This is a genomic window from Paraburkholderia antibiotica, assembly GCF_012927125.1.
Classification (GTDB): Bacteria; Pseudomonadota; Gammaproteobacteria; order Burkholderiales; family Burkholderiaceae; genus Paraburkholderia; species Paraburkholderia antibiotica.
Map to the genome: position 1 here is coordinate 1 of NZ_JABBFZ010000026.1, position 85,310 is coordinate 85,310.

64 protein-coding genes and 1 tRNA gene are annotated in these 85,310 nt (G+C 64.3%); 21 read left to right on the plus strand and 44 right to left on the minus strand.

Going from position 1 to position 85,310, the window contains the following annotated elements:
* Nucleotides 1-135 precede the first annotated feature (135 nt).
* From HHL14_RS33385 to HHL14_RS28795, 4 genes are all read left to right on the plus strand, one after another.
* Complete coding sequence (locus tag HHL14_RS33385; RefSeq protein WP_230413252.1) at nt 136-645, plus strand: hypothetical protein; 510 nt, start codon at nt 136-138, stop codon at nt 643-645.
* A gap of 7 nt (nt 646-652) precedes the next feature.
* Nucleotides 653-1,072: a DUF4279 domain-containing protein gene (locus HHL14_RS28785; protein WP_169500998.1), complete on the plus strand. Its 420-nt coding sequence runs from the start codon at nt 653-655 to the stop codon at nt 1,070-1,072.
* 188 nt (nt 1,073-1,260) lie between these two features.
* A complete protein-coding gene (locus HHL14_RS28790) occupies nt 1,261-1,515 on the plus strand; it encodes a hypothetical protein (protein ID WP_169500999.1) in 255 nt (84 codons plus the stop codon).
* A 488-nt stretch (nt 1,516-2,003) separates the two neighbouring features.
* A complete protein-coding gene (locus tag HHL14_RS28795; RefSeq protein ID WP_169501000.1) occupies nt 2,004-3,155 on the plus strand; it encodes a branched-chain amino acid ABC transporter substrate-binding protein in 1,152 nt (383 codons plus the stop codon).
* Nucleotides 3,156-3,188: 33 nt separating this feature from the next.
* Here the strand turns inward: HHL14_RS28795 and HHL14_RS28800 are convergent, their stop codons facing one another.
* The gene (locus HHL14_RS28800; RefSeq protein ID WP_169501001.1) at nt 3,189-5,144 is read right to left on the minus strand and encodes a DUF3857 domain-containing protein; all 1,956 of its coding nucleotides are present in this window, start codon (nt 5,142-5,144) and stop codon (nt 3,189-3,191) included.
* Nucleotides 5,145-5,248: 104 nt separating this feature from the next.
* The gene (locus HHL14_RS28805) at nt 5,249-6,211 is read right to left on the minus strand and encodes a helix-turn-helix transcriptional regulator (RefSeq protein WP_169501002.1); all 963 of its coding nucleotides are present in this window, start codon (nt 6,209-6,211) and stop codon (nt 5,249-5,251) included.
* A 117-nt stretch (nt 6,212-6,328) separates the two neighbouring features.
* Between HHL14_RS28805 and HHL14_RS28810 the strand changes: the two genes are divergently transcribed.
* Nucleotides 6,329-6,916 (plus strand): hypothetical protein, encoded by a 588-nt coding sequence (locus HHL14_RS28810; protein WP_169501003.1) that lies wholly within the window; start codon nt 6,329-6,331, stop codon nt 6,914-6,916.
* Nucleotides 6,917-6,958: 42 nt separating this feature from the next.
* Here the strand turns inward: HHL14_RS28810 and HHL14_RS28815 are convergent, their stop codons facing one another.
* The gene (locus HHL14_RS28815) at nt 6,959-7,624 is read right to left on the minus strand and encodes a hypothetical protein (protein WP_169501004.1); all 666 of its coding nucleotides are present in this window, start codon (nt 7,622-7,624) and stop codon (nt 6,959-6,961) included.
* Between the two features lie 345 nt (nt 7,625-7,969).
* Between HHL14_RS28815 and HHL14_RS33645 the strand changes: the two genes are divergently transcribed.
* Nucleotides 7,970-8,104, plus strand: a complete 135-nt coding sequence (locus tag HHL14_RS33645; RefSeq protein WP_268966657.1) for a hypothetical protein — start codon at nt 7,970-7,972, stop codon at nt 8,102-8,104.
* A 359-nt stretch (nt 8,105-8,463) separates the two neighbouring features.
* Here the strand turns inward: HHL14_RS33645 and hutG are convergent, their stop codons facing one another.
* The 8 genes from hutG to HHL14_RS28855 form a co-directional block, all read right to left on the minus strand.
* The gene (hutG, locus tag HHL14_RS28820) at nt 8,464-9,276 is read right to left on the minus strand and encodes an N-formylglutamate deformylase (protein ID WP_169501005.1); all 813 of its coding nucleotides are present in this window, start codon (nt 9,274-9,276) and stop codon (nt 8,464-8,466) included.
* Nucleotides 9,277-9,337: 61 nt separating this feature from the next.
* Nucleotides 9,338-10,735, minus strand: coding sequence for a formimidoylglutamate deiminase (locus HHL14_RS28825; RefSeq protein WP_169501006.1), 1,398 nt, complete (start codon nt 10,733-10,735; stop codon nt 9,338-9,340).
* A 15-nt stretch (nt 10,736-10,750) separates the two neighbouring features.
* Nucleotides 10,751-11,974 (minus strand): imidazolonepropionase, encoded by a 1,224-nt coding sequence (gene hutI, locus HHL14_RS28830; RefSeq protein WP_169501007.1) that lies wholly within the window; start codon nt 11,972-11,974, stop codon nt 10,751-10,753.
* Nucleotides 11,975-12,078: 104 nt separating this feature from the next.
* Entirely contained in the window at nt 12,079-12,711 is a 633-nt protein-coding gene (locus HHL14_RS28835; protein WP_169501057.1) for a HutD/Ves family protein, read from the minus strand.
* Between the two features lie 26 nt (nt 12,712-12,737).
* Nucleotides 12,738-14,426, minus strand: coding sequence for a urocanate hydratase (gene hutU, locus HHL14_RS28840; protein ID WP_169501008.1), 1,689 nt, complete (start codon nt 14,424-14,426; stop codon nt 12,738-12,740).
* 63 nt (nt 14,427-14,489) lie between these two features.
* Entirely contained in the window at nt 14,490-15,185 is a 696-nt protein-coding gene (hutC, locus tag HHL14_RS28845) for a histidine utilization repressor (RefSeq protein ID WP_169501009.1), read from the minus strand.
* A 38-nt stretch (nt 15,186-15,223) separates the two neighbouring features.
* Entirely contained in the window at nt 15,224-16,744 is a 1,521-nt protein-coding gene (gene hutH / locus HHL14_RS28850) for a histidine ammonia-lyase (protein ID WP_169501010.1), read from the minus strand.
* Between the two features lie 442 nt (nt 16,745-17,186).
* Nucleotides 17,187-18,113 (minus strand): LysR family transcriptional regulator, encoded by a 927-nt coding sequence (locus tag HHL14_RS28855; RefSeq protein WP_169501011.1) that lies wholly within the window; start codon nt 18,111-18,113, stop codon nt 17,187-17,189.
* Between the two features lie 160 nt (nt 18,114-18,273).
* On the opposite strand from HHL14_RS28855, the gene HHL14_RS28860 reads away from it, so the two are divergent.
* Complete coding sequence (locus HHL14_RS28860; protein WP_169501012.1) at nt 18,274-19,188, plus strand: NAD-dependent epimerase/dehydratase family protein; 915 nt, start codon at nt 18,274-18,276, stop codon at nt 19,186-19,188.
* A 337-nt stretch (nt 19,189-19,525) separates the two neighbouring features.
* On the plus strand, nt 19,526-19,708 hold the full coding sequence (locus HHL14_RS28865) for a hypothetical protein (RefSeq protein WP_169501013.1): 183 nt from the start codon (nt 19,526-19,528) through the stop codon (nt 19,706-19,708).
* Between the two features lie 15 nt (nt 19,709-19,723).
* On the opposite strand, the gene HHL14_RS28870 is transcribed toward HHL14_RS28865, so the two are convergent.
* Nucleotides 19,724-20,479 (minus strand): DUF899 domain-containing protein, encoded by a 756-nt coding sequence (locus tag HHL14_RS28870; protein ID WP_169501014.1) that lies wholly within the window; start codon nt 20,477-20,479, stop codon nt 19,724-19,726.
* A gap of 204 nt (nt 20,480-20,683) precedes the next feature.
* On the minus strand, nt 20,684-22,081 hold the full coding sequence (locus tag HHL14_RS28875; protein WP_169501015.1) for an NCS2 family permease: 1,398 nt from the start codon (nt 22,079-22,081) through the stop codon (nt 20,684-20,686).
* Between the two features lie 434 nt (nt 22,082-22,515).
* On the opposite strand from HHL14_RS28875, the gene HHL14_RS28880 reads away from it, so the two are divergent.
* From HHL14_RS28880 to HHL14_RS28890, 3 genes are all read left to right on the plus strand, one after another.
* Nucleotides 22,516-23,613 (plus strand): PRC-barrel domain-containing protein, encoded by a 1,098-nt coding sequence (locus tag HHL14_RS28880; RefSeq protein ID WP_169501016.1) that lies wholly within the window; start codon nt 22,516-22,518, stop codon nt 23,611-23,613.
* A complete protein-coding gene (locus HHL14_RS28885) occupies nt 23,610-24,875 on the plus strand; it encodes an MFS transporter (protein WP_169501017.1) in 1,266 nt (421 codons plus the stop codon). The genes HHL14_RS28880 and HHL14_RS28885 overlap by 4 nt, the downstream gene beginning before the upstream one ends.
* Nucleotides 24,876-25,155: 280 nt before the next feature.
* Complete coding sequence (locus tag HHL14_RS28890) at nt 25,156-26,382, plus strand: NHL repeat-containing protein (protein ID WP_169501018.1); 1,227 nt, start codon at nt 25,156-25,158, stop codon at nt 26,380-26,382.
* A gap of 109 nt (nt 26,383-26,491) precedes the next feature.
* Here the strand turns inward: HHL14_RS28890 and HHL14_RS28895 are convergent, their stop codons facing one another.
* Nucleotides 26,492-27,886 carry an MFS transporter gene (locus HHL14_RS28895; protein WP_169501019.1) on the minus strand — a complete coding sequence of 465 codons (1,395 nt, stop codon included), beginning with the start codon at nt 27,884-27,886 and terminating at the stop codon, nt 26,492-26,494.
* 114 nt (nt 27,887-28,000) lie between these two features.
* Entirely contained in the window at nt 28,001-29,173 is a 1,173-nt protein-coding gene (locus tag HHL14_RS28900) for a M20 aminoacylase family protein (RefSeq protein WP_169501020.1), read from the minus strand.
* Nucleotides 29,174-29,425: 252 nt separating this feature from the next.
* On the opposite strand from HHL14_RS28900, the gene HHL14_RS28905 reads away from it, so the two are divergent.
* The gene (locus HHL14_RS28905; protein WP_169501021.1) at nt 29,426-30,376 is read left to right on the plus strand and encodes a LysR substrate-binding domain-containing protein; all 951 of its coding nucleotides are present in this window, start codon (nt 29,426-29,428) and stop codon (nt 30,374-30,376) included.
* 107 nt (nt 30,377-30,483) lie between these two features.
* Here the strand turns inward: HHL14_RS28905 and HHL14_RS28910 are convergent, their stop codons facing one another.
* Nucleotides 30,484-31,377, minus strand: a complete 894-nt coding sequence (locus HHL14_RS28910) for a LysR family transcriptional regulator ArgP (RefSeq protein WP_169501022.1) — start codon at nt 31,375-31,377, stop codon at nt 30,484-30,486.
* A gap of 112 nt (nt 31,378-31,489) precedes the next feature.
* Between HHL14_RS28910 and HHL14_RS28915 the strand changes: the two genes are divergently transcribed.
* Nucleotides 31,490-32,131 carry a LysE/ArgO family amino acid transporter gene (locus HHL14_RS28915; RefSeq protein WP_169501023.1) on the plus strand — a complete coding sequence of 214 codons (642 nt, stop codon included), beginning with the start codon at nt 31,490-31,492 and terminating at the stop codon, nt 32,129-32,131.
* A 114-nt stretch (nt 32,132-32,245) separates the two neighbouring features.
* Here HHL14_RS28915 and HHL14_RS28920 read toward each other — a convergent pair whose 3' ends face one another.
* Nucleotides 32,246-32,755 (minus strand): DUF523 domain-containing protein, encoded by a 510-nt coding sequence (locus tag HHL14_RS28920; protein ID WP_169501024.1) that lies wholly within the window; start codon nt 32,753-32,755, stop codon nt 32,246-32,248.
* Between the two features lie 265 nt (nt 32,756-33,020).
* Between HHL14_RS28920 and HHL14_RS28925 the strand changes: the two genes are divergently transcribed.
* Nucleotides 33,021-33,182, plus strand: a complete 162-nt coding sequence (locus HHL14_RS28925) for a DUF1328 domain-containing protein (protein WP_075643641.1) — start codon at nt 33,021-33,023, stop codon at nt 33,180-33,182.
* A 423-nt stretch (nt 33,183-33,605) separates the two neighbouring features.
* Here HHL14_RS28925 and rfbC read toward each other — a convergent pair whose 3' ends face one another.
* The 3 genes from rfbC to uvrA all read right to left on the minus strand — a co-directional run bounded on the left by rfbC (nt 33,606) and on the right by uvrA (nt 42,001).
* A complete protein-coding gene (rfbC, locus tag HHL14_RS28930; protein ID WP_169501025.1) occupies nt 33,606-34,157 on the minus strand; it encodes a dTDP-4-dehydrorhamnose 3,5-epimerase in 552 nt (183 codons plus the stop codon).
* Between the two features lie 117 nt (nt 34,158-34,274).
* Nucleotides 34,275-35,267 (minus strand): GlxA family transcriptional regulator, encoded by a 993-nt coding sequence (locus HHL14_RS28935; RefSeq protein WP_169501026.1) that lies wholly within the window; start codon nt 35,265-35,267, stop codon nt 34,275-34,277.
* Between the two features lie 818 nt (nt 35,268-36,085).
* Entirely contained in the window at nt 36,086-42,001 is a 5,916-nt protein-coding gene (gene uvrA, locus HHL14_RS28940) for an excinuclease ABC subunit UvrA (RefSeq protein WP_329601750.1), read from the minus strand.
* A 174-nt stretch (nt 42,002-42,175) separates the two neighbouring features.
* Here uvrA and HHL14_RS28945 point away from each other — a divergent pair, with 174 nt between their 5' ends.
* Nucleotides 42,176-42,991, plus strand: a complete 816-nt coding sequence (locus tag HHL14_RS28945; RefSeq protein WP_169501028.1) for a hypothetical protein — start codon at nt 42,176-42,178, stop codon at nt 42,989-42,991.
* Here the strand turns inward: HHL14_RS28945 and HHL14_RS28950 are convergent.
* From HHL14_RS28950 to HHL14_RS28990, 9 genes are all read right to left on the minus strand, one after another.
* Nucleotides 42,984-43,904, minus strand: coding sequence for a hypothetical protein (locus HHL14_RS28950; RefSeq protein ID WP_169501029.1), 921 nt, complete (start codon nt 43,902-43,904; stop codon nt 42,984-42,986). The genes HHL14_RS28945 and HHL14_RS28950 overlap by 8 nt on opposite strands.
* A 3-nt stretch (nt 43,905-43,907) precedes the next feature.
* Entirely contained in the window at nt 43,908-45,659 is a 1,752-nt protein-coding gene (locus HHL14_RS28955; RefSeq protein ID WP_169501030.1) for a ShlB/FhaC/HecB family hemolysin secretion/activation protein, read from the minus strand.
* Between the two features lie 273 nt (nt 45,660-45,932).
* Nucleotides 45,933-46,379 (minus strand): hypothetical protein, encoded by a 447-nt coding sequence (locus HHL14_RS28960; protein WP_169501031.1) that lies wholly within the window; start codon nt 46,377-46,379, stop codon nt 45,933-45,935.
* Between the two features lie 268 nt (nt 46,380-46,647).
* On the minus strand, nt 46,648-47,079 hold the full coding sequence (locus HHL14_RS28965) for a hypothetical protein (RefSeq protein WP_169501032.1): 432 nt from the start codon (nt 47,077-47,079) through the stop codon (nt 46,648-46,650).
* Nucleotides 47,080-47,087: 8 nt separating this feature from the next.
* Nucleotides 47,088-55,589, minus strand: a complete 8,502-nt coding sequence (locus HHL14_RS28970; RefSeq protein ID WP_169501033.1) for a hemagglutinin repeat-containing protein — start codon at nt 55,587-55,589, stop codon at nt 47,088-47,090.
* 619 nt (nt 55,590-56,208) lie between these two features.
* On the minus strand, nt 56,209-57,735 hold the full coding sequence (gene cuyB / locus HHL14_RS28975; RefSeq protein WP_169501034.1) for a cysteate racemase: 1,527 nt from the start codon (nt 57,733-57,735) through the stop codon (nt 56,209-56,211).
* Nucleotides 57,736-58,203: 468 nt separating this feature from the next.
* Complete coding sequence (locus HHL14_RS28980) at nt 58,204-59,517, minus strand: MFS transporter (RefSeq protein WP_169501035.1); 1,314 nt, start codon at nt 59,515-59,517, stop codon at nt 58,204-58,206.
* A 100-nt stretch (nt 59,518-59,617) separates the two neighbouring features.
* Entirely contained in the window at nt 59,618-60,922 is a 1,305-nt protein-coding gene (locus HHL14_RS28985; protein ID WP_169501036.1) for a CaiB/BaiF CoA transferase family protein, read from the minus strand.
* The gene (locus HHL14_RS28990) at nt 60,919-62,685 is read right to left on the minus strand and encodes an acyl-CoA dehydrogenase family protein (RefSeq protein WP_169501037.1); all 1,767 of its coding nucleotides are present in this window, start codon (nt 62,683-62,685) and stop codon (nt 60,919-60,921) included. The genes HHL14_RS28985 and HHL14_RS28990 overlap by 4 nt, the downstream gene beginning before the upstream one ends.
* A 129-nt stretch (nt 62,686-62,814) precedes the next feature.
* On the opposite strand from HHL14_RS28990, the gene HHL14_RS28995 reads away from it, so the two are divergent.
* Nucleotides 62,815-63,759, plus strand: coding sequence for a LysR family transcriptional regulator (locus HHL14_RS28995; protein ID WP_230413253.1), 945 nt, complete (start codon nt 62,815-62,817; stop codon nt 63,757-63,759).
* A gap of 9 nt (nt 63,760-63,768) precedes the next feature.
* On the opposite strand, the gene HHL14_RS29000 is transcribed toward HHL14_RS28995, so the two are convergent.
* Complete coding sequence (locus HHL14_RS29000; protein ID WP_169501038.1) at nt 63,769-64,668, minus strand: LysR family transcriptional regulator; 900 nt, start codon at nt 64,666-64,668, stop codon at nt 63,769-63,771.
* 119 nt (nt 64,669-64,787) lie between these two features.
* Between HHL14_RS29000 and HHL14_RS29005 the strand changes: the two genes are divergently transcribed.
* Nucleotides 64,788-65,531: an SDR family oxidoreductase gene (locus HHL14_RS29005; RefSeq protein WP_169501039.1), complete on the plus strand. Its 744-nt coding sequence runs from the start codon at nt 64,788-64,790 to the stop codon at nt 65,529-65,531.
* A 171-nt stretch (nt 65,532-65,702) separates the two neighbouring features.
* On the opposite strand, the gene ypfJ is transcribed toward HHL14_RS29005, so the two are convergent.
* The 7 genes from ypfJ to HHL14_RS29040 all read right to left on the minus strand — a co-directional run bounded on the left by ypfJ (nt 65,703) and on the right by HHL14_RS29040 (nt 72,681).
* Nucleotides 65,703-66,587: a KPN_02809 family neutral zinc metallopeptidase gene (gene ypfJ / locus HHL14_RS29010; protein ID WP_169501040.1), complete on the minus strand. Its 885-nt coding sequence runs from the start codon at nt 66,585-66,587 to the stop codon at nt 65,703-65,705.
* A gap of 625 nt (nt 66,588-67,212) precedes the next feature.
* Nucleotides 67,213-68,238 carry an aldo/keto reductase gene (locus tag HHL14_RS29015; RefSeq protein ID WP_169501041.1) on the minus strand — a complete coding sequence of 342 codons (1,026 nt, stop codon included), beginning with the start codon at nt 68,236-68,238 and terminating at the stop codon, nt 67,213-67,215.
* Between the two features lie 187 nt (nt 68,239-68,425).
* Nucleotides 68,426-68,674 (minus strand): hypothetical protein, encoded by a 249-nt coding sequence (locus tag HHL14_RS33395; protein ID WP_407945318.1) that lies wholly within the window; start codon nt 68,672-68,674, stop codon nt 68,426-68,428.
* A 236-nt stretch (nt 68,675-68,910) separates the two neighbouring features.
* Entirely contained in the window at nt 68,911-69,207 is a 297-nt protein-coding gene (locus tag HHL14_RS29025; protein ID WP_169501042.1) for a hypothetical protein, read from the minus strand.
* 260 nt (nt 69,208-69,467) lie between these two features.
* Nucleotides 69,468-69,686: a hypothetical protein gene (locus HHL14_RS29030; protein ID WP_169501043.1), complete on the minus strand. Its 219-nt coding sequence runs from the start codon at nt 69,684-69,686 to the stop codon at nt 69,468-69,470.
* A 377-nt stretch (nt 69,687-70,063) separates the two neighbouring features.
* Entirely contained in the window at nt 70,064-71,851 is a 1,788-nt protein-coding gene (locus HHL14_RS29035) for a tetratricopeptide repeat protein (RefSeq protein WP_169501044.1), read from the minus strand.
* A gap of 254 nt (nt 71,852-72,105) precedes the next feature.
* Entirely contained in the window at nt 72,106-72,681 is a 576-nt protein-coding gene (locus HHL14_RS29040; RefSeq protein ID WP_169501045.1) for a DUF4142 domain-containing protein, read from the minus strand.
* Nucleotides 72,682-73,095: 414 nt separating this feature from the next.
* Here HHL14_RS29040 and HHL14_RS29045 point away from each other — a divergent pair, with 414 nt between their 5' ends.
* Nucleotides 73,096-74,064 (plus strand): chemotaxis protein CheV, encoded by a 969-nt coding sequence (locus HHL14_RS29045; protein WP_169501046.1) that lies wholly within the window; start codon nt 73,096-73,098, stop codon nt 74,062-74,064.
* Between the two features lie 58 nt (nt 74,065-74,122).
* Here HHL14_RS29045 and HHL14_RS29050 read toward each other — a convergent pair whose 3' ends face one another.
* Together HHL14_RS29050 and HHL14_RS29055 are read right to left on the minus strand one after the other, a co-directional pair.
* On the minus strand, nt 74,123-75,229 hold the full coding sequence (locus HHL14_RS29050) for an asparaginase (RefSeq protein WP_169501047.1): 1,107 nt from the start codon (nt 75,227-75,229) through the stop codon (nt 74,123-74,125).
* Nucleotides 75,230-75,392: 163 nt separating this feature from the next.
* Nucleotides 75,393-76,322, minus strand: a complete 930-nt coding sequence (locus tag HHL14_RS29055; protein WP_169501048.1) for a LysR family transcriptional regulator — start codon at nt 76,320-76,322, stop codon at nt 75,393-75,395.
* A 192-nt stretch (nt 76,323-76,514) separates the two neighbouring features.
* Between HHL14_RS29055 and HHL14_RS29060 the strand changes: the two genes are divergently transcribed.
* Nucleotides 76,515-77,432 (plus strand): DMT family transporter, encoded by a 918-nt coding sequence (locus HHL14_RS29060; RefSeq protein ID WP_169501049.1) that lies wholly within the window; start codon nt 76,515-76,517, stop codon nt 77,430-77,432.
* A gap of 100 nt (nt 77,433-77,532) precedes the next feature.
* Here HHL14_RS29060 and HHL14_RS29065 read toward each other — a convergent pair whose 3' ends face one another.
* The 3 genes from HHL14_RS29065 to HHL14_RS29075 form a co-directional block, all read right to left on the minus strand.
* Complete coding sequence (locus HHL14_RS29065) at nt 77,533-78,789, minus strand: MFS transporter (protein WP_169501050.1); 1,257 nt, start codon at nt 78,787-78,789, stop codon at nt 77,533-77,535.
* A 277-nt stretch (nt 78,790-79,066) separates the two neighbouring features.
* Nucleotides 79,067-80,623, minus strand: a complete 1,557-nt coding sequence (locus HHL14_RS29070; protein WP_169501051.1) for a methyl-accepting chemotaxis protein — start codon at nt 80,621-80,623, stop codon at nt 79,067-79,069.
* Between the two features lie 147 nt (nt 80,624-80,770).
* Nucleotides 80,771-82,345: a hypothetical protein gene (locus tag HHL14_RS29075; protein ID WP_169501052.1), complete on the minus strand. Its 1,575-nt coding sequence runs from the start codon at nt 82,343-82,345 to the stop codon at nt 80,771-80,773.
* 569 nt (nt 82,346-82,914) lie between these two features.
* Between HHL14_RS29075 and HHL14_RS29080 the strand changes: the two genes are divergently transcribed.
* A complete protein-coding gene (locus HHL14_RS29080) occupies nt 82,915-83,127 on the plus strand; it encodes a hypothetical protein (protein ID WP_169501053.1) in 213 nt (70 codons plus the stop codon).
* 22 nt (nt 83,128-83,149) lie between these two features.
* Here the strand turns inward: HHL14_RS29080 and HHL14_RS29085 are convergent, their stop codons facing one another.
* On the minus strand, nt 83,150-84,025 hold the full coding sequence (locus HHL14_RS29085) for a VOC family protein (RefSeq protein ID WP_169501054.1): 876 nt from the start codon (nt 84,023-84,025) through the stop codon (nt 83,150-83,152).
* A gap of 312 nt (nt 84,026-84,337) precedes the next feature.
* On the opposite strand from HHL14_RS29085, the gene HHL14_RS29090 reads away from it, so the two are divergent.
* Nucleotides 84,338-84,428: transfer RNA gene (locus HHL14_RS29090), tRNA-Ser, on the plus strand.
* A 709-nt stretch (nt 84,429-85,137) separates the two neighbouring features.
* Here the strand turns inward: HHL14_RS29090 and HHL14_RS29095 are convergent.
* The coding region (locus HHL14_RS29095) for an integrase core domain-containing protein (protein ID WP_169501055.1) at nt 85,138-85,310 on the minus strand (173 nt) is incomplete at its 5' end.

The following is an 85,310-nucleotide window of genomic DNA, read 5'->3' on the forward strand; positions in this document are numbered from 1 at the left end:
GCGCGTGCGTTTCGTTGACAGATCCAGACCAAGGCCAAGTTGTGCCATCACCCACCCCTTAAATTCTCCTGCTCCCAGGATAGTCCACCCTCACATCAATGCCAGGAATTTTGCAGACTTTCCTTAAGGCATCCGATGGAGAAACTGAAGCGGGAAAGTAATTGGACGAACTGGTCTGTTCAGGAGGAGTGCCTGCTTTGTCGCATTACCTATTCAATCTACTCCAACTTCCCGCCGATGCCATCGGCGCGGGCCCCGAACGTCGAAACCGACGAGTTCTATCGGGTTGAACGGCTGCGCTCGCTGCCAACCGGCTACGCGATGGCCGAAGCCTTGGGTTACGCATGGGCGTGCAAGTGTCGCAGACGCTCACGAACCCCGCCGCAGAACCTCGGCCGTGCGCAGTCGTTCGAATACGCGCCAGACGCGATGAGCGACGATACCGAAGAATTTGCCGCGAGCACGAACAAACCGGACTACGCAGCGAAGATGCTTGGGTATGACCGCAAGACGTTTGGCGATATGGTCCACGTCATGAAGGACGATCTCGATTTACGGGGCGATGACAATGTTATCTGGCACGACACAGGAGACATTGAATTCAGGAAAAACATCATCGGCAACATGCACGACTATGCCTTCTGAGCGCGAAATGACCTCCATACATCAACTGGCACATGCATCGTTTACGATCTATCAGGACGTTGAGCCGCCTGAATTCTGGACAAACTACTTTGGAGTGTTGCCCGATACGCAGCGCATAAAAGACCAGTTCTGGCTTACATCATCGGGCCAGAAGAGTAAATTCCCGGCGCGAACCGGTCTATGGGGTGTGCGTAGCAAAGAGCACGTCCAGAGCAATCTTCTCGCCCCTCACCTTCGCTATCTTGTCGAGCGCCTGGCCCTACCGCGATCAGATTTGCCAGAGTTGCTTAAGCGCACTGGCGCGCATATGCGCTTCTTCTGCTATTGGTACAACGAAAGCGGCGACCGCGTACCCGACGTGCCTGACGATATCCGCGTCATGATGGAAGCAATGGGCGGAACGGTCGAGATTGACGAATACCGATAACGCCTGGACTGCAAGCACTCGGGCTGACAGTGCAACGCGATGCACCTCCGTTGCCTTCATCCGTTCGCCCGGAATGGTCCATACGCCTGCTTCGAGGTTGAACTCCTCCCACACCGCGCCGCGCACTTCGCCGCTACGGGCCGGAGTGAGTGGCAAGGCGAGACATCACTATTCACTTCGGATAATCGATGACTGAATATTTTGTGTCTTATTACGATCCAGAAACCAGAGCCATCAAGACAGGATTTGTTGACTCACGCATTTTCAACAACACGCGAATCAATCTGGCTCTATCGCATGAGGTTGGTGAAGACCATCCTATTGACGATGAATTTGCTCGTCGCTTCGGCGGCGCGGCGCTTCTCTGGTTTGCTACGCAATTCCCTGAGCTTCGTGAGTTTCTGGAAGTCACCGATGGAAAGGGTAACAAGATATCGGTCTGACCTGTACTAACGGAGGCGCTTCGGCGGACCTTTTCGCGCACTGCGATGGACTAGCACCGAATCAAATCTGGCAACCGCCACCTCCCCCGCCCGGCGCATTCGCGCCCGCCTCTTAAGCATGTGCCGCAATCGGCAACCCGCGCGCAGTCTCGCACGGCACGCCAATCTATCGCGCTGCTCACGCGCCAGCTTGCGCCTCATGCGCCCGCTCGCCGGGCCAGCGATGCCGCTCGCACGGCCTGTGCCGAAATGCTCATCCAAAACGCCACGAACTGCCAAGACGGCGGCAAATTGGCTTTCTATATTCGCGCCAGATTGATCGCGCGAACCCGCAACGCCGCCCCACGCCAATGCGCGTATTCGAGCATTGTGAGCCGCGACCGATCCTTCGTAGTCTGACGATGCGCGAGGCCTTGCCTCAGCCTCTCGTGCCGTACCGATCCGCAAGCTTGCCGCTTTCATAACAACTGTCGATGCAAGGAGAGATCATGAGTCTTCGCAACCCGCTGAAACCCCTCGCCATGCTCGTTGGCGCCGTGTTCGCCGCCGCGCCGCTCGCCACGTTCGCCGACGACCTGCCGGTCAAGATCGGTTTCGCCGCGCCGCTGACGGGCGCCAACGCCGGCTACGGCAAGGATCTGGAAAACGGCGTGCGGCTCGCGATCGACGAAGCCAACGCGCAGAAGATCAAAATCGGCGACAAGGTCGCGCACTTCGAGATCGTCTCGCAGGACGACCAGGCCGACCCGCGCGTCGGCGTGCAGGCCGCGCAGAAGCTGGTCGATTCGGGCGTCTCGGTGGTGGTCGGCCACTTCAACTCGGGCACCACGATTCCCGCCTCGCAGGTCTACGAGCAAGCCGGCATTCCGGTGCTCGACCCGGCCGCGACGAATCCGATCATCACCGGCCGCGGCTTCGCGAACACCTTCATGGTGATCTCGACCGACGCGCAGAACGCCGGCAACGCCGGCGTGTATGCGGTCGACGTGACGAAAGCGAAGCGCATCGCGATCATCGACGACCGTACCGCGTTCGGTCAGGGCGAGGCCGACGAGTTCGAGAAAGCGGTGAAGGCACACGGCGGCACGATCGTCGCGCGCGACTACACCGACAACCACGCGGTCGACTTCAGCACGCAGATCACCAAGTTCAAGGGCGCCAACGCGGACCTCGTGTTCTTCGCCGGCCTCGACAACCAGGCGGCCGGCTTCGCGCGGCGCATGAAGCAGCTCGGCCTGAACGCGCAACTGGTCGGCGGCGGCGGCGTGATGGACGAAGACTTCATCAAGCTCGCCGGCGACGCGTCCGATGGCGCGATGGCCTGGGAATACGGCCGCCCGCTCGCGCAACTGCCGGGCGGCAAGGACTTCAACGCGAAGTTCAAGAAGCGCTTCGGCGTGGACGTGCTGTCGTACGCGCCGTTCGGCTACGACGGCGCGTGGGTCGCGATCAAGGCGATGCAGCAGGCGAAGTCCGACGCGCCGAACACGTATCGTCCGGTGCTGAAGGCGATCGACTACGACGGCGTGACCGGCAAGATCTCGTTCGACAACACCGGTGCGTTGAAGAGCGGCGCGTCGACGCTGTATCAGGTGAAGAACGGCAAGTGGGTGCCGATCGTCACGAAGAGCGGCGTGTAGTTGAGTAGACGGTGAGTAGCGCTCGGTGCGCGGCTACTGCGCGCGCACCGCCTTCACCACCACCTGCGCATCGAGATCGCGTTCGATCCGCACGAGGTCGTCGCGAATCGCGGCGAAGTCCTCCGCACTGCAGCGCTGATGCCCGAACGCGGCGCGCAGGTGCCGCGTGACCTGCAAGCTGCGCGTCGCCGGATCGAACACGTAGCGCGACGTGAATGCGAGCGTCGGGTCCTCGACCGTGCTGTCGGCCGGCAAATCCGTTACTCGCACGAAACGCGGCAGGCTCAGTTCCAGCGTTTCGTCGAACTCGCCGCCGATGCACGCCCACGGCTGCGTCCTGACCGGCTCCGCGAGCCACGCCTCGATCTGCGAGCCCATGCCGCCGGCGAAACTCGTCAGCGCCGGCACCGCGCTCGTGCCGTCCTGCCACAGCAGATGCGGCACGCTACCCTGCATCGACGTCGCGAACGGGCCGCCGGTCACGGCAACATCATCCGTCTGCCATTGCGCGCTACCGTGCAGGCCCGTTTGCAGCAGACGGCTCGCCGCGATCTGCTGCGCGCGCTGCCGCGTCGCACGCCGGAACGTGTTGCGTTCGAGCTCGGCGGTGAAGCCTGCATCCTCGACGCGATACGCGTAATGCGCGGTGCCGCTTTCGTCGATATCGACCTGCAGGCGCGCGCTGCGTTTGCGCTGCTGCGTGGCCGGCGTACGCGCAAGCACGCCGGCGTCGACCAGCAATACCGGACGATCCATCACGCCGGTCGGCAGATAGCCGAATTCGGTGCCACCCGCCGTCGTATCCGCGAATTGCGAAAGCTCAGGAATCCAGATGATTGCGTGATTGATCGCGCTGGTGCCATAGCCAGGCACCTCGGGCAGCGTGTAATACGGACCGAGATTGAGCAGCACCGGCTCGCTGCGGATACCGACGGCCACGAGCAGCGCGCCATACAGCGCGACGTGGTCCTTGCAATCGCCGTAGCGGTTGCGCAGGATGTCGGCGGCCTTGTGTGGAATCGCCGCCGTCTCGCCGAGAAAGAGCGCGACGTAGCGGATGTTCAGGCGCATCCAGTCGTAGAGCGCGCGAGCCTTGTCGCGTGGCTCGGTGAGACCGGCCGTGAGCTGCTGCGCGAGACGCGCGATCGCGGGATCGGCGCGCGTCGTGTCCTGATTGGCGGGACCGCGATAGCGCGCGGCGAAGCTCGCGAAATCCGGCACCGTCGAGACCATCAGCCGGTCGCCCCAGTCCGCGTAGCCGACCGCGCCCGCTTCGAGCCGCGCATACGGGCCGTGACGGTAGTCGAATTCGTAACGGGTGCGGCCGTTCGCGGTGACGGGCGGCAACGCGGCATAGCCGCGCGCGTCGGCATAGAGCGGCACGTCGGCGGGCAGATCGAAGATCAGCCGCTGCAACTCGACCGGGTCGCGCGTCGGCTCGACCAGATACGCGAAAGTGCCCGCCTGCAACGGCATCGCGCGAGTCTTGCGAAACGCCAGATGCACGCGCGAGCCGCTCTGCACACCCGGAAAAATCACCGTGCGCAACACGCCGTCCTCGAAACTCGGCGCGCCCGCCGAGCGCGGCTCCTGCACGTCGCGAATCGCCTCGGGGCCGACTGGATGCGCGCTGCCGTCCGGGTCGAGCGTTTCCGCGGCCAGCAACTGCACCTGCTCGATATCCTTGTTGAACCACACGTAGCGTTGCGCGATGTCGTCGACGCCGCTCGCGGTATCGGCACGCAGCACGGTGTCGTCGTGTTCTTCGACCGAGCCGTCTTTCTGGATCACGAACAGGTGCACGTCGCGTTCGATCGTCGATGGCGCGCGCTCGTCGCTGGCGGTGCTGATTTCGTCGGCGATGGCGGGGTTGGGAAACCCGGTTGCACAGGCAGCAAGGAGCGCGCTCGATAACGCGGCTAGCGTTGCGAGACGGGTCGCGCCGGATCGTGGGCGCTGCCGGGAATCACGCCGCCGGGCACGCGGCATGGCACCGCATAGACGTTGCGTCCGCCCGCCTACACACGCGACGTACGCGACAAATGTGACGAACGCAACAAGCGCGACGAGCTCCCCGAACACCCCAACACGCGTCATGAGCGCAGCACCCCGCCCCGCGCGCGCCACACGCGCGGACTCGCGGCAAATTCCGCGCGGAACGCGTGATTGAAGTTCGACAGATCGTTGAAGCCGCAATCGAGCGCGATATCGACGATCTTCTCGTCCCCATTACGCAAACGCAGCGCCGCGGCGCGCAGACGCGCCCGCAACAGGTATTGATGCGGCGTCACCCCACTCACCTGCTGGAACGTGCGCAGAAAGTAGAACTCGCTGACCCCGGCGGCCGCAGCAAGGCTCGTCAGCGTATGCGGCACGCCGGGTGCGTCGTCGATCAGACGCACGATCTGCGCGACCCGCGAACGGGCCGTTGCGCTCGCGTTCGACGTGGTGCGCACGCGCTTGCCGTCGTGCGCGCCGAGCGTGTCCAGCGTGGTGGCGGCAAGCTCGACCGCGAGTTCGTCCCACGCGGTTCGATCCGCCGCACCGAGAACGCGTGTGCTGCCGGCATCGTTCGTGCCCGCGCCGGCCCGTGCGATCAAGGGCGCGAGCGAGCGCAGCGCCGGCACGCTCGCGCGCCGGAATCCGACCGAACCGCGCAGCAGATCGCTCGCGAACCCGGCATCGGCCGCGAGCCGCTCGAAATAGCCGGGTGCATAACGAAACGCGATGCAGCGATCGCCCGGCCCATGCCGATGACCGCATTCGAAACACTCGCCGGGATTGCCGAGCAGCAGCGCGCCCGGTGTCAGCAGTTCGCGGCCCGGCGCCGCCCGATATTCGAACGAACCGGCGACGACCATCGCGATGCAGATGCCCGCGTGCCGCTCTTCGAACGACGGATCGCGCGGGCCGAACGTGCACAGCAGATCCGCGACGTTCCAGTCGGCGCCCTCGGCCAGCACGCGCGACGCGACGCCGCCGCGCGCGCCCGCCTGCTCGCGCCGGGTCAACGCCTGCTGCAACGTACTGTGCAACGTGACGGCAATTTTCCCCAAGATGCACCTCGGCCAGATCCGTATCGTGGTTGTAGCACATCGGCGGCCCGTGCGTTTTGCGGCGCTTGCGGCGATGCGGCATCGATCCCGATCGACATTGGCACTCCGGAGCCCACCATGAATCTACTCGCGAACGTACCCGTTAATGCCCCCGAAAACGGCTTTGCAAGCCATGTAGAAAACGCCCCCGCAACCGGCTTCCTCGCCGCGCTACACGCGCCCGCACGCGCCGCCGACATCGCCACCGACGACGATCTCTACGGCTGGCTGATCGGCAGCTGGGACATGGACGTCGTGCACTACCGCACCGACCTGCGCGCGTGCCCACGGCGCGGCGAGATTCATTTCGGCTGGGTGCTGGAAGGCCGCGCGGTGCAGGACGTGTGGATCATGCCGCCGCAAGCCGGCAGCAGTGACGCGATGTACGGCACGACGCTGCGCGTATGGGACGCGACGGCGGCCCTGTGGCGCGTGACCTATCTGAATCCGCGCACCGGCCAGCGCGACGAACTGACCGGCCGGTGGATCGGCGCGCAACTCGTGCAGATCGGCCGACATGCGGACGGCACGCCAATCCGCTGGAATTTCACCGACATCACGTCCGACTCGTTTTGCTGGAGCGGCGTCGCGCTCGAAGCGGACGGGCTCACGTGGCGGCTCGAAGCCGAGTTTCACGCGCGCCGCCGCGCCGCCCGTGCCCGTTAATCCGCAACGGGTGGCACCGCGGCATTCGCAACATTCGCGCGATCACTCGCCTTCGTCGAGCTGGCTCAACAAGGCCTGCAGCTTTTCCACGTGCCTGAGCAGCAGGTCGCGATGCTTGTCGATCTGTTCGAGCCGGCCCGCGAGATCGGCCTGAATGCGCTCGTCGAGTTCGGCCGCGGCGATCACGTCCTCGACCTTTGCGCGCATCGACGCCAGTTCGACCGGCGCATGCACGAGGTGCCGCTCGAAGCGCCGCACCTCCAGGGTCGCGAGATCGCGCACCTTGCGAAAATGCGCGTGACGCCGATGCGCTTCGACGTCGAGCGTTTCTTCCTCGATGCGCCGCGCCGGCCCCGGCTGCCCGAAGATCGGCTCGGGCGGCCGCAGCACCGTTTTCTTGCGCACCGGATGCGCGGTGCCGCGAAAACGCGCGAGCGGGTGCTCGTTGTCGATCGCGTCGCGGGCATTCGGCGGAATGTCGTCTGCGCTATGCGGCGCGTTCATCCAGCCCACCGGCAGGCCGGTGACCGCCTCGACGCCGCGCACGAATTCCTCGCTGAATTCGCGCTGGCCCGACAGCATCAGCTTCAGATAGCTCGCGGAGAACGTCATCATCCGCGCGAGCCGGGTCGCGGCGCCGACCTCGCTGGTCAACAGCACCAGGTTCGCGCGCCAGACCGGCAGCAGCAATTCGTCGGAATCATCCATCGCTCGATCGTCCATCTGATTGCCCGATGAAGTCTCGATGACCGCGTCGCGCGTGTCATCGTTTTGAAAGGGTAGCCGCATCGCAGCGCAACGTGCAACGTCGGCGCGCGGCTTCATGGTCAGGTGTGGCTTTCATGCCAAAGCGATACGCAACGGCAAGAACGCCGGCCGATTTCACGCAAATACCCCTGCAAATAGGGCTCACCGCACATTGTGTGTTGGATTGACACACGTATTCACCCGTCGTTCCGACGTTTAAGCGCGCACTGTGGCATGCTTACACGCCGATGCGGCACGCGCCGTGCTGTGTCGCCTGCTCCACAACATTGACTTAAGGGTTTTGTAATGAAGAAAATCGTTCTCGCCATTGCTGCAGCCGTCGTTACGCTGAGCGCGATCGCTCCCGCTCAAGCTAATCCGTATCACAAGGAATGCCACAAGGTGCGCGTCCATCATCATTGGGAAAAGCGCTGCCACTAATGGCGGTAGGCCGCGTTCCACGACGCGGCACACATCGAAAAGCCCCGCTTTTGCGGGGCTTTTTTTATCGTGGATCGCACCGGTAAAGATTGACGTACGATACGCCGCGCTCGCGCGACGCTCAAACCATTCCATAGGAACGCGCCCGCACGCAATCACGGACACATGCTGTTACACGTTCGCGCTTCGCTAAGCTGGTGTGTCGACCGCGCAGGCAGCAGTGCCACGGCAATAAGGAAATGAAAAGAAAAAGGCAGCGCGGTTTATCGCGCTGCCTCGATCGATTTTTTCGGCGAGACGCTTTACGTCTGCCAGGTTGTTCGCCAGCTCGTCTGCCGGCTTATCTGCCAGCTCGTCTGTCAGCTCGCCTGCACGCGCGCAAGCGCGGTAGTCACCAGCGCTTCGAGCAGCGGTGCAACCTTCGCGGCGAGGATTTCGTCATACGCGTAGGGCATGTGCTCTTCCATGTACGTGATCTGCGACAGTTCGAGTTGCACCGCATGCACGCCCTGCTCCGGCTGCCCGTATTGCCGCGTGATGTAGCCGCCCTTGAAGCGGCCGTTGGCGACCGCCGTATAGCCGCCATGCTGCCCGACCAGCGCGGCCAGTTCTTCGCCCACGCCCGGCGCCGCGCTCGCGCCGTTCGAGGTGCCGAAGTTGAAATCCGGCAGACGTCCTTCGAAAAAGCGCGGCACGTGCGAGCGGATCGAATGCGCTTCCCACAGCAGCACCTTGCCGTGCTTCGCTTTGAGCTCGGCGAGCTCACCAGTAAGCGCGTCGTGATACGGCTTCCAGTAAGCGTCGCGACGGCGCGCGACTTCGGCGTCGTCGGGCAAGTGGCCGTCGAGATAGAGCGGCTCCTTGTCGAACGTATCGACCGGCAGCAGACCGGTGGTGTCCTGGCCCGGGTACAGGTTCGCGCCGTCGGGCGGACGGTTCAGATCGACCACGTAGCGCGCGTAGGTCGGCGTCAGGATCGACGCGCCGAGGCGCTTCGCAAACGCATACAGCCGGTCGAGATGCCAATCGCAATCGTCGGTGCGTTGCGCGACCGGGGTCATCGTCGCGGCGATGTCGGCGGGGATCTGCGTGCCCAGATGCGGGATCGAGATCAGTAGCGGCAGGCTGCCCTGATGCAGCGAGAAAACCGTCGAGGGATTCGAAGCAGTCATGTCGGTCCGGAGTCGGTGGGGATCGGAGAACGGAGAGCGGGCCGCGCGGGCCCCCTCACGCTTATTTCAGCAGTTCGGCGAGCGCCGCGCGATAGCGCGCGTACGCGCCTTCTTCATCGCGATGCCGGCGATTGTCGACGACCTTCACGCCGCCCGTATAGACGTCGCGGATCGGCGTCTCGCCATGCTCGCAGAATACGACGCCCGACAGCCACGCGTGCGGCGCATGTTCGGCGATGCTCGAATGATCGGCGTCGAGCACCAGCCAGTCCGCGCGACAGCCGGCCCGCAACGCGCCGACCGCTCGGCCGGTCGCGCGCGCGCCGCCGTCGAGCGCGGCGTCGAACAGACGGTCCGCGACGTGCGTCGCGTCGGCCGATGCCAGCACGTTGCGCTGCCGACGCGTCAAACGCTGGCCGTATTCGAGCAGGCGCAATTCCGCGCGCCAGTCGACACCGATATGGCTATCGGAACCGACACCGATGCGGCCGTGCGCATCGAGGTAAGCCTGCGCGGGGAAAATGCCGTCGCCGAGATTCGCCTCGGTGGTCAAACACAAACCGGCAACCGCACCGCTCTTCGCGAGCGCGAGCGTTTCGTTCGCATCGACGTGCGTCGCGTGCACCAGACACCAGCGGCCGTCCACCTCGAAGCGATCGAGCAGCCACTGCACCGGTCGTGCGCCTTCGGTTTCGATGCACGCATCGACCTCGGCGGTCTGTTCGGCGATGTGGATATGCACCGGCGCGTGCGCATCGATACCGCCGAGCAGCGCGCGCAGCGACGCCTCCGACACCGCCCGTAGCGAATGCGGCGCCACGCCATAACGCAGCGCCGCGTTTTCGGGGCGCGCCGCGCGCAGCGCGCCGAGCAGTTCGAGCAGACTCTCCGGCGTGTTGATGAAGCGGCGCTGATCGTCGCGCGGCGCACGCGCGCCGAAGCCGCTGTACTGATACAGCACCGGCAGCATCGTGATACCGATGCCGCTCGCCGACGCCGCATCCACCACGCGTTGTGCGAGTTCAGCCTCGTTCGCGTAACGCTGGCCGTCCTGCGCGTGATGCACGTAGTGGAACTCGCACACCGACGTATAGCCCGCCTTCAGCATTTCGATGTAGAGCCATTGCGCGACGCTCGCGAGCCCTTCCGGCGTGATGCGCGCGGCGAAGCGGTACATCAGATCGCGCCACGACCAGAAGTTATCGGTAGCGCCGGTGCCTGACGCGGCGCGATACTCGGTCAGCCCCGCCATCGCGCGCTGGAACGCGTGCGAATGAAGGTTAGGCATCCCTGGCATGAGCGGACCCGCGGCCCTCGCGACACCGGCCGGTGCCTCGGGACGATCCGGCGTGACCGCGCTCAGCGTGCCGTGGGCGTTCCATTCGAGCAGCACGTTGCGGCGCCAGCCATCGGGCAGATACGCGTGGTCGGCGAACAGCGATTGATTGGATTGCGTCATCTCTCAGGTTCTGGTTTAGTTCTGTTCACGCCGCGTATATACGGTTTCGCCCGCGCGCACGACTCGCGCGCACAGCGGACGGCCAATCCAGTAAACAAGCTCGGCGAGCGAATCGACCGACCACATCGCGAAGTCGGCCGCACGTCCGACCCGCAACGCGCCGTGTTCGTCCGCCTTGCCGAGCGCGCGCGCCGCATGCGCGGTCACGCCTTGCAGCACCTCGGGCACGGTCATGCGGAACAGCGTGCAGGCCATGTTCATCATCAGCAGCAACGAAGTCGCCGGCGACGTGCCCGGGTTGCTGTCGGTCGAAATCGCGATCGGCACTTCGTAGCGCCGCAGCAGTTCGAGCGGCGGCAACTGCGTCTCGCGGATGAAGTAATACGCGCCGGGCAGCAGCACGGCGACGGTGCCCGCCTCTTTCATCGCGGCGACGCCGGCTTCGTCGAGAAATTCAAGGTGATCCGCCGACAGCGCGCGATGCCGCGCCGCCAACGCGGTGCCGCCGCCGTTCGACAACTGTTCGGCGTGCATCTTCACCGGCAGCTTGTAACGCGCGGCAGCTTCAAACACACGCTCGCTTTGCTGCAGCGAAAAACCAATGCGCTCGCAGAACACATCGACCGCATCGACGAGGCCTTCGTCCGCCAGCGCGGGCAGCATCGTGTTGCAGACCTCGTCGATATACGCATCGGCGCGGCCCGCGAATTCGGGCGGTAGCGCGTGCGCGCCGAGAAACGTCGTATAGACGGTGACCGGATAGCGCTCGCCGAGTTGCCGCGCGACGCGCAGCATCTTGCGCTCGCTCGCGAGGTCCAGGCCGTAGCCGGATTTGATTTCGAGCGTCGTCACGCCTTCGGCGAGCAGCGCTTCGAGCCGCGCGGCCGCTTGCCGGAACAGCGTGGCTTCGTCGGCGGCACGCGTGGCGCGCACCGTCGACACGATGCCGCCACCCTGCCGCGCGATCTCTTCGTAACTGACACCGGCGAGCCGCTGCGCAAATTCGTCCGCGCGCTGGCCGCCGTACACAAGATGCGTATGACAGTCGACGAGCCCCGGCGTCACCCACGCGCCGTGCAGATCTTCGCGCGGCCACGCGGCATATTGCGCGGGCAAGTCGGCGGCCACGCCGAGCCACGCGATGCGGCCGTCTTCGACCGCGATCGCCGCATCGTCGAACGTGTGGTGAGGGTCGCCCTGCGGGCACAGTTTCAGGTGATGCCAGACGGTTTGCTTCATCGCGTGCTCTTTGCAGCTCGTTGCGTGTCTGTGGAGGGATGGCTCGATGCGGAGCGCCTGCGCGTTAGTAAGGATGCCTCATGAGGACGCTTTATGAGGACACTTCAGCGCTGATAGCGGATCGCGATCGCCAGCACCGCGCCGTCGCCGGTCAGCGTGCACGGCAACGCATCCGGCGCGTCGACGCGCAGCGTGTCGCCGGCGCCGAGTCGTAGCGCTTGCGATTCGCCCGCCGCCAGCGTGAGCGTCACTTCGCCGCTCGCGCAAAACAGCAGCGCGACATCGCCATCCAGCGTGCGCGTCGGCACATCGGCACGCCACACGTCCAGCTCGCCCTGCGCCACGTCGCGCCGCACCATCAGATTGAAATCGCGCGTCGCGCCGTCGACCAGACGTGCATCGATACGCGTCTCGCCGGCGAAGCGTGCGACGTCGAGCGGCTGCCGCAACGCATGCGTGCCGACGACGCTCGCGCCGTCCAGTTCGTCGAGCAGCATGCCCCCGCCCGACAACAGCACGAGCGTACGATCGACGCCATCGAAGCGCGAGAACGGCCCCGCCTGCGCGACGTCGGCGACGCTCACGCGCCACACGAAGTCGCCCGGCGCGGCGCCCTTCCCGCCGTCGTTCGATGAAAACGTGGACGGAAGCGCCGTCACCTCGCGCGTGACGCCGCCGCCGTTTTTCCACGGCGCCGCCACGAGGTCGGCGCCGCGAATCAGCGTGACGGCAGCCATGCTCGCGCCGTTGGCAAGCGTCACGATCAGCGGCCCAGCATCGGCAGCTTCAGGCCGGCATCGCGCGCGGTTTGCTGCGCGAGCTCATAGCCCGCATCCGCGTGACGCATCACACCGGTCGCCGGGTCGTTCAGCAGCACGCGGCCAAGGCGTTCGTGCGCGGCCTGCGTGCCGTCGGCGACGATCACGACGCCCGAGTGTTGCGAGAAGCCCATGCCGACGCCGCCGCCATGATGCAGCGAGACCCACGATGCGCCGCCCGCGGTGTTCAGCAGCGCGTTGAGCAGCGGCCAGTCGCTGACCGCATCCGAGCCGTCCTTCATCGATTCGGTTTCACGGTTCGGGCTTGCCACCGAACCCGTGTCGAGGTGATCGCGGCCGATCACGATCGGCGCCTTCAGCTCGCCGTTCTTGACCATTTCGTTGAACGCCTGGCCGAGACGATAACGATCCTTCACGCCGACCCAGCAGATCCGCGCCGGCAGACCCTGGAACGCGATGCGTTCGCGTGCCATGTCGAGCCAGTTGTGCAGATGCGGATCGTCCGGGATCAGTTCCTTGACCTTCGCATCGGTCTTGTAGATGTCCTCAGGATCGCCCGACAGCGCGACCCAGCGGAACGGCCCCTTGCCTTCGCAGAAGAGCGGCCGGATATACGCGGGCACGAAGCCGGGGAAATCGAACGCGTTCTCGACGCCCATTTCCAGCGCCATCTGACGAATGTTGTTGCCGTAGTCGAGCGTCGCCGCGCCGCGTTCCTGCAGCGTCAGCATGGCCTGCACCTGCGTGGCCATCGACTGTTTGGCCGGCGTGACGATGCTTTCCGGCGCGGTCTTCATGCGCTCGCGCCAGTCTTCGACCGTCCAGCCTTGCGGCAGGTAGCCGTGAATCGGGTCGTGCGCGCTCGTCTGGTCGGTCACGCAGTCCGGCGTGATGCCACGCGCGACGCACTCGGCGAACACGTCGGCGGCATTGCCGAGCAGACCGACCGACACCGGCTTGCCCGCTTTTTTCGCTTCGTCGATCATCGCGAGCGCTTCGTCGAGCGTCTTCGCTTTCTTGTCGACGTAGCGCGTCTTCAGACGGAAGTCGATGCGCGTCTCGTCGCATTCGACCGCGATCATCGAGAAGCCCGCCATCGTCGCCGCGAGCGGCTGCGCGCCGCCCATGCCGCCGAGGCCGCCCGTCAGGATCCAGCGGCCGCTCGGGTCGCCGTTGAAGTGCTGGTTCGCGACCGAGAAGAAGGTTTCGTAGGTGCCCTGCACGATGCCCTGGCTGCCGATGTAGATCCAGCTGCCCGCGGTCATCTGGCCGTACATCATCAGGCCCTTGCGGTCGAGTTCGTGGAAGTGTTCCCACGTCGCCCAGTGCGGCACGAGGTTCGAGTTCGCGAGCAGCACGCGCGGCGCGTCCGCATGCGTGCGAAACACGCCGACCGGCTTGCCCGATTGAATCAGCAGCGTTTCGTCTTCGTTCAGGTCCTTCAGCGACGCGAGAATCTGATCGAAGCAATCCCAGTTGCGCGCGGCGCGGCCGATGCCGCCGTACACGACGAGCGCGTGCGGGTGCTCGGCGACTTCGGGGTCCAGATTATTCTGGATCATCCGGTACGCGGCTTCCGCGATCCAGGTCTTGCAGGTCTTGTCCGCGCCGCGCGGTGCGCGGATCGTGCGGGTCGGGTCAAGACGCGGATCGATATGTTTAGGATTGTTCATGGTGTCCCTCGGGATGCTCGAAGATGTTCGATAAAGATTCAGCGACGATGAGAAAAAACGAAATCAGAAATGCCCTGTGAAGCGGTAGCGGGTGCCCGGATGCCACAGATTCGCGATCGACGCGACCTGGCCTTGCGACCACGTGCGCCGATGCAACACCAGACACGGCTCGCGTTCTTCCATGTCCAGCAGCTCGCGCGTGCCGGCATCGGCCGCTAGCGCCTCGATGCGGTACTCGACGCGCTGCAATGGCGCGACGCGTACGAGGTACTGGTTCGGCGTGGTGTTCGTGAAATCCTGCAACGCGTATTCGGGCGCGACCGCCGGATTGACCCAGCGTTCTTCCAGCTGCACCGGCTCGTCGTTTTCGAAATGCAGCAGACGCGAATGAAACACGGGACTGCCCGGATTCAGCTGCATTTCCTCGGCGAGCGCCTCGTCGGCGACGCTCGCGCCGACGTTGAGCACCTGCGCCTGATAGCGATGGCCGCGCGCGACGATTTCATCCGAGATGCTGCGGATCGCCACCAGCGTCGACTCGTACTTGGGCCTTGCCACGAAGGTGCCCGAGCCTTGCACGCGCGTGAGCACCTGCTCCGAGGTCAACTCGCGCAGCGCGCGGTTGACCGTCATGCGCGCGACGTTGAACTCGCGCGCAAGCTCGTTTTCGGAGGGCACCTGGTCGCCTTCGGCCCACTCGCCCGCATGAATGCGCGAGAGGATGAAGTCCTTGATGCCCTGGTAAGCGGGTGCATTCATTGGCGTAATTCGTTGGCGTGATCCGCGCACTCGGCAACTTACTGTTCCGACACGAACGAGAACGGGCTCAGCTTAGCGATCGAGCCGTCCTGCACGCGCTTCGTGATCGCCGCGATGTCCGGCGCGAAGTAGTGATCGAGCTCGTAATGCGCGACGTCCTTGCGCACCAGGTCCATCACCTTCTGCAGGCTCGGGCTGGTCTTGTGCGGCGCGCGCAGGTCGACGCCCTGAGCAGCGGCGAGCAGTTCGATCGACAGGATGTTGGCGGTGTTCTCGGCGATGTCGCCGAGCTTGCGCGCCGCGAACGTCGCCATCGACACGTGGTCTTCCTGGTTCGCCGACGTCGGCAGCGAATCGACCGAGGCCGGATGCGCGAGCGTCTTGTTTTCGGAGGCGAGCGCGGCGGCCGTCACGTGCGCGATCATGAAGCCGGAGTTCACACCGCCATCCTTGACGAGGAACGGCGGCAGACCCGACAGCGTCGCGTCGATCAGCAGCGCGATGCGGCGTTCGGCGAGTGCGCCGATTTCCGCAACGGCGAGCGCGAGGTTGTCGGCCGCGAACGCGACCGGCTCGGCGTGGAAGTTACCACCCGACAGCACTTCGCCGGTGTCCGGGAAAATCAGCGGGTTGTCCGACACGGCGTTCGCTTCGGTGAGCAGCGTCTCGGCGGCCTGACGCATCTGGTCGAGACACGCGCCCATCACCTGCGGCTGGCAGCGCAGGCTGTACGGGTCCTGCACCTTGTCGCAATCGACGTGCGACACGTTGATCGCCGAGCCTTGCAGCAGCGAACGATATGCCGCCGCCGCGTCGATCTGGCCTTGATGGCCGCGCAGTTCGTGGATGCGCGCATCGAACGGCTTGACCGAACCGGCCGCCGCGTCGACCGACAGCGCGCCGGCGACGAGCGCCGTGCGGTACAGGTCTTCGATCGCGAACATGTTGTAGAGCGCGAGCGCGGTCGAAGCTTGCGTGCCGTTCAGCAGCGCGAGACCTTCCTTAGCCTGCAGCGTCATCGGCTTCAGGCCGACCAGCGCGAGACCTTCGGTGGCCGCCATGCGCTCGCCCTTCGCGAACACTTCGCCGACGCCGAGCAGAATCGCCGACATATGCGCGAGCGGCGCGAGGTCGCCCGAGGCGCCGACCGAACCCTTGACCGGGATCACCGGCAGCACGTCGGCGTTGAACAGCGTAATCATCGCTTCCATCACTTCGCGGCGGATGCCCGAGTGACCGCGGCCGAGGCTCGACAGCTTCAGCGCCATCAGGAGACGCACGACAGGACGCGACATCGGCTCACCGACGCCGACCGCGTGCGACAGCACTAGATTGCGCTGCAGCAGTTCGAGCTGGTCGCGCGGAATGTGCGTGCTGGCGAGGCGGCCGAAGCCGGTGTTGATACCGTAAGCCGGCTCGCCCTTGGCGGTGATGTCGGCGACGGCCTGCGCGCACGCGTCGATGGCGGCGTGGCTCGCGGGATCGAGTTGCAGCGTGACCTGTTCACGCGCGATCTGGCGCAGTTGCGGGAGGGTCAGGTAGCCGGGCTTCAGAATCATGGTTGTCATCCTGTCTATACAAGTTCAAATAAGTCTAACGGGCAGGTCTTGTATATACAACTTATTTTTAACGATTTCGTGCCTGGGGATTTCCATGAGCCGGGATATTCGTCATGGCACGGATGTCGGAAGCTTGCTGTCGGGTCGTGCGCGGGCGCCTCGGCGCCCTGCGCGGCGAGCGGCGGAAATCGCTCGATGAGCAAACTTGTATATACACGTTAGCGGCAGCGAAGGCGGTATGGTCCACTGCGGGCCGGCCCTCGCAACCGCTCGCCGCTGGGCCAATAACTGAGTTATAGGAGAGTGCACGCGCTGGGCAAACAGCGCGGCGATTCGTGCGGGAGGAAGGAGTGAAGCGAAGTGGCTAAGATGGGGGCTGGCGGAAAAATTATCGAAGCGCGAGCTGCCGGGCAGCACGCTGCGAACCGGTCAGACGCTTACGCTACAGGCTCACCCGCGCCGCGATGAAATCCAGAAAGCACTGCACGCGCCCTGCCAGCGACGCGCTCTGGTAATACACCGCGTTCACCGGCTGCCGTTCGTCGACGAGCAGCTTGCCGAGGATCGGCACGAGGCGGTTTTCGCGCACGTCGGCGGCGGTCATGAAATCGGCGAGACAGGCGATGCCCCAGCCGGACAGCGCCAGTTGCCGCAACGTCTCGCCGCTCGACGCGGTGATCGACGGCTCGATCTTCAGCCGCGCGGCCGGCTCCTGCGACGCGCCGCCGCCGCGCTTGCTGCGCCCGCCCGCTGCGCGCAAAGGCCAGCGATTCAGATGCTCCGGCGCGGTAAAACCGATCAGCCGATGCTCGCGCAACGCATCGAGCGTGGCCGGCTCGCCGTGCTCGGCCAGATACGCGGGACTCGCGAGCACGCGCAGTTTGCTGCTGCCGAGCGAGCGCGCATGCAGCGTCGAATCCTGCAACGCGCCGATGCGGATCGCGATGTCGACCTTCTGTTCGAGCAGATCGACGATCCGCTCGTTGCTGGTCAATTCGAGCCGGATCTCCGGATACAGCGCCGAAAACGCCGTCATATGCGGCGCCACGCAATGCAGCATGAACGGCGACGCCGCGTCGACGCGCAGACGCCCCGACGGTCGCTCGCGGCCACGCGCGACCGATTCCTCCGCCTCCTCCATCGCCGCGAGGATCGCGCGGGCGCGCCGCAGGAACGCGTCGCCCTCCTCGGTCAGATGCAGACGGCGCGTCGTGCGCCGCACCAGCGCGGTGTCGAGTTTCTGTTCGAGACGCGTGAGCGCGCGGCTCACGCCGGACACGGTCTGGCCGAGTTTTTCGGCGGCCGCGGTGATCGAGCCGCTGTCGATCACCGTGACGAACACCAGCAATTCGTCGGTGGAAGTTTTCATTGTTGATTTCAAATCAAGATTGATTTGAGACTAACACGCTTTTTGCGAGAATCCAGCCGCGCGATACTGCATGCCAGTCGATCAGCGCAGGCGCTCACAGCCGCCGCCGATCTCACCCAACAGGGTTGCGGTCCCTCGTTTCCGCATCAAGGAGAACGTCTTGAAGATTTTCGTGACTGGCGCAAGCGGTTTTATCGGCGGCTCGATCGCGGCGCATCTTGCGCGCGCCGGCCATCAGGTCCGCGGTCTGATCCGCAAGCCCGAGCACAGCGCCGAGCTGCAGCGCCTCGGCATCGAACCGGTGATCGGCACGCTCGACGACCGCGCGTTGCTAAGCGCCGAAGCGCAAGCCGCCGACGCCGTCGTCAACGCGGCGAGCAGCGACCATGAGGGCGCGGTCAACGCGCTGATCGACGGACTCGCCGGCTCCGGCAAGGTGTTTCTGCACACCAGCGGTTCGAGCATCGTCGGCGATGCGTCGGGCGGCGAAGCGGGCGACGCGCGCATCTATCACGAAGACGCGCTGCCCGAGCCGACCGCCGACAAGGCCGCGCGCGTCGCGATCGATCAACTCGTGCTCGACGCGGCGCAGCGCGACATCCGCTCGGCAGTGCTGTGCAACACGCTGATCTACGGCCACGGCGCGGTGGCGGGCAGCGCGAGCGTGCAATTGCCGCGACTCGTGCGCCAGGCGCAGAAGAGCGGCGTGGTGCGCCATGTCGGCAGCGGCGGCAACATCTGGTCGAACGTGCATATCGACGACGTCGCCGAGCTGTATCGCCTCGCACTCGAGAAAACGCCGGCCGGCACGTTCTATTTCGTCGAAAGCGGCGAAGCGTCGTTCCGCGACATGAGCGCTGCAATCGCGCGCGCGATGCAGCTCGGCGCGCCGCAAGACTGGCCGCTCGACGACGCGAAGCAGGAATGGGGCTACGAAATGGCTTCGTACGGTCTCGGCTCGAACAGCCGAGTGCGCGGCGAGCGCGCGCGCAAGCTGCTCGGCTGGCAGCCGCGCCGTACCTCGGTGATCGAGTGGATCGAGCGCGACATGATGGCGATGGACAAGGCTGTCTGAACGCGTGCGGGACTGCGGAGTTTCTGTGTCGCTTCTGCGTCGCTTCTGCGCCGCTTCTTCACTGTTTTTTGCGTTTTCTCTGCGCAGCCCCCCGTCGTCAAAATCATGCCGAAGCGTGCGTGCGGGAGCTCCCCCGCACGCCACCATCGCAACGCGTCCGAGCCGTCGCCGGGCGCGTGCCGCCCATTCTTCAGCTCTCCTCACACGCCCGCGCGGTCGTAATTTCTGTAAGCGCAATCGTTGCGAATCCGTAAGCTCATTTCGATAGAATCGCGCCGTCCTGAGCGTGCGATCAGCACCGTCGCACGACCGTCGCCCCCGAGCCCGAATCCGATCGATGACCTTTGCGCTGAATTTCGACTGGCTGACCAACCTGCTGGCGATTCTGTTCGTTATCGCGTGCCTGTACGACACGCGCTATGACGAATACGGTGTATTGACACTCGCCGCCGCCGCGATGGGCCTCATCGTGATGGCAATGGAAATGTTCCTGAAGCCCGCGTTCGAGATGGCGCTGTAGCGCGCTGCCGCGCCGTTACCGCCCCGCTGTTTCCCACTCGCCGCACGCCGCGCACCCACCGCGCGCGCTGTCCTCATACCGGTCGTGATGCCTGACCCAGTCGGTCAGATTGCTGGCCTCGTTACGCCCTTTCGGCGTCACGTCCAGATGCGCGTAGGTGTTGATGAAGCGCTCGTCGCCGCGACCGTAGCATGAGTACGTGTGATACACGTCGCCGTTGTCATCCCGGTAGAACACGCTGTGACCGTGCTGTTCGTCGATGCCGACATCCTGCTCGGTGAAGTTGTAGAACGCCTTTTTACTCGCCAGTTGCTCGGGCGTGAACGACACGTGGTAGTCGAAATTGAAATCGCTGCCGCTCGACGACACCCACGGAAACGTCCAGCCCATGCGCTTTTTGAAAGCCTCGATCTTCGCGAGCGGCGCGTGCGACACCGTCACGTAGCTGACGTCGTGATGTTCGAGATGCGTGACGATGCCGACCATATGGTCCGACAGGAACGAGCAGCCGACGCAACCCTCTTCCCAGTCCGGTCCCATCATGAAGTGATAGACGATCAGCTGGCTGCGGCCATCGAACAGTTCGGCGAGCGTCTTGCGGCCCTGCGGCGTCTCGAACGTATAGGTCTTGTCGACCTTGACCCATGGCAGCTCGCGACGCTTGCGCGCGAGTTCGTCGCCGGCGCGCATATGCGCTTTTTCCTCGGCGAGCAGCGCGCGGCTCGCGGCCAGCCACGCTTCGCGGGTTCCGATGCGGTGTTGCGGTTCCATCTGCGGCTCCTTTCCTGCGCGAGGCAGGCCTGATCTGACGACATGCGCCGGGCAGCGTGTCGTCGCCCCCGACGAACAGCGCGAATTCCGGCGCGCTCACACGAAAGTCAAGGACAGGTACGCAGATTCCGCAAGTCCGCGCGAGCCCACGCGAACTCGCCGCGGCACGCAACAGCACGACACGCCGTAGCACGCCGCGCAAACTCAGATCGCCCAGCCGCCGAGATAGAAGCCCACCAGCACCACCGCGATCGCCACAGTGCCGACGTTGAGCTTGCGATACTCGCCGCTCACCACGCGCCCGATCACCAGCGTCGCGAAGCCGAGCATGATGCCGGTCACGATGTTGGCGGTCAGCACGATGAACACCGCGCACACGAGCCCGGCCATCGCGTCGACCATGTCGTCCATATGCAGCTTGCTGACGTTCGACAACATCAGCAGGCCGACGTACATCAGCGCCGGCGCGGTCGCATACGAAGGCACCAGCGCGGCGAGCGGCGAGAAGAACATCACCACCAGAAACAGCAGACCGACCACCGCCGCCGCCATCCCGGTCTTCGCGCCCGCCGCGACACCGACCGTCGATTCGATATACGCGGCGGCCGGCGCGCCGCCGAGCAGGCCCGAGAAGATCGAGCTCAACGAATCGGCGGTCAGCGCGCGGCCGCCGTTGATGATGCGACCGTCCGCATCGAGCTGCCCCGCCTGCCCCGCGACCGCGCGAATCGTGCCGGTCGCGTCGAATACCGCAGTCATCACCAGCGCGAGCACGCTCGGCAGCACAGCCATCGACAGCGCGCCCTTCACGTCCATCGCGCCGATCAGCGACGCATGGCCCGGCGCCGCGAGCGACGGCACCGCGAACACGCCGTGAAACGCGACGGCCGGATCGATCACGAGTCCGATCGCCGAAATCGCGATGATCACGATCAGGATCGAGCCCGGCACGCGCCGCCGCACCAGCCCGAAAATCGCCGCGAGCCCCGCCACCGACATCAACGCCGGCAACGCGGTAATCGCCCCAAGCGACACCGGCAAGCCGGCGCCCGGATTCTTCACGACGAGGCCGACGTCGTTCGCGGCGATCAGCAGCAGAAACAGGCCGATACCGATACCGGTGCCGTGCGCGATGCCGGTCGGCAGATTGCGCAGGATCCACGCGCGCACGCCGGTCACCGAAATCGCGGTGAACACGACGCCCATCAGGAACACCGCGCCGAGCGCGACGCTCGGGTGCAGGCCCTTGCCGAGCACGAGTCCGAACGCGGTGAACGCGGTCAGCGAGATCGCGCAGCCGATCGCGATCGGCAGACGCGCCCACACGCCCATCAGCAGCGAGCCGAACGCGGTGGTCAGGCACACCGCGACGAACACCGCGCTGGTGTCGAAGCCCGCCTTGCCGAACATGCCCGGCACGACGAACACGGAATAGACCATCGCGAGAAAAGTCGTAATGCCGGCGACGATCTCCTGGCGCTGCGTGCTGCCGCGCGCGGAGATGTCGAAGTAACGGTCGAGAAAGCCTTTGCCGGCGCTTGATTCGGTGTCGAACGATTCGCTCGCGACTTCGGAAGTCGCGAGAGCCTGGGGTTCCATCATGATGAGTGCCTCCTTTATCAGCATGCTGAAACGGCTGCGGTCGGCGCGGCCGTCGTCAGGGTTGTCTCGTGGGTTTATTGAATGGGAAATGCGCTTTTCTGAGTCGCAATGTAGGTGAAGACAAATATGCGTCCAATCGCATGAATGGCATGCCGGACATATCGCCCGACGTATATCTTTGGCACGACGCCAAAGCGCGTCGGCGCGCCGCGCGTTTACACCTACGGGATTCGGGCGGCCGCGAAGTGGGCCGAAAGCGCGCCGAAAACCGACCGGTAAGGCCGGCGGCGGGCACGCAACGTGCAGCGCGAGGGCGCCGAGGCGCGCGCGAAACCCGGTCCGCGTGGCCGTGCGGGTTAAACTCTGGGCCGTACCTCATCCAACCGCGGCGGCTCATCGCGCTCGCCCGCACCTGCTACGTGGAGCTTTTCCCGATGACTGGCGGTTTTCCGCGTCCTGTCCGGCGCTTGCCGATCGCATCGATCGCGTCGATCGCGGCGCGTCCCTCGTTCGAATCATTCGAGCTGCACGCGCTGTTGCGTGTCGCGCGCGTGCTCGCGGCACTCGCCGCGCTGCTCGCGTTCGCGGCGCTGTCCGGTTGCAGCAGCATGCTGTGGGGCAACCAGCAGGCCCCGATCGTCGATGCGACGGTGATGCCGGTCGAGCCGGCCAGCGCGCCGGCCGCGGCATCCGCGCCGGAGCCGGCCGAAACCGCGAACGAGCCGGAGCAGCCGAAGAAACCGAAAAAACCTGTCGTCAAACCGCGCCGGGTCGAACCGGCGCCGGCCGTCGCCGCGCCGCCGCCGCCCCCGCCGCCGCCCGCGCCACGACAACTGATCCTGCTGCGCGCGATCGATCGCAACGCCGCCCACACGCTGCTCGACAGTCAGGTGCAGAAGCCCGATGGCAAGCCGGTCGGCCGCGCGGTCGACATGATCGCCGACGCAGGCGGCAAGCCGCTCGAGATGGTCGTCAATCTGCAGGGCTTTCTCGGCGTCGGCGACCGCAAGGTGAACTTCCCGTGGAGTGCGTTCCGCTTCACGCCGAGCGTGAAGGCTGCGCCGATCACGCTGAACGCGGGCGCGGTGCCGGCCGCCCCGAACAAGACGAACGCGCCGCAACTGCCGATGCTCGATGCGACCGTCGAGCGCGCGAACGGCGCGAAGGTCGGCCGGGTGGTCGACGTGCTGATCGACGGCAATGCGCAGCCGCAGGCGGTGGTGCTCGACGTCAGCGGGATGGTCAGCACCGAGCGTCGCACGATCGCCGCGAACTGGTCGGCGCTGCACTTCGTCACGCGCGACAAGGAACTGCATCCGCTGCTCGAACTGAGCGATGCGCAGATCAACGCGACGCCGCCCTACGCCGCCGATAAACCGATCCGCGCGGTGTCGCCCGGCCCGGCGCCGACGCCCGCCGCCTCCGCGGTGCCCGCCGCGTCCGCGCCGGGCGCGTCGGCCGGTGGGTCGGCGAATGCGGCGCCGCCCGGCTCGACCGCAGTGACGGTCTCCAACGCACGGGCGGTCCGATGACGGTCCGCACGGTAGTCACGGCGCGAAGTCTGCGCGCGCTCGATTGGCTGAACTTCTTCGTCGCCAATGTGCAGACCGGCTTCGGGCCGTTCATCGCGTCGTATCTCGCGTCGCATAAATGGACCCAGGGCGAGATCGGTATGGTGCTGTCGGTCGGCACGATCAGCGCGATGGTCAGCCAGGTGCCGGGCGGCGCCGCGGTCGACGCGCTGCGCAACAAGAAAGGCGCCGCCGCGTGGGCGATCATCGCGATCATCCTGAGCGCGCTGCTGCTCGCGGTCAGCCCGACCGTGCTGCCGGTGATCGCCGCCGAGGTGTTCCACGGCTTCGCGAGCTGCATGCTGACGCCGGCGCTCGCCGCGATCTCGTTCGCACTGGTCGGACGCGCGAATCTCGGCGACCGGCTCGGCCGCAACGCGCGGTGGGCATCGATCGGCAGCGCGGTCGCGGCCGGTCTGATGGGTCTCTTTGGCGAGTACTACTCGCCGCGCGCGGTGTTCTTTCTGACCGCGGGGCTCGCGCTACCGGCGCTGATCGCGCTGTCGATGATCCAGCGCACCGACACGATCGAGCTGCCGCGCGCAGCACCCACGCCCGAGCAGCTGGAACGGCGCGAGAGCCTGCGCGAGCTGCTGCGCGACCGGCGTCTGCTGCTGTTCGCCGCGTGCATCGTGCTGTTCCATCTGTCGAACGCGGCGATGCTGAATCTCGCCGCCGGCGAAGTGACGGCCGGCATGGGCGACAACGTGCAGCTGGTGATCGCCGCGTGCATCATCGTGCCGCAGGCGATCGTCGCGATGATGTCGCCGTGGGTCGGCCGCTCAGCCGAACGCTGGGGCCGTCGGCCGATCCTGCTGCTCGGCTTCTCCGCGCTGCCGATCCGTGCGCTGCTGTTCGCGGGGATCAGCAGCCCGTATCTGCTGGTGCCGGTGCAGATGCTCGACGGCCTGAGCGCCGCCGTGTTCGGCGTGATGCTGCCGCTGATCGCCGCCGACGTCGCCGGCGACAAGGGCCGCTACAACCTGTGCATCGGTCTGTTCGGACTGGCGGCCGGGATCGGCGCGACGCTCAGCACGACCGCGGCCGGCTTCGTCGCCGATCATTTCGGCAATGCGGTGAGCTTCTTCTGCCTCGCGGCAGCGGGCGCGCTCGCGGTGCTGCTGGTATGGGCCGCGATGCCCGAGACGCGCGATGCGCCGGCCAGCGACGGCAATGGGGATGGGGCGGCGGTGACGCAAGGTGGGAAATCGACGGCGCGGTGAGACGGGTGAGCTGATAAGCCGGGGCGTGGTCTGATCGTTGGCGTCGGATCACGTCGTGAGCAGCTTGTCTATGTAGGAGGCTAAGTCTGGCAACGCACCGGCCATCTTCACTATGCGTAATAGCTGATGACTTGCCAGGGATGCACCAGGTAGCCAGAATGGCGGGTCTCGTCACGCTGTTGTACTCGCGCTTTGCATATCAAAGAACCATAGGGTAAGGCGACGAAAGCCGGCACGGCCCGTCGCTGCGTCCAGAATTATTAGAATCGGGGAATAACACATGCGGATTTTTCTACGTGCGGTCGTCGTGGTGTGGTGCAGCGTATTGTTAGGCGCTTGTGGAGGCGGCTCCGGCAGTTCGGGGTCGAGTTCGAGCACCGCTTCGACGTCGCCTGTTTCGCTGGCGGCAGGTTCCAGCAAGACCCTCGCGGCCAACACGTCCGTCTATGTGCCTTCCGGCACGACCGTTACCGCGCCGAACGGCACGACCATTACGATTAACGGTTCATCGAACACCGTGTTTACGCAAGCGGGCGCACTAGTCATCGTGCCCGCCAGTGCGACAGGCCCGGCGAACAATGTCGTCACGACTGGGCAGTCGACCGGCAGCGGTCTTTCGACGTCCGCATTGTCGGTTACCAGCCTCGCCGGTTCGGCGAGCACGAGCGCGGCACCTGTCGACGGAACGGGAGCCGCCGCCATTTTCTGGGGCGGTGGCCATCTCGCGTTGGACGCATCTGGAAACGTCGTTCTGTCCGATCGAGGCAGCCTTCGGAAGGTTACGCAATCGGGGGTGGTCACGACATTGACGACTCAAGGCTCCTGGGACGGGGTCGCAGTCGACCCGTCCGGCAACATTTATGGATCGGGAGACCTATTGGTCACTTCAGGCTCGCCAGTCATATGGGCGGCGTTGCTTCAGGAGTTCTCGGCTGCCGGCGTGTACAAGCCATTGTTCCCGCAGTGGGAAAGCGCGAGTGCCAATCCGTCGGAAGGCTATGGCGGTGTCGTGATCGACAGCAAAGGGGCGCTGTTCCAGGCGGACGTGGTGAACAACCGTATCGTGAAGTTTGACGTCGGTAGCAACAGCTGGTCGGTTTTCGCAGGCAGCGGCACTGCCGGCAATCAGGATGGGGTCGGCACGAGCGCGACGTTCACGCTCTCTACGTCGGCCGATCTTGCCATCGACAGCAACGACAACCTCTATGTGAAGAGCCTCGGCACGGTTCGAAAAATTGCACCGGACGGCACGGTCACGACGATCGCCAGCCAGTTGCCAGTGACGGTCAACGGCGCGACGATCGCCGTCGACAAGTCGGGGAACATCTACACCTCGGGTGCGGCAGTGATCGCCCGGATTGCCAGCGACGGCAGCGTCGTTTCGTATCCGTTCCCGAACACGACGGATGTCATTACGTCGCTGGCCACCGACAGTGCCGGTAACCTTTATGCCGGAACGCGCGGCATCGGCGCGCAGATCTTCAAGATCACGTTCCCCGATAACTGATCGTGAGTGAAGCGCGGCGTCCGTTCTGACGCCGCGTGCCAGATAGCCAAAGAGGCGCGATCAAAACGATCGCGCCTCTTTTTTTGGCCTACCGCCATCGCCCTCTGCTTCAATCAATCGGCTTACCCGCCATATCGCGCATCCACGGCAACGGCAGCAGCGACACCACGCTGCAACCGATCAGATACCACGCCGGCGCAAGATTGCTGCCGGTCATCGAGATCAGCCACGTCGCGAAGAACTGCGCGAAGCCGCCGAAAATCGACACGCCGAGGCAGTAGACGATCGACATGCCAGTCGCGCGGATCGCGCGTGGAAACAGCTCCGGCAGCATCACGATATTGGGCACCGCCGTGAACGTGACGAGCACCGCGAGACCGGCGACCACCGCGAGCAGCACGGGCACCGTCGGCGTTGCGTTGATCACCATGAAGGCGGGATAGACCGCAAAAATCAGCAGCACGCGCGACACCCACAGCACGGGCTTGCGCCCCACCCGGTCGGACAGCCTGCCCGCGAACGGCGAGCAGATCACCGTGACCACCGCGCCGGTCCACGCCGCCCACAACGCCGATGCCATCGGCAGATGCAGGATACGGATCGCGTAGGTCGACAGATAGAACAGCACGATGTAGTTCGCCGCGGTGCCACCGATCGTCGTCAGTACGCCGGCCGTGATCGAGCGGCGGTGGTCGCGAAACAGCTTGCGCGCGGGCATCGATGCGGGTTGTCCGGCGGGGTTCGGAACCGGCTGCGACGTCGTCGGCGAGCCGGAGCTGGAGACCGTCGCCGCCGCGCCCTGCGCGCTCGCTGCGCCATCCTCGACACCCGGCAGGGTCTCGTCGAGATGCCGCCGGATATAGACGCCGATCGGCCCCATCGCCATGCCGATCACGAACGGCACGCGCCAGCCCCAGCTTTCTAACGCGGCCGTCGACAGCATCGACGCGAGCGCGACGCCGAGCAGCGACCCGACCACCGTATTCGCGCCCTGGCTCACGAACTGCCAGCTGCCGTAGAAGCCGCGCGTGCGGTCGCTGCCGTATTCGAGCAGCAGCGCCGTCGATGCGCCCACCTCGCCGCCCAGCGCGAAGCCCTGGATCAGTCGCGCGAGGATGATCAGCAACGGCGCGGCGACGCCGATCGCCGCATAGGTCGGTGCGAACGCGATGATCGCCGAGCCGAGCGTCATCAGCCACAGCGTCAGGCTCATCGCGGCCTTGCGGCCCGCGCGGTCCGCGTAGCCGCCGAGAATCACGCCGCCCACCGGCCGCATGATGAAACCGACGCCGAACGTGCCGACCGCGAGCATCAGTTGCACGAGCTGGCCTTCGACCGGGAAAAACAGCTTGCCGATGATCGTCGCGAAGAAGCTGTAGATCGTGAAGTCGAAGAATTCGAGACCGTTGCCGAGCGTGATCGCGGCGATCGCCTTCGCGTGGCTGACGCGTTTTTCAGGCTGCGCGGCGGCAGCGGCGGACTGCGGTGTGGCGGAATAGTCCATCTGTGTCTCCATCGTGTGCTTGCGGCGAGACGCGCAGGTCGGCTCGTGTATCTGCATGAGCGTCGACCCGCATGTCGATGCGCGCGTCCGCGCGTGCGGCGCGCGCCGTCAGCTTCAAACCAGGAACGTCTGCGCGAGCTTGACCCAGTAAGCCGCACCGGTCGCGAGGCACGCGTCGTTGAAGTCGTAGCCCGGGTTGTGGACCATGCAGCCGCCCTCGCCGTCGCCATTGCCGATGATCAGATAGCTGCCCGGACACTTCTCGAGCAGGAACGCGAAGTCCTCGCTGCCGGTGAGCGGCTGCATGTCGTGGATCAGGCCGTCTTCGCCGAGCCAGTCGAGCGCGACCTGACGCGCGAGCGCGGTCATGCCGGTATCGTTGACGAGCACCGGATAGCGACGCTGATAGTCGACCTCCGCGCGCGCGCCGAACACCGCCGCCTGGCCGGTCGCGACCGCGGTGATGCGCTCCTGCAGATGGTCGCGCACTTCGGGACGCAGCGCGCGCACCGACAGGCGCATCTCGGCGGTTTCGGGAATTACGTTGGGCGCGTCGCCCGCATGGATCGCGCCGACCGTGATGATCGCCATATCGAGCGGCGCGATGTTGCGCGACACGATGGCCTGCAATGCCAGCACGATCTGCGCGCACACGACGACCGGATCGACCGCCTTGTGCGGCACCGCGCCATGGCCGCCGCGCCCGGTCACCTTGATGACGACCGTATCCGACGACGCCATGAACGAGCCCGGCAGAAAGCCGAACTTGCCCGTCGGATGTCCCGGCATGTTGTGCATCGCGAACACCGCGTCGCACGGAAACTGTTCGAACAGGCCGTCTTCGAGCATTTTCTTCGCGCCGGCGAGACCCTCCTCGGCCGGCTGGAAAATCAGATTCAGCGTGCCGTCGAAGTTTTTCTCTTGTGCAAGGTGTTTGGCCGCGGCAAGCAGCATCGCGGTATGGCCATCGTGGCCGCATGCGTGCATCTTGCCGGGCACCTTGCTCGCATAGGGCAAGCCGGTGTTTTCGTGGATCGGCAGCGCGTCCATGTCGGCGCGCAGTCCGAGCCGGCGCGTGCCGTTGCCGAGCTTCAGTTGCCCGACCACGCCGGTCTGTCCCATGCCGCGGTGTACCGTGTAGCCCCACTCGGTGAGCCGCTCGGCGACCAGATCGCCGGTCGCGAATTCCTCGTACGCGAGTTCCGGCTGCGCGTGGATGCGGCGGCGCAGCTCGATCATTTCCTGTTCGACTTCGGCGATGCCCGCCGGAATGGCCATGGTGTTCACGTGTCGTCTCCTGTCGACCGGACTAGGCGCTTCAGCGCCTAGTCCGGTCCCATGCAAAGCGGTCGGTGGGACTTGGCGCTTTAGCGCTTAGTCCGGTCCCATGTAAAACAATCGGTCGGACTAGGCGCCTCGGCGCCTAGTCCGACCATGCGTTGATCCCGAACCCAGCATAGCCACGTTAATATTCAAGCGGCAGGCGTAGAATCGTTTCGCCAGCAACCATTGGTTGCCACTCCCAGGCAGCCCGATTCGATGAAACTGCATCAACTCAATACCCTGGTGGCCATCGCGGATACCGGAAGTATCCGGGCGGCAGCACGCTCGCTGGGCCTGTCGCCGGCCGCCGTCACCAAGGCGATGCGCGAGCTCGAAGCCGATCTGCACGCACCGCTGATCGTGCGTGGCGCGAGCGGCGTCGCGTTCACCGAGTTCGGTCGCGCGCTCGTCGTGCATGCGCGGCTCGTGCTCGGTCAATTGCAGCGTGCTCAGGCGGAGATCGAGTCGCTGCGCGGCGGCGCCGCCGGCAAGCTGTCGATCGGCGTCACGCCATGGGTCGCGCTGACGTTTCTGCCGCCCGCCGTGCAGCGCTTTCGCGAACGCATGCCGGACGTGCAGCTGGAATTCTTCGAGGGTCTGCTCGCGGTCGTGCAGCCGCGTCTGCGCGACGGCAGCCTGGATTTTTCGATCGGCCGGCCGGCGCCCGCGTCGCCGCAATCGGAGTTTCACAACGTGCCGCTGTTCTCGACGCATTCGGCGGTGGTCGCGCGGCGCGATCATCCGAAGGCCGGTTGTCGCTCGCTGCATGAACTCGAAGACGCCGAGTGGGCGTTGAACTGGGATACCGCGAGCCGCGAGTCGATGGCAGACAACCTGTTCCGCCGACGCGGCATGCGCGTGCCGCGCACGATCCTGCTCGCGCATTCGCTGTCGATCGTGCTCGGCCTGCTCGCGCAGACCGACATGCTGAGCATTTTTCCGTGGCCGCTCGTCGAGGTCATGCTCGCGAAAGAAAACCTCTGGGCGTTGCCGCTGCGCGAAACCGTCGACGAAACGATCGTCAGCATCACGTCACGGCGCGGCACGCCGATGAGCCCTGCGGCCGCGTATTTTCTCGACTGCCTGCGCGAGACGATCGACAAAGGCGCGCGCTCGCAGGATCCGGAGCAGAAGCGCCTGTTTCATTCGATCGAATTGTTGCTATGACGGCGCGGCCGGCGTCCCGCCTGGCCTCGCTTCTCCGCTAACGGGTCGGCAAGCGGATGGGCCAACCGGGCGGCGTGCCGCCCAATCCACCCCGCCCACTCCACCCGTCAATCCAGAAACTCGCTCGCGCGCTTTCTCAGCATCGCGCTGAAATCGTCGAGCCAGCCGATCGACAGCCGCCAGCTCTGCCAGTACAGATCGACGTCGATATGCTTGCCCGGCGCGATCTCGACCAGTTCGCCGCTCGCCAGATGTCCGGCGATCATCCGTTCGGGGCACATGCCCCAGCCGAGCCCGGTCACGCACGCGCGCAAGAAACCGGCGACGTGCGGAATCCAGTGCAGCGGCGGATCGAGTTCCGCGCGCGTGACGCGCCGCATGAAGCGCTTCTGCAACTGGTCCTTCGGATTGAAATCGACGCAAGGGGTGCGGCGCAGGCTGTCGCGCGTGACGCCGTCGGCGAAATAGCGCGCCTGAAACTCCGCCGAACAGACCGCCAGATAGCGCATGCGGCCGAGCCGCACCGAGCGGCAGCCCTGCACCGGCTCGGCCTGGGTGGTGATCGCGCCCTGCACGCTGCCGTCGCGAATCCGCTGCGCGGTGTGGTCCTGATCGTCGACCACGAGGTCGAGCAGCATCTCGCGTTCGACGCAGAACGGCGCGACCGCATCGATGAACCAGGTGCCGACGCTGTCGTCGTTCACAGCCACGCGCAGCGTCGGCCACGACTCGACCAGCGCGCCGGGCAACGCCGGCAGACGGCCGTTCAACTCCGCTTCGAGCAGTTGCACGCGTTCGGTATGGCGGCACAGCAGCGCGCCCGAGGTCGTCGCGACGCACGGCTGGCCGCGCTTCACGAGCACGCTGCCGACCCGCTCCTCCAGCAGCTTGACCCGCTGCGACACCGCCGACGGCGTGATATTGAGCTCGCTCGCGGCGCGGTCGAACGAACCGTGGCGGACCACGGCGGCCAGCGCGTCGAGCAGCGCATAGTCGAGCATTAGCGTTCCTTAATCGACGTTAAGTAAATTAGCTTCTCTTATGAGCCGCCAGCCCGCAGACTAGCGTCATCGGTTGTCCCCGTCCATCCCCTTTTCGTTTTTCGGACCGCTTATGAACTGGTTGTCTTTTTCCCATGGCGCCGCGTTGTGCGCATCGCTGATCGTGACCATCGGCGCACAGAATGCGTTCGTGCTGCGCCAGGGCATCATGCGCTCGCACGTCGGCAAGATCGTGCTGCTGTGCACGCTATCGGATTTCATCCTGATCGGCGCCGGCGTCGGCGGCGCGGCGGTGCTGATGGAGCGCTATCCGCGCTTCGTGCACGCGATGCTCTACGTCGGCCTCGCGTATCTCGCGTGGTTCGGCATCAACGCGCTGCGTCGCGCGGTGCGCCCGGGGCATGCGGTGCTCGACGGCTCGGCAAACGAGTCAGCCGACGACGCGGCTCATAATGCGCCCGCCGCGCAACGGGCGTTGCCGATCGTCCTGATGACGCTCGCGTTCACGTGGCTCAATCCGCACGTCTACCTGGACACGTTTCTGCTGATCGGCACGGCCGGTGCGCGCGAGCCGGAAGGCGCACGGGTCGCGTTCGCGCTCGGCGCGATGGTCGTCAGCGCAGTGTGGTTCGTCGGTATCGGTTATGGCGCGCGCCTGCTCGCCCCGCTGTTTCGCCGCGCGACCGCGTGGCGTGTGCTGGATGGCGCGATCGGCAGCATGGTGTTGCTGCTGGCGGTCACGCAGTTGCGCTGACTCTGCGATCCGGGCCGTCACGCGGCAAGGCGTGACGGCCCGCGCGATCCGAATCAGGCTTCAGTCGATCTTCACGTTTTTTGGGGCCCGCCGCGAACCTTGCGCGGCGACACGTCACGCTCCGCCCTCTTCTCGCTCTTCTCGCGCAATCGCAGCGGCCAACTCGCCGATCTGCGTTTCGGCAAATACGCGAATGCCGTGCTGCGTCAGCAGCGTCGCCGTGACACCGGCCGCCGTATGCTTCACGCCGCTAAAACTGCCGTCGTAGATGAAGCTGCTGCCGCATGACGGACTGCCGTCGGCGAGCAGCGCATAGCGACAACCTTCCGCTTGCGCGCGCCGCAACGCATGCCATGCACCGGCTACGAACAGCGCGCTCACGTCCGTGCCGGTGTTGTCGGTAATCACCGCGTTATGCGCGAGCACGTCGGCACCGCTACGGCGTAGCGCGATTTCCGCGGCGGGCCTCGGCGTCGGCAGACCGGCGGCCACTTCCGGACAGACGATCACCAGACGGCCTTCGTCGCGCCATCGCGCGAGCCATGCGTCGCCGACCGTCTTAGCTGCGCCGTTATAGCGCACGGGCTGGCCGGCGAGGCACGCGCTGAACAGAATCTTCAACATGGGGATGAGCGCGCTCGCGGCGCGGCGGTGGCGGCAACGACGACGGGAAAGACATGCGAGGTCCTGGCCCCAGCGAGACCTTTCCGCGAGCGCCACCTGACCACCGGGACGCTCAAATTGGCATGACGAATCAAATCGACCGAGATCATCGTGGGCACACCTATTGCTGAACTCCGATCGCCGGCATCTTGCCCGTAAAGACGCACGACGTCCACAGCGGGGCGCCGTTCCAACGTTATTTCAACAATCCACCGGTGGAGGCACCATGCTTCGATACGCTGTCATTTTCTTCATCATCGCCATCATCGCCGCGGTGTTCGGCTTTGGCGGCATCGCCGCGGGAGCGACCGAAATCGCCAAGGTGCTGTTCTTTATCTTTATCGTGATCTTCCTGGTCACGCTGCTGATGGGCGTCATCCGACGCTGACCGTTGCAGGCGGCGTCGGCGTCATGTCGACGCCGATCATGATCTCCCGATGCGTAACGGCAAACGCCACCGTGAGGTGGCGTTTGCCGTCGTCGCTGCTTTTTCAGTGAGTGCTGTATCGATGGAGACAACAGCGCCTTTGCAATAGTTGCCGCACCGTATTGCAATAGTTGCCGACACCTCGGGCTTTCTCCCTACCCTTTAGTGCCACTGCTGATGCATGCGCCGTTCGATACGATCGCATGCGTGAGTGGCGGCGACGCATCGAACAAGGTGGTATGGATCGCGGAGTGACGTCCCAATGCCCGCAAACACGACAGCCTCGACGACCGCGAGCGACGATCGGCCGCCACGCTTCGCGCTACGAAACATAAACGATCAACGCCCCGGCATCGGCACTGGCTTCCGCGATGCCCACACCGATCACGCGATATTCTCCGCCTCATACAAGCGCCGCCCCGCCGCGTCCTTGCTGCCGAGGATCGGCTGATAGTCCATCGGCCACTCGATACCGATGTCGGGATCGGACCACAGCAGGCAGCGTTCGAGCTCGGGAAACCAGTACTCGGTGGTCTTCCATACGCATTCCGCGACGTCCGACAGCACGACGAAGCCGTGCGCGAAGCCAGGCGGCACCCAGATCTGTCGCTGGTTCGCGTCGCTCAGGTATTCGCCGCTCCATTTACCGAAATTCGGCGAATTGAGGCGCACGTCGACCGCGACATCGAACACCTCGCCGCGCACGACGCGCAGCAGTCGCCCCTGCGGGCGCTGCACCTGGTAGTGCAGGCCGCGCAGCACGCCGCGCACCGCGCGCAGATGGCGGTCCTGCACGAAATTGAAACCGGGCGCGACGTCGTCGGCGAATTCGTCCGCGCTGAAACTCTCGAAGCAGAAGCCGAACTCGTCGCCGAACACTTCCGGCTCGATGAGTTTCACCTCCGGCAATGCCGTCGCCATGACCTTGTTGCCCATCGCCACTGTGCTCGTAAAAAGGCTGGCCAGCGAAGATGCGGCCGCTACCGCGACCGCGTCCCACGAACGAGGCGCGCCCGCCGGCGCGGGCGCCCGATCGCACGCTATGCAGACATGCTACGCCTCGGTGGCCGCCCGGCTACGGGCGCGATATTCGGTTGGCGACAGGGCCATACGCTTGCGGAAAATTTTCGCGAGACGATCGCCGTTGCCGGTGCCGCTGCGGCGGGCGATCTTGTCGACCGGCAACTCGGTCTCGGTGAGGAAATTGCACGCGATGCGCAGCCTGACCTGCAGCAGGTAGTCCGACGGCGTGACCTGCATCTCGTGCTTGAAGCGGCGCAGAAAATTGCGCTCGCTCATTGCCGCGACCTGCGCGGCGTCGGCGACCGAAACGGGGCGGTCGCAGTTCGCCTCCATCCAGCGCGCGGCCGCGCGGATTTTTTCGGCGACGCTCAGCGTGCCGCCCTCGGCCGGCAACGGCACCCACGTCGCGGCCATACCCGGCATCACGCGATCGGCGACGCTGCGCGCGAGTTCGGCGCCGAGATCGCGCTTGATGAACATCAGTGCGCTGCGCGCGCAGTCGTTGCGATCGCTCGCCGCCGCGAACGCGCCTTCACTGACGCTCGCGGCCGGGTAGCGATTCATCATGCCGTCGTGCTCGGTCGGGCCGGCCGCTTCGAGCACGATGCGGCCTTCGCCGATCGTTTCGATCGCGCGGGTGCGCGATTGCACCCCGCGCAGCCAGGTGAGTAACCGTTCATCGCGCGCGGCCGCGTGTGCGCCGTAGCCGCCCGCGATGAACAGCACGTCGAAGCCGGCGCCGAAGCGCGTGTCGATCTGCTCGGTCCAGATGCGCGCCAACGACGAACTGGTGACATTGCCGCCGTCCATCGACAGAAATTGCACTTCGTACGGCGGGTCTTCGCCGGCTCGGGTACCCGCGAGCTCGTTCGCGCTCTGAAACATTTCGACGACGGTGCCGGGACCGAGCAGCCAGAAACCGTCAAACAACAGAATGCCAATTCGCCGCGCCGCAGTACGAACGTTCAAGGCTGGCGTGTGAAGCCACGTAATTCTCGCTGTATCAAGGTGCATTTGCGGCATGATCCTTCCCCAATCGTTCATACGTTGTGGACCCCGATGCCCCGTAACCAGAAGGAACGAGCGAATGAATTTATTACGGCAGAAACCACGGCGAACGCCGCTTAAGGATTAATCGTGATGTTAGCGGAATGGTTCGATATAGTAAATTTGAAAAGCAAAATTCATCAAAAAAGGAATGTCTGAGGAAAAACCTTTTTGGACGTTTGATATGAGTGGATGCCGTCACCACGCCGCGCTGCACAGCCAGACGCGGCACGGTGCGGCGTCGCGCACGCCACGCCTTTACTGATCGCCCGTTTGCGGGATTCATGCCACTTGCCGAGAATGCGAAGCGCTCTGATTCGAGCACAGGCGTCCACTTTCATGGCCGATCAAAAAATGTTTCAAACATGAAAAATAAAACGACTAAATAATGACGGATCAAACCGGTTTTTATTCGCAAAGCAGGAATTCAGACGCTGCGGCATTCGGCATTTTCGACATATTCATACGGCGCTACAAATTAATATCGGAATGCGGATTTATTGGTCGTTCAAAAACGTTTCGTTTTTGAAACATCGGCACGTTAATTCGTATGATTTAAAATGGGACCACCGCCCGATACGGTTCAGGCAAAGGGTAATTCAGTGCGTTGCAGCAAATCGAGCGGAAAAAATGCGGTTGCCCGTGTTGCAACCTGCGAGGTTGCAACACGGACACACGTCGAACCAGCGAAACGCAAAGCAGTGGATAACGAACACGCGACGAACCGCCGGACAAACTATAAAGCCAACAAAAGCGGCGCAGCTACGCACTGCGCCGCCTCATGGCCCGACTGCTCAGCCGTTCGTCCCTTCCCCCGCCAGCGGCGCGGCGCGATGCGTACGCGCCAGCACCGGCCGCAACGCCGCGCCGGTATGGCTCGCGGCAATCCGCGACAGGCCTTCGGGATCCGTTGCCGCGACGATCGTACCGCCGCCCACGCCTCCTTCGGGACCGAGGTCGATGATCCAGTCCGCCTCGGCGATCACGTCGAGATCGTGTTCGATCACCACCACGCTATGACCGCCGTCGACCAGCCGATGCAGCACGCGAATCAGCTTCGCGACGTCCGCCATATGCAGGCCGACCGTCGGTTCGTCGAGCACGTACAGCGTATGCGGCGGCTTCTGACCGCGCCGCGTGATGTCGTCGCGCACCTTGCTCAGCTCGGTAACAAGCTTGATACGCTGCGCCTCGCCGCCCGATAGGGTCGGCGACGGCTGACCGAGCGTCAGATAGCCGAGCCCGACGTCCTTCATCAACTGCAGCGGATGGCCGATGTTCGTGATCGACGCGAAGAACTCGACCGCCTCGTCGATTTCCATCGTCAGCACGTCGCCGATGTTCTTGCCGCGCCACGTCACCGCGAGCGTCTCCGGATTGAAGCGCTGACCGTGACAGACGTCGCACGGCACCTTCACGTCCGGCAGGAAGCTCATGCCGATCGTGCGCACGCCCTGCCCCTCGCACGCGGGGCAACGGCCCTCACCGGTATTGAACGAGAAACGCGACGCCGTGTAGCCCCGCGCGCGCGCCTCCAGCGTGCCCGCGAACAGCTTGCGGATCGCATCCCACACGCCGATATAAGTGGCCGGACACGAACGCGGCGTCTTGCCGATCGGCGTCTGGTCGACTTCGAGCACCCGGTCGATGCTTTCCCAACCGGTGACCGACTCGCAGCCCTGCCACTTGTGCGTGACGTTCAGCGGCGCGCGCGGCGCCGAACGCGCAAGCACGCTCGAACGCCGGTTCGCGGCCGGCTTTTCCGCGGCCGCCGCACGCGCGCGCCGCGTGGCCGGCGACGACAGCACCGAGCGCCCGACCGCATCGAGCAGATTGGTCATCAGCACGTCGCGCGCGAGCGTCGACTTGCCGGAGCCGCTGACACCCGTCACCGCCACCAGGCGCGCGAGCGGAATGCCGACCGTCACGTCGCGCAGATTGTGCAGCTTGCCGCCGTGCACGGTCAGCCAGTTCTCCGGCACCGCCGCCGCGCGCTTGCCGGCCGCGACGACCTCTCGGCGCGGCTGCAACGGATGCACGATCGGCTCCGCGAGGAAGCGCCCGGTCAGCGAATCCGGCTGCGCGGACAGGTCCGCGACGCTGCCCTGCGCGATCAGCGTGCCGCCGCGCTTGCCCGCTCCCGGTCCGATATCGATGATGTGATCGGCGCGTCGGATCGTGTCCTCGTCATGTTCGACGACGACCAGCGTATTGCCCTTGTCGCCAAGCTTGCGCAGCGCGTTCAGCAGGATCTGGTTGTCGCGCGGATGCAGGCCGATGGTCGGCTCGTCGAGCACGTAGCACACGCCCTGCAGGTTGCTGCCGAGTTGCGCGGCGAGCCGGATGCGCTGCGCCTCGCCGCCCGACAGACTCGGCGCCGCGCGATCGAGGCTCAGATAACCGAGCCCGACTTCTTCGAGAAACTGCAGGCGGCTGCCGATTTCGCTGACCACGTCGCGCGCAATTTCGGCATCGCGCCCGCTCATCTTCAGCGTGTCGATCCACGCGCGCGTGTCGGACACGGTCCATTGCGCGACGTCGACAATCGCCTGCGAGTCGAACGTGACCGCGCGCGCGACCGGATTCAGCCGCGTGCCCGCGCAATCCGGACACGGTTCGTCGACAAGTCCTTCCGGCTCCTGCTCTTCCGACGGCAAGCTCTGTTCGCGACCGCGATTGTCGTCGACGACGATCGTGTCGTCGTACACGGCGCGCTGCTCGCGGGTCAGCGACAGACCCGTGCCGACGCAGCTCGTGCACCAGCCATGCTTGCTGTTGTACGAGAACATGCGCGGATCGAGTTCGGGATAGCTGGTGCAGCACACCGGGCACGCGCGCCTGGTGGACAGCACCTTCACCTCGCCGAGCTTCGCGGTGGACGCGCCGCCGTTGATCGCGTCGTGCAGGCCGTCGAGCGGCGCGAGCAGGTGCATCACGCCCTTGCCGATCTCGAGCGTCTGGTCGAGCGCCGCGCGCAATTCCGCTTCGTGATCCGCCGATACGACCAGGTCCGTGACCGGCAATTCGATGGTGTGTTCGCGGAAGCGGTCGAGCTTCGGCCACGGATCGACCGGCACGAATTCGCCGTCGACGCGCAGATGCGTATTGCCGCGCGCCTTCGCCCATTTCGCGAGGTCCGTGTAGACGCCCTTGCGGTTCACGACGAGCGGCGCCAGGAAACCGACATGCTGCCCCTTGTGATCGCGCAGCAGTTGCGCCGCGATCGATTCGACGCTCTGCGACGTGACCGGCGTGCCGTCGTGCACGCAATGCTGCAAGCCGAGCTTCACGTACAGCAAACGCAGGAAGTGCCAGACCTCGGAGGTGGTCGCGACGGTACTCTTGCGGCCGCCGCGCGAGAGCCGCTGCTCGATCGCGACGGTCGGCGGAATGCCGTACACCGCGTCGACCTCGGGCCGGCCCGCCGGCTGTACGATCGAGCGCGCATAGGCGTTCAGCGATTCGAGGTAACGCCGCTGCCCTTCGTGGAACAGGATGTCGAACGCAAGCGTCGATTTGCCCGAACCGGACACGCCCGTGATGACGTTGAACTTGCCGTGCGGAATGTCGACGTCGAGCGCCTTCAGGTTGTGTTCGCGCGCATTGACGATGCGCACGACGTCCTCGCCTTCGATCGCGCGGCGCGCGCGGGCCGCGCTCAACGCTTTCTGCAGCGGGATGCCGTGCGACGCGGCGTCTTCCGCGCCGCTGGCAGCACCGGTAGCACCCGCCGCGCTCATCGCGTCCATGGAGCGGTCGTATTGCAGCAAGGCCTCGCCCGTGTGCGACTCCGCGCACGACTTGACGTGCTCCGGCGTGCCCGCGCACAACACGCGGCCCCCCCCATCGCCGCCTTCGGGACCGAGATCGATGATCCAGTCGGCCGCGCGGATCACGTCGAGGTTGTGCTCGATCACGATCAGCGAATGGCCGCTCGCGAGCAGCTTGCCGAACGCCTGCATCAGCTTGGCGATGTCGTCGAAATGCAGACCGGTGGTCGGCTCGTCGAACATGAACAGCCGCTTCGGCAGCGCCTGCTTCGTGCCGCGCGTGCTGCGCGCCTGCGCCGATTCGGCGAGAAAGCCCGCGAGCTTGAGCCGCTGCGCTTCGCCGCCCGACAACGTCGGCACCGGCTGGCCGAGCTTCACGTATTCGAGCCCGACGTCGACGATCGGCTGCAGCACGCGCAATACTTCGGCATCGTTTGCGAAGTACGTGGCGGCTTCGCTGACGGTCAGCTCCAGCACGTCGGCAATGCTCAGCGCGCGGGCAGGCGCGTTTTGCCCATCGCTCGCGCGTTCGATTTTCACTTCGAGCAGTTCGGCGCGATAGCGGCGCCCATCGCAATCCGGGCAACGCAGATACACATCGCTCAGGAACTGCATTTCGATATGCTCGAAACCCGAGCCGCCGCACGTCGGGCAACGGCCATCGCCCGAGTTAAAGCTGAACATGCCCGGGCCATAGCCGCGCTGCTGCGCGAGCGGCGCCTTCGCGAACAGCTTGCGGATTTCGTCGAACGCGCCGACGTAGCTGGCCGGATTCGAGCGCGCGGTCTTGCCGATCGGCGACTGATCGACGAACACGACGTCCGTGACCTGATCGGCGCCCTTCAGCGCCTTGAACACGCCGGGTGCTTCCGTGGCAAGCCCAAAGTGACGCGCCATGGCCGGATACAACACGTCCTGCAACAGCGTCGATTTGCCGGAACCCGACACGCCCGTCACGCAGACGAGCCGCTGCAACGGAATCTCTACCGTGACGTCGCGCAGATTGTGCTCGCTCGCGCCTTCGAGCACGATGCGCGGCGTATCCGCCGCGACCGGACGACGCGACCAGTGCGCGGCATCCGCGACATGGCGCCGGCCGCCGAGGTATTCGCCGGTCAGCGTGCCGGACGTGCGGATCGCTGCGGGCGCGCCGTCGAAGATAATCGAGCCGCCGCGCTCGCCCGGGCCCGGACCCATGTCGATCAGCCGGTCCGCCGCGAGCATCACCGACGGATCATGCTCGACCACGACGAGCGTATTGCCCGCGTCGCGCAGCCGGTGCATCGCCTCGACGATCCGGTTCAGATCGCGCGGATGCAGACCGATACTCGGCTCGTCGAGCACAAATAGCGTCTTGGTCAGCGACGTGCCGAGCGCGGTGGTCAGGTTGATACGCTGCACTTCGCCGCCCGACAGCGTGCGGCTCTGGCGGTCGAGCGTCAGATAGCCGAGGCCGACGTCGCACAGGTACTTGAGGCGCGTGCGCACTTCGGCGAGCAGCAGCTTCAGCGCGTCGTCGAGCAACGCGCTCGGCAACGTGATGTCGTCGAAAAAGCGCCGGATACGCTCGATCGGCATCAGCATCAGATCGTGCACGGTCAGACCCGGCAACGCTTCGAGCTGCGCGCGTTGCCATTGAACGCCACGCGGCAGGAAGCGCTGCGCGGGCGCGAGCACATCGTCTGCGTTCGCCTTGCTGCCGAGGCGCCACAACAGCGATTCGGTTTTCAGGCGCGCGCCGCCGCAGGTTTCGCACGGCGTGTAGCTGCGGTACTTCGACAGCAGCACGCGGATATGCATCTTGTACGCCTTCGATTCGAGATACTCGAAGAAGCGTTTGACGCCATACCAGTGCGTCTGCCATTTGCCGTTCCAGTCCGGCGAACCGTTGATGACCCAGTTGCGCTCGCGCTCGCTCAGTTCGCCCCACGGCGTGTCGCGACGGATGTCGGCTTTCGCCGCGTAGCGCATCAGGTCGTCCTGACACTCCTTCCACGCGGGCGTTTGCATTGGCTTGACCGCGCCTTCGCGCAGCGTCTTGCGCGCATCTGGAATCACGAGCCCGAGATCGACGCCGATCACGCGGCCGAAGCCACGGCACACGTCGCACGCGCCATAAGCCGAGTTGAACGAGAACAGTGCCGGCTGCGGGTCCGCGTAACGCAGATCGCTTTCGGGACTATGCAGACCGGTGGAGAAACGCCAGATCAGCGGTTCGGCGGTCGGCGCCTGTGGCTCATCCGACGCGGCCGGCAGCACGTAAATGTTGACGCGCCCGCCGCCGCGCTTCAGCGACGCCTCGATCGCTTCGACCACGCGCGCCTTGTCCACCGAACTCAGCCGGAAGCGGTCCGCGACGACGTCGAGCAGCTTGCGCTTGCCCGTCGGCGAATCGACTTCGCGCTGCGCCTGCACGCGCGTGTAGCCGCTCGCCGACAGCCATTGCTCGACTTCCTGCTCGGATGCCGATTCAGGCAGCTCGACCGGAAACGTGACGACGAGCCGCGGCTCGTCCCGCGCGGTGCGCCCGAGCAGTTCCGCGTAGATCGTCTCCGGCGTGTCGTGCCGCACCGGCAACGCGGTCTGGCGATCGAACAGTTCGGCCGCGCGCGCATACAGCAGCTTCAGATGGTCGTTCAGCTCGGTCATCGTGCCGACCGTGGAGCGCGAGCTGCGCACCGGGTTGGTCTGGTCGATCGCGATGGCGGGCGGCACGCCGTCGACGCGGTCGACCTGCGGCCGGTCCATCCGGTCGAGGAACTGGCGCGCGTAGGCGCTGAACGTTTCGACATAGCGACGCTGCCCTTCCGCGTACAGCGTGTCGAACACGAGGCTCGACTTGCCCGAGCCCGACGGCCCGGTGACGACCGTCATTTCGCCGGTGCGCACGTCGAGATCGACGTTTTTCAGGTTGTGCTGGCGCGCGCCGCGGATGCGGATCGTGCCTTGGGCTTTGCCGACCCGGCCATGGCTCTGGGCGCTACTCTGGCCGTTGCTCGTGCCCGGGGAAATGTCAGCGATGGTGTCAGGGGTTGCGTCGTTGGAGGACAATTTTTCCGACCGTCTGAAGAAGTGGGCCACCGCTCATGGCCGGCTCGCGACCGCGCACGTTCGGTGAAATCGGGACCGCGCAGGGGACGGCGCTGCGTCGAAGACGCTGGCACGCCGCGCGATGCGCCGGAAGCCTGGTTGCAACGGGATACTATACTGTATGTTTATACAGTTTTCCATGACGGGTTTTGGATCGGCGGCGGGGGCTTGCTGGTGGGGGTGGTGGCGGTTGCAGGAGTCAGAACGACAGCCCGAACCTGGCGGTTGACGATTACCCTGCCCAATTTCGGATACACGTTTTCCTGTCTGAGCAAGACGATATCGCGGTTGGAAGCTGAGAGTGAACGGACGACGGTCACTCCATGTCAATCAACTACTCAAATTCATCAGAAGCCACAAACCGGAATGCCACTCGAAACCGTTCACCTGGATCGTGTCTTTGGCGTTGTACAAACAGCGCAGAACCGTCAGCCAGTCACGCTATTTGGATTCGAAAGTAAAACCCGCAAGGAGTATTCGGTAGCCGCGCCTGGCAGGCCCCGAATCGAATCAGGCATGACGATTACCGCGTATCTTGTGCAAGCGGACAACTGGCAAACACTGATTGGATGGCGCGACCATGAAAACGGTGAGATTGTCTGCAAGCCCGTGAGCGGACCGATATTCGCTTGTATCTGGAGCGTTCTGGGCTTTTGCATGATGACACCTGGGTTCTCGCACCGGTCGGCCGCAATGTCGGTAATCGCGGCAATTATGGTTGTTGTGTTCGGTTTCGGCATTCGGAACGTCTGCTTTCTGCGGAAAGTGCGCCGCGAACTGGAGCAGTCAGCGTGGGACAGGTATAGCCATATTGCGTCGACCGACAACCGGACTAGATAACCTGTTTCGATCCATCCGCGGGCGTAATGCGGTAGCGTCGCGCGACATATACCGCTAGTAACAAACCGCCTGCACCAAGGGCCAACATAAAAAGTGCACGTTGCAGTAGTCCTTCAGGATATCTGAGCAAGACAGCTGAATAGGCAAAATGCAGGACAAGAACCCAACCGGCCAATTGGTTCACAAAGAATATGGGAACCGCGAGCAATAGCGCCGAGATCTCCCTTAAAGAAACCTCGAGGTGCCAACGCACAAGCAAACTGAGTAGCAGAGCCGGCAAGACAAAGAGTCCCAACCCTATCCACGCAACTTCGACTGACAGTGTCCTCCAAAAGAGGCCTCTGACAATAGAATGAAGCGTGAAAACGGTGAACACGAACAACGTCATGCCGATGATGCCGCGGATTGTGAGTTTCCGCTTCTCTTCAGCAGGACGCGCGAAATAGCGATTAATCACCGGAGAAAAGAAAAGCAGGGAAAAGGTCAGCGTGCTTCCGGCGAGCGTAAAGAAATAGCTCGGAAGCATGTGGACGTCTCTGACGGGCACGGTGACGATATAGAACAGAACAATCAGGGCGAGCGCTAACCATCTTGCCCAGTTCCAACCGCGAAACAACCCGATCGTCGTCAGCAAGCTAACGGCGGTCGAGGCAGTCACCAGATTCCACTGCCATCGAATGGGCAAGACGGACCCGATAAAAAGCGGATCGCTACCGATGCGTACTCCTCCTTTGGTGTCATACAACCAGAGCGCCGACAACACCCCCATCAGATTAAGGCATGCAATGCCCGTCACTATCGCTGGTCGCTTCATATTTGAGCTTTTGATGTCTGGGTTAAATTTCTGGCATCCAGCCTCATCGACATTTACCGATACGACGGACGTTTGTACGCTGGTGGAGTGCGCTTTCATCGTTCAGAACTGCGCAATCAACTGAAACCCCACCGTCACCCGCGCCGTCGGGAAACCCGACGGTTTATAAATAGGCGTGCCGGCAAACAGGTCATAAGCGACGGCCCCGATCTTCGCGGGCACACTGCCCTTGACACCGATCACCGCACCTGCCAGTTGCGTACCCGCGAGATAAACCGCGCTCGGACCGAACACATGGCCATAGTCGATACCCGCATACAGCGACTGCCCCGTCGCGCCGATCGGCACCTGAAGCTCGTTGCGCCAGAAGAAACCGCGCTCGGCCGCGAGCATCGTTTCACCGTCGAAGCCGCGCACGGTGTAGCGGCTGCCGATCGTCAGATCGTCGATGTAGTTCAGCGTGTTGTTCGTGAACTGGCCATGCACCGAGGTCACGTAACGCAGCGGCTGGCTCGCGATCTGGAGCGGCACCGACAGGTTGGCGTCGAGCACGGCCATATGGAAACGGTAGGTCGGGCCAGTCGGATAGAAGTCCGGTGTCGCGCCGAGACCGCCGACGCCCTGTCGATACACGAGCGAACCGTCGAACTGCGACGCGCCGAAGTAATGACGATCGGTCAGCCCCGCTTCGATGAACGTGTTGTTGCGGCGTTGCTGCGGAATATCGGTGTCCTCGATGAAGCTCTCGCCGAAACGCTTCGTGAGGCGGAACTGCGCGCCGAGCACATTGCTCTGGCTGCGCATCAGCACGCGTTGCAGTTTGAAGTCCACGGTCTGCGCATTGCCGCTCGACACGAAGGTCTGATTGACGCCCGCGATCTGCTGGTAATACGTGTTCGTGTACGCCGACAGCGTGCCGGTCCAGTAGCCCCACGGGATCGAATACGAGCCGTTCCAGCCATGCGAGCCCAGACTCTTGTCGCCGAATTCGAGGTCCTGGTTCACGCCGACGTTGAAGATGTCGTTCAGGCCGAGCGGGTTGTCGATGCCGAGGCTCAGGTTGCCCTGCAGTTTGCCGGTCGCACGCGTGCCCGAGTTGTCGATCGACGCGACGACGGTCCACGGCTTCGTGCGCTTCACGTCGAGTACGACGTCGCTCTCGCCGGGGATGTTGGTCGGGACGATCTGCATGGAGACGTCCTGACTCGCGACACGCTTCATCTGTTCGAGGCCCTGTTCGAGGTCGCGCAGGTTCAGCGTATCGCCGCCACGGGTCGGAAACGCGGATTTCCAGGTGCCGCGCATGGACGGATCGGCGAAGCGGATCTGATTGATCACGCCGGGTACGAGCGCGAATTTCAGCGTGCCGGTCGAGAGGTCCTGTTCGGGCAGCAGTACGCGGGTCGTGATGTAGCCGCGCGAAAGAATCTGTTGTTGCAGGCTCTTCGTGAGGATATCGATACCCTGTTTGCCGATGCATTCGCCCTGGTAGTGGTCGAGCCATTCGCGCACGAACGCGAAGCGGTCGAGCGGCAGCGCCGAGGCGCCCTGCTTGCGGACTGCTTCGGGGAGCGTCGATGGAACGTCAAGCTCGAAGGTATCGATGCGGAAGCACGGGGTTTCGGTTGGCAGTTCGGGCCAGCCGCCTCTCGACGGAATGGTCGAGCGGACGCTCGGCGCGGCGATGGTGGCCTGGCGTTGCTGGGCGTCGCGCTGCTGCTGCAACTGACGGTTCTGCTCGGCGTTCGCGCGACCCGCCGCGGCTTCGTCGGCGGGGGTGATGGTTTGTTGCGCGTGGGCGAGTGATACTAGGGCGGAGAGCGGCAACGCCGCCAGTTTTTTACTGATTTTCATTGTCATTTAAATCCTGATGCTATTCGGTACTCAACTTACGCAGACAGCCCGACGCGGCCGGCACATCGAGCACAAACCGGTCGACGCGAAAGCACGGTGCGTCGGGAGGTAGGGCCGGGTACGCTTCAACGCGCGGTACGTCAGAGCGCACGGAAGGGACGTCCGCAGCCGCGTCGCGCTGCTGTGCCTCGCGTTGCTGTTGCGCCTTTGGTCACCTAATTATTTATCAGGCTGAAATTTCGCGCCGTCGTAGCCATTGATTTTAAATCCGCTTTAACCAAGGGCTTTACGCACATGATCAGCTAAATTGGATAGGTCCAAATATGCAATTCGCGCAAAATCTGGATAATTTTCCGCTATGTATTCGTAGGCATCCTGCCCCTGTCCCGCTTCGGTTTTCACTTGAACCTGCTCAACGAACAGAGGGCGAATCACCCAATTTTTACCCGGAAGTGCAAGCCGTTGATGACCGGACATATGCCATGCAATTGCTCCCTGGTAGGTGTCAACTGCTGACATAAGCCTGGCAATCAACTCTGCGTCTTCATGTCGAAACCGAAATGATGTGTACGGAGCAAGCCTGGAATTATCAGCGGTGAATGTCCCTGTTCTCAAAACTATTGCAGAAGATGAGCTTCTAAATTTTCTCCACTCAAGCTCAGCAAATTGCTCAATCACCAGGCATAGCTCGTCGCCATGCGGAAAATTTTCACTCATCATTTCCCTCCCTTAACGATAGAAAGCGAAATGCCACCGGGGTTATTGTTTTTCATCAATTGAAGCCAGTCGCCTTGGGGAATCGGCTGCGAAGATACTCGTGGGTCATAGACATATTGCCCATCAGAATAGACTTGGTGACAGGACTGCCCCTCCCACTGCGCTAAAGACACTGCCACCGCCAAGCCCCCCATCAGCGCCCCACCCACGACATGCAGCTCAACCCGGTTCGGAGCCCCCCTCATCCCAGAGACCGACTTCATGTACTCTTTTAGATACCCTTACCGAAATCATCAGGCAGATCACCCAATTCCCGGTAAAGCGCAATTCCGCACAATGCGACACAAAACAACAGAATGGGGAGTAGCATTCCAAACGCTTCCTGCCCATTTCCATGCAATTCCCAAACTATCGACAGTCCGAAATAGATAATTATCAGCACTATGACAGACAAATAAAAACGCAAAAATAACTGTGACCTAGTCAACGGCGCCTTTCCCGCTAAAAGACGTCTCGCCTTCAGAGTCTGGTATAGGAAGATCACAGCAACCAGCACGCCAAGAGGAACAAGTCTCCCCACAGCAGCTTTCCAATTTGCGCCCCTCGCAACGCCCACAATAATCAAGAACACCGCCATTGATGCTATTTGCGGTGCCCATTTACGCAACTTCACAAAAGCAATTTTGCAGGAATCTAACATCATATCTCTCATCACTTTTGAATTATCCCCTGAATAATTCCTGACGCATCTTGAATTGACTTATTCAACCAAACCCCCACAGGACCTGGAACGATGGCTTGAACTGCGTATCCTGCAGAAGTCGTCCCTGCTGCTACGCCAGCCGATAAGTCTGGATTGCCATTTGTTGCAGCTGCCGCACCAAACGCAGCTGTGCCATTGACTACTGCATTATAGGTGCCGGTTGCAAGCACGCCGACCTTGCTCATTCCGATAATGGAGGAATCCCCTATGGCCAATGGTCCAAATGCCCCGGCAATCAATCCGGTAGCGTAAGACTTCGGAATGTTCGGCAAATCGCTTGATATACCAAGCATATAGTTACTCACGTCAGACGCGTAGTCCATTCCACCAGCGGTTGCAGCGGCTATGATCGCATTTGGACCACCCATAACGCCTAGTGCGAGTGCACCTGCAATATAAGGCGCCTCCTCTTTCATATTAGCTAACGCCGCATCTGCGTTTGCCCCCTGCGCTTGAATTGCTGCAGTCAACGTCGCATCGCTACATTGCGCGCCCGCCGGGCAAACCTGCGAGACCAGACTCTTACGCTTGTCATTGCCTTGGTTGTACAACTGAACTGCTGATCCGGTCGCCGCGCCCGCCGTTCCCCCTACCAGCGCACCGCCAAGCCCGGCGACAATGTTCCCGGAAATATTGCCAAGAAGTTCCGAGCCCGTTGCCCCTTCAACTCCCTTGGAGATGCTTTCCAGCTCATCTGCCATCGCAGCGGAAAGACCCGCGCCGGCCGCGCCACCGATAGCTCCGAACGCGCTGCCACCGCCAAGTCCACCAATCAGCGCACCACCTACTACGTGCAGCGCTGTGCGATCCGCTCCCCCCTCAGCCCACGAATCCGCCTCGGCCTGATACTGCGCAGCAACGTCGGTCAGATTGGCCGCTTTCGCCGCATCCGCTTCCTGCTGCGCCTGCTGCTGCTTCTGGTCCGCGTACGCCCCAATCCCCTGCGCGATCACCTGCCCCGCCGCCTGCGCGGCCTGCATCGTGTCGGCCTGCTGCGACAGCAGATTGTTGATGTCCGGCGCAGACGACACCGTGCCATTGGTGTTCGTCGTATCCCGACTGAGGCTTGCCACATCCTGCGTCTGCGCAGCCTGATTCGTGATGTTGATCGCGCCCGCGCTGACAGCGCTACGCGTCGTCGCACTCTCGTCGCCGTTCTCGTCCTGCGAGATCATCGGCACCACGCCGCCCGCGCCACCGACCGAGCCCGTCCCGATCGCCTTGCCGGTCGTGCCGACACCCGCCCCCGCGCTCAACCCGTTGCTCGCCGCGCTGTAATGCGACTGGTTCTGCACATCGCTGAACGTCAGCGTGCCGGTCGTCAGGCTGTTCTTCGATGCATCGGCCGTGCTGTCGATCACCGCACCCGTCAGACTCGTATTGCCGTCGACGTTGAGATTGAAGCCGCCATCGCCCGCATGGATGCCGGCCTGCTCGTTGACACCCGCATAGTTCGCATCCGCGTGTCCGTTCTGCGCACTGAAGCTCGCGCTGCCGCCACCCTGACTGATGCTGAAGCCGCCACCGGAACTGCTCTGATGCGCGGTACTCACCGTCGTGTCCTGGACACTCTGGATGTTCAGGTTGCCGCCCACGTTCGCCGTCACCGTGCCGCCGCTCACGTCCGAGCCGACGATGTTCGTATCGCCGCCCGACAGGATCGTCACGCTATTGGCGCCTGTCACGTGCGTGTTGTTCTGGATCGCCGCATCGCTGTTGCCGTCGCCGTGCGCGTTCGACATCGACGCCGATACGCCGAAGCCGTTCGTGCCGTACGACACGCCGACGCTCGCGCTCGACGACTTGTTCGTGCTCGCCGTCGTATCGGTATCGGTCGTGTTGACGAGGTTGACCTGGTTCTTCGCGGCGAGCAGCACGTCGTTGGCACTCAGGTTCGAGCCCGCGACCGTGACGTTGCCCGATCCCGCCGTGCCGTCGCCGGTGGCGACGAAGGTCGCCGTGCCGCCAGCCTGTACCGTCGAGCCGCTATGCGTGCTCTGGTCCTCAGTGAACGTGCTCTTGCTCTGGCTCGATCCATAGCTCAGTTGCACAGCTACGCTCGGATTCGGGCCGCCCAGTGCACCGCCCGTCAGACTCGCGACCGCGATAGCCGAATCGCCCACCGCCGCAATCGCGTGCAGCGCCTGCGCGCGAGAATTGCCTCTGCTGCTCGAGACGGCCTGTGCTTCGGTGATCGCACCGTTGATCGCGTCGCCCACGCTGCCCGAGAGCGCCAGCGTGAAGCCGCTCTTCTTCGTTTCCTGGGTCTGTTCGGTGTGCGACGTATTCGTCGCTGCGTCGATCGTGACGTTGGCGCCCGTGCCCGTAATGTTGCCGCCCGCGAGGAGGTCACTGCCCGTCACGTGCAGGTCCTTGCCGGCTGTGACGTTCAAATTGCCGTTGATCGACCCGACAAGACTGCCGTTATTCGTCACGGTCGTGGTCTGGCTTGTATCGGTCTGCGTCGCGGTGCCGATCGAGAACCCTACACTGCCAGTCGACATGAGCCCCGACTTCTTCTGGTAGTAGTAGCTGTCCTTCGTCGCCGTATCCTGCGAGGCGGCGATGTTGACATTGCCCGCTGCTGCGAGATTCACGTCGTTCGTGCCGACGACGGTCGAGCCTTTTACGGTCATATCCTTGCCCGCCTGGATATTGACCGTATCGCCCGACACGAGACTGCCCACCGCGACATTGGCGTGCGTATCCTGCATCGTGTCGGTCGTCGTGCTGCTCACGAAGCTCCCCCGCTTCGACTCCACCGCCTGATAGTTATCGTGCTCTTCCCGCGCCTCGCCGATCGTCACGTTACCGGTCGCCGCGATACTGGCCGTGCCCGCACCGTTATCGACGCCATCCGTCATGCCCGCAGTCAGCGACGAACCCGTCAGCGTCACATTGCCCTTCGACGCATCGCTACTCACCGCCCCCAGCGTCGCATTCCCACCCGCCGTAAAGCTCGTACCGACCGCCTGCTCGTCGTACGTGTGATCCACTTCCTTGCGCGAACTGCCATCCGTGGCCACGTTGTCATACTTCGCCGTATCCGTGACGTTGCTCGCCGTCAGATCCCCGCCCGCGACCACCGCCATATCGCCGCCCGACGTCACCTTCGCGCCCTTGAACGTTGCATCGTTGCCGCTCTGGATCGAGAGGTCGCCGCTCGCCGAGATCGCGCTCGTCTGATTCGTCGTGCTGTTCTCTTCCCAGTGGTGCTGATCGTTCTTCGCCACCGATTGCGACGTCGCCGACTGCACGGTATCGACCGTGATGTCATGGCCCGCCGTGATCTGCGCGTTGCCGCCCGCGCTGATGTTCGCGCCGTGCACGCTCAGGTCGTTGCCCGCCGCGATCACCATGTCGCCGGTCGACGCAATCGTCCCCTGCGCGCCGAGCAGGGTCTGGCTGACCTTGCTATCACCGGACGCCGAACTGATGCCCTTGACGTCGACCAGCGTCGTATTGACGATGTCGTTGCCCGCCAGCACCGCGACGCGGTTGCCGCTGATCATGCCCGACGCGTTGACCACGTCATGGGTCGCCGAGACGACCGTCGTGCCGTCGGCATCGCTGCTGCCGATCGAGCCGCCGCGATTCAGAATGTCCGTCGCGCTGACGACGGTCTGCGTGCCGCCCTTGATCACGCCGCTGTTCGTCGCGCTGCCCGTCGCGTGAATTTCCACGTCGTTGGCAGCGATCAGCGCGCCGCTCGGCTGCAGGTCGTTCGCATGCGTCTGCGCGAGATACACGACCGGCGCCAGCACCTGCTGCGTCGTACCGTCCGGCAACGTGACGGTCTGATTCACGAGCCACACGATATCGCTCGTCAACGCATCCATCTGCGCGGCCGTCAGCGCGATGCCGGGCTCGAACCCGAACTGCTGCGCGGCGTTCACGCCGCTGGTCATCAGCGCCTGATATTCGTCGAGATTGTTCGTGTAGCCCTGCAGATAAACGCGGCCGGTCAGCTGCGTGATCTGGTCGCGCACGAGTTGCTCTTCGTACAGGCCATCGCCAAGACGCTTCTCGACGCTCTGCGGATTGAGGCCGAGCTGCTTCAGCATGTAGTCGCTGGAAATGAAGCTCGTATAGCTCGTCAGCCGCGAATCGGTCACAACAAGGTACGACGCGCCCGGCGACGTCTGATACGTGTACAGGCCGTTCGTGGGAAGCGTGATGTTCAGATTGCCGGTGCTGCTCGCGACGCTCTGCGGCGCATTCACCTGCGTGCCCGTCATCAGCTGGTTGGCGCCCAGCGTTCCGCCGCTCGCGCCCGTCGCGGAGTTCGCGGCCGCGACGTTCGTGTTGTTGACATTGGTCGCGCTGATCTGTACCGCGTTGTTCGCGATGATCGTGCCGCCGGTGCCGCCGATCGCCACCGGCGTCAGCACGATTGAAGGCTGGCTGACCGTGCCCACGTCCTGCGTGATGTTCTCGTTCCACGCGTACGTCGACACGATGTCCTGTGTCTGGTACTGGTACAGCGTCTGCCCGGTGTTGTTGACCGTGGTGCCGCCGTAATTGCCGCTGCCGTTGCCGATTTCGCCATCCTGCTGGCTCGAACCGATCTGGATCGAACCGCCTGCCGCGATCGCGCTGTAGTTGTTGTTCAGCGTGCCGACGTTCGCGAGCGTCAGGTTGCCGCCCGCGAGCAGTTGCGCCTGCTGTGCCTGCGGCCCCGTCACCTGATCCTGCTGCGTCGTGGTGGTCGTGTCGCGTGCGATCTCGACGCGCTGATAGCCGTTATGCGCGTCGCTGCGTGTCGTGTATTCGGTGGACGGCAGGTAGTTGACGTTCGGGTTGTAGTCGTCCCAGTAGTTGACGGTAATCGTGCCGTCGCCGTTGTTCGTGATCGCGTTGTACCAGATCGTCTGCTGGGTGCCGTTCACGTTCACGACCAGCACGTTGTCGGTGGCGTTCGGACCCGAGGTTTGCGACACGATCTGCGCGGTCGAATAGGTGGTATCGACCGGGCTCTTGTAGCCGTAGTCCCACACCGACTGGGTACACGACGAATGGCCATCCGCGTTGCCGGTCGCGCACGCCATGTATTTGTCGCGCTTGGTCTGATGGACCGTTTCGACGTCGGTTGGCACCGTCTCGACCGTTGGCGCGGGGCGCGTATTGGTCAGCGTCTGCGCGGCGACTTCGATGTTGCCCTGCGCTTCGATCGTGGACTGGTCGTTGGTGACCGAATTGCTGCGGTTGGCAAGCAGGCCGTTGGCATCGCGTGTCGCGTCGGCGGCGATGTTGATGTCGCCGAGGCTGAACATCGTCGCGCCGCCCGTGTTCGAGATGTCGCCGGGCGAGTACAGGTTCAGTTCCGACGCGGCGGCCATGACGGCGGCCGCGCCGCTGTTCGCGATGGACTGGCTGGCGTTGAGCGTAACGGTATCGCCGATGATCGTGGCGGTATTGGTCAGCGTCGCGCTGTGCGTGGTGACGCTATCGCCTTCGATGCGCCCTTCATTCGTGATCGCGTTCGCCGCGTTCACCGTCGTGCTGGCCGAATTCAGGTCGGCGCCCGCCTGGTTGTCGAGGTTCGCCGCGCTCACGGTCAGCGCGTTGACCGCGGCAAGCGTCCCCTGATTCGTGAGATTGCCCGCGACCGTGAAGGACAAGTCGCGGTTTGCCTGGATCTGGTTGGCCGCGCCGTTCGTGTAGTCGCCGTTGACCGTCACCGCGCCGTCGACGCCCGCGACGATCGTGCCGTCGCCGGCGAGCTGGTTCGTCGTGAGCATCAGGTTCTGGTCGCTGCCGATCGCGCCATTCTGGTTCGCGAGCGTGCCCGTCGTGATCGCGACGCTGCCGCCGCTGCCAGTGTCGTTGCCGATGCGGCCCGACGTGTTGTCGAGCGACGCGACGTTCAACGCGAGCGCGCCGTTCGCGTGCAGCGAGCCGCCCTGGTTGACAACGGCGGCGCCGGCCTGATCGAGCGTGAGTTTGTTCGCACCCGACAGCGTGCCGCCGCTGTTGTCGACGGTTTGCGCGAGGTTCAGCGTCAGGTCGTGACCCGCCACGACCTGCGCGCCCTGCGTGTTCGACAGCGTCTGTCCCGTCAGCGTCACGTCGCCATTGCCGCCGATCGTGCCCGCGCCGTTGACGCCGCCGCTATTCGCGTTGGTGATCGTCGTCGCGCTGAGCGTCGTCGCGCCGGTGCCGATGTTGGCGATGCGGCCGTTGGTGTTGTCGACCGACGCGCCCGCCACCGCGAGCGTCGCCGTCGCGCCGTCCGCTTCGATCTGGCCGGCGGTGTTGTCGAGCGCGCCCTGGGCGGACACGCTGACCGCGCCGTTGCCCTGAATCAGGCCGGCCGCATTGTTCAACGTGCTGCCGGATTGAACGGTCGTCGTACCGCCAGACGCCATCGTGCCGCCCGCGTTGCTAATGCTCGCGCCCTTTACCGACACGTCGCCGTTGCCGGCGATCTCGCCGTTAGCCGTGTTGGTCAGCGCGCCGCTCGCGCTCACGCTCGTCGTGCCCGTGCCGCCGTTCGCGATCGAGCCGCCGTCGTTCGCCACGGTCTGGGCCGCTACGTCGAGCACACCGCTCGCCTGCAGCGTGCCGCCCGCGTTGTTCAGGCCGCCCGCATCGGTGATCGATACGTTCTGCGCGCCGACATAGCCGCCCAGGCTGTTATCGAGCGACGCCAGCGTGAGCGTCGCCGCGGACTGGGCCGCGAGCGTGCCACCGCGGTTCGCCACCGCACCGCCGTTCACGACGAGCGCACCGTTCGTCGCGATCGTGCCGCCGTTATTCGACAGCGACGCGCTCCGCACGGACAGCGTGCCGGTGCCCGCGCTCGTAATCGTGCCGTTGTCGTTGATGAGCGTGGTCGGGCCAAGCGCCAGATTCGCGCTGTTGGTCTGGAGCGTGCCGTTGGTGTTGTCGAGGGTGCCGGACACATCGACGCTCGTCGCGCCGGTGCCGGTTTGCGTGAGCGTGCCGCCGTGGTTGGTGAGGTTCGCGGCCTGAATGCCGAGCTGCGTGGCGTCGAACGTGCCGCCGCTCGTGTCGAGCGTGCCGGCCGCGTGAGCCGTCAGCGCGGCGCCCGCAGCGATCTTCGCCGCCGCTGCGTTCAGGTCGCCCGCTGTCGCGCTCAACGCCACATTGCCGTTCGCCACGGTGCGGCTGCCGCCGAGATCGAGCGCCGCACCCTGCAGCGTCGCGTTGCCGCCGGCCGCATTGATGCCGGTCGCCGACAGCATGCCGCTCGCGCTCAGTGTCAGATCGCCCGACTGCGCAATCGAGCTATCTTTGTTGATCCCCGCGCCGAGCGTGCCGGTCGACGCGATGCTGCCGGCCGCGACGTTCAGGTTCTGCTGCGCGGTCAGCGTGCCGCTATTGCTGAGCGCCCCCGGCGTATTCACCGCTACGGACTGCTGAGCACCGGTGGTGCCGCTGTTGTCGACGCCGCCCGCCGCCGACGCCGTCAGATTGCCGCTCGCCGTGGTCCGGCCGGCGAGAACCAGTTTGCCCTGCGTGGTCAGCGCGAGATCGCCCGCCTGCGCCTCGATCACGCCCGCGTTCGACACGCCCACGCCGTTCTCGGTGCCGACGAGCACGATCCGGTTCGCGTACATGCCGCCGAGCTGCGACACGTCGATCGACACGCCTTGCGGCGCGCCGTTACCCGCGATGGGCGTCGCGGCCAGCGTGTCATGATCGACCTGGTTCGCGCCCGTGACGACGTTCAGCGTGTTGGCGTAGATCGCGGCGTTGGCCTGCACGGCGCGCGCAATCAGGTCGACCTGGTCGACATCTGTCGTGTTCAGGCCCGCGCCCTGCACGGTGATGTTGCCGCCCGTGACGCTGAAGCCCTTGAGGTTGCCGGCGGCATCGAGCATCGGCGTGCCGGTGGTGAGGATGCCCCGCGTGGTGTTGATGAAGCCGCCACCGTCGACGACGATCCCCGATCCGTTCGCAATCACCACCTCGGCCTTGCTGCCCGCTACCTCGAGCGCCCCGCGCAGCTGGCTCGGCGAATTGCTGTTGACCTGGTTGAGAATGATCCGCGCGGACTGGCCGGGCGCGAGGTTCGCGTTGCCGTTGATCAGGCCCGCCTGCTGCGTCTGCACGATGACCGGCGAATTGTTCAGGATGACGCCGGGCTTCTGGACGTCGAACTGCGAATACGTATTGACCGAGACACCCGCGCCGCTGGGCCTGTTGATGTTGACCTGCGGCAGCCCGTTCTGGGTCTGGATGACATTCGGCGCATGCGCGCCGGCTCCGACCACCTGCGCATCGACGAGCGACGAAGCGGCGCCGAACGCCAGCAGCGCGGCAAAGCTCGCGAGTCGCATCGAAAACAGCGACAGGCGTGTGGCGGAGCTTCGAACGGCGGTCTCAGCCGAATCGGTCTTGCCTGCCGCGTTGGCAGTTTCCGCAACCGCAACGAGCATTCCCCGGCACCGGCTGTAGACCAGCCGGAACATATTCGTATTCATTTTTTGCAGCGTTTAATTTCTCAACCGAGGCGAGAAAGTAACTCAGACAGGTGTTTGAAAGGTTCAATAAAAGCAAATTAGATGTACATCCGCAACAAAAATAACGAATGAGACCAGTCCAGTTGACGAATTCAATTTCGCCTGATTGAGACTAATTATGCCAAACAGATAATTCAGGGGATTAACAACGAACACTCGCCCTGTCCGGGACCGTTCCGCTGCCGAAAGCAGCGACGTGCACAGCGACGTGTGCGGATTCACACTTCGACGCTTGCCGGATCGTTAACGCGACGATGCCCGGCCGTAAAGTGCATTTCACTTCATGAAACGGCACTGATTTTCATTTCAATCGATTGAAAATCGCTTCATCACTTCTATTCACATTATTTTTTTGCCATCCTGAAAATTTAAAATGCTCTTGCGTCACTCGGCACGTCCAAATCTCGACAATGCGACTCAAAGAGCCGAACGAAAGCGGCACGCGAGTTTTTAATCGTCGTGACGCCACACGGCAGCCCACCTCGGCCATTCGCAAACCAGCGCGACGCCGTGCCGCCGCTTCGACGCAAACGCAAGCGCGAACGCACCCATAACGGCATACCGACACCTCAAGCGCCGGCTAACCCACCGCGCTTTCCACCCGCGCGCGCCCCGCCGCCGGCGCCACCGTGCACTCGGCGGCGCTCTTGCGCGTCGGCTGCCATGCGGCTCGATCGCCGAGCGCATACGCGACGCAGCGCCTCGCCAGCACGTCGGTCGGGTCGACGAGCCGCACCACGCGGCCGCCCGGACACGCAATCGCCGCCTCGCGCAACAGCAGCGGCAACTCGGTGCAGGCAAGCACGATCACCTGCACGCCTTGCGCGACCAGATCGTCGAGCGCCGCCGCGAGGTCGTCGCAGCATTCGCCCGACGTGTACCCGGCCTTCGCGCCGTGCGGCCCGTAGATCGCGTTCATCAGACGCGCCTGCGCGGCCGCCGATGGCGCGATCTGCACGAAGCCGCGCACGTCGAACGCCTGTTCGTAGACGCGGCTCGCGAGCGTGCCGCTCGTCGCCAGCACGCCGACTTCGCGCAGATCCGGAAAGCTGTCGCGCAGATAATCGGCAGTACAACTCAGCATATTGACGATCGGCACGCGCAGCGCCGCCTCGATGCGCTCGACGAACGCATGCGCGGTATTGCACGGCAGCGCGATCAGGTTAGCGCCACGCTCCTCGAGCGCCTTGCAGGCGGCGTACAGCGCGAGCGTCGGGTCGTCTCCGCTGCCGAGCAATGCGGCGGTGCGGTCGGGAATCTGCGGGTTCTGCTCGACGAGCACCTTGAGATGGTCCTGATCGCGCGCGGCCGGCGTGTTGCGCACCAGCTTGCCGAGAAAATCGACGCCCGCGGCCGGCCCGATGCCACCGACCACACCGAGCCGGAACGACGGCGCCGGCCGCGTGTACTGCGCGGCCGCGACGTAGCGCGCATACACCTGGTTCGTGTCGACGAACGGCACCTCGACGCGCCCGAGCGCGCGCAGCACCAGACCGATTTCCGCGAGCCCCGGCACGATCACGTCGACGCCTTGCGCAATCAGATCCGCGCAGGCCGCGCGCAGCAACTCGACCGGCCGGCCATACAGACGGCCGCTGCGGATGCCGTCGTCGCCATACACGGCGCTCGTCACGCAATCGACGCCAGTGGTATCGCGCGGATAGCAGACCTCGAACGCGCCGGCCTCGAAATAACGCTCGAACAGGCCGTTCTCGCGAATCGCCGCCGACGTCAGCACGCCAATGCGCCGCGCCGACGGATAGCTGCGCCGCACGTGCGCGGAGAGCGCCGTCATGATATTGGCGACCGGCACCGTGAGGTTGGCCGCGAGTTCGTCGATGAAGGTATGGCTCAGGAAGCACGGCAGCACGATCGCGTCGACACCGCGTTTCTCGAAGCCGCGCATCGTGTCGAATACGTGGATCTTGAACTGGGCGTCGACGACATCGGGCGCAGCCGCGCCCTGCCACGTGCGCGGCTCGAGCAGCAGATCGAAGGGGCGCTCGGCGCCGGGCCGGCGCGACGCCGCGCTCATCCGGCTGAGGATGTCGGCGCTGGCGAACTGCGCCGCGCCGGTCGCCACACCCAGCGAACGAAAGCGATTCATGGTCAATTCTCCCCGTCGTTTTGTCGGGCCACCCCTGATTAACGGATGGCTTTCCGCGCGCTTGAGGATGACATTATGTGGCGCCAGTATGTCGTGGGGTTAACCACGAAAATAGCCTGCATCAAGGCGATTTGAAGAGAAATCGGGGACGTGGATCGCGCGTGTCGGGCGCAGAGCGGCAGGGGCATTGCTTGAGCGGGCGATGCGTGGCGTTCTGCTTACCGGCTCTGCGGCAACTCGGCGGCGTAGCCCCAAAAGCCTGCCGGCACCGGCGACACGTAAGCCGCATCGCGCCCCAGGAACAGGCGCCCCCAAAAGCAAAAGCGGCGCGGACAGCCCACGCCGCCCCGCCGCTTTCACAACCATCGGCAAGCTGCCGCTCGCAGCCGCCCGGCGCGATTCACCGAATCCCGCCGGGCCGCCCACGTGGTGGCCGTCCATCGCGACCAGCCCCCAACGCGACCAGCCTCAAGCCGCCTCGGCCACGCCCGGCGCGAGATCGCGCTTGCGTCGCTCGAGCGTGCCGATGCACACCAGCGACACCCCCGCGAGGCACGTATAAAACACCGCGAGCGGCCACCACGCGCCCGGATACCGATGCGCGAGCAACGCGCCGATCAGCGGCGTCAAACCGCCGGCCAGCGCCGCGCACACCTGGTACGACAGCGAAATCGCCGAATACCGCACGCGCACCGGAAAGGCGGTCGACATGAAGCCCGCCATCACCGCATACGAGCTCGACATGCACATCACCGCGAGCGCGATGCCGATCACGATCGCCACCGGCCGCCCGGTCGACACCAGAGCGAACATCGGATACGGCGACAGCATCGCGAGCGCGGCCGCGCCCTTCAGGAAGCGTCCGGTGCCAATGCGCTGCGCGAACCAGCCCGAGCCGAGCTGCGTGAACAGCTGGATGAACGCGACGACGAACAGGCAATCGAGAATCAGCGAACGGTCGAGGCCAAGCGTCTGCGTCGTGTAATTGAGCATGAAGGTGTTGACGAACCACGCGCCGGCCACGCCGATCACGTTCGCGCCGAGACACAGCAGCACGGTGCGCCACGCGTCGCGCACCACTTCGGCGATCGGCAGCGTCGCGACGCGACGCTGTTCCTTCACCGCCGCGAATTCCGGCGACTCGCTGACGCCCGCGCGGATCGCGAGACCGACCAGCAGCAGCACCGCGCTGGCGAGAAACGGCAGGCGCCAGCCCCAGTCGAGAAACGCGTCCTTGTCCATCGACGCGACCGCGCGAAACGCGAGCAGCGACAGGATCAGACCCGCCGGGCTGCCAAGCTGCGCGAACGACGCGAAGAACGTGCGCTTGTTGCTCGGCGCGTGCTCGCTCGCCATCAGCACCGCGCCGCCCCACTCGCCGCCGATCGCGATGCCCTGCGCGACGCGCAGCAGCACCAGCAGCACCGGCGCCATCACGCCGGCACTCGCATAGGTCGGCAGAAAACCGATGCCGACCGTGCCGACGCCCATGATCACGAGCGTCGCGACCAGCGCCTTCTTGCGGCCGATGCGATCGCCAAGGTGGCCGAACACGAGACCGCCGAACGGCCGCGCGAAGAAGCCGACCGCGAAGGTGCCGAACGACGCGAGCGTCGCGAAGAACGGATCGCTACCGGGGAAGAACAGCTTGCCGAAAATCAGCGCGGACGCGGTGGCGTAGATATAAAAGTCGTACCACTCGATGGTGGTGCCGACAAACGCGGCGGCCGCCGCGCGCGTAGGTTGCCGGGTGACGGCGGGTTCGTCTGGCTCGCGATGCATGACTTGTCTCCTGGGTACTGCTTTATGGGGTGCTACGTGAGGTGGCGCAGCCTCTGTGTGCCGTCGCCTGAAAAATGGCCGCGGGTGCAGCAATGCAGCGTCAGGTCTTGAGCGCCTCCGCTTCAGCCGTGGTTTCCGGCGCGGCCTCCACCATTGCTTCGGGCTGCGAAGCAGCGGACTTCAGCACGCCGGCTTCGAACAGACGCTGCTGCGTCGACGCATCGATACCGAGCGCGTCGAGCACCTCGCGCGTGTCGGCGCCGAGCGTCGGTGGTGCGCTGCGATAGGTGGCCGGCGTGCGCGACAGCTTGATCGGCGACGCGGTGCCGCGATACTCGCCCATCTCGATCACCATGCGGCGATGCAGCGTATGCGGATGACGCGCGACCACGTCGACGGTCTGCACCGGGCCGCACGGCACGCCGAGCCGGATCAGCTGCTGCGCGAGCGGCTCGCAGTCGTGTTGCGCGAGCAGGCGTTCGAGCTCGGCCTTCAGCGGCTCGCGATGCCCGCAGCGGCTGCGGTTGTCGGCGAAACGCGGATCCTCGGCGAGTGCCGGCGCCCCCAGATGCCCGCACAGCTTCGCGAACTGCCGGTCGTTGCCGACCGCCAGAAAGATCGGCGAGGTCGCGGTGCGATAGCTGTCGTACGGCGTGATGTTCGGATGCGCGTTACCGGTGCGTTGCGGCGTGCGGCCCGAGCCGAAGTAATTCGGCAGATGCGGATGCAGCAGCGACACGCCGCAGTCGTACAGCGAGATGTCGATCGACTGGCCGCGGCCGCTCTTCGTGCGCTCGGCCAGCGCGAGCAGGATGCCGGCAAGCGCGTTCAAACCGGTGACCATATCGACGACCGGCAAGCCGACGCGCGTCGCCGGCCCGTCGTGCTCGCCATTCACGCTCATCAGGCCGGTCATCGCCTGGATCGCCGCGTCGTAACCGGGCAGGCCGCCGAGCGGACCGTCCGGACCGAAGCCCGACACCGCGCAATGGATCAGCTTCGGAAAGCGCTCGCGCAACACGTCGTCGTAATCCATGCCCCAGCGCTTCAGCGTGCCGGGCTTGAAGTTTTCGACCAGCACGTCGGCGTCTTCGAGCAGCTTCCACAGAATCTCGCGGCCCTCGTCGCACGACAGATCGACCGCGATGCCCTGTTTGTTGCGATTCACGCCGGCGAAATACCACGCGGTGTCGCCGTAGAACGGCGGGCCCCAGCCGCGGGTTTCGTCGCCGTCGGGCGGTTCGAGCTTGATCACCTGCGCGCCGTGATCGGCGAGCGCCTGCGTGCAGTACGGACCGCCGAGCACGCGGCTCAGATCGACCACCTTGACGCCTTGCAGCGCGCCGTGACAGCCGTCGCTGCGAGCTTGACCTTGATGCTGCTCTTGCTGGATGGCGGCGCTCATTGCGCGCCTCCGGCCGGCAGCACTCGCAGCGCCTGCTCCAGCGTGACCGGACGATCGTTGACGAGCGCGTCGATCACGTCGATTTCGTCTTCCGCGCCGCGCAGATCGAGCGGATCGGACGGCAGCAGCTTGTGCCGCACCACCAGATGCGCGAGCGCGAGACGGCGATAGTCGGGGCCGAGGCGCGCGCCTTCGCAAGCCATCAGCACGGCGGTGGTCGCGTGGTAAAGCCCGGAGCCCGCCTGACGCACCCATTCGTCGCGGCCCGCGTCGGCGACGCCGGCGAGCGCGTCGCACGCGCGTGTCAGCGCCCAGCGCAGTATCGCAAGACTTTCGGCCGGCAAGCCGGACGTGCCGAGCAGGTCGTGCAGATAGCCGCGCAGCGGTTCGAGCGCGCCATCACGCTTCGCGGCCCGCGCGATATCCAGCGCGACGATATTGCTGGTGCCTTCCCAGATCGAGCCGAGATGCGCGTCGCGCACGAGCCGCGCGTCGCTCCATTCTTCGATATAGCCGGTGCCGCCGCGCACTTCCATCGCATCGCCGGTCACGCGGCGCGCGTCGCGGCATGCGCGGAATTTGATCAGCGGCGTGAGGATGCGCACGCACTTTGCCGCGTGACGATCGCCCGTGTCGGCCTGCTGCAGCAACAGCGCGATGCGCATGAACATCGAGCGCGCCTGTTCGGCCGGCAGCATCATCTTGACGAGCTGGCGCTGCATCAGCGGCATCGTGATCAGCTTGCGGCCGAACGCTTCGCGATTGCGCGCGATGTGCAGCGCCTCGGTCAGCGAGCGGCGCATCAGGCCCGCCGCGCGCACGCCGTTCGACAGCCGCGACATGTTGATCATGTCGGCCATCTGGTGAAAGCCGCGCCCCACCTCGCCGATCAGATAGGCGACCGCGCCTTCGAGCACGATCTCGCCGCTCGCCATCGAGCGACTGCCGAGCTTGTCCTTCAGACGAATGATCCGGTAGCTGTTGCGCGTGCCGTCCGGCAGCGTCTTCGGCAGCAGGAACAGACCCAGGCCGTGGATGCCGTCCGGCGCGCCGTCGGGACGCGCGAGCACCATCGCGAGATCGGCGTCGGCGTTCGAGCAGAACCATTTGTCGCCGTACAGACGCCATTGCTGTTCGCCCTGCGCGTCGGTGTCGAGCGCGGCGCGCGTCGCGATGCGCGCGACGTCGGAGCCCGCCGCCTGCTCGGTCATGAACATCGCGCCCTGATACAGCGTGTCGAAATCGCGCGATGCGAGCATTGGCAGGAAACGCGCGACCAGTTCCGGCGCGCCGAATTTACGCAACGTGCGCGTCAGCGAGTCGGTCATGCTGACCGGGCAGCACAGACCGAATTCGGCCTGCACGAACAGGAACGTCAGCGCGTATTTGACGAGCGGCGGCGGCGTCGTTTTGCCGTCGCGCGTGGCGTGGCTCATCGACGCGAGGCCGAGCTCCGCATAGGCGACGCGTTCGAGCGCGACGTAGTCGGGATGCTTGTCGATGCTTTGCAGCGCTTCGCCGCGCCGCGTACGGTGGCTGAGCGTCGGCGGGTTTTTGTCGGCGGAAAGCGCCCACAGGTCGAGTTCGTCGGAGGCGCGCTGGCCGAGCGAGACGAACTGGCTTTCGAGTTCCTGGTAAAGCGTGTCGCCGAGATGGAGCCTCAGGAGGCGCGCGAGTTCGGGATCGCTGGAAAAGAAGTTGATGCCGCGGCTATCGGGGATGTTAGACGAGCCGTGGACCGGCTGTTCGACGATTTCGCTCATGCTTGTCTCCAGTTCCACCGCACAGGTGGCGTTGTGGAAGGCAGCATAGAAGCGGCTACGATAATCGTCTAATACAACTTATATCCGGTACGATAGACACAGCTTATCGATAACGATCTGGAGACGCCGATGGATCTGAAGCAATTGCGCTATTTCGTGGCGGTCGCCGAGGAACTGCATTTCGGCCGCGCGGCGAAGCGGCTGTTCATTTCGCAGCCGGCGCTCAGTTTCGACATCCGCAAGTTCGAGGAGCAGCTCGGCGTGCAACTGCTCGCACGCACCAACAAATCGGTCGCGCTGACCAACGCGGGTCAGGCGCTGCTCGGCGAAGCGTACCGGCTGCTGCTGCAGGCGAGCGAGGCCGAGCGCATCACGGTGCGCTCGGCGCATGGCCTCGCCGGCCGGCTGCGGATCGGCTTCGTGAACTCGATGCTGTATCGCGGCATGCCGCAGGCGGTCAGCCGTTTCGAGGCCGATCATCCGGGCGTCGAAATCGTGCTGAAGGAGATGAACACCAGCGAGCAGGTGCACGCGATCCAGCGCATGCAGATCGACATGGGCTACGCGCATTGGGGCAATTTCCCGTCGGACGTGCTTTCGACGACGATGTTTTCCGAGCCCTTCCTGTGCTGCCTGCCGGTCGATCACCCGCTCGCGCGCAAGCGCAAGGTCGATCTGCGCGCGCTCGCGCAGGAGCCGTTCATCCTGTTTCCGCGCACGGTGTCGCCGCATTATCACGACCTGATCATCGCGCAGTGCGTGAGCGCCGGTTTCAGTCCGTTGATCCGTCATGAGGCGCGGCTGTGGCAGACCGTCGTCACGATGGTCGGCTTCGGCATGGGCGTCGCGCTGGTGCCGTACACGCTGCGGCAGATCAGCGATCCGCGCGTGTGCTTCGTGCCGTTGCAGGGCGAGACGCTGTTGTCGGAAGTGTTGCTGCTGCGGCGGGCCGGCGATACGGAGCCGGTGGCGGATCGGTTTATCGAGTATCTGCGCGACGCGGGCGACGCGGCGCGGCCGGACGCTCACACGGAGCCGCCGGCGCGGCGGCGGCCCGCCGCGCCGTCCGCCTGAACGCGCCTCTCAACCGACCGCCTCGAAAATCTCCCGCAGCCACTGCGCGAACACGCGCACCCGCGACGACAACTGCCGGTTCTGCGGATACAGCACCGACACCGGCATCGGCGGCGGCGGATAGTTCGCGAGAATCACCCGCAGCCGCCCCGTCGCCAGCTCGCCCTCCACGCGATAACGCGGCACCTGCACGATGCCGAGCCCGGCGATCGCCGCCCCCGCGTACAGATCGGCGCCGCTCACCGACACCGCCGACGGCAGCACCAGCGCGATATCGCGCCCGTCGACGCGAAATTCGAGCGGCACCGGCTTGCCGGTCGCGCTCGAGATGTAGTTGACCGCCCGATGCGCGGACAACCCGGCCAACTCCGCCGGCTCGGCCGGCTCGCCGTACGCGGCCAGATAGGCCGGACTCGCGACCGTGACCTGCTGCAACAACGCGACGCGCCGCCCGACCATCGACGAATCCTGCAGCACGCCCGCGCGCAGCACGCAGTCGATCCCCTCGCGCACCAGATCGACGAGCCGGTCGTCCTCGCCGATCATCAGTTCGATGCCGGGAAAGCGCTCCAGAAACGCCGGCAGCGCGGGCACCACGAAATGCCGCGCGAGCGTGCCCTGCACGTTCACGCGCAACTGCCCCTTCGGCGCCAGATTCGAAAACGAGCCCTCGGCCTCCTCCATGTCGGCGATCAGACGCACGCAGCGGCGGTAATAGGCTTCGCCATCGGGCGTGAGTCGCACCGTGCGCGTGGTACGTTCGAGCAGGCGCGCGCCGAGCCGCTCCTCCATACGCTTCATCAGATTGGTGACGGTCGCGCGCGGAATGCGCAGATCGTCCGAGGCGCGCGTGAAGCTCTGCCGCTCGGCGATTCGCACGAACACGCGCATTTCCTCGAAACGGTCCATGGCGATGGATTATTAAAACAAATGGAATGATGATGGCCAGTCTAACCCGATTATCTCGGAGCCGAAAGCGTCCATGATTCAGCTCACCCACTCATCCCCTTCTTCGAGGAAAACGAATCATGAACACGAACCAACAATCGAAAGTCGCCATCGTCACCGGCGCATCACGCGGCATCGGCACGGCCATCGCGCAGCGGCTCGCGAAGGACGGCTTCGCGGTCGCGATCAACTATGCGTCGAGCGCGGGCGAAGCCGATGCGCTCGTCGCCGCGATCCGCGAAGCCGGCGGCCGGGCGGTCGCGATCAAGGCAGACGTGTCGAAGCCCGACGACGTGCGCCGCCTGTTCGACATCACCGAACGGGAACTCGGCAAAGTGGACGTGCTGGTCAACAACGCCGGCGTGATGAAGCCGACGCCGATCGCCGACACGCCCGACGCGCTCTACGACCAGACCTTCGACATCAACGTGCGCGGCACCTTCAACACGCTGCGCGAGGCGGCTGCGCGGATCAACGACGGCGCGCGCATCGTTAATTTTTCGACTTCGGTGCTCGCGCTGAACCTGCCGGGCTATGGCATCTACACGGCGACCAAGGCGGCCGTCGAAGCATTCACGCGGGTGTTCGCGAAAGAACTGCGCGGCCGCAACATCACGGTCAACGCGGTGGCGCCGGGACCGATCGCGACCGCGCTGTTCCTCGACGGCAAGACCGACGAGCAGATCGAGACCTTCGCGAAGATGCCACCGCTGCAACGGCTCGGCGAACCGGACGACGTAGCGGGCGTGGTCGCGTTTCTGGTCGGCCCGGATGCGGGCTGGGTGAACGGGCAGGTGTTGCGGGCGAATGGCGGGTTGGCTTGAGGCCTCGGGGTACGGTCGTACTTCCCTACTGCGCCTGGAGCGTGAGGTCCCCGACGACAGCGGCGCTGCCGTCGGAGACTATCGGGGACCGTTGCCGCTGTCAGCCTCAGCGGCCGATGCGGCGACGCCCCATCGATCGGATTGATCCGTTCGACAAAACGTTAATGACGGTCACAACGATTGCGCGGAGAACGTATCGCACTGGCGGATATCGCCGGTCGTCATGCCGCGCCGCAGCCAACGCTGACGCTGCTCGCTGGTGCCGTGCGTGAAAGCTTCGGGCACCACGCGTCCTTGCGCTTGCCGCTGCAGCCGGTCGTCGCCGATCGCGCCGGCGGCGTTAAGACCCTGCTCGAAGTCGCCCGGCTCCATCAGCTTGGTATTCAACTGCTGCGCAACCGCCGCCCATACGCCCGCGAGGCAATCCGCCTGCAATTCGAGGCGCACGGACAACGCATTGGCCTGCGCCTGCGACATGCGCGCCCGCGCGGCGTCGAACTTGTCGGAGATTCCGATGACGTTCTGTACGTGATGCCCGACCTCGTGCGCGATCACATACGCCTGCGCGAAGTCGCCGCTCGCGCCGAAGCGGTCCCGCAATTCGCGGTAGAACGACAGGTCGATATACACCGTGCGATCGGACGGGCAGTAGAACGGGCCCATCGCGGACTGGCCGGTGCCGCATGCGGTCGGCGTGGCGTCGGTAAAAAGCACGAGCTTGGGCGCCGGATAGTCCTGATTGAACTGGGTGCGGAAGATGTGTTGCCAGGTGCGTTCGGTGTTGCCGAGCACGCGACGCACGAAGTGGCTGCCGGCATCTTCGACGGGCTGGGCATTGCCCTGCACCGGCGCCTGCGCCTGGCTTTGCGGCGCGCTGCCTTGCAGCACCTGCGCGCCGTTGATGATCGTCATCGGATTGATACCGAAGAAATACGATGCGGCCAACGCGATGACAATCGTCCCGATACCGATGCCACCGCCCACCCGCATTCTGCCGCCTCCCCCGCCTCGGCGGTCTTCCACATTCTGGCTTTCTGCTTCGTCATCGAGGCGCATGTCGTTTCTCCGTGTTTCTCCGTTATCGGCCGCGACATGGTGCGACGCGATAGGGTTTGAGGTGGTGAGTTGTCGAGCAGTTTATATGCAGGCGTGGCGGTTGGAACAGGGGTGTTAAGTTCATCTGAAGCATCGCTAACAATGTGGCGCGGCGCGGGCTTGTCTAACCGGTCGCGGTATTCATCGCGGCAATCAACGAACCGACCGGCCGTTCATCGTCCGGGCGAGCGTGTTAATGTCCTGGGCACGATAACCCTGTATGAGAGACACGGAATGGGAAGGTGGCTGGCAATCGGTATCGCTGTCGGCACTGCGGTGGGTGCAGCGACTGAAAACATGGGTCTGTGGTTGAGTCTGGGAGCGGCAATAGGCGGTGCAATTGGAGCAGGCGCGAAAAAGCCGCGTCGATAGTCATGCAGCAATGACATGACTGTTCAATGTCCGCGACCAGGCGCGATGCAAGTCGCGTCAGGATCAGCAACCGCCTGACATGGTGCTGCGCAGCGGCGCTTCCGAACACCACACCAAACAGAACGCCCGGTTTCCCGGGCGTTCTGTTTTCCAATAGCAGCCAGCTTTCTCACAATCTGCGCCGCTACATCTCAGCACTGCACAGCGGCATCATTCAAACCGCCTTCGGATTGCGCTCCTCAAACCCTTCCTGATGCCAGTACGGATACGCGGGCCGCGTCGCGCTCGCGGCATCGAGCGTCGCGACCTGTTCCGGCGTCAGATTCCAGCCGACCGCGCCGAGGTTCTGCCGCAACTGCTCCTCATTGCGCGCGCCGATCAGCACCGTCGACACCGTCGGGCGTTGCAGCAGCCAGTTCAACGCGATCTGCGGCACGGTCTTGCCGGTTTCGGCGGCGACTTCGTCGAGCGCGTCGAGCACGCGGAACAGATACTCGTCGGGCACTGGCGGACCCATGTCGGCGGTCTTGTGCAGACGGCTCGTTTGCGGCAGCGGCTGGCCGCGCTTGAGCTTGCCGGTCAGGCGCCCCCAACCGAGCGGACTCCACACCACCGCGCCGACGCCCTGATCGACGCCGAGCGGCATCAGCTCCCATTCGTAATCGCGGCCGACCAGCGAGTAGTAAGTCTGATTCGCGACGTAGCGCGGATAGCCGTAGCGGTCCGCGACGTCGAGCGACTTCATCAGATGCCAGCCGGAAAAATTCGACACGCCGATATAGCGGATCTTGCCCGCGCGCACGAGGTCGTCGAGCGTCGACAGCACTTCCGCGACGGGCGTTTTCGCATCGAAGCCGTGCAACTGGAACAGATCGATGTAATCGGTTTGCAGACGCTTGAGCGCCGCGTCGACCGACTGGATCAGATGGAAGCGCGACGAGCCGACGTTGTTCGGTCCGTCGTCGAAGCGGAAGGTCGCCTTGGTCGAGATGATCGCCTGATCGCGCTTGCCCTTCAGCGCCTCGCCGAGCACCGACTCGGACGCGCCGCGCGAATAGATGTCGGCGGTGTCGAACATCGTGACGCCCGCGTCCAGACAGATGTCGATCAGACGCCGCGCCTCGGCGACGTCGGTCTCACCCCACGCCTGAAAAAACTCGCCCTTGCCGCCGAACGTACCCGTGCCGAAACTCAGCACCGGCACCTTGAAACCCGATGCACCCAGATGTCTGTATTCCATTGAATAATCTCCGTGGCATTGCCGTCGATAAACGGACGTTCAGTCTACGCGCGTCCGGGAAAACGCGTCGGCGGGAAGGTGCGATTCGGGCGGGATTTGGGCGGGGGTGAGCGAGGTGGAGGGTTGTTGCGATGCGGTTCAGGTATCGCGTCAACTTCGCCAAGCCTTCGACGCAGACGCCTTTGCTTCATCGGTATTCGTCAATTTCCACCGTGCCGCCGATCGACTCAATCAGTGCGACGATGTCCGCGGGTACATCAGGCACGCGATCACCGCTTTCATTCACCCAGTAGCAGAAGAATCGGACTTTGGCGCTGGCGCTTTCCAGACGCGCCTTCAGGTCTGGACGTGGCAGCGCCAGCAACTGGACGAGGTAACGCAGATGCGGTTCCAGATGATCGCTGCGTACCGCATTTTCACTGTTGATGGACCACACGCCAGTGCGCCTCGTTAGTTGGCGATTTTGTCCGGTCGGGTCGTTGATCGGATATCCCCTGGTAACCGCGATATGAGGGCGATATGAGGGCGATATGGGGCGAAACACCGAAATAATTTGTCCAGTATGCGGGCTGGATCGTGTCGCCTGCGATTGCGAACGAAGCGAATGCTAATGGGTGCTGTGTCAAAGAGCGCGTCTCCGAAGCCGATCGCGAATTATGTCAACGAACGACATCAATCGCCCGAAGGTAGGGACGGGTTCCAGTCCATCGGCGCTTCCGTCGTAATTTGAAGCCGCTCACGTAGCTGGGGATTGGAAAATCCCTGCAATAGCATCAGCATGCCGCCAAGTTTGCGGGCATCTTCGTCCGTCAATGATTTTTCCGAGTGCTCTGGCGCATCGGGCGGAATGGTGACAGCCGTCGCCCGGTCAATGACCGCCTGAACACGTGAGCGCACTACCGTGCACATCTTCAGTTGTTGCGTGTCTTCATCATAAAAAACGATGCTGGCTCGTGGAGGCTTCGTCATATCAGTATCCTCTGCATTGCTGGAATGTCTCAAATGCGCGCTGTGTGCACAGCGAGTAAGTGCGGGAGTCTGCATACAGCGCACGCGCGACCTGGCACTGCTCCATATCCACTTCATAGCCAGCGTAGCATTCAGCCTCGTCTGCCTCGCTAACGCCGCGTGCTGCCAGATCCTGCGCGTCACCGAGCGGCGCACTCTCTATGTACTCGAACGATTGCGCATCACCAGGCGGCGTCGACACTGGTGTGGCGATAGTCCCATCAGGCAGCACGTCGCCGGGACGCGCGAACCAGCGCGCCGCGCAAGAACTGGAGCAGCCGCGCCAACTGACGGCTATCGCGGGTCAGGTCCGATGAGCTTGCCGAAGTAATAAGCTGGCGTCCGGAGCGCGCCTCTTCGCTTAACGGATTCCCGCGATATTCCTGCCTCGTGTAGAACGTGCAGTTCCGGTTGGTGCCAACCTTGAAATCAATCGCCATTTGCTGCCCTGTGCTGGTCGGATCAGCCGATATACGTATCACGGCATATCACGGGCCGCATCGCGCTCTGCAGAAGAACGCATCCCCAAATCGGGTCGCGAATGTCGCAGGTTCCGCTGACAGCGGGTCGGAGCACGCATCGAGCGACGCGTGATGAACCCCGGCAACATCATGGAAGACTGTCAACAAAGGGACTTGAACGGTATGAAAGGGAGAAGCCGGCAGCGTGAGAAGCGAAACATCAGCCGTGCATCGAATGCGTCAAGCCATGCCTGACGCATTCGATGCGAATCAAACTCGACGACAGGCCCCGCTCCCATGCAGCGAAGATCCGTGCGGCCATATGAGGCCCGCCATCGCTCCCCTTCAACGTTGGCCTACACATCCCGCACAGACAACGCACTCAACGCCTCCCGCACGTCCCCCAACACGCTGTCCCAATCACCAAGCGCCGGCTGCCGGAACAGCCGCGCACTCGGATACCACGGCGTGTCGCTGCGTTCGAGCAGCCAGCGCCAGCAGGTATCGAAGCGGTTCAGGATCCAGACCGGCCTGTCGAGCGCGCCGGCCAGATGCGCGGTGGACGTATCGACTGAAATCACCAGATCGAGATTGGCAACAAGCGCGGCAGTGTCGGCGAAGTCGTGCAGCAGGTCGGTGTAATCGGCGACGCGCTCGCGGAATGTGCTGTCTGCCAGTTGCGTCGAAGCCGCGCCCTTTTGCACGCTGAAAAAGCGCACGTTCGGCACATCGAGAAGCGGGGCGAAACACTCGAAGGCGAGCGAGCGACGCGCGTCGATCTTGCGCAGCTCGGCGATGTGCGCGCGGTTTTCGCCGGCCCATACGAGACCGACTTTCAGCGGCCCTCCCGCCCGGGACTTTGCGTTTGCCGTTGCCTCAGCGTTGGCATCTTCGCCTGCATCTTCACTCGCCTCTTCGCTCGCATCGCATTCGATCCGCTCACCCCACTCCGCCACGGCCTCAGCATCCGCAAACAGATAAGGCGTCTGCGCCGGAATACTCGTCTCGTTCGTCCCGAACGCGAGCGGCAAGCTCAGCAACGGACAATGACAATCGAACGACGGCAACGGCTGCCCTGCTTCGATCAACTGATCGACACCATCGAGCGTCGACAGCAGTCGCATCAATGCGCGCGGCACTTCGAGCACGACCTTCGCGCCAAGCTTCGCAACGAGCGGCGCATAGCGGCAAAACTGCAGCGTGTCACCAAGGCCCTGCTCCGCATGCAACAGGATCGTCTTGCCGTCGAGCGAAAAATCGCCGCGCCATAGCGGCTGCGCGAATTCGCGCTTGCCGGCACGGATGCGGTTGCGCTCCCAGCGCCATTCGTACTCGCGCCAGCCGGCCTCGAAGCGTCCCATCTGCAACAGACACAGCGCCTGATTCCAGTGCGCTTCCGCCGACTCGGGATGCAACGCCAGTGCCCGTTCGTAGCTCGACAGCGCCTCTTCGCGTCGATCGAGATCGACCTGCGCGAGTCCGAGGTTATTCCATGCATCGACGAACCCAGGCGCGAGTTCCAGCGCGCGTCGATAGCAGCGCTCCGCTTCCAGCGGCTCATTCAGATCGCCGAGCGCATTGCCGCGATTGCTCCACGCATCGGGATAATTCGGCTGCAACGCGAGCGCCTGGTCGCAGCTATCGAGCGTATCCGCGTAACGGCCAAGATCGCGCAACACGCACGCGCGATTATTCCAGGCCGCCGCGAATTCCGGCGCGAGCGCCAATGCGCGCTCGAAGCTCGCGAGTGCATCGAGCGGACGGTTCAGCGCGGCCTGCGCATTGCCACGATTGTTCAACGCGTCGGCGAATTTCGGCTGCATCGCGAGCGCGCGATCGGCACTGGCGAGCGCCTCGTCGGGGCGCTGCAATGCGTTCAATGCATAAGCCAGATTCGAATGCACGGCCGGCTGTTTCGCATTGACCGCCAGCGCTTTCTTCAATAGCTCCATGCCTTCCTGCACGCGGCCGGTCTGCAACGCGAGCTCGCCGAGCAAGCGCAACGCGTCCGCATGTTTGGGCTTGAGTTCGAGAATCTCGCGATAGAGCTCTTCTGCTTCGACCCATGCGCCATTCTGCTGAAGCGCGACGGCATGTCGAAACAGACGGTCCAACTGTTGCGGCAGATTGCCGGGCTTGTTCATGCGGGATGTCAATGGAAGGCGGGAACGATCGTCGGGACAGCCGCGCCGCACATGCGCATAAGGAGCGCACTAGATCCAATACATGCAAGACGTGCGGGCGACCGGAACAGGCGTTCGATTATCGCCGAAAAGGCCACCCGCGAACGAGCGCTGTTGCGCGAAGAGAATCGCGCGCGGTGTGTCGAGTCGATAAGTACTCACCACGCAACCGGAATGACCCGCATCACCCCGGCGCGTAGCGAACCTAACCCCGCTTACTGCGCGGCGACAGCCAGATGCTTGCGCTTCGCGAGATCCTGCGCCATCGCGTAGTGCTGCTGGATCGTCGGCAATGCCTTCTTCGCCGCATCCTTCAACTGCTCGTCGCGACCCGATGCGATTTCAGCCTGGAATGCGGACAGCGCTTTCTGTTCGCCGGCGAGCGCGACCTGCTCGATATAGGTCTTGTCGAAGTCCGCGCCACGCAGATTGTTGATGCTCGCGAGCACGGCCGCGTCGGGGTCGTTCTTCGGCACGTCGACACCACGCTGGCTGGCCGCGCGCAATGCGTCGGTGATCTTCGCGTCGTCGTTCGACACGCGTTCGGCAAACGCCTTCAGGTCGCGATCGGTGGAACGTGCGCTCGCGATACGCGCGGCATCGCGCTGCGTCGCGACCGCCTGGGTGCCGGCGGCGATGAAGGTCTGATCGGCCGCATGCAGACGAACCGGATCGGTGGAAGCAGCGGGAGCGGCAGTTTGCGCGCTGGCCACCGAAGCGACCGTTAGCAGTCCGCAAACGCTTGCGGCGGCGGCGATTCTGGCGAGGGGGACGGAAGACAGGCGGATCATACGTTCTCCTTGAGGTGGCAGCGAAACGAAGGACACGTGTGCGCCGCAAATAAAGCGCTGCGCGAAAGCTTGCAAGTGAATTGCAGGCGAGATTGCAGGCGGCTTGCGAATGAAACCGGGGCGCCACGCTTTTATCGCTGCCGATTCTAGAAGCGACCTGTCGCGGCAGGTGAAACGCTGCTGTCGCTTCTGTAACCTTAGGTAACCTTCATAGGAAAGCGCTGCATTTGCAGGCTTTGCTGTGCATGCGTGCAAACCATGAGTGCCGCGCGAAATCGCTGCCAGACGCTGAATTTTTCGCTAGCGCCGCCGATAACCCGGAGACAAGCCACGCGCCAGGGCGAATGAATGACCTGCATGGCGCACCCACGCACCGACACGCGATAAGCATCGCACCCCTGGAGAACGATTCCGATGGCAGACAACACCGAGCGCAGCAACCTCACGAGCTCCAACAAGTTCGAATTGCTGCTATACCGCCTCGGCTGCGTGCCCGGCAGCGACGCGCATGAGCTGTACGGGATCAACGTGTTCAAGGTGCGCGAAATCTCGACGATGCCGCCGGTCACGCCGATCGCCGGTTCATCGCCATTCGTGATGGGCGCAGTCGACATTCGCGGCCAGATCATTCCGGTGATCGATCTGCCGCGCCTGATGGGTTGCGAACCCACGCGCGGCCTGAACATCCTGCTCGTCACCGAGTTCGCGCGTTCGACCCAGGCCTTCGCGGTCGAGGAAGTCGACGACATCGTGCGGCTCGAATGGAATCAGGTGCTGTCGGCCGATGGCTCGGCGGGCGGCAAGCTCGTCACCAGCATCGCGCGCATCGACGGCAATACCGGCGACTCGCGGCTCGCGCAGGTGATCGACGTCGAGCAGGTGTTGCGCGACGTGTTTCCGTCGCAGCATCCGAGCGTCGATCCGGCCTCGGTCGGCGAAGCGCTCGGCATCCGTCGCGGCGCGAAGATTCTCGCCGCCGACGACTCCGGCTTCGCGCGCAAGCTGATCGAGCAGGCGCTGACCGCGATCGGCGCGGACTTCATCATGACGAAGACCGGCGAGGAAGCGTGGACCACGCTGCAACAGGTCGCGCGCGACGCGCAGCAGAACGGCACGCGCGCGAAGGACAGCATCGCGCTGGTGCTCACCGATCTGGAGATGCCGGAGATGGACGGCTTCATGCTGACGCGTCAGATCAAGGCCGACGAACGCACGCGCGATATTCCGGTGATCATCCATTCGTCGCTGACGGGCGCGGCGAACGAGGCGCACGTGAAGAACGCGGGCGCGAACGGTTATGTCGCGAAGTTCGCGGCGGCCGAGTTGGCCAATGCGATCCGCAGTGCGCTGGGTGTCGCGCAGGTTAAGGCGGCGACTGCGTAGTTCGGCGAGCGCGGCGGCGTAGGTCAGCCGCCGCCCATCACTCGCGCCGCCCCACCCCTCAACGATGCGCGGCCAGTTCGATCGAAAAGTCCATCCGACCAATCTCGACGCCCATCGTATTGAGCCGCTTCGGCGCATGAAAACCGTCGAGCGTCGCGCGTTGTTCCGGCGTGCCCAGATCGAGCAACGCGAGCAGTTCGGCGGTCACCGCGTAGAGCGCGGCGAGGTTGCCGTCCTCGATTTTCAGCGCGATACCGAGTGCGCCCTTCGCGCCGAGCCGCGCGGTCTGCGTCGATGCGCGCACGCCGATCGCATAGCTGCCGTCCGCGCCGACCTTGCCGACCAGCGCGCCGTCGAACGCCTGCATCAGCAGCGTGCAGAAACGCCCTTCTCCGCCGACCAGTTCCGGATGCGACGTCATCGCGCGATAGATGCGCGCGAGCGCCGCCGTGCGCGTCGTCAGTGCCGATGCTTGCGCGTCCGCTTCGTCCTGTGCCGCCGCAAGCTTCGCGAACAGACGCGCAAGCCGATCGAGCGGAAAAGCCGGCGTCGGCAGATTGCAGCCGTCGATCGCCCATTGCACGCCGTCGTCGGGTAGATCGCACACGCTGGCGACCGTCTGCTTCACGCGCACCTGCAATGGATGCTCGGGCAGCTCATAACCGGCCAACGCCGCGCCGAGCGAACGCGCGCCGGCCAGCATGCCCGCGTGCTTGCCCGAGCAGTTGCTGCAGACGGCGGTCGGCGTAAAGCCGCGCCGGATCCAGTCGACGTACACCGCATCGGACAATGGCGGATGACCGCCGCAACGCATATCCGCCTCGCTTGCCTGCGCTTTCGCGAGCATGCCGCGCGTGCGTTCGATATGGCGCGGCTCGCTGCTGTGCGACGCGCACATCAACGCGAGATCGGCATCGTCGAAACCATAGCGTTCGAGCGCGCCGGTTTCCAGCACCGCAAGCGCCTGCGCCGGCTTTGCGGCCGAGCGTGCGAGCGTCATGCGCGCGGGGTCGCCGAACGAATACAGCAAACGGCCATCCGCATCGACGACCGCGACATGCGCGAGATGCGTGTTCTCGATCGAATCGCCGCGATAGATCGTCGCCGCGATCGGCGCGGCGAGCGCGCCGGGGCGTGCGCTGTGATGCAGCTCGGGCTGGCTCATCAGAGTTCTCCTTGTCGTCGCGATGGATGGGTCGCGACCGTGTTGTGTGGGTGGCGATCGTGATGCTGGCAGTCGGGCGATTTTACGTGCGTAGCCGGCCTTGCTTCACGCTTTGCCGTGCTTTACGTCGTGCTTTGTGCCCTGCTTCATGCACGCTCTCCGCTCACGCAGTGACAAGCGCATCGCCGACGTGCTCCGCGAGGTAGTCGATCAACACACGCACCTTCGGCGGCAAGAAACGGTTCGGCGGATAAAGCAGCCACACCGAGCCCACGTAAGCGCGCATGTCGAGCTGCCAGTCCGGCAGCACCTCGATCAACTCGCCGTCACGCAGCGCGGCAGCAGCCGCGAACTCGGGCACGCAGGCGATGCCGAAGCCCTGCTGCGCCGCTTCGAGCCGCGCGCCCGCATGGTTGGCGACGTAGCGGCCCTTCACGTCGACGCTCTGCGTTTCGGTGCCGCGCCGCATCCGCCAGCGGTGATCGTCGGCGGTTTCGCCAAGGTAGATGCACGCGTGCTCGCGCAGATCGCGCGGCTGCGCGGGCGTGCCGCGCGAGCGCAGATAAGCCGGCGACGCCGCCAGCAGCCAGCGCACCGTGCCGAGCCGGCGCCCCGCGAGGCCCGGCGGCGGATGTTCGGTCAGGCGGATCACCAGATCGACATCGGTCGCGAGCGGGTCGACGTCGTGATCGGTGAAGAGGATCTGCAGGTCGACTTCGTCGTACGCGCGCAGAAAACCCGGCGCCAGCGGATGAATCACGGCGCGCGCGAACTGCGTCGGCGCACTCACGCTGACCTTGCCTTGCGGCTTGCCGGACAGTTGCCCGGCGGCATCGACGGCGCCCGACGCCGCGCTCAGCATGTCGCGACACAGCCGCGCGACCTGTGCGCCCGATTCGGTGACTCGCACGCTGCGCGTCGAGCGTTCGAGCAGGCGTGTTGCGAGCGCGTCTTCGAGCCGCCTGATCTGCCGACTGACGGTGGACGGCGTGCTACCCAGCTGCCGCGCGGCCACCGAAAAATTGCCGGCATCGACGACGCGCGCAAACACGGCCATGTCGGGTAACAACGCAAAAAGTTCGCTCGGGGTCATCGTCGTGGGCTCGCGGTAACGCGCACAAACGGCAGGCTGGTCGCGCATTCATGCATGCGTTCATGCATACGCGTATTTGTGCGTTGGCAACATAAAGGCTGTGCACGGCGGCCCGATTATCTTCTCATACGCAAAACCCGACAATAGGTGCCTCCTCCCCCTCCCACGCCCTGCCCCACCAAAGGTGCCGCCATGTCGAAACACGAACGTCTGCTGTTGCTATCCGATCTGATGCTGCTCGGCGTCGCGGCCGTGTGGGGCACCACGTACGGCGTCGTCAAGAGCGCGCTCGTGTTCTATCCGGTGCTCGGCCTGCTCGCGCTGCGCTTCGGTCTCACGTTCGCGCTTCTCGCGCCCAGCCTGCGCTCGCTACGCGGCACGAATGCCCGCACGCTGCGCGGCGTACTGGGCGTCGGCCTGCTGCTGCTCGCCACGTTGCTGAGCGAAACCTTCGGCATCCTGATGACCCGCGCGGCGAATGCCGCGTTTCTGATCAGCGTGTGCGTGGTGCTGACGCCGCTCGTCGAATGGGGGCTGTTGCGGCGTGCGCCGAGCCGTATCGAATGGATTGCGGTGCTGCTGTCGCTGTTCGGCGCATGGCTGCTCGCCGGCGACGGCGCGTTGAGCCTCAATCCCGGCGACGCGCTGATCCTGCTGGCCGCGCTGCTGCGTGCGTTGACGGTCTGCGTGACCAAGCGCGTGATGCGCGATTCGACGGTGCCGCCGTTGACGGTGACCGCGGTTCAATCGGGTGTCGTCGCGCTGGGCAGCGCGGCCGCGGCGTGGCTGTTCGCGCCGCGACAGTGGCAGGCGTTGCCGTCCTGGCATGACCATCCGGCGTTCTGGGCTTACGTCGCGTATCTGGTCATCGCGTGCACGCTGTTCGCGTTCTTCGCGCAGAACTTCGCGATCAAACGCAGCAGTCCGACGCGCGTGTCGCTGTTGATGGGTAGCGAGCCGGCGTTCGGCGCACTGTTCGCGTGCCTGTGGTTGGGCGAGCGGATTTCGTTGACCGCGTGGGTCGGGGGCGGGTTGATCGTCGCGGCGTCGATACTCGCGACGGTGCGCTGGACCGCGTGGCGAGCGGTGGTCGCGCGAGTGCAGGCTTGACGGGCGACGGTTCTCGTCTGCGGCACGGCGCGGATCGCGCGGGGATACGCCGCGCCGTTATCGCACCCCGCGCGTCCAATACGCGCATACGCTACAGCAATCAGGCGCTCGCCAGTTCCTCGTCGCGCTCGAGCTTGCGGGTGTGGCGCAACTCCGGGAACAGCCGCATCCACAGCAGCGCGATCGCGATCGTCGCGACGCCGCCGACCAGCACCGCCGGCTGCGCGCCCCACCATCCCGCGGTCAGCCCCGATTCGAATTCGCCCAATTGATTCGAAGTCCCGATGAATAGCGAATTGACCGCGTTGACGCGGCCAAGCATTTCATCGGGCGTACGAAGCTGGACGAGCGACAGCCGTACCACCACGCTGATCGTGTCTGATGCGCCCAGCACCATCAGCGCGATCAGCGAGACGATGAACTGATGCGACAGCCCGAACACGACCGTCGCGATGCCGAACGCGATCACGCCGCCGAACATCGCCGCGCCGGGCCGGTTGCGCAGCGGGAAATGCGCGAGCCAGATAGTGCCCGCGAGCGCGCCGATCGCGGTGCCCGAGCGCAACAGCCCGAGGCCGATCGGCCCCGCGTGCAACACGTCGCGCGCGAAAATCGGCAGCAGCGCGGTCGCGCCGCCGAACAACACCGCGAACAGATCGAGCGACAACGCGCCGAGAATCACCGGCTCGCGGCGAATGAACGCGATGCCCGAGAAGATCGATTCGAGCGTGACGGGCACGCGGCTCGCCGGCTTCATCTGCAGCGGAATACTCCACACGGATATCGCCGCGGCCGCAAACGACAGCGTGCACGCCAGATACGCGGCGCCCGGCCCAATGCCGTAGAGCAGACCGCCGAGCGCGGGGCCCGCGATCTGCGCGGTCTGATTCGCGGAAGTGGCCCACGCGGTCGCCTTCGGCAACTGACCGCGCGGCACCACGGCCGGCAGCAGCGACGACACCGCGGGCGATTCGAACGCGCGCGACGCGCCGACACAGGCGGCCAGCACATAGATCACCGGCGCGGTGATCCAGCCGCCGAAGGTGCCGATCGCGAACAGCAGCGCGGCAATGCTTTCGAGACTCTGACAGATCGCGGCGATGCGGCGTCGATCGTAACGATCGGCAACATGACCGACGACGAGCGTCAGCAGAAACATCGGCAGAAACTGGGCGAGACCGACCAGACCGAGTGCGAACGCGCTGTGCGTGAGCGCGTACACATGCCAGCCCATCGCGACCGCGAGCATCTGGAACGACAGCGACGACAGGATGCGGGTGCACCAGAAACGCTGGAACGGCGGGTGTTTCGGCAGGCTGAAGTTGGGAGAATCGGCGGGATCGGCGGCTGGGGGCATCGGTGTCTTGCTCGTGTCTTGCTCGTTACGTGACGTAGCGCGCGGGCGGCGTGGGTTGGGCGCGCTAGTTTAGAGCAAGATCGGGGCGGCTGCTGAAGGTGGTCCGATAGCGAAACGGGCCGATTGCGGTGTGCTTTCAGGTCACTTACATTGCACGGCCCGCGCCTGCTTTCGCGAGTCGTTCATCGCGTGCGCCGACTCGCAACACGTCGCACGCGCAGGCGTGCAGCGGCAACCTGCACGCCTGCGCAATCTCCGTCTCTACGCCGCCTTCGCTTTACAACGCCTCGAGCTGAAACGAGCGCACCACCGAGCGCAGCGTCTGCGCCTGCAGCTTCAACGCCCCGGCCGCCTGCGCGCCCTCCTGCACGAACGCGGCGTTCTGCTGGGTCACGCGATCCATCACCGTGACCGCCGCGTTCACCTGATCGATGCCCGAACTCTGCTCGCGCGTCGCGTCGGCAATCGAATCGACGAGCTCCACCACACGTTTGACCGAGCCCAGCAGATCGACGATCGTCTCGCCCGCGGAGCGCACCGCGATGCCGCTCTGGTCGACCTCGGCCGTCATCTCCTTGATCAGCACGTCGATTTCCTTCGCGGCGATCGAGCTGCGCTCGGCGAGCGCCCTGACCTCCTGCGCGACCACCGCGAAGCCGCGTCCCTGATTGCCGGCGCGCGCCGCCTCCACCGCCGCGTTCAGCGCCAGCAGATTGGTCTGGAACGAGATGCCCTCGATCACCGACGTAATCTCGCGCACGCGCGCCGAACGCTGCGCGAGCGCGCTCATGCGCTCGGCGGCATCGCGCGCGGCGCGGTCGCCGTCGCCGGCTTTGGACGATGCGATGCCCGCGAGATTGCGTGCCTCGACCGCATGCCCGGCATTCGCTTTGACCATCGACGCCAACTGCTCCATGCTCGCCGAGGTCTGCTGGATGCTTGCCGCGTGCTCTTCGGTGCGGCTCGCGAGCGTGCCGTTGCCGGTGGCGATGCCGGCGCTCGCTTCGGCGATCGTCTCGGTCGAATCGCGAATCTCGCCGATGATCGACGCGAGCCGGTCGCGCATCGTCTTCATCGCGCACAGCACGCTATCGGTGTCGCCGGGCGCGAGCGGCACCTCGACCGACAACTCGCCGGCCGCGACGCGATGCGCCACTTGCGCAGCGACGTGCGGCTCGCCGCCGAGTTCGCGAAACAGATTGCGCGCCATCGACACGCACAGCAACGCGACCACCAGCACCCCACCCGCGATAAAGCCGACCACCAGCCATTCGACCATGCGTCCGCTGCGGCGCGCGTGCTCGTATTCGGATTGCGCAACCGCGAGTTCCAGTTTGCGTAGCGCCGCGCCCTGGGTTCTGACCGCACGCGACATCGGCTCGATGGTCTGCGTCTGCACCCATTGCGCTTCGGACAGATTGTTCGCGCCGAGCAGCTGGATCGCCGGACGCAGCCCCTTGTCGCGCAGCGTGTGCCAGTTCGCCGTGAATTCATCGGCGCGCTTGCGTTCATCAGCCTGCACGCTGCCGGCGAGATACTGGTCGATGAGCCGGTCGGCCTGCTCGATGCGCGCGGACGTGCCCGCGCTCACCGCCTGGGTTTTCTGTGCCGACGGATCGAGAATCGCGTCGCTCACGGAGAAGCTGGCTTCGGCGACCAGCTCGTTGATCGTCGAGATCGCCTGCAGCGCTTTGGCGCGCCCTTCGAACATCTGCTGAAGAGCGTCGATCGAGGTTGAAACGCCGACGAGGCCTGCCGCGCCGATGCCGAGAGCAACGACGGCGACCGCGCCGGTCAGGATGAAAAGACGGGCTTTGATGGTGAGTTTGCGCATTGCGGGCCTACGAGAAAGTACGCCGCTGCGCACGGAACAGCGCAACGGCGTTGCCATGCGGGCAACTCGCCTGATTACGGCCGCTGGTGGGCGTTATTAAGTGAATTTTTCATGAACTGACGCACCACCAGCGAGCATCGCTGCGCGTCAGTTGTCCGGATTGCCCGACGTGAAGCTCGTGAACGCGTTGTACGACGGATTCAGCGCGGTGCCGTTGAGCATGATGCCGTACGTGTCGTTGCCGCTATCGAGCACGTAGTACATCACCGACTGGATGTTGTGGGTCTTGCGATTCTGATAGAACTCGCCGAGCTTCGTCGTGATGTAGTTCCCGCGATAAGTCTCGGTCTGCTCCGGCCCGGTGTTCCATTCGCTGACGATGAACGGCACACCGTAGCGGGCCTTGCAGTAGGTCGGTAGATCGAAGCCGGGACCTGCACCGTCGGTGCCGATATCGAACGCGTCGCCGTACACCTCGTAGTTGTGCCACGTCGTGATGTCCCAGCGCACGGTCGGATAGCCGCCGCTGCCGTCCGGCTGCATGCCGTCCCACAGCGCATCCGACGCGCCGACGTCGGCCACGCAGAAGTTGATCCCGCATTTGGCGTTCGACTGCACCGACTTCACGCCGTCGATCATCCCGCGCATCACGCCGCGCATCACCGGCCAGTTGCTGTTGTTGAAGTCGGACGCCTTGGTACCCGCGTAAGTGAAGTTGTTCACCGTCGCATTCTGTCGCGTCAACTCGTTGCCGCATTCGTAGATGGTCACGCCATAGGGCTTCAGCGCATTGGCAATCGTCTGCGCCACCGAATAGCCCTGGCTATAAGCAGCCGATTCGCCATTCAGCAGATTGCCGCTGGCATCGTAGACGCCCTGATTGATCAGCACGACCAGCGTCATCCCCGCCGACTGGAAAGACTGTGCGAGGCCGATCACCGCATTGATCTGCGTTGAATCCGTCGTGCAGCCCACGCGATAGCTCGTGCAGCCCATCCCCTTCAGGATCGATACGATCTGCTGCGGCGTGTACGTGTAGTCGAAGTGGCCGTTCATGCCGTAGAACATGCCCGCAGGCGCCGCGATCGCAATGCGCGGATCGCTGCAAGGCAGCCACTGGTTGGCGACGTCCGCATTCACGTAGAACTGGCCACCCGTGCCGCAATGCCAGATCTTGCCGCCGTACCACAGCACGAGCGACACGTTGTACGTGTTGCCAACCGTCGCGCCGTTGCGGTAGATCACGCCATTGGAAAGCGTCCAGATCGCGCCGGCCTTGTCGATGATGTACGGCGACGTGGGCAGCGAAGTGCCATCAGCAGAGGTGCCACCCAGACGCGGATCGTTGCACGATACCCAGCCCGAGCCTGTCCATCCGTAGAACTGGCCGCCCGTTCCTTCGTGGTAGATGGTGCCGCTATAAAACAGAATGAGCGAGACGTTGTAGGTATCGCCGGCCTTCGCGCCGTTACGGTAGACCGAGCCTCCGGAGAGCGTCCACACGTCGCCGTTGTTGTCGGTAATCGACGAAGCCGGCGGGATCGCCGTGCCGCTCGATGAAGCCGATTTCGCGCGTGCCGTGGCCTTATTCGTGGCATTCGAAGCGTTAGACGCATCGGAATTGCCGCTACCGCCGTCCGAACCGCCTCCACCACACGCGCTCAAAAGAGCGCTTGTGCCGAGTGCCGTCAGGCAGCCAATAAATTGACGTCGCTTTACCATACAGAATGATTTCCAATGTCGGGAAAATTCCCGATAAAAAGACTGAGTTTGTATTCGCTGAGATTCGGACGGACAGTGCCGAAGGACTGAATGCGATTGATCGCAGTCCTTATCAAGCAACCGTCCTGCAGTGCTTCTGAACGCACGTCTTATGTCCGATTGAACCGGTGCCCACGAAATACGTGCTTTCGCGGTGGTTCAGATTGACAGGGTCGACACGTACGGCGCGGGGTCAAACCTCCCGCGAACCTTTTACCGATCGCAGCCCACGCATTACCTTGCCGGGAAATTTTTCCCGAAAATGCCACAACCGGCGTAAATCGTACCCTGAAGACCCGGTACAGCCCAGCAGAAATCACACTTTATTACCTAAAAAGGTAAAGTATTTCTAATATTTGTTGTGCTGACAAAGATTCGCGCTTTATGAAGTGGATCAGAGGGCGGATAGACGCGGGCATTATGAATTCGACCCTCTATAGCGCGCCGAGGCCAACGAAACCAGGCAGCGGATGAAGGTGGCATCGCGCCTTTTCGGTCGATCTATTGCGACGACATCAGCGAAAACGGCAATGCAAGAACAGATAGCCGCGCAGAGCGATTTGAGTCGATTAATGACAACCCACTCTGAAGATAAAAGCGACACCGCTGATCGCTTCGCTAATTTCTTTAATATTCGCGCTGATGGAAAATTGAAAGGCGGTGTAATGCCTCTGCGAATTCGATCAATGGCTCGGCGAATTGCGATTGTCGAAGGACCGCTGCCGTTCGCTGTTTTGGCGTAGCGTGCATTGCCAAGCCGTACGCTCAGAACACCCCGCTAAACGGATCGCCTCCCATCCGATAGTTCCGGTTCGTCTGCTCCGCGTTGCGATTCACCAGCGGTCTCGCGTAAAGCGGATGACGCAGGCTGCGCACTTCATGTTCGAGCGTGAAGCAACGCGCGCCGCTTACCGGATCGACAAGATCGGCGAAGCGATATTGATGCGCTTCCTCGCCGTACGTCAGCCCGCGCGCCGCAAGCCGCGCATACGGTCCGGAAAAGTCGGCCACGTAAATCTGGATGTGATGTCCGTCGTATGGCTGGCTTGCGGTGAACGTTTCCGCGTAGATCAGTTGCTGATGCGTGCCGACCGCGACCACGGCCTGCAGCGAACCATCGCGCTCGCGAAGCTCGACGTGCGCCTCCAACATCTCGCGGTAGAACGCCGCGATCGATGCCGCGCAACCGCTGGGCACATCGAGCTGAACATACGCGATGCCAAGGTCGATGCCTGACCATGGATCGGCCGCCGCGACAGTCGCGCGATCGAGGCAGTCGTAGCGATTGCCCCATGGACAGATCACCTCGATGCGATCTTCCCGCTCGGTCCAACCGAAGCTGCTTTGCGCGAGCAATGGCCGCACCGCGCGCAACCGTTCGAGCAGCGACGCGCGTTCGCCGACCCGCAACCCGACATGTCCGCGCAGATGCTGCGCGTCGCCATGCGGCAAATGAATCTGCGAACGGCCGACGTTGATCCACATGTTGGTCACGCCCGTCATCAGATAGGGATCGCGCGTGAGTCCGAGCCCGCTCACGTAAAACGCCGTCGCGAGACGCTGGTCCGGTATCGTGAGATTGACATGCTCGAGCAGCACGAGGTTGCCGGTGTCCTCGCGTGCGTAGTCGAAATGATCCATCTGCGTGCCTTTGAAGAATTGGCGCGATGCGCGGAACGTTTGGCCGTTGCGCCGCGTTTATGAGATCTTGCCTGCCTTACCCTTCTCAGGCAATTGGATGGGCTGGATGTCGGTAGAAGGAGCGCGTCGCGCCGGTCGGGCTCTCGCGCTGGGGAGAACCGGGACTGACTATCGTCGACGAGTCGCGGCTGGCCGGGCGATAGCGATGACACCGCGTGGCCGCCCGCCGAGGGCCTACGACCCTCATTACACGCCCCCTGCCACAGAGGTGTAGCGCACGGCGCGAAGTTTGCTATAATTCGGCCCCTCAGCGGAGAGATGGATGAGTGGTTTAAGTCGCACGCCTGGAAAGCGTGTATAGGTTAATAGCCTATCGGGGGTTCGAATCCCCCTCTCTCCGCCAGAAAAAATAATGGAAACCCCGTAAATTCAGTGATTTACGGGGTTTTTGTTTTTCTGGCCCATCAATTAGCCCTTCAGCGGGCAAAAAGTCGCTGCCGTCAGGTCCGCCAGCCTTCACTAGCATCCGTCTCATGTTTGCCGCATGTAGTGGGGCCGACAATGGCCGAGCCGAAAAACCCTCCATTCGCCATCATCGCAGCGGCGCGGCTTGCCAGATTCATATCGAATCGTGAGGACGTAACCAGGCTGGCGAAACATACCGACGATTCGCACAGTGAAATCGCGACGGAGCTACAGGCCGCTGGTCCTGAGGATCCGAACAGGGGCGTTTGAACCGGACTGTTTTGAGTCCAAGACGCAAAACCCTGACCGGAGCGGATGATTGCCCGAGCGGTTCATCAGAGCATCGCGGGAAAGGAGTAGCCCTGCCCCAACTCGCTACGTAAGCCGCTTTATACGCCGCGAACGGCGAAGGATCGTGCATATGGCCGCCCAGCGGTTTGCATCGAACTGACAACGACGACATTCCATTCGCCAACCTGTTTGAAAACCGCCACGATGAAGTGGAAGAAACCGGGAGCCTCCAGGCGATGCGCCGCCTTAAAAAGCAAGTCGAAGTGACATTGTGCGAAATCGCATCCGCGAGATAAGAGGTGGCCTCACCCGTTCGGACAGACTTCTGAGATTTTTAAGTGGAACGTCCGGGGCAGTCATGCTGCCAATTTGATCGCAGGCAGCGTCGCGAAGTATGCCTCATCCGGCGTGCGCTCTTCCAGACTCGAATGAGGTCGTCTCTGGTTGTACAGACTGATGTAATCGCCGATTGAGCGCCGGGCGTGGCTGACCGATTCATAGGCTTTCAGATACACCTCTTCATATTTCA

What these genes read in the sequence shown, in the direction of transcription:
- cuyB (WP_169501034.1), bottom strand. Translation starts at nt 57,735, where the DNA reads ATGAATCGCTTTCGTTCGCTGGGTGTGGCGACCGGCGCGGCGCAGTTC.
- HHL14_RS29015 (WP_169501041.1), bottom strand. Translation starts at nt 68,238, where the DNA reads ATGGAATACAGACATCTGGGTGCATCGGGTTTCAAGGTGCCGGTGCTG.
- HHL14_RS28815 (WP_169501004.1), bottom strand. Translation starts at nt 7,624, where the DNA reads ATGGATGATTCCGACGAATTGCTGCTGCCGGTCTGGCGCGCGAACCTG.
- HHL14_RS28985 (WP_169501036.1), bottom strand. Translation starts at nt 60,922, where the DNA reads ATGAGCGCCGCCATCCAGCAAGAGCAGCATCAAGGTCAAGCTCGCAGC.
- HHL14_RS28895 (WP_169501019.1), bottom strand. Translation starts at nt 27,886, where the DNA reads ATGGACTATTCCGCCACACCGCAGTCCGCCGCTGCCGCCGCGCAGCCT.
- HHL14_RS28935 (WP_169501026.1), bottom strand. Translation starts at nt 35,267, where the DNA reads ATGCCGCAAATGCACCTTGATACAGCGAGAATTACGTGGCTTCACACG.
- HHL14_RS28980 (WP_169501035.1), bottom strand. Translation starts at nt 59,517, where the DNA reads ATGCATCGCGAGCCAGACGAACCCGCCGTCACCCGGCAACCTACGCGC.
- HHL14_RS28870 (WP_169501014.1), bottom strand. Translation starts at nt 20,479, where the DNA reads ATGGAACCGCAACACCGCATCGGAACCCGCGAAGCGTGGCTGGCCGCG.
- HHL14_RS29025 (WP_169501042.1), bottom strand. Translation starts at nt 69,207, where the DNA reads ATGACGAAGCCTCCACGAGCCAGCATCGTTTTTTATGATGAAGACACG.
- HHL14_RS28920 (WP_169501024.1), bottom strand. Translation starts at nt 32,755, where the DNA reads ATGTTGAAGATTCTGTTCAGCGCGTGCCTCGCCGGCCAGCCCGTGCGC.
- HHL14_RS29055 (WP_169501048.1), bottom strand. Translation starts at nt 76,322, where the DNA reads ATGACCCCGAGCGAACTTTTTGCGTTGTTACCCGACATGGCCGTGTTT.
- hutH (WP_169501010.1), bottom strand. Translation starts at nt 16,744, where the DNA reads ATGATTCTGAAGCCCGGCTACCTGACCCTCCCGCAACTGCGCCAGATC.
- HHL14_RS28905 (WP_169501021.1), top strand. Translation starts at nt 29,426, where the DNA reads ATGAAACTGCATCAACTCAATACCCTGGTGGCCATCGCGGATACCGGA.
- HHL14_RS29080 (WP_169501053.1), top strand. Translation starts at nt 82,915, where the DNA reads ATGCAAGAACAGATAGCCGCGCAGAGCGATTTGAGTCGATTAATGACA.
- HHL14_RS29075 (WP_169501052.1), bottom strand. Translation starts at nt 82,345, where the DNA reads ATGGTAAAGCGACGTCAATTTATTGGCTGCCTGACGGCACTCGGCACA.
- HHL14_RS29040 (WP_169501045.1), bottom strand. Translation starts at nt 72,681, where the DNA reads ATGATCCGCCTGTCTTCCGTCCCCCTCGCCAGAATCGCCGCCGCCGCA.
- ypfJ (WP_169501040.1), bottom strand. Translation starts at nt 66,587, where the DNA reads ATGCGCCTCGATGACGAAGCAGAAAGCCAGAATGTGGAAGACCGCCGA.
- HHL14_RS29000 (WP_169501038.1), bottom strand. Translation starts at nt 64,668, where the DNA reads ATGGACCGTTTCGAGGAAATGCGCGTGTTCGTGCGAATCGCCGAGCGG.
- HHL14_RS28865 (WP_169501013.1), top strand. Translation starts at nt 19,526, where the DNA reads ATGACCTTTGCGCTGAATTTCGACTGGCTGACCAACCTGCTGGCGATT.
- HHL14_RS29050 (WP_169501047.1), bottom strand. Translation starts at nt 75,229, where the DNA reads ATGAGCCAGCCCGAGCTGCATCACAGCGCACGCCCCGGCGCGCTCGCC.
- HHL14_RS28795 (WP_169501000.1), top strand. Translation starts at nt 2,004, where the DNA reads ATGAGTCTTCGCAACCCGCTGAAACCCCTCGCCATGCTCGTTGGCGCC.
- HHL14_RS28825 (WP_169501006.1), bottom strand. Translation starts at nt 10,735, where the DNA reads ATGACGCAATCCAATCAATCGCTGTTCGCCGACCACGCGTATCTGCCC.
- HHL14_RS33385 (WP_230413252.1), top strand. Translation starts at nt 136, where the DNA reads ATGGAGAAACTGAAGCGGGAAAGTAATTGGACGAACTGGTCTGTTCAG.
- HHL14_RS28910 (WP_169501022.1), bottom strand. Translation starts at nt 31,377, where the DNA reads ATGCTCGACTATGCGCTGCTCGACGCGCTGGCCGCCGTGGTCCGCCAC.
- HHL14_RS28915 (WP_169501023.1), top strand. Translation starts at nt 31,490, where the DNA reads ATGAACTGGTTGTCTTTTTCCCATGGCGCCGCGTTGTGCGCATCGCTG.
- HHL14_RS28970 (WP_169501033.1), bottom strand. Translation starts at nt 55,589, where the DNA reads ATGAATACGAATATGTTCCGGCTGGTCTACAGCCGGTGCCGGGGAATG.
- hutC (WP_169501009.1), bottom strand. Translation starts at nt 15,185, where the DNA reads ATGAATGCACCCGCTTACCAGGGCATCAAGGACTTCATCCTCTCGCGC.
- HHL14_RS28800 (WP_169501001.1), bottom strand. Translation starts at nt 5,144, where the DNA reads ATGCCGCGTGCCCGGCGGCGTGATTCCCGGCAGCGCCCACGATCCGGC.
- HHL14_RS29085 (WP_169501054.1), bottom strand. Translation starts at nt 84,025, where the DNA reads ATGGATCATTTCGACTACGCACGCGAGGACACCGGCAACCTCGTGCTG.
- HHL14_RS29005 (WP_169501039.1), top strand. Translation starts at nt 64,788, where the DNA reads ATGAACACGAACCAACAATCGAAAGTCGCCATCGTCACCGGCGCATCA.
- HHL14_RS28885 (WP_169501017.1), top strand. Translation starts at nt 23,610, where the DNA reads ATGACGGTCCGCACGGTAGTCACGGCGCGAAGTCTGCGCGCGCTCGAT.
- hutI (WP_169501007.1), bottom strand. Translation starts at nt 11,974, where the DNA reads ATGAAGCAAACCGTCTGGCATCACCTGAAACTGTGCCCGCAGGGCGAC.
- HHL14_RS28890 (WP_169501018.1), top strand. Translation starts at nt 25,156, where the DNA reads ATGCGGATTTTTCTACGTGCGGTCGTCGTGGTGTGGTGCAGCGTATTG.
- HHL14_RS28785 (WP_169500998.1), top strand. Translation starts at nt 653, where the DNA reads ATGACCTCCATACATCAACTGGCACATGCATCGTTTACGATCTATCAG.
- hutG (WP_169501005.1), bottom strand. Translation starts at nt 9,276, where the DNA reads ATGACTGCTTCGAATCCCTCGACGGTTTTCTCGCTGCATCAGGGCAGC.
- HHL14_RS29035 (WP_169501044.1), bottom strand. Translation starts at nt 71,851, where the DNA reads ATGAACAAGCCCGGCAATCTGCCGCAACAGTTGGACCGTCTGTTTCGA.
- HHL14_RS29060 (WP_169501049.1), top strand. Translation starts at nt 76,515, where the DNA reads ATGTCGAAACACGAACGTCTGCTGTTGCTATCCGATCTGATGCTGCTC.
- HHL14_RS28950 (WP_169501029.1), bottom strand. Translation starts at nt 43,904, where the DNA reads ATGAAAGCGCACTCCACCAGCGTACAAACGTCCGTCGTATCGGTAAAT.
- HHL14_RS29045 (WP_169501046.1), top strand. Translation starts at nt 73,096, where the DNA reads ATGGCAGACAACACCGAGCGCAGCAACCTCACGAGCTCCAACAAGTTC.
- HHL14_RS29070 (WP_169501051.1), bottom strand. Translation starts at nt 80,623, where the DNA reads ATGCGCAAACTCACCATCAAAGCCCGTCTTTTCATCCTGACCGGCGCG.
- HHL14_RS28925 (WP_075643641.1), top strand. Translation starts at nt 33,021, where the DNA reads ATGCTTCGATACGCTGTCATTTTCTTCATCATCGCCATCATCGCCGCG.
- HHL14_RS28960 (WP_169501031.1), bottom strand. Translation starts at nt 46,379, where the DNA reads ATGATGAGTGAAAATTTTCCGCATGGCGACGAGCTATGCCTGGTGATT.
- HHL14_RS28995 (WP_230413253.1), top strand. Translation starts at nt 62,815, where the DNA reads ATGGATCTGAAGCAATTGCGCTATTTCGTGGCGGTCGCCGAGGAACTG.
- HHL14_RS29030 (WP_169501043.1), bottom strand. Translation starts at nt 69,686, where the DNA reads ATGGCGATTGATTTCAAGGTTGGCACCAACCGGAACTGCACGTTCTAC.
- HHL14_RS28955 (WP_169501030.1), bottom strand. Translation starts at nt 45,659, where the DNA reads ATGAAAATCAGTAAAAAACTGGCGGCGTTGCCGCTCTCCGCCCTAGTA.
- HHL14_RS28875 (WP_169501015.1), bottom strand. Translation starts at nt 22,081, where the DNA reads ATGATGGAACCCCAGGCTCTCGCGACTTCCGAAGTCGCGAGCGAATCG.
- HHL14_RS28835 (WP_169501057.1), bottom strand. Translation starts at nt 12,711, where the DNA reads ATGGCTGCCGTCACGCTGATTCGCGGCGCCGACCTCGTGGCGGCGCCG.
- HHL14_RS28880 (WP_169501016.1), top strand. Translation starts at nt 22,516, where the DNA reads ATGACTGGCGGTTTTCCGCGTCCTGTCCGGCGCTTGCCGATCGCATCG.
- HHL14_RS28790 (WP_169500999.1), top strand. Translation starts at nt 1,261, where the DNA reads ATGACTGAATATTTTGTGTCTTATTACGATCCAGAAACCAGAGCCATC.
- HHL14_RS28810 (WP_169501003.1), top strand. Translation starts at nt 6,329, where the DNA reads ATGAATCTACTCGCGAACGTACCCGTTAATGCCCCCGAAAACGGCTTT.
- HHL14_RS28990 (WP_169501037.1), bottom strand. Translation starts at nt 62,685, where the DNA reads ATGAGCGAAATCGTCGAACAGCCGGTCCACGGCTCGTCTAACATCCCC.
- HHL14_RS33645 (WP_268966657.1), top strand. Translation starts at nt 7,970, where the DNA reads ATGAAGAAAATCGTTCTCGCCATTGCTGCAGCCGTCGTTACGCTGAGC.
- rfbC (WP_169501025.1), bottom strand. Translation starts at nt 34,157, where the DNA reads ATGGGCAACAAGGTCATGGCGACGGCATTGCCGGAGGTGAAACTCATC.
- HHL14_RS29065 (WP_169501050.1), bottom strand. Translation starts at nt 78,789, where the DNA reads ATGCCCCCAGCCGCCGATCCCGCCGATTCTCCCAACTTCAGCCTGCCG.
- HHL14_RS28965 (WP_169501032.1), bottom strand. Translation starts at nt 47,079, where the DNA reads ATGATGTTAGATTCCTGCAAAATTGCTTTTGTGAAGTTGCGTAAATGG.
- hutU (WP_169501008.1), bottom strand. Translation starts at nt 14,426, where the DNA reads ATGAACAATCCTAAACATATCGATCCGCGTCTTGACCCGACCCGCACG.
- HHL14_RS28855 (WP_169501011.1), bottom strand. Translation starts at nt 18,113, where the DNA reads ATGAAAACTTCCACCGACGAATTGCTGGTGTTCGTCACGGTGATCGAC.